General features: G+C 34.2%; 80 protein-coding genes and 1 other RNA gene. 37 read left to right on the top strand and 44 right to left on the bottom strand.

The genetic code is table 11. The features are described from left to right. The first annotated feature begins 527 nt into the window (after positions 1-527). From J2X17_RS18250 to J2X17_RS18215, 8 genes are all read left to right on the top strand, one after another. Entirely contained in the window at positions 528-1,439 is a 912-nt protein-coding gene (locus tag J2X17_RS18250) for an alpha/beta fold hydrolase (RefSeq protein WP_310301334.1), read from the top strand. A 377-nt stretch (positions 1,440-1,816) separates the two neighbouring features. Continuing rightward, on the top strand, positions 1,817-2,635 hold the full coding sequence (locus tag J2X17_RS18245) for an alpha/beta fold hydrolase (RefSeq protein ID WP_310301332.1): 819 nt from the start codon (positions 1,817-1,819) through the stop codon (positions 2,633-2,635). A 70-nt stretch (positions 2,636-2,705) separates the two neighbouring features. Further along, complete coding sequence (locus J2X17_RS18240) at positions 2,706-3,023, top strand: phosphoribosylpyrophosphate synthetase (protein ID WP_310301330.1); 318 nt, start codon at positions 2,706-2,708, stop codon at positions 3,021-3,023. A 12-nt stretch (positions 3,024-3,035) separates the two neighbouring features. Continuing rightward, positions 3,036-3,668 (top strand): hydrolase, encoded by a 633-nt coding sequence (locus J2X17_RS18235; protein WP_310301328.1) that lies wholly within the window; start codon positions 3,036-3,038, stop codon positions 3,666-3,668. Positions 3,669-3,700: 32 nt separating this feature from the next. Continuing rightward, a complete protein-coding gene (locus tag J2X17_RS18230) occupies positions 3,701-5,587 on the top strand; it encodes an amidohydrolase (protein ID WP_310301325.1) in 1,887 nt (628 codons plus the stop codon). Positions 5,588-5,598: 11 nt separating this feature from the next. Then, positions 5,599-6,033, top strand: coding sequence for a DoxX family protein (locus J2X17_RS18225; RefSeq protein WP_310301323.1), 435 nt, complete (start codon positions 5,599-5,601; stop codon positions 6,031-6,033). 194 nt (positions 6,034-6,227) lie between these two features. Further along, complete coding sequence (locus J2X17_RS18220) at positions 6,228-6,701, top strand: Dps family protein (RefSeq protein ID WP_310301321.1); 474 nt, start codon at positions 6,228-6,230, stop codon at positions 6,699-6,701. Between the two features lie 7 nt (positions 6,702-6,708). Beyond that, the gene (locus J2X17_RS18215; protein WP_310301318.1) at positions 6,709-7,374 is read left to right on the top strand and encodes a YoaK family protein; all 666 of its coding nucleotides are present in this window, start codon (positions 6,709-6,711) and stop codon (positions 7,372-7,374) included. Between the two features lie 207 nt (positions 7,375-7,581). On the opposite strand, the gene J2X17_RS18210 is transcribed toward J2X17_RS18215, so the two are convergent. The 10 genes from J2X17_RS18210 to J2X17_RS18165 form a co-directional block, all read right to left on the bottom strand. After that, positions 7,582-8,496 carry a PorP/SprF family type IX secretion system membrane protein gene (locus J2X17_RS18210; protein ID WP_310301316.1) on the bottom strand — a complete coding sequence of 305 codons (915 nt, stop codon included), beginning with the start codon at positions 8,494-8,496 and terminating at the stop codon, positions 7,582-7,584. Between the two features lie 55 nt (positions 8,497-8,551). Further along, positions 8,552-15,181: a T9SS type B sorting domain-containing protein gene (locus tag J2X17_RS18205; RefSeq protein WP_310301314.1), complete on the bottom strand. Its 6,630-nt coding sequence runs from the start codon at positions 15,179-15,181 to the stop codon at positions 8,552-8,554. Positions 15,182-15,183: 2 nt separating this feature from the next. Further along, a complete protein-coding gene (locus tag J2X17_RS18200) occupies positions 15,184-15,711 on the bottom strand; it encodes a hypothetical protein (RefSeq protein ID WP_310301311.1) in 528 nt (175 codons plus the stop codon). Positions 15,712-16,530: 819 nt separating this feature from the next. Continuing rightward, entirely contained in the window at positions 16,531-16,905 is a 375-nt protein-coding gene (locus J2X17_RS18195; RefSeq protein WP_310301309.1) for a hypothetical protein, read from the bottom strand. A 72-nt stretch (positions 16,906-16,977) separates the two neighbouring features. Continuing rightward, positions 16,978-17,391, bottom strand: a complete 414-nt coding sequence (locus J2X17_RS18190; RefSeq protein WP_310301307.1) for a hypothetical protein — start codon at positions 17,389-17,391, stop codon at positions 16,978-16,980. 62 nt (positions 17,392-17,453) lie between these two features. Then, positions 17,454-17,915 carry a response regulator gene (locus J2X17_RS18185; RefSeq protein ID WP_310301305.1) on the bottom strand — a complete coding sequence of 154 codons (462 nt, stop codon included), beginning with the start codon at positions 17,913-17,915 and terminating at the stop codon, positions 17,454-17,456. Positions 17,916-18,224: 309 nt separating this feature from the next. After that, on the bottom strand, positions 18,225-18,992 hold the full coding sequence (locus tag J2X17_RS18180) for a putative Ig domain-containing protein (RefSeq protein ID WP_310301303.1): 768 nt from the start codon (positions 18,990-18,992) through the stop codon (positions 18,225-18,227). A gap of 92 nt (positions 18,993-19,084) precedes the next feature. After that, positions 19,085-20,095, bottom strand: a complete 1,011-nt coding sequence (locus tag J2X17_RS18175) for a helix-turn-helix domain-containing protein (protein ID WP_310301301.1) — start codon at positions 20,093-20,095, stop codon at positions 19,085-19,087. After that, the gene (locus J2X17_RS18170; RefSeq protein WP_310301298.1) at positions 20,082-21,083 is read right to left on the bottom strand and encodes a helix-turn-helix domain-containing protein; all 1,002 of its coding nucleotides are present in this window, start codon (positions 21,081-21,083) and stop codon (positions 20,082-20,084) included. Before J2X17_RS18170 ends, J2X17_RS18175 begins: the two co-directional genes overlap by 14 nt. A gap of 1,136 nt (positions 21,084-22,219) precedes the next feature. Beyond that, positions 22,220-22,729 (bottom strand): response regulator, encoded by a 510-nt coding sequence (locus J2X17_RS18165; protein WP_310301296.1) that lies wholly within the window; start codon positions 22,727-22,729, stop codon positions 22,220-22,222. Positions 22,730-22,949: 220 nt separating this feature from the next. Here J2X17_RS18165 and J2X17_RS18160 point away from each other — a divergent pair, with 220 nt between their 5' ends. The 4 genes from J2X17_RS18160 to J2X17_RS18145 all read left to right on the top strand — a co-directional run bounded on the left by J2X17_RS18160 (position 22,950) and on the right by J2X17_RS18145 (position 27,407). Further along, entirely contained in the window at positions 22,950-24,458 is a 1,509-nt protein-coding gene (locus J2X17_RS18160) for a PAS domain-containing sensor histidine kinase (protein ID WP_310301294.1), read from the top strand. A 245-nt stretch (positions 24,459-24,703) separates the two neighbouring features. Beyond that, positions 24,704-24,964, top strand: coding sequence for a hypothetical protein (locus J2X17_RS18155; protein ID WP_310301292.1), 261 nt, complete (start codon positions 24,704-24,706; stop codon positions 24,962-24,964). Between the two features lie 65 nt (positions 24,965-25,029). Further along, positions 25,030-25,293, top strand: coding sequence for a response regulator (locus J2X17_RS18150; RefSeq protein ID WP_310301290.1), 264 nt, complete (start codon positions 25,030-25,032; stop codon positions 25,291-25,293). Positions 25,294-25,415: 122 nt separating this feature from the next. Continuing rightward, complete coding sequence (locus J2X17_RS18145; protein WP_310301288.1) at positions 25,416-27,407, top strand: PAS domain-containing sensor histidine kinase; 1,992 nt, start codon at positions 25,416-25,418, stop codon at positions 27,405-27,407. Between the two features lie 71 nt (positions 27,408-27,478). Here J2X17_RS18145 and J2X17_RS18140 read toward each other — a convergent pair whose 3' ends face one another. From J2X17_RS18140 to J2X17_RS18100, 9 genes are all read right to left on the bottom strand, one after another. After that, entirely contained in the window at positions 27,479-27,763 is a 285-nt protein-coding gene (locus J2X17_RS18140) for a hypothetical protein (protein ID WP_310301286.1), read from the bottom strand. A gap of 157 nt (positions 27,764-27,920) precedes the next feature. After that, positions 27,921-30,107, bottom strand: coding sequence for a glycoside hydrolase family protein (locus tag J2X17_RS18135; RefSeq protein WP_310301283.1), 2,187 nt, complete (start codon positions 30,105-30,107; stop codon positions 27,921-27,923). Positions 30,108-30,928: 821 nt separating this feature from the next. Beyond that, positions 30,929-32,551 carry a sensor histidine kinase gene (locus tag J2X17_RS18130; protein WP_310301281.1) on the bottom strand — a complete coding sequence of 541 codons (1,623 nt, stop codon included), beginning with the start codon at positions 32,549-32,551 and terminating at the stop codon, positions 30,929-30,931. Positions 32,552-32,556: 5 nt separating this feature from the next. Further along, positions 32,557-33,570: an ATP-binding protein gene (locus J2X17_RS18125; protein WP_310301279.1), complete on the bottom strand. Its 1,014-nt coding sequence runs from the start codon at positions 33,568-33,570 to the stop codon at positions 32,557-32,559. Beyond that, positions 33,563-33,925, bottom strand: coding sequence for an anti-sigma regulatory factor (locus J2X17_RS18120; protein ID WP_310301277.1), 363 nt, complete (start codon positions 33,923-33,925; stop codon positions 33,563-33,565). The genes J2X17_RS18125 and J2X17_RS18120 overlap by 8 nt, the downstream gene beginning before the upstream one ends. A 34-nt stretch (positions 33,926-33,959) precedes the next feature. Continuing rightward, entirely contained in the window at positions 33,960-34,358 is a 399-nt protein-coding gene (locus tag J2X17_RS18115) for an STAS domain-containing protein (RefSeq protein WP_026985227.1), read from the bottom strand. 15 nt (positions 34,359-34,373) lie between these two features. Then, complete coding sequence (locus J2X17_RS18110; RefSeq protein ID WP_310301274.1) at positions 34,374-35,210, bottom strand: STAS domain-containing protein; 837 nt, start codon at positions 35,208-35,210, stop codon at positions 34,374-34,376. A 238-nt stretch (positions 35,211-35,448) separates the two neighbouring features. Further along, positions 35,449-35,640, bottom strand: a complete 192-nt coding sequence (locus J2X17_RS18105) for a cold-shock protein (protein WP_310301271.1) — start codon at positions 35,638-35,640, stop codon at positions 35,449-35,451. Positions 35,641-36,085: 445 nt separating this feature from the next. Next, entirely contained in the window at positions 36,086-37,282 is a 1,197-nt protein-coding gene (locus J2X17_RS18100; protein WP_310301270.1) for a BamA/TamA family outer membrane protein, read from the bottom strand. 420 nt (positions 37,283-37,702) lie between these two features. Between J2X17_RS18100 and J2X17_RS18095 the strand changes: the two genes are divergently transcribed. Then, positions 37,703-38,626, top strand: a complete 924-nt coding sequence (locus J2X17_RS18095; protein ID WP_310301268.1) for a hypothetical protein — start codon at positions 37,703-37,705, stop codon at positions 38,624-38,626. A gap of 133 nt (positions 38,627-38,759) precedes the next feature. Here the strand turns inward: J2X17_RS18095 and J2X17_RS18090 are convergent, their stop codons facing one another. Both J2X17_RS18090 and J2X17_RS18085 read right to left on the bottom strand, forming a co-directional pair. Next, the gene (locus tag J2X17_RS18090) at positions 38,760-39,200 is read right to left on the bottom strand and encodes an outer membrane beta-barrel protein (protein WP_310301266.1); all 441 of its coding nucleotides are present in this window, start codon (positions 39,198-39,200) and stop codon (positions 38,760-38,762) included. A gap of 277 nt (positions 39,201-39,477) precedes the next feature. Further along, complete coding sequence (locus tag J2X17_RS18085; protein WP_310301263.1) at positions 39,478-40,176, bottom strand: DUF1826 domain-containing protein; 699 nt, start codon at positions 40,174-40,176, stop codon at positions 39,478-39,480. A 744-nt stretch (positions 40,177-40,920) separates the two neighbouring features. On the opposite strand from J2X17_RS18085, the gene J2X17_RS18080 reads away from it, so the two are divergent. Then, the gene (locus J2X17_RS18080) at positions 40,921-41,298 is read left to right on the top strand and encodes a hypothetical protein (RefSeq protein ID WP_310301260.1); all 378 of its coding nucleotides are present in this window, start codon (positions 40,921-40,923) and stop codon (positions 41,296-41,298) included. A 77-nt stretch (positions 41,299-41,375) separates the two neighbouring features. After that, the gene (locus tag J2X17_RS18075; protein WP_310301258.1) at positions 41,376-42,644 is read left to right on the top strand and encodes a hypothetical protein; all 1,269 of its coding nucleotides are present in this window, start codon (positions 41,376-41,378) and stop codon (positions 42,642-42,644) included. Positions 42,645-42,836: 192 nt separating this feature from the next. Here J2X17_RS18075 and J2X17_RS18070 read toward each other — a convergent pair whose 3' ends face one another. The 3 genes from J2X17_RS18070 to J2X17_RS18060 all read right to left on the bottom strand — a co-directional run bounded on the left by J2X17_RS18070 (position 42,837) and on the right by J2X17_RS18060 (position 46,462). Next, positions 42,837-43,916, bottom strand: a complete 1,080-nt coding sequence (locus J2X17_RS18070; protein WP_310301256.1) for a Ppx/GppA phosphatase family protein — start codon at positions 43,914-43,916, stop codon at positions 42,837-42,839. 52 nt (positions 43,917-43,968) lie between these two features. Next, positions 43,969-45,237 (bottom strand): MFS transporter, encoded by a 1,269-nt coding sequence (locus tag J2X17_RS18065; RefSeq protein WP_310301253.1) that lies wholly within the window; start codon positions 45,235-45,237, stop codon positions 43,969-43,971. A gap of 229 nt (positions 45,238-45,466) precedes the next feature. After that, positions 45,467-46,462: a BstXI family restriction endonuclease gene (locus J2X17_RS18060; protein ID WP_310301251.1), complete on the bottom strand. Its 996-nt coding sequence runs from the start codon at positions 46,460-46,462 to the stop codon at positions 45,467-45,469. 580 nt (positions 46,463-47,042) lie between these two features. Between J2X17_RS18060 and J2X17_RS18055 the strand changes: the two genes are divergently transcribed. Beyond that, entirely contained in the window at positions 47,043-47,945 is a 903-nt protein-coding gene (locus tag J2X17_RS18055; RefSeq protein ID WP_310301247.1) for an AraC family transcriptional regulator, read from the top strand. A gap of 115 nt (positions 47,946-48,060) precedes the next feature. On the opposite strand, the gene J2X17_RS18050 is transcribed toward J2X17_RS18055, so the two are convergent. Together J2X17_RS18050 and J2X17_RS18045 are read right to left on the bottom strand one after the other, a co-directional pair. Beyond that, positions 48,061-48,750 carry an SIMPL domain-containing protein gene (locus tag J2X17_RS18050; RefSeq protein ID WP_310301245.1) on the bottom strand — a complete coding sequence of 230 codons (690 nt, stop codon included), beginning with the start codon at positions 48,748-48,750 and terminating at the stop codon, positions 48,061-48,063. Positions 48,751-48,802: 52 nt separating this feature from the next. Continuing rightward, the gene (locus J2X17_RS18045; RefSeq protein ID WP_310301243.1) at positions 48,803-49,450 is read right to left on the bottom strand and encodes a rhomboid family intramembrane serine protease; all 648 of its coding nucleotides are present in this window, start codon (positions 49,448-49,450) and stop codon (positions 48,803-48,805) included. Positions 49,451-49,562: 112 nt separating this feature from the next. On the opposite strand from J2X17_RS18045, the gene J2X17_RS18040 reads away from it, so the two are divergent. Continuing rightward, the gene (locus tag J2X17_RS18040) at positions 49,563-50,438 is read left to right on the top strand and encodes a lysophospholipid acyltransferase family protein (protein ID WP_310301241.1); all 876 of its coding nucleotides are present in this window, start codon (positions 49,563-49,565) and stop codon (positions 50,436-50,438) included. Positions 50,439-50,503: 65 nt separating this feature from the next. Here the strand turns inward: J2X17_RS18040 and glmM are convergent, their stop codons facing one another. Beyond that, entirely contained in the window at positions 50,504-51,892 is a 1,389-nt protein-coding gene (gene glmM, locus J2X17_RS18035) for a phosphoglucosamine mutase (RefSeq protein WP_310301237.1), read from the bottom strand. Between the two features lie 320 nt (positions 51,893-52,212). Here glmM and J2X17_RS18030 point away from each other — a divergent pair, with 320 nt between their 5' ends. The 9 genes from J2X17_RS18030 (at position 52,213) to J2X17_RS17990 (ending at position 68,073) form a co-directional block, all read left to right on the top strand. Then, entirely contained in the window at positions 52,213-52,797 is a 585-nt protein-coding gene (locus J2X17_RS18030) for an acyl carrier protein phosphodiesterase (RefSeq protein WP_310301235.1), read from the top strand. Positions 52,798-52,835: 38 nt separating this feature from the next. Next, positions 52,836-54,518: a gamma-glutamyltransferase gene (gene ggt / locus J2X17_RS18025; RefSeq protein ID WP_310301233.1), complete on the top strand. Its 1,683-nt coding sequence runs from the start codon at positions 52,836-52,838 to the stop codon at positions 54,516-54,518. Between the two features lie 85 nt (positions 54,519-54,603). After that, positions 54,604-56,388 (top strand): chloride channel protein, encoded by a 1,785-nt coding sequence (locus J2X17_RS18020; protein ID WP_310301231.1) that lies wholly within the window; start codon positions 54,604-54,606, stop codon positions 56,386-56,388. Between the two features lie 63 nt (positions 56,389-56,451). Next, on the top strand, positions 56,452-57,405 hold the full coding sequence (locus J2X17_RS18015) for a Fic family protein (RefSeq protein ID WP_310301228.1): 954 nt from the start codon (positions 56,452-56,454) through the stop codon (positions 57,403-57,405). Between the two features lie 100 nt (positions 57,406-57,505). Next, a complete protein-coding gene (gene uvrA / locus J2X17_RS18010) occupies positions 57,506-60,337 on the top strand; it encodes an excinuclease ABC subunit UvrA (protein WP_310301226.1) in 2,832 nt (943 codons plus the stop codon). A 98-nt stretch (positions 60,338-60,435) separates the two neighbouring features. Continuing rightward, positions 60,436-61,344 carry a hypothetical protein gene (locus tag J2X17_RS18005; protein WP_310301224.1) on the top strand — a complete coding sequence of 303 codons (909 nt, stop codon included), beginning with the start codon at positions 60,436-60,438 and terminating at the stop codon, positions 61,342-61,344. Positions 61,345-61,712: 368 nt separating this feature from the next. Further along, a complete protein-coding gene (locus J2X17_RS18000) occupies positions 61,713-62,441 on the top strand; it encodes an LOG family protein (RefSeq protein WP_310301222.1) in 729 nt (242 codons plus the stop codon). A gap of 281 nt (positions 62,442-62,722) precedes the next feature. Next, on the top strand, positions 62,723-65,473 hold the full coding sequence (locus J2X17_RS17995) for a gluzincin family metallopeptidase (RefSeq protein ID WP_310301337.1): 2,751 nt from the start codon (positions 62,723-62,725) through the stop codon (positions 65,471-65,473). Between the two features lie 188 nt (positions 65,474-65,661). Continuing rightward, the gene (locus tag J2X17_RS17990; protein WP_310301220.1) at positions 65,662-68,073 is read left to right on the top strand and encodes an alpha-ketoacid dehydrogenase subunit alpha/beta; all 2,412 of its coding nucleotides are present in this window, start codon (positions 65,662-65,664) and stop codon (positions 68,071-68,073) included. A gap of 299 nt (positions 68,074-68,372) precedes the next feature. Here J2X17_RS17990 and kdsB read toward each other — a convergent pair whose 3' ends face one another. From kdsB to J2X17_RS17975, 3 genes are all read right to left on the bottom strand, one after another. Further along, positions 68,373-69,107, bottom strand: a complete 735-nt coding sequence (kdsB, locus tag J2X17_RS17985; protein ID WP_310301218.1) for a 3-deoxy-manno-octulosonate cytidylyltransferase — start codon at positions 69,105-69,107, stop codon at positions 68,373-68,375. 162 nt (positions 69,108-69,269) lie between these two features. Continuing rightward, a complete protein-coding gene (gene ygiD, locus J2X17_RS17980) occupies positions 69,270-70,100 on the bottom strand; it encodes a 4,5-DOPA-extradiol-dioxygenase (RefSeq protein ID WP_310301213.1) in 831 nt (276 codons plus the stop codon). 73 nt (positions 70,101-70,173) lie between these two features. Next, a complete protein-coding gene (locus tag J2X17_RS17975; protein ID WP_310301211.1) occupies positions 70,174-71,598 on the bottom strand; it encodes an ATP-dependent DNA helicase in 1,425 nt (474 codons plus the stop codon). Positions 71,599-71,923: 325 nt separating this feature from the next. Between J2X17_RS17975 and J2X17_RS17970 the strand changes: the two genes are divergently transcribed. Further along, positions 71,924-72,745, top strand: coding sequence for a DUF3822 family protein (locus J2X17_RS17970; RefSeq protein WP_310301209.1), 822 nt, complete (start codon positions 71,924-71,926; stop codon positions 72,743-72,745). Continuing rightward, positions 72,742-73,347 carry an RsmD family RNA methyltransferase gene (locus J2X17_RS17965; protein ID WP_310301206.1) on the top strand — a complete coding sequence of 202 codons (606 nt, stop codon included), beginning with the start codon at positions 72,742-72,744 and terminating at the stop codon, positions 73,345-73,347. The genes J2X17_RS17970 and J2X17_RS17965 overlap by 4 nt, the downstream gene beginning before the upstream one ends. A gap of 48 nt (positions 73,348-73,395) precedes the next feature. Here the strand turns inward: J2X17_RS17965 and J2X17_RS17960 are convergent, their stop codons facing one another. Further along, a complete protein-coding gene (locus tag J2X17_RS17960; protein WP_310301204.1) occupies positions 73,396-75,507 on the bottom strand; it encodes a TonB-dependent receptor domain-containing protein in 2,112 nt (703 codons plus the stop codon). Positions 75,508-75,790: 283 nt separating this feature from the next. Here J2X17_RS17960 and J2X17_RS17955 point away from each other — a divergent pair, with 283 nt between their 5' ends. Both J2X17_RS17955 and J2X17_RS17950 read left to right on the top strand, forming a co-directional pair. Beyond that, complete coding sequence (locus J2X17_RS17955) at positions 75,791-77,149, top strand: sensor histidine kinase (RefSeq protein WP_310301200.1); 1,359 nt, start codon at positions 75,791-75,793, stop codon at positions 77,147-77,149. Between the two features lie 10 nt (positions 77,150-77,159). Then, positions 77,160-77,849, top strand: a complete 690-nt coding sequence (locus tag J2X17_RS17950) for a response regulator transcription factor (RefSeq protein WP_310301195.1) — start codon at positions 77,160-77,162, stop codon at positions 77,847-77,849. Positions 77,850-77,883: 34 nt separating this feature from the next. On the opposite strand, the gene J2X17_RS17945 is transcribed toward J2X17_RS17950, so the two are convergent. Next, entirely contained in the window at positions 77,884-78,426 is a 543-nt protein-coding gene (locus J2X17_RS17945; RefSeq protein ID WP_310301192.1) for a DUF3575 domain-containing protein, read from the bottom strand. 230 nt (positions 78,427-78,656) lie between these two features. On the opposite strand from J2X17_RS17945, the gene J2X17_RS17940 reads away from it, so the two are divergent. Beyond that, positions 78,657-78,851 carry a hypothetical protein gene (locus J2X17_RS17940; RefSeq protein WP_026984339.1) on the top strand — a complete coding sequence of 65 codons (195 nt, stop codon included), beginning with the start codon at positions 78,657-78,659 and terminating at the stop codon, positions 78,849-78,851. Positions 78,852-78,863: 12 nt separating this feature from the next. Here the strand turns inward: J2X17_RS17940 and J2X17_RS17935 are convergent, their stop codons facing one another. From J2X17_RS17935 to rnpB, 3 genes are all read right to left on the bottom strand, one after another. Further along, positions 78,864-79,778 (bottom strand): ketopantoate reductase family protein, encoded by a 915-nt coding sequence (locus tag J2X17_RS17935; RefSeq protein WP_310301188.1) that lies wholly within the window; start codon positions 79,776-79,778, stop codon positions 78,864-78,866. 268 nt (positions 79,779-80,046) lie between these two features. Then, entirely contained in the window at positions 80,047-81,297 is a 1,251-nt protein-coding gene (locus J2X17_RS17930; protein WP_310301186.1) for a cation:dicarboxylate symporter family transporter, read from the bottom strand. 31 nt (positions 81,298-81,328) lie between these two features. Further along, an RNA gene (rnpB, locus tag J2X17_RS17925) (RNase P RNA component class A) lies at positions 81,329-81,646 on the bottom strand. 124 nt (positions 81,647-81,770) lie between these two features. On the opposite strand from rnpB, the gene J2X17_RS17920 reads away from it, so the two are divergent. Further along, on the top strand, positions 81,771-82,064 hold the full coding sequence (locus J2X17_RS17920) for an SH3 domain-containing protein (RefSeq protein WP_310301183.1): 294 nt from the start codon (positions 81,771-81,773) through the stop codon (positions 82,062-82,064). Positions 82,065-82,385: 321 nt separating this feature from the next. Here the strand turns inward: J2X17_RS17920 and J2X17_RS17915 are convergent, their stop codons facing one another. From J2X17_RS17915 to J2X17_RS17895, 5 genes are all read right to left on the bottom strand, one after another. Continuing rightward, complete coding sequence (locus J2X17_RS17915) at positions 82,386-82,757, bottom strand: LysM peptidoglycan-binding domain-containing protein (protein WP_310301180.1); 372 nt, start codon at positions 82,755-82,757, stop codon at positions 82,386-82,388. Between the two features lie 6 nt (positions 82,758-82,763). Continuing rightward, positions 82,764-83,243, bottom strand: coding sequence for a BON domain-containing protein (locus J2X17_RS17910; protein WP_310301177.1), 480 nt, complete (start codon positions 83,241-83,243; stop codon positions 82,764-82,766). Positions 83,244-83,388: 145 nt separating this feature from the next. Then, positions 83,389-83,748: a cupin domain-containing protein gene (locus tag J2X17_RS17905; RefSeq protein WP_310301175.1), complete on the bottom strand. Its 360-nt coding sequence runs from the start codon at positions 83,746-83,748 to the stop codon at positions 83,389-83,391. Positions 83,749-83,888: 140 nt separating this feature from the next. Continuing rightward, positions 83,889-84,320: a hypothetical protein gene (locus J2X17_RS17900; RefSeq protein WP_310301172.1), complete on the bottom strand. Its 432-nt coding sequence runs from the start codon at positions 84,318-84,320 to the stop codon at positions 83,889-83,891. Between the two features lie 104 nt (positions 84,321-84,424). After that, on the bottom strand, positions 84,425-84,928 hold the full coding sequence (locus J2X17_RS17895) for a LemA family protein (protein WP_310301169.1): 504 nt from the start codon (positions 84,926-84,928) through the stop codon (positions 84,425-84,427). Between the two features lie 243 nt (positions 84,929-85,171). On the opposite strand from J2X17_RS17895, the gene J2X17_RS17890 reads away from it, so the two are divergent. The 3 genes from J2X17_RS17890 (at position 85,172) to J2X17_RS17880 (ending at position 87,328) form a co-directional block, all read left to right on the top strand. Next, positions 85,172-85,405 (top strand): hypothetical protein, encoded by a 234-nt coding sequence (locus J2X17_RS17890; RefSeq protein ID WP_310301166.1) that lies wholly within the window; start codon positions 85,172-85,174, stop codon positions 85,403-85,405. 160 nt (positions 85,406-85,565) lie between these two features. Further along, the gene (gene dnaX / locus J2X17_RS17885; protein ID WP_310301164.1) at positions 85,566-86,651 is read left to right on the top strand and encodes a DNA polymerase III subunit gamma/tau; all 1,086 of its coding nucleotides are present in this window, start codon (positions 85,566-85,568) and stop codon (positions 86,649-86,651) included. Between the two features lie 260 nt (positions 86,652-86,911). Further along, entirely contained in the window at positions 86,912-87,328 is a 417-nt protein-coding gene (locus tag J2X17_RS17880; protein ID WP_310301161.1) for a DNA polymerase III subunit gamma/tau, read from the top strand. A 23-nt stretch (positions 87,329-87,351) separates the two neighbouring features. Here the strand turns inward: J2X17_RS17880 and J2X17_RS17875 are convergent, their stop codons facing one another. From J2X17_RS17875 to J2X17_RS17860, 4 genes are all read right to left on the bottom strand, one after another. Then, complete coding sequence (locus J2X17_RS17875; RefSeq protein WP_310301158.1) at positions 87,352-87,933, bottom strand: TMEM175 family protein; 582 nt, start codon at positions 87,931-87,933, stop codon at positions 87,352-87,354. Positions 87,934-88,042: 109 nt separating this feature from the next. Then, entirely contained in the window at positions 88,043-88,933 is an 891-nt protein-coding gene (locus J2X17_RS17870) for a Ppx/GppA phosphatase family protein (RefSeq protein ID WP_310301155.1), read from the bottom strand. A 32-nt stretch (positions 88,934-88,965) separates the two neighbouring features. Beyond that, the gene (gene ppk1, locus J2X17_RS17865) at positions 88,966-91,047 is read right to left on the bottom strand and encodes a polyphosphate kinase 1 (RefSeq protein ID WP_310301152.1); all 2,082 of its coding nucleotides are present in this window, start codon (positions 91,045-91,047) and stop codon (positions 88,966-88,968) included. Between the two features lie 5 nt (positions 91,048-91,052). Next, positions 91,053-91,538 carry a SixA phosphatase family protein gene (locus J2X17_RS17860; protein ID WP_310301147.1) on the bottom strand — a complete coding sequence of 162 codons (486 nt, stop codon included), beginning with the start codon at positions 91,536-91,538 and terminating at the stop codon, positions 91,053-91,055. Positions 91,539-92,036: 498 nt separating this feature from the next. Here J2X17_RS17860 and J2X17_RS17855 point away from each other — a divergent pair, with 498 nt between their 5' ends. Together J2X17_RS17855 and J2X17_RS17850 are read left to right on the top strand one after the other, a co-directional pair. Continuing rightward, on the top strand, positions 92,037-92,582 hold the full coding sequence (locus tag J2X17_RS17855; RefSeq protein WP_310301145.1) for a hypothetical protein: 546 nt from the start codon (positions 92,037-92,039) through the stop codon (positions 92,580-92,582). Positions 92,583-92,598: 16 nt separating this feature from the next. Beyond that, a partial coding sequence (locus tag J2X17_RS17850) for a hypothetical protein (protein WP_310301143.1) occupies positions 92,599-96,038 on the top strand: 3,440 nt, incomplete at its 3' end.

Genomic DNA, 96,038 nt, shown 5'->3' with positions numbered 1-96,038 from the left:
GCTCAGATTTAAATGGCGAGTTTAAAGTAACTTCTTCAAATGGTTTAAAAATTTCTGTAGTTTTTCTCTATGATTATTCTTTTGCTATAAAAATGCAATCATAAAATAATGCAATCCATTGAATTTATAACCTTTTTTTTATCCTCTTTCTTGGAAACATCGCAGGTTTGAATCTTTGAATTTCAAATACCTTTAAATTTTATATACAAACAATATCCCTGTACAGACTTTGTTTCCATCTTGGAAAAAAGCAAACAGATCTCCCAAAGTATGAGCAGAAAGACAATTGCTGTTTAGAAATGATAGTTCTATTAAATTAAATTAATTCTATTCGTAAGTTATTAAATGTTAAACCAACCAAATTAAAAATTATAAAATTTACGAAATCCCGTAAATAAAAAAAAATAAAAAACAAGGTAAGTTACTGAAAATCATTTAGTTAAAAATTAAGGTATATTCTTTGCAAATTGTTAAACGCGATCAATTTAATCGCTAACAACAATAAGTAACCTTTAAAATTTTTACAAATGAAAAATTTAATCTTAACAATCGGACTATTTACATTATTCCTAACAGGTAGTCAAGGATTTTCGCAGACGAAAAGAATTCCCGGAGCTTTAGGAAGAGAAGAATATATTGAAGTTGAAAAAAATGTTCGCCTTCACGTAACAGACCTCGGAACAGGGCAGCCAATTGTATTAATTCAGGGATGGCCATTAAGTGATGCAATGTACCAATATCAATATGCTTTTTTCATTGAAAAAGGATATCGTGTAATTGGAATTACTTTACGCGGATATGGACTATCTGATAAGCCGGCAGGAAAGTATGACTATGACGTTTTTGCAGATGATATTAAAGCTGTGCTTGACAAAGTAAAAATTGAAAATGCAACTTTAGGCGGATTTTCAATGGGTGGTGCCATAGTTATCCATTACACCGCAAAATACAATGCTTCCCATATCTCAAAATTAGCTTTATTTGGAGCCGCAGCACCTATTTGGACTAAAAGAGCTGATTTTAATTATGGTTTTTGGACCAAAGAAGATGTAAACAGTTTAATAGAATTAAATAATACAAACAGACCCCAGTTATTCGATAATTTCGGAAAAATATTTCCGGCAAACGAAACCAGTGTTTCTCCCGGGTTAGGAAATTGGTTGGGAACAATCCAAGGACAATCTTCTTTTTATGCTACAGGCGAATGTTTAAAAGCATTAAGAGATACTGACTTACGCGAAGATTTAAAAAAGATCAATATTCCAACGTTAATACTTCATGGCAAGTTGGATAAAATTTGTTCCTATGAATTAGCAGAGCAAATGCACTCCAGCATCAAAAACTCCACATTAATACCTTTAGATAAAAGTGGACATGCTTTATTTATTGAAGAATTAACAAAGTTTAATACAGAGCTTTTGAATTTTATTAAAAAATAAAAAACACAATAAGTGGTTCGTTATTTAAAGATGAACTTATAATATATATTCTCATTCACTTTGTTTTTCACAAACTATAGTTACAATATTAACAGTTAAATGATAAAACGATAACACATTAATAAATTCGCGAAATATCGTAATTTAAAGTTAGGCCTTTAAAATGTAAATCCTTGATTTTATTGCTTTATAAACTAAGGCATATTATTTGGCTATTGTCAGGCATCTTATATAAACCAAAAGAAGTACAATTTCAAAAAATATGAAACAGTAGCTTTTTTCTTAATCCAGGTTAATCAATAAGCCTTCACCCCTTCTGTAAGTTTGTAAAAGAAATTTAACACCAATAAAAATTTAATAATCTAAAACCATAAAAAATGAGCACAATTAAAACACAAGACGGAACAGAAATTTATTATAAAGATTGGGGAACGGGGCAACCAATTGTTTTTCACCACGGATGGCCTTTATCAGGTGATGATTGGGATGCACAAATGATGTTTTTCCTAAAGCAAGGATATAGAGTTATTGCGCACGATCGTCGCGGACACGGGCGTTCTGGTCAAAGCTCAGAAGGAAACAACATGGAAACTTACGCTGCAGACGTAGCTGCATTAACAGCTGCGCTTGATTTAAAAGATGCCATTCATGTTGGGCATTCAACCGGAGGTGGCGAAGTAATACGTTACGCTGCAAAATACGGAAAAGAACGTATTGCAAAAGCAGTAATTATTAGTGCCGTAACTCCAATAATGATCAAAAATGAATCAAATCCTGAAGGTGTGCCATTGTCAATTTTTGATGAAATAAGACAAGGTACCGGATTTAGCAGAGCGCAGTATTTTTATGATTTCCCTATTCCGTTTTACGGATGGAACCGTGAAGGACAAACCGTTCAGGAAGGTATTAAACACAATTGGTGGCGTCAGGGAATGATGGGATCAGTTTTGGCACATTATGAAGGAATAAAAGCTTTTTCTGAATCAGATTTTACAGAAGATCTTAAAAGTTTAGATATTCCTGTTCTTGTGCTGCATGGAGAAGATGATCAGATTGTACCTTTTGCTCAGGCACCAAGAGCGGCAGCACTTCTGAAAAACGGAAAATTAATTTCGTATCCGGGATTTCCACATGGAATGCCAACTACCGAGGCTGAAACAATCAACAAAGATATTCTGGCTTTTATTAAATCATAAATATATTATTTAAAGTTAATCAAAACTGCCTGAAATGGTTCGCTTTTAAAGGCAGTTTAATTCTTCTATTATGAGTTTATCACAACAGCCCTATTTTGATACCGTTACAGAAGCTTTACAATGGCTTAATCAGCAAGGTTTTACAGAAAATTTTAATCTTGACGAAAATTGTATCCGCTACAATAACAACAAACATAGCATGTCTCCGGAGGAATTCAAAATCGAGTATCTATTTCGCTTTGAAGGTGATACAGATCCTGGAGATGAAGATATCGTATACGGAATTATATCTGAGATTTACAATATAAAAGGTGTTTTAACGAGCGCTTTTGGCAGCTATGCAGATCCTTTTTCTGCCGAAATGATTAAGAAACTTTCAACGCATTAAAAAACTATTTTTATGAAACCATCAGTTAATTTATTATCCCCAAATAACCACGCTTTAGTCCTAATTGATTTTGAAGGACAAATGGCATTTGCAACAACAAGCATTCCGTTAAGTGAATTGCGTACTAATGTTGCCATTATCGCAGGAGCATCAAAAATATTTAATGTACCAACAATTGTTACCACAGTTGCCGAAGAAACTTTTTCAGGTCCTGTTTTTCCGGAAGTCGAAGAATTTTATCCAATGGCCACTTCAGGTTACATTGACCGTACAACGATGAATACCTGGGAAGACGAAAATGCTTATCAAGCCATTATCGGAACAAAAAAGCAAAAATTAGTCTTCGCAGGATTGTGGACGGGTGTTTGTATCGTTGGCCCTGCTCTATCTGCCATTGACGAAGGTTACGAAGTTTATGTAATTACAGATGCCTGCGGAGATGTTAGCAAAGAAGCTCACGAACGCGCGATTCAGAGAATGATACAGGTTGGTGCAAAACCAATAACCTCAATTCAGTATTTATTAGAACTTCAAAGAGACTGGGCACGTGAAGAAACCTATGTTCCGGTTACAAACCTGATGAAAAAATATGGTGGTTCGTATGGTATCGGAATTCATTATGCACATAATATGCTAAAACACTAACTTAGTGATGCTTAACTATAAATAATTAAAGTATGAAAGCAGATCTGATTTTATTCAATGGCAAAATTCATAGTTTCAATTCCGAAACACCAAATATAACTGCCGTCGCAATCAAAGATGGAAAGTTTATTGCCGTTGGAAATGATAAAAATGTAATGGAGTTTGCATCATCAGCAACTAGAGTAATCGATCTTCAAAACAGAAGAGTTGTTCCCGGAATTAACGATTCACACATTCACCTGATTCGTGGCGGATTAAATTATAATTTAGAATTGCGTTGGGATGGAGTTCCTTCTTTGGCTGATGCACTAAGAATGCTAAAAGAACAAGTTGATCGCACGCCAAATCCGCAATGGGTTCGTGTGGTTGGCGGTTGGTCTGAGTTTCAGTTTGCCGAACGCAGAATGCCAACTCTGGAAGAAATTAATACAATTGCACCGGAAACTCCTGTTTTTATTCTGCATTTATACGACAGGGCAATTATGAACAGAGCCGCGCTAAAAGCTGTTGGTTATACCAAAAATACACCTGCGCCTCCGGGTGGACAAATTGAAAGAGATTCTAACGGAGAACCAACCGGACTTATTATTGCAACGCCAAATGCGATGATTTTGTATTCGACTTTAGCAAAAGGGCCAACACTTTCTTACGAACATCAAATCAATTCGACACGTCATTTTATGAAAGAACTGAACCGTTTCGGAATTACAAGTGTTATTGATGCCGGAGGAGGTTTTCAGAATTTTCCGGACGATTATAAAGTAGTCAATGAATTGAATGAAAAGAAACAGCTTACAGTAAGAATTGCTTATAATCTTTTTACCCAAAAACCAAAACACGAGTTTGAAGATTTTGAAGATTGGATTGATAGTGTAAAATTATATCAGGGTGATGATATGTACCGCCATAATGGTGCTGGTGAAATGTTAGTTTTTTCTGCTGCTGATTTTGAAGATTTCCTGCAACCAAGACCTGACCTTCCTGAAACCATGGAAGCTGAACTTGAAAAAGTAGTCCGCCTTTTGATAGCAAATCGCTGGCCTTTTAGACTGCATGCGACTTATAACGAAAGTATTACGAGATTTTTAAATGTATTTGAAAAGATCAATCAGGAAATTCCGTTTGATGGACTTCCGTGGATATTTGATCACGCTGAAACAATTGATGAACGAAATATCGAACGCGTCAAAAAATTAGGAGGTGGTATTGCAGTACAAAGCAGAATGGCGTATCAGGGTGAATATTTCACAGAAAGATACGGAGCAAAAGCAGCCGAAAATACACCTCCAATAAAAAAAATGCTTGAAATGGAAGTTCCTGTTGGAGCAGGTTCTGACGCTACAAGAGTAAGCAGCTACAATCCGTGGGTATCCATGTATTGGATGACGGCTGGAAAAACAGTTGGAGGTTTGCAATTGTACAATGAAAGCAGATTAAGTCGGGAAACAGCTTTAGAGTTGTACACAAGAGGGAGCGCATGGTTTTCGCAGGAACAGGCTAAAAAAGGAGATGTTAAAGTTGGAATGTTTGCAGATTTAGTGGTTTTAGATCGTGATTATTTCAATATTGAAGACGAAGACATTAAAAAAATTGAGTCGGATTTGACAATTGTAGATGGAAAAATTGTGTACGCCAATGGTGATTTCTCCTCATTTTCACCACCAAATATCCCAATTCTGCCAGACTGGTCGCCAACGAATATTTACAACGGATATCCGGTTAGAAGTAATTTGCAGAATGTCATCGAAAAAAATGCAAAACAAACTTCAAAACCACGTTTGACATCACAAATACACAGCTGTAGCGGAAGTTGTGATGTTCACGCCCATAGCCATGATGTTGCAAGATTGAGCAACATTCCGATAAATAATTATAATGCATTTTGGGGAGCACTTGGCTGTTCTTGTTTTGCATTTTAAATTTCAATAAAATGATAGAAATTATAAAACAAATCCTTTATTCTGATTTAGGAACCTCATTCAATAATGCTGCATTTCTAATTTTCAGAATTCTGTTGGCTGTAGAACTTTTCAGGGTGCATGGAATGAAGAAATTCAGGGTTGAGAACGGACAAAGAGAACATGTTCCGAATCCGTTGCATTTACCTGAAAAACTAAATGGATTAGTGGCTACTTTTTCAGATACTGTCGTTCCGTTTCTTATTATTTTAGGCATCGGAACCCGATTTGTTGTCTTGCCTACAATTGGCGTTACTGCTGTAGGATATTTTGTGGTACATAGAAAAGATTCACTCGAAGTACGTGACGTTCCTTATATGTACACCCTATCCTTATTACTAATTCTGGCACTCGGTGCCGGAAAATATTCACTTGATTATTATTTATTAACCTATTTGATTAATTAATTTACACAAACAGAAACTTAGAATTATTAAGATTAAAATGATTTTGTTTCACGCAGATTTTGCAGATTAGAGCAAATTTAATTTTAGATTTTTATTAATTAATCTGCTCTTATCAGCTTAAATCTTTTTAAATCTGCGTGAAAAAATATCCAATACATAAATTTAAAATGATTACTTATTAAACCTTATATAAAATGAAAGCAAACATCGGAATTAAACAAGAAAGCATCACAAAAGTAGTAGATGTATTAACTAAAGTTTTGGCTGACGAATTTGTACTTTATACGAAAACAAAAAAAGCACACTGGAATGTTGAAGGTCCGGATTTTTACAACAAGCATATCTTTTTTGAGCAGCAATACGAAGCGCTTGACGAAGTTGTAGATGCGGTTGCAGAAAGAATTAGAACTTTAGGACATTATGCACCGGGAACTTTAAAAGAATATCTGGCGTTAACACATCTTACCGAAGAATCAAGAGAAAAAAATGACAGCGCTGGTTATATCAAAGAACTACTTGCTGACCATGAAAGTATTTTAATTCACTTACGTGAAAACATCAACAATTTTGCCACTGAATTGCACGATGCCGGAACGAGTGATTATATCACTGGACTTTTGGAAAATCACGAAAAAATGGCGTGGATGCTTCGCGCTCACTTGAAATAATTGAATTATGGAAATACAAAAAAACATTTGGTACGTAACCCTGCTGCTCACTATGATAGCAGGGTATTGCGATACCGTAACATTTGTTGCCGCAGATTCTATATTTTCGGCACACGTTACGGGCAACTTTATTGTCTTTGCTTATCAAATCATTAAAGGTTCAGATGTGCATGCGTGGGTAAAACTGCTCACATTTCCTGTATTTATCCTGGCTGTTATTGTTGGGGGAAGAATTGCCTTAAAAAATATCAATCATTATAGGATTTTATTTTGGGAAGGTGTCATATTGGTTTTAAGCGGTATTGCTGTTTATGTGTTTGGTTTTTTAGAAATCTATTCAGGATGGACAATCTATGTTATTGCCATGGCAACTGTTTTTGCAATGGGACTTCAGAATGCTTTTGGAAAACTTTATGCCAAAGAAACACACGGGCCAACGACAATGATGACAGGAAATGTAACACAGGCATCGCTCGATTTAGGAAATCTATTAAAAAATGGAATAAAAGATGCTGAAACAATTCTTAGTTTTAAGAAACAAGTGGTTACTATTATGGGGTTTTTGACGGGTTGTTTTTTAGGAGCAATTGCCGGTATGTTTTTTGGTTTAGGAACTTTGATTTTACCCGGAATTGCTATTATAATATGTTATTTCTATCATCGTGAAAACTAGAAAGATCAGGATATCCATTTGCAGATTTATGATAATAGACTATCTTTAAAAGAGGAATTATAGCTCCACTTTTTCTGCCAAAAAAATTTGCATATTATGTATTGTAATGTTTTTTTTCGTGCGAGTGTAACCAGAATTGCAGGCAATGAAAAAACCTGCAAATCCTAGGAATTACAGGTTTTTTTTGCTTTTAAGGGACTTTTATTTTTAGAAGAAACGAGGACTTATAATTTTACCTGCGTTTTTTAAGAATTCATAACGAAGGAATATCTCATGAGATCCTGAATTGTAATTGTTTAGGTTTGTGGTTTCTCGATCGTAACCATATCCTAAATAAAGACCATCTGAAATTTGAAATCCTGCTATGGCGCTAAATGAAGCGCTCCATCTGTAAGCGACACCCGCTACAAATTTGTCGATAAACATAAAGTTGGCCGATACATCTACCTGAAGCGGCGCACCTCCTACCATTTTGGTAAGAATGGCCGGTTTGAACTTTACATATTCATATTTGTCCAGATTGAATACATAACCTGCCATCAAATAATAATTGATTTTATCTTTGTAAATAGCAACATCATTATCATCGTATCGATTGGTCTGAATAAAATTTGGTACCGAAAACCCGATATAGGCTTTGTCAGAATGCCAGTAAACCCCAGCTCCTACATTTGGTGTGAATTTATTGTCGAGATCCTGAAACATTGGATCTCCTGCATCAATTGGATTCAGCTTGCTGGCATCTAAATTGAAGATATTGGCAGTTCCTTTAATACCAAATGAAAGTTTGAAATCGGCGGAAGTTTGTACGGTGTACGAAACATCAACAGAAATGTTGTTTTCACTTGTAGGTCCGATTTTGTCATTTACCAGCGAAGCACCAAGTCCTAAATTACTATTGTTTATTGGCGTATTGACAGAGAAACTGCTAGTCTCAGGAGCTCCATCCAGTCCAACCCATTGTGTACGGTATAGACCAAAAACGCTTAAAGCCCCACGAGAACCTGCGTAGGCAGGGTTAATATTTATAGTGTTGTACATGTACTGCGTGTATTGCGAATCTTGCTGGGCAAAACCTGCAATTGCTGAAAACATTACGACGAAAGAAAATAATTTTTTCATTTTTTTGTTTTAAAATATTGACTTGATAGACGATATGTTATTTAATTTGAATGAATTAATTAGTGAGATATAAATAGCCAGCATCTTGATAGCTATTGTTTTTGCTGTCTCTATATTTGATTATGTAAAAATAAGTCCCCGGTGGTAATCCGTTTGAGTTTTTGATAGTAGCACGTCCTTCTGAGAAACCTCTAAAAGCGATGTCATTGTTATTATAATGATCGCGTTCGAAAACCAAAACTCCCCAACGGTTGAAAATTTGGACTGTATTATCAGGGTAACATTCTAAACCTTGTATATAGAATTTATCGTTCTTATCATCACCATTTGGCGAAACCGCATTAAACACTTTAATGGCACAACCACTTAACGCTAAAACAGTAGGATTGTCTCCATCAAAGTTACTCGGATCCGATTTGTCGTCAACTACAATTCCACTTTTGGTAATTGCCGATACCGTTGCCTGACTACTAATACTTCCAGAATTTATATCAGCTTGGGATAAAGTATATTTTCCAACAAATGAATAACTATCACTCTTTCCAACAGGCAAACTTATAAGGTCTCCACTAATATTCATTCCTGAAAGAAGATCTGTAATTATAATATCTTCAAGATCTACATTACCTGTATTTTTCACAATAAAACTGTATGTTAAGGTTTCACCAGCTTCGGCATAACCATTTCCATTCGTATCATTTAAAGCGACACTTTGAACAAGGGAGATTGATGGAACTTCAACAAAAATCTTACTTGTTGCAGTTCTACAATTGTATGATCTTTCAGTTTCGCATATTTCGTAGCTCAAAGTATAATTTCCTCCTGCAGTTCCAGGCGCAACATCGATTGTTCCATCATTATTCAAAGTCATTCCTTTCGGAATATCCATAATGGTTAAAATAAGATCGGATGGCCTAACCGGAATACCGTTGATTTTAACATTATCAAAAACGTTGATTAATTTTAATGAACCATTAATTCCATCAGCAATAGTAACATTATCATTAACCTTAATATCAATTCCGAACTTAGGCATGGCATTGCAACCCACTTTTGTGTCGGGATAATTGACAACTAGAGACTGAGTCGAATTTAATATAAACTGCATGGTTACAGCTGGTTTTGTTGATTCAAAGCCATCATTTCCTGTTAGCCACTGTCCATTCGCCAATACCCATCCCGGCCAATCGACAGGATTGTTCTTGTCATCCACCAGTGTCCCCGGCCATAAAACATCGCCGCTCAGAGGCATATTTTTTTGTGTAGCCACAATAGTATTATTACTGTCTATCCAATTGATTGTTAACAATCCTGTTGGCGCATAATGATCTGCCGTCACTTTGTAAGTCACATAAGCCATATCATTAGAACAATAACTATTTGCTGTTACAGTAAAGTTGGGAACTGTTATCGAGACTACTGCAGAACTGCAATTTGTTGGATTTAATTTTTCACAAATTTCGTACGTCAAAGTATAAGTTCCGGCAGGTGTTCCCGCTGCAACCATTACATCGGCTCCTAATAATGTGATATTCGAATGTGATGAAGACACGAAAGATATCGTTACCTCAGAAGCATTAACGGCAGTTCCATTCAATGTATCATTTCCCAAGACATTACCAAAAGCCATCCCTCCTATATAACCGTTAATTGTTGCCGAATCGCTTACCGCAACGATGGCAGGTGCAGTTACCGTTACTAAAACGGTTTCCTGAGCACAATTGGTTGGATTTAATTTTTCACAAACAGTGTAAGTCAATGTATAAATTCCCGCAGGAGTTCCTGCTGCAACCATTAGATCATTTGTATTCGATAAAGTGATGTTTGAATTATCCGAAGTGAAAGTGACGTTTACCTCAGCTGGATTGATAACAATTCCATTCAATGTATCATTCGCCAAAACATTGGAGAAAGCAGTTCCGCCAACATAACCGTTAATCGCAGTTACTGTATCACTTACCGCAACAATTGCAGCCGCGGCTACCGTTACACTTTGAGTAGCTGTGGCAGTGTTCCCGCCTGCATCAGTTACTGTCCATGTTACTGTTGTTATTCCTAATGGAAACACTGAAGGTGCATCATTAGTTATTGTAACAACAGAGCAATTGTCGGCTGTCACGGGAGTTCCCAATACAATTCCAGTTGTACTAAGTCCTGAAGCAGCACTCACTATTTTTGCATTCGGAGCTGTGATCGTTGGAGGAGTACTATCTTTAACTATTACGTTTTGAGTGGCCGTAGTTACATTGCCGTTTTTATCATCAAAAGTCCACGTAATGACATGTGTTCCCTGAGTGGAATAAGTCAGGTCATCAGAAGTAGTTCCCGTAATTAATCCGGCGCAGGCATCAGTTGTCTCTGCAACTGTCGCTGTTGCAGAACATTCTCCCGTTACATCTTCTAAAGTCGGAGCTACAGGTTTGGTACTGTCTTTTACAATTACATTTTGAGTAGCCGTAGTTACATTGCCGTTTTTATCATCAAAAGTCCACGTAATGACATGTGTTCCCTGAGTGGAATAAGTCAGGTCATCAGAAGTAGTTCCCGTAATTAATCCAGTACAGGCATCAGTCGTCTCTGCAACTGTCGCTGTTGCTGAACATTCCCCTGTTACATCTGCTAAAGCTGGGACTACTGGTTTGGTAATATCTTTTACAATTACGTTTTGAGTAGCCGTAGTTACATTGCCATTTTTATCATCAAAAGTCCACGTAATGACATGAGTTCCCTGAGTGGAATAAGTCAGGTCATCAGAAGTGGTTCCCGTAATTACTCCGGCGCAGGTATCAGTCGTCTCTGCAACTGTCGACGTTGCCGAACATTCTCCCGTTACATCTTCTAAAGTCGGGGCTACAGGTTTGGTACTGTCTTTTACAATTACGTTTTGAGTAGCGGTCGTTACATTGCCGTTTTTATCATCAAAAGTCCACGTAATGACATGAGTTCCCTGAGTGGAATAAGTAAGGTCATCAGAAGTAGTTCCCGTAATTAATCCAGTACAGGCATCAGTTGTCTCTGCAACTGTCGCTGTTGCTGAACATTCTCCCGTTACATCTTCTAAAGTCGGAGCTACAGGTTTGGTATTATCTTTTACAATTACGTTTTGAGTAGCCGTAGTTACATTGCCGTTTTTATCATCAAAAGTCCACGTAATGACATGTGTTCCCTGAGTGGAATAAGTCAGGTCATCAGAAGTAGTTCCCGTAATTGTTCCGGCGCAGGTATCAGTCGTCTCTGCAACTGTTGCTGTTGCTGAACATTCTCCTGTTACATCTTCTAAAGTCGGGGTTATAGGTTTGGTACTGTCTTTTACAATTACGTTTTGAGTAGCCGTAGTTACATTGCCGTTTTTATCATCAAAAGTCCAAGTAATGACATGAGTTCCCTGAGTGGAATAAGTCAGGTCATCAGAAGTCGTTCCCGTAATGGTTCCGGAGCAGTCATCAGTAGTTGTCGGAACTGTCGCTGTTGCTGAACATTCTCCCGTTACATCTTCTAAAGTCGGGGTTACAGGTTTGGTATTATCTTTTACAATTACGTTTTGAGTAGCCGTAGTTACATTGCCGTTTTTATCATCAAAAGTCCACGTAATTACGTGAGTACCCTGAGTGGAATAAGTCAAGTCATCAGAAGTCGTTCCCGTAATTGTTCCGGCGCAGGCATCAGTAGTTGTTGCAACTGTCGCTTTTGCTGAACATTCCCCTGTTACATCTGCTAAAGCTGGGACTACTGGTTTGGTAATATCTTTTACAATTACGTTTTGAGTAGCCGTAGTTACATTGCCATTTTTATCATCAAAAGTCCAAGTAATGACATGAGTTCCCTGAGTTGAATAAGTTAACGCATCAGAAGTTGTTCCTGTAATTGTTCCGGTACAGGCATCAGTTGTTGTTGCAACTGTTGCTGTTGCTGAACATTCTCCCGTTACATCTGCTAAAGTCGGAGCTACTGGTTTGGTACTGTCTTTTACAATTACGTTTTGAGTAGCCGTACTTACGTTGCCATTGCCATCATCAAATGTCCAGGTGATGGTGTGAGTTCCCTGAGTTGAATACGTCAAGTCATCAGAAGTGGTTCCTGTTATCGTTCCAGCGCAGACATCAGTCGTTGTCGGGGCAGCTACCGTTGCGGAACATTCAGCTGTTACGGAGGCAATAGTTGGAACCGCAGGGGTCATCAAAAATGTAACACTAACGTCATCACTAGAGGTACAAGGTGCATTGGTAATGGTCCAACGCAAAGTGTATGTCATTCCTGACGTTCCTGTAAAAGTAGTTGTTGGATTCGTAGCCGATGTAAAAGAGCCTCCTGTTCCGCTTACGATAGTCCATTTTCCGGTTCCTACTGTTGGTGTATTTCCGGCTAGGGTAACCGTAGTAAGTCCACAAGTTGCTGCACTCGTTTGATCTGCTCCAGCATTTGCGGTTGTTGGGTTTTGATTAAATTTTATGATCACATCATCCGAAACCACACAGGAGCCATTTGAAATAGTCCAACGCAAAGTGTATGTCATTCCTGCTATTCCAGAGAAAGTAGTCGTACGATTGGTATCGGATGCAAAAGATCCGCCTACTCCGCTTATGATAGTCCATTTTCCTGTTCCTACTGTTGGTGTATTTCCGGCTAGGGTAACCGTAGTAAGTCCACAAGTTGCTGCACCCGTTTGATCTGCTCCAGCATTTGCGGTTGTTGGGTTTTGATTGAATTTTATGATCACATCATCCGAAACCACACAGGAGCCATTTGAAATAGTCCAACGCAAAGTATAGGTCGTTCCTGCTCTTCCGGTAAAAATGGTAGCTGAATTGGTGTCCAAAGCAAACGAACCGCCTACACCACTGACAACTGTCCATTTTCCGGTTGTTCCTACTGTTGGGGTATTTCCGGCTAGGGTAACCGTAGTAAGTCCACAAGTTTCCGTCCCGATTTGGTCAAGTCCTGCGTTTGGAACAGCTATAGCATTAACCCAAAATTCTACATCAGACACTGTTGGACCACAGCTCCGAACTGGAGCTGTGTATCGGATCTTTACTTTCGTGTCTTCCGTGATATTGTCGGGAGTATAAGTATATGGAGCAGTAGCTGAGATACTTCCTCCGCCGGATTCTATGCTCCATGTTCCTCCTGTGGGCGTTGCTGTTAAAGCTTTGGTAGCATTTTCACAAATTGCAGTACTTGAAGTTGTATTAGATGCTATATTATCAATAGTAATTGTCACTACATTACTGGGAGTACTGCAAACTCCGGAGGCAACGACTCTTCTATAATAAGTAGTTGTAGTTATAGATCCAGGATCATAATCTATACTGTTAGCACCAATAATATCATTGAACGTTATGTCATCTGTACTGCTTTGCCATTGATAGGAATAAGCATTTGCTACTCCTCCAGAGGGATTACCTCCAGTTATATTTGCAGGAACTCCAATCTTGCAAAAAGTAGTTATAGCAGGTGCCGTAATTGTATTGGCAATAGGCGTTTGTACTGTGCTATATGTTATCGTTGAAACATTAGAAGTTTGACCATAAGTATCCGCAAAGGTATAATCTATAGTAACTGGACCTGCTATGGTATTGTCAATAGGTGCAAAGGTAACTTTGCCTGTTGCTGGATCGTAAGTGAATGTTCCTTCCGCAACCGTTTTAGTGAACTGTATTCCTGGAATGGAAGGATCTAAATCTACAGATGCTTTATTTACAGTACCTGAAATATTGACTGCACCATTATCATTTGCAGTGATATCTAAAGATTGTGTGATTAAACCCGAACAATCTAAAAAATAATCGGGATTAGCCACTGGATTTAACAAGGTAGCTGAAACATCAAAATTTAAACTTCTAATTTCGTGATAATTATTGCTATTTCCTGTTGAGGATGAAAAAGCAAACTTCAAATTTTCAGGAGCGGGTGTCGTATAGTTGTAATGATTTATGATATGATCTGTGGTAGACCCATGGGTCAAATAAACATCTATATAATATCCAGTATTTGGAGAAACCGCTGGGTCTAACGTTATTCTAATTTTTCTATAACCTGTACTACCGAAAGTTGTAGCACTTCTGTCACCACCTGCAATAGTGAGCCCAGGAGTCAAAGTAGCAGTTTGAGCACTTGTTAAATATGGATAGCCGTCCAAATATGAACCCCTTAAAGTAATGCTATTCGGCTTCTTACCCGGACTTTTAGGACCTATGGCTGAAAAATTCCCAAATTCATCTATTCCAATACCTAAATATCCCGTCGTAAACCCATCTGAATTAGGTTTAGGAGTATTTTCTGTATAACCTAAATTGCCTCCAGGTGGCCCAATCCTAGGATTGATTGTTTTTGCATCGTACAAAATAAAACCAATACCATCTGCCCCATTCGTAGTAGTATTCCCATAGGTATAATACTCGAACGACATATCTATCCCATAATAAGATGGGAAAGAAGTTACATCAGACCAAACAGCTCCTTTTATTTGATTCGCATTACTAGTCAATCTCAGAAAACCAGAACCATCAGGATCGATAGGTCCTGCAGTCAATAAGGCTACACCAGAGAATTGAACACTAGGGGCAGTTTTATTTTTAAAAGATTCCGCGAAAGGAAATTGAGCTTTACTAACTGAAGTAACAAAAAATAAGGTTATAAAAAATAAAGTTTTGATAATTTTATATCTTTTCGAAGAAAAAATTCCCATAATTAAGCATTAAGTTTTGTTTTATCTGTACTATTCCACTCCTTTGCTTTTAAAGTACCATTAATATTTACTGTTTCACTATGTTTTGGAATTCTAACAACCTGAACAGACCCAGTAACAGTATACCTTTTCATTAAGTGATACTTGGTAGTCAATACATTGCCTGTAATACTCTCAATTACGAAAAATTCGTAATTCCCCGCATTATTAATTGCAGTTACAACACCTCCGGCAGAAGTATTTGTAGTGTTTATATCGGCTCCTTTCATTTGGATGATCAAAGCTTTGTCCCCAACAGCAAGACCAGTTGTATTAGCAACCGTAATAGTGTGGATACAAGTAAAATCACAATGATCACAAACGGGCTGATTGATTGCCGTTACTGGATAATAACTGTTTATTATTCCTGAAATATTTGTTTGAGAGTAAATATTTAGGTTTAATAACAATAACAAACAAATCAGAAATTGATTTTGAATGTATTTGCTTATTTTTATTCTTATTTTTTTTAAAAAAATAAAGATTTCCATAGTATAAATAATTTAAATTCTTCTTGAAGAATCACAACAAGGATAATAAGCCTGAGATTTTTCAAATGAAAAATCAAGCATTCTAATTAATAAATAAATTCTAATGATAGGTTTTATGGGTATACGCAATCCGCTTTTTATATTATTGAGTATTTAATTTTTAAAACTCTGGTAAAAATGCAGTTACAGGATCAAAATACTACCTCTGCTAACAAAAAGTCAACATTATGCATTTTTATATTCTTTAAGCATCTGAGGTCCAATATTTATAAGCTTTTAGAATAAAAAATATTTAAACTTCATACTATAAATTGTAGTGCAAAATTGCGATTATAAACTATTTTTTTTTTTCTTTTCAGGACATAATAACATCGAAATAAGACCGATAAACGTCTTAAAAAAAACTGAAATCAATACTCAAAAAGCAGGTACAAACATCATTATTAGGAGGAGTAATAAAAAAAAGCACCATGCCATAGTAATATGAAATAGTGCTTTATAACAAATTAGGTAATACCACTTACCTAAGGACAAATTTCATGAATTATTATGCTATACAGAAGCCAATTAGGTCATATAAATATTGATAAAAATTTTCTTTTTAAATTTAATAGTTTAGGACCTATTCTTATTTTATAAAATTGCCATCCTTTAAAAAAAAACCGTGGCAAAGGAAGATACCAGCTCGAAAAACAAAAAGGCAGCAAGATCTAAAAAATGTTTAATTAGCGAGCCAAAATGTTAACGAAAAAAAAATCCAGTTACAACTAACTGGAAGTTAAATAATCAGTTCACGAAATAAAATACCGGTTTTAAAATTTAGCATGCAATTGCATGTATATTACTTTGCTGTTGTGCATAACTAAAATGTTTTTTTAAATCTTTAAAAATTTCCATTTTAGTTCCTGACGCATCTATTACTACTAAACCAGTCCTGTCTTCTAAATAAACAAGGTTATAAAATAATTCCTTATTATAATGTACAAACAAAATGACGTTTAATCCCTTTTGCCTTAATTTTAAAAATTCCATTAAATCGGAATCATTATATAAAGCCACTACAAGGCAATCAAGACTAAATTCATTTTCTTCTGATGACAAGTCAACCCCTACAGTAAAATCATATTCATCTTTGAATTTCTTTTTAAACATTTTTAAAAAACATCCCTTATTATCAAGCACTGAAATTTTCATTTTTACTAACTTAAAATTTATAATTTAGACATATAACTAATTAACGATCAACAACAAACTAAAACATCATTATTAAGAACATGCTTTCCTGGATGTTATGTGATCAAATTTAATCTTCAAAAAGTCATCTATTTTCTTCAGTATAACAAGCTTGTCCTGTTGCCTGATTTTTATTTTTGTTTTCTTATTGTAAATATCAATCACAACAATATGATAATCATATTTACAAGAATCAATGAGGCGTGCTATAAAAATAAATGCACAAAAAATTACTGTCGGTATTGCATAAAGCCAAAATTTAATATGGGAGAAATACATAAAGTAGTAGGCTACCATAATTAAACCGATAAAAGTTGCATTTTCTAAAAAATACCTTTTCTTTTTTTTAGCCAAACCCAATTCGAGAATTTCATCGATACCATATTTCCACTGTCTGCGTCCATACGTAAATTCCGCAATATCATTAGTAAGATTTATAACCATCATCCTGTAACTGCTTATTTTAAAAAACTGATTTATTAAGTATTCACTCTTAGATAATTGATTTACTAAGCTGCTTCCTTTTGGATTGACAAAACAAAGTTTGCAATTCTTTTCTTCATATTAGAATTTACATGTTCGACAACAAAAGCCATACAATTTAATAACTCTTGAATTTCCTGTTTACCACGCAGCATATGTACATATTGTGATGCTCCCGACTCAAAATATTTAATATCAGTAATATTTTCATCAATTCCTGTGCACATTAAAATTTTAATCTTAGGTTGAATCTTCCTTATACTTTCGATGATATTTGAAATTCCTTCCTCACGCGAATTAAGATCTAAAAGCAATACATTAATCTTAACCACTTTCAGCACTTTAAAAATTTGCTCAAAGTTTTCATAACCGGATATTGTAGCACGCAAAAACAATTCTTTTGTTAAAAGAGAAATTCCATTCCTCACATCATCACAATTATCATCAATTTTAAAATTGCAATTTTTCACTATTCCCGTTTTATTCATTTTTCTCTTTATTAATCAACTTCTTCAAATCGTTAATACAATTTCAAAATTCAATATTATACTTACCCCAAAACCGGTGTTCGACAATATTCTTTTAAGCCATTTTGCTTAATCCCTCAATACTTTGCGGGAAAATAATTGTATGTTATAAGGACTTGAAATATCCGGCAGCAAAGAAAGTGCAGATTTTCTTTTTTAAAGTGATAATAAAGTCATAAAACTATTGCTATACAATAATTTACGCCAATTAGATAGTTTGATTTTGTGGCTAAATTGGAAATAATTCTTCTGAGAATGCTACCTGAATTTTTACAATCCTTTACTATAATACATTGTATAAGACGATTCCTCATTTAAAATTGTATAAGAAGATACTTCATTATCCTTAAAAAGGGTTAACAAGTATTCTCCTGTACCAAACTTTGAGAGGTCCACCAGTTTTCTAGATAAAGGATCGAAATTATTATACTCCTCAAAGTAAACCAATTGCTTTAGCACATTATAAACTTCCACGCACCTAATCCCATTTTCACCATCAAAGCGCAAAAAATCTTCAAGTGGATTGGGGTATTCCTTCATTTGAATGAAGATTGTATTTTCTTCATCAATCGGGGGGTTTACCACAAGCATAGTTTCAAAGGACGATTTTCCACTTTCGTTTATTGCTGCAATAGTGTAGATATCATTTTCTGTCATCTCCATGGGGATTCCGCATATCACACCAGTGGCCGGGTTGAGAAACAGGCCTCGTGGCAGGGCAGGCGAAATTGTATAAAGTGTCGCCTCACCACCAGTATTGGAAGGTGTTACATCCAAAACAACAATCCCTACTACAGTGTTAATAATAGGTTGGTATTCTATTGAAGGCGGAATATTTTTTTCCGAAATTTCATTCTTGTTCCAGTCTTCAATTTCAATTGTATTGTCAGTTGAGACCTCTGCAACATATTGTTTTGTTATATTTTGATCGGTATTTTCACTAGTATCGGGTTCAGAAAAAGTTGTTTTGTGCTGTGCAAAAACATCAAAGATTGTAAAAAAAACAATTGCAAATATTACGTATTTTATTATTTTCATTTTTAAAATTATTTTACGAAATCAAAGACCAAATACATGTTGGAAATCAATTTGTGAATGCGTCTTTATTATTTTATCTTTTCAATTAAATCTCACGAATATGAAACAGATAAATCTTTTTTTAGTACGGTATTACTATCTTTCGCTACAAAGTCATCATATGGACTACGGTTAAAATATTCTTCATATTGCTCAACAAAATATTTCGCTTTTGAATAATTTAAGTAGAGTATAATTTCATACATAGAATTAAATTTTTGACTCGTTAATAATTTATATGCATACTTTACCTTCTCCTGAATGAAATATTGGCGGGGAGGAATTTTATAAGTTTTATTAAAAAGTAATTTGTATTTTGAAACGGACATTCCTGCCATTTCAGCCAGAAAAACGATATGCGGGAATTGATATTGCAAATTATTTAATAAATAATCTATGGTCTTACTTAGAGCATCTGTCTCTGTTCTTATAATTTCAAAATCATGTTCTTTTGGGTTTAAGTAAAAATTGATAAAGTTTGCCAGAATTTTTAAGGTGATGCCTTTTATAAAAGCTTCAAATCCTACTTCAAATGGTGAACAGTCTTTTAGGGAGTGAATCAATATTTTGCTGTCACTATCGATGTAATTATAAAAAATCAGGTTTTTATTAATTTTATATGTATTTGACTCATCCTTTATGTGGAGATTTAGCATTTTTTTATCGACAATAATGCGCAGCGTAAAAACTCTTTTGTTTACGACAGGAATGAAAGTACTTGGACTTTGGCTGTCGATAAGAGCTAGTCCTAAGTTATTTTCATCACCTAACTCATATTTTTTTTTATTGATCTCAAGCTGGTTCCCGTCTTCACTTAAATCATACTGCAGTATATACAGATTTTGTTCTGATTTACGTCTGTTCAGCTTTACCTGCTCAGAAACAACTATATCAAGCAATGTTACAGAAACACCGGGTATCACTTCAGTAAAATACATACTCCCTTTTCCGTATGACTCGGGCATAAGCAGAATTTTTTCATTGATGTATTTTGCATTAAATTTTTCAGCAACTTCCTTCTGCCACTCAGGGCCCAATGAATAATAATGATCAATCTCTATCATATTTTTGTAGTTGTTTGGTATAGGTTTTTGGAGATATTCCAAAATATGATTTGAACTTCGAGGAAAAATAAGAATTGGTAAGATTAATTTGATTGGCTACCTGTGCTATCGATAAAGTGTTCTCTTGTAAAAGTTCCTTCGATCTTATGAGTTTATGGCAGATAAAAAAGTTACACGGCGTATCTGAAGTCACTTTTTTAAATAGATTGATATATTTTGACTCTGACATATTAGCTTTAGTAGCAATTAGTTTGTTGCCAGGAAATGGAATATCTATATTTTCCATTAAATATCTTTGGGACAACATAATTTCTGATAAATCTTCTTTATTAACAAGATGTAATACCTCCCTCTCCTCATTTAAAATCGTTAGATATTCATTAATTAATAAATTAGCAGTTCCCATAAGATTAAGATCAAATAAAATTCCGCCAGTTTTTATTTTTCGCAAATCGTTTATAGCATGAAAACTTTTGCTGTTCATTCTATAAATTTGCATCTCCTGCTTTTTAATTTGTTTGTAACTTTTACAATTAGATGGATTTTGAGAAAACTTTTGATTCTTATTATAAAGCGACTCTATAATATCTTTTTTAATAAATATGCATAAAACAAACACTTTACTTCCGGCCGTGGCTTGAAATTTTGCTTTTGCTTTACTGTCGACAACAACCATGTTGAAATACCATCTTCCTATACTATATGAAACATTGTTTCCATTCACTTTTGCATCGCCCTCTGTCAGCGTGTAGTAAATAGAAAGAAAATCATCAGCTATATTTTCCTGTATGAATTCGGTATCTACGTGATACAGAACATCAGAATATAGCGCAACTACTCCTTTTTCACATTCTAAAAAGTATCTTTCGCCGCTTGTAACACCTTCAGGTAAAACAATAAAGTTTCCTTGTACTTTTCCATTTAATTTCGAAGCAAAATTATCTACCCACTCCAAATCTGCTCCGTAATGATGAGTGAATTTTTTCATATTTTTTTTATTTTTTTATACAAAATTGAGACAAAATTTTACATTTTTGTCAGTCCTATTATTCTTGATTAAACATTTGAACGCTCTCTAATATTTTGATAAAACTTTAATTTTCAACAAGCTCAAAACTTAAAAAAGCAATTTAAAACACTGTTTTACAAGTGTTTATGATTTTAGCATTTAGAAATAATTATGTGAAATAAATAAAACAATTCTTACTTTTAAACACAGTATTTAAATCAATTTATTACAGTATTCTAATATTAATATGACTTATTGATCTCGCGTGATGGCATCAGTGAGCCATTTTTTTGAATGTTTAATCGTCTTATAATCAATTATTATCGTAATAAAGTATTCCTTGATATTAAATCAGAGATGCAAAATCGGTCGTGACTCGATTGCAGTTTCTTATTTCATTTTTATTATTTATTATCCTTTATACTTAATAGTTTTTTATCTATTATCAAGTACAAATCTGAATTGCAAACGTACTATTTAGGATAGGGAATTTATTTCTCATGAGGACATAATAGCATAGAAATAAGTCTTATTTTTATTTTTAACACTAATCAACAATCTAATAATCAATAAATTATAAAAATATATTTTAAATATTAATTAGATTACACTTCAAGTGTAATTGCAGTAAATCTGGTAATTTAGAATGAGTAAAGTAACGATGAAGCTTATCTTTAGTGCTAGTAAAAAAATACGATTGCACTAAAAAAAAATGTTTTACAAATGTAGTTCCCATAAAATTGTAGCATTATAGGATATGAAAATTACGGGAATAAATTTCTTTTGAAGTTAGAAAACCTGAAATAAAACTATGATGATCAGATTCCTATCGTGAACGTTTTAGGGCTAAAAAATAAAATTTATTTATTGTTTTTAATGAAGTCATCAGATGGATCTTTTTTGAATATCTGAAAATATGTATTGAAAAACTGTTGTATTTTATGGCAGTGTATGATTTACAGCGAAGATTTATAGAAATTGTGCAGATAGTAAAATCAACAATTTTATTGCCAGGGAGAACAGCACTACTATTAAAAACAAAGTTTCAAAATCAAATGACTTGGGAGATTTCAAAATTTTAAGCCATAAAAAGGACGTACAATTTTAGTAATTCTTTAATCCTTCTGAGAAATATTCTTTTCAGAAACAAAAAATATATTTTTAACCGGATTCAGTAAAGCTTTTGTCCAGTGAAGAATGAATACTTTTTTCAGAATGAGAATAAAGCTGGTAAAAGAGCTTGGTTTTTGTATATAGAGGTTTGCTCCCTCGTTAAAAGTATCTTCAATATCTTTAGGATGATTAGAAGTGGAGAGCATCACTGCAGGAATCTCCTTGAGTTCCTCATCACTCTTTATTTCTGACAATGCCTCCTTACCTCCTTTAACGGGCATATTTATATCGATAAAAACAATATCCGGTTTTTGTTCATCCGGATCTTTTAAGGTATTAATCAATTGCTCCCCGTTTTCTACTGTAGTCACTTCAGAAGGGACTTTTGTTGCACTCAGAGCTTCCATAAATAAGTCCTGATCATCTTTATCATCTTCAGCCAATATAATTTTTACCGGCTCTTTTTCTTCGAAATCATTAGAAGTTCCTTCTGAATTTTTAGGAGTTGTCATATTGAGTGTTTTAACAATTTTCAAAAGTAATATATAAATGCTTAATAAAATTTCGTCAAAGCAATAATTTTAAAATATTTGGATTTTTTTATTTAATTTAAGAGAGCATAATCCATGATTGCTTAATTACATTTGAGTTGTGGAATCATTATAGTTAAATTGTATAACAAAAGTTTTTAAATAGCACACTACTTTAGCATAAACCATAAAGCTAATAAATGTGCAGGATAATTTAATTTTTCTAAAAGATATATTACGGCAATCGCCAGTGCCCACTGCAGTGTATTGTACTGACGATTCAGTAATTTCATTTGCAAATCCTGCCATGCGCAATTTATGGAATAAAGGGGAGCAGGTTATAGGTGAAAAATTCACTGATATCATTACTGAGTTTGAGAAAGATTCTATTAGCGAAGAAATGCTACAGGTAATGAAAACAGGAATACCTTTGCAAGCTAACGACCAAAAACTTAATATCCTGAAAGATGGAGTATGGACACCTCTTTTTTTTAATTATAATTTTACGCCTCTTCGCAATGAAAATGGAGTTGTTTATGGCGTGATACATACTTGCACGGAAGTTACTAAATTACATGAAGCAAAAAGTCAGATAGTAAATTCCGATGAAATGCTGGCTATGGCAATTGAGGCTTGTGGTATGGGAACATATGAAATCGACGTCATAACAAACAACATCAAAACCTCTGATAATTTTAAAAAACTTTGGTCCATGGACGCTGAAGTTACTGTAGAGCAACTAGTGGAAAAACTGCATCCGGATGATCGCCATCTTAGGGAAAAAGCTCACAAAGATGCCTTGCTAAACGGATTAGTCTGCTATGAAGCCAGAATTATACAGAAAAACAAGTCTGAGAAGTGGATTAAGGTTTTTGGAAAAATCATAAAAGATGAAAAGGGTGATCCGGCCACAATCTTAGGTGTTGTACAGGATATACATGATCAAAAAGAATTTGAAGTAGAACTTAAAAAAAAGATTCAGGAAAGTACCATGGAACTTAGACGATCTAATGACGATCTGCTGCATTTTGCTAATGTGGTGAGCCATGATCTTCAGGAACCAGTCAGGAAAATTAAAATCTTTAATGACTTCTTAAAAAATGAGATTGCAGGCCAGTTGCCGGATCGTTCCGTCATGCACTTAAGCAAAATTGCCCATTCGGCAAATCGTATGCAATGCATTATTGAAGGGCTTCTTGCCTACTCTACTATTGACAAAAGTACTCAGCCGGTTGAAAAGATTTTCCTAAATGATTTATTGGAGAACATCAAAACAGATCTGGAACTTATAATAAAAGAAAAAGGTGCTATTTTAATCATAAGTGATCTTCCTGCAATCGAGGGAGCAGCAATTCTTATTCAGCAGCTTTTCTATAATCTGATACAAAATGCATTGAAATTCACAAAAGCCAATCAGCCTCCCAGAGTTATTATAACATCTATTATAAAATATATCGATTCGGTTGCATACATTGAAATTTCCTTTAAAGATAATGGCATTGGGCTTGATCCTATTTATGCAGAAAAAATATTTACCGCTTTTGAAAGACTTCATTCTAAGAATGAATACGAGGGAAATGGAATTGGTCTCGCTTTATGTAAAAAGATTATCAACAGGCACAATGGGACTATAATAGCTAAAGGAGAAAAAGAAAATGGCGCTGAATTTATAGTAACTCTTCCCCTTAAACAAGCCACTGAAAATATCTAAACAACTATTAACAATCACTTCATAAATTGTATAGTTCGTATATGTGCGCACTACGGTGCGATATTCAGAAGGTTCTTGACTTAACCTCACTTTTAAAGTAGTGCAAATAAATCAACCGGTATAACAGTAATGCAACCTCCTGATAATTATATAACTTGATAATCCGATTATATAAAATGAAGCGATTTATAACCTGTAATTTTAAAGGCAGTAAAAACAGTAAATCCTAATTTAACAAATCGAATATGGAAAACTTAGTCAATCAGGAAAATCTTGAAGATATCAGAGAATTAATTGAAAGTAAAATTGCTGACGTGCCAGGAGAGTTGATACTTGTTGGAGCTATTGGCAGTCTGCTCTTGTCAACGTATTTGAATAAAACCGGCCATACTCAAGCGGGTTCAGTGATTGGAAAATTATCCATTCCGATAATAGGAATCGGACTGGCAAAATATAAAGACCTATTAAAATCAGAACTAGAAAATTTTAAGGCAGCTGTACAATAAGTCGTTTAAATATTAGGATTTGGTTGAGATTTTTTTTGCGTACATTATAATTACCAATTGCTATAATGGGATATAAAACAATTTTTCATATTGATGGCCATAATGATGATAGTGGCTTTTTTGCCACTGCTGTAAATGAATTATCTGCTACGGTCAGCTATATGTCATTTACTGATGCTCGTGAAGCGCTGCAAAAACTTGTAACCGGTAAAATGATTCCTGATGTTATCTTCCTCGACCTTACTATGCCGGTGATTAACGGGCAGAAATTTCTACCTCTGCTAAAGACTATTGAGTCATTAAGGGATATTCCGGTCATCAAACTTTAGACCTCATATGATATTTACACAATTCAGCAGTTAAAAACTCAAGGCGCCATGGACTTCCTTACAAAACAATCCGGAATAAAAGAATTAATGGCTCTCCTGCGCCCTTATCTAATCTAAGCATCATGAATATCGAAAACGAACAAGAACTTTATGTACTAGTTATGAACGCTCCAATTGGAATTTGTGTCCTGGATGCTCAAACTCTTACAGCCGAAATTGTAAATGACAGTTTTATAACTGTAGCGGGAAAACCAAGGGAAACCATCGTCGGCAACTTTTACTGGGATACTTTTTCTGAAGTGCGCCAGTACTATGAAAGCGCCCTCGAAAATGTTGTCAGAGAAGGAAAGCCTTACTCCGCAGATGAAGCAGAAATGATACTGGTACGACACGGAAAGGAAGAAACTGTGTATGTGACTTTTGTTTATACTCCTTTAAAAAACAATTCCGGCGATGTAAAGAAAGTCGCTATCTGGGTTCTGGAAAATACACTTCAGGTAAACAGCAGGCTGAAAGTGGAAGAAAGCGAAAAGTTTGCTCGAACTGTATTCTATAATTCGCCTGTGGCAAAACTTGTCTATATCGGAGCCAATATGGTACTGCGAGAAGCCAATGAAAAAATGCTCGAAATCTTTGACAGGGATGCTTCAATAATAGGATTTCCAATATTAGAATCTATGCCAGAGCTGAAGGGAACCAAGCTCTTTGAAGAGTATCAGCAGGTGCTGAAAACCGGTGAAATTTATGCAAAAACAGCACAACGAATGGAATTGATTAAAAATGGATCACCTCATTCCGGCTATTACGACTACATATATAAACCGCTGCAAGATACAGCAGGGCATGTCTTTGGAGTTATATTTACATTGATAGACGTAACAGAGCGGGTAATTGTGCGCAATAAACTTGAAGAGGCAGAACTCAGTATGAGGGGTGCTGTCGAATTGGCGCAGCTCGGCACCTGGAGCATTGATGTAGCTACAAACGGGCTTACCTATTCGGATCGTTTGATAGAATGGTTTGGCTACGACCCTGCTGCCCAGGATTACAATGAAGTAATCCCAATTTTATCTGAAGAAGATCAGCAAAGGGTTGCAAATGCTGTAGCATGGGGTCTCAATCCTGAATCTGGTGGATTGTATGATGAAATATATACTGTAATTCATCCAACAACCGGAAAGAAAAGGATCTTACACGCGCAAGGTAAAACTGTATTTGATCCTGAAGGCAAACCTGTCCGTATGAATGGAACGGCACAGGATATTACTTTGCAGGTGCAAGTTCAGATGGAACTGGAAGACCAAGTGCAACAGCGGACCGAAGAGATTGGCGCTGTTGTAGAAGAACTACAGGCTACCAATGAAGAATTAGAGCAGGCAAATCTACAATTAATCAATTCTAATGAGGAACTTGCGCAATTTGCCTATATAGCCTCCCATGACCTTCAGGAACCTCTTCGCAAAATAAGTACATTTACCAGCTTATTAGAATCAAAAATTGAAAATCATCTTGACGAAAATTCAAGAACTTATATAGCAAAAATTAAGGATGCCTCAATAAGAATGAGTAATCTTATAAGAGATGTACTGGCATACTCGGCCCTGCCTAAAAATGACGATACATTTGTAACGGTAAACCTTGAAACTATTGCAAAACAGGCCCTGGAAGATTATGATGTGCGCATGGACCAGACAGGTGCAACTGTTACCTGGAATAGACTTCCTGAGATCAAAGGTATTCCCCTACAGATGTCACAGCTTTTTTTCAACCTGATTGGAAATGCCTTAAAATTTGTAAAATCAGACGTAAAGCCTAAAATTCAAATACACTGCAGTAATGCGACACCAGAAGAAATAAAATCAGTACATTTAAAGGAAGGGGTATCGTATTATAAAATTACATTCTCTGACAACGGCATTGGGATTATACCTGAAAATACAGATAAAATTTTTAGTATCTTTCAAAGACTGCACAGGAAAAATGAATTTGCCGGTACTGGAATAGGTCTTGCAATGTGTAAAAAAATTGTCCAGAATCATAATGGCGAAATCAACGCTGAAGGAAGCAGTGAAAAAGGTGCGGTATTTAATGTTTACCTGCCAATCGATAAGTAAAAAACCTGCAGCAAGAAGAAATACCGCTGCAGGTTAAAAAAAAATAAAAAATAATTAACCAAGGCAGCATCTTACCTGCCTTTCTTAGTACTGGTCGAATCTGTTTTAATGGCAGCTGATCCTTTTTGAACAGTGCCCGCAGATCCGGAACCAGTGGAACCTTCGCCCGTAGCGCCGGTTGTTCCTGCACCGCTGACAGTTGTTGTATCAGAGTCTGGTCCTACAGTGTCGATTGTTGTCTCGGTAGAATCACTTCCTGTAATATCAGAATCCTGCGTGGCGGGTTCATTTTTTTTGCAGGACATAGCAGTTACTAATAAAATAGTGAGCAATGTAGATTTAATAAGCGTTTTCATGGTTTTTCTTTTTAAGTTCGTATTATCAAAGTTAATAGCTGTGTCCTCCCTGAAAGTTATATGATTTTAATCCTCATTTTTCAACTTACAGACTTAACTTGCTCTATATCAAATAAAAATATAATTACAATTTGGTATTTTATTACTTATAAAAATATTACCAAGTCATTTTAACCCTGCTGCCTCCTGGAATTTTATACGAAATCAATTCGGCGTTTTTCTCGCTTGCAGCTATGCTGTTTTTATTTGCAAAAACTTCTATTTGTAATGTTGTCTTTTTAGGAAATATAACTTTCAAATTACATTCAAATATATTTGTGCCAAGAATTGTAAATGTTAGTACCTTTTTTGATTTCTTTATACTAGTTATCGGGTAATCGGAAAATAACAGAAACTCTTCCTCTTTCACTTTATGGTATTGCCGTGTCAAAACTCCGAATCCTACACCTGCCCCATAAACCTCCTGTCCGACCTGTCCGCTTTTTTCCCACCCATTATAGAGATCTTCCAGCGGAATCCAAAGATCTTTCACAATTTCACCAGTTTTGACTTCCTCAGAAATCATATCATCCGGAAGTGTGGTCGGATAGTAATATGGAAACCTGGTTACAGCATATTTTAGAAATTCCGGTATTAAAATTTTTAAGGATGGAAGTAAATCTACACCTTCCGATTGTATAAGATACTCTGAAAGCCCGGCATAGACTTCCATCTCCTCATATGCTGCCGTATACGGTGCATTATTAAGCGGAAATACGGAAAAATAATTAGGATAATTTTTACCAAATCCGTACTGACAGTCCCAGATCTGCATGTTCTTAAAAATACAGGCAAGGCAGGCGTAGCTCAAATCAAGATATTCCTTTTTGTTTGTAATTTTATGTAATTCTAAAAGTGCCCCTGCAGCAAAAGCAGTATTGTTGGCCTGATAAAGAATATCAAACCCGCAGCCGACAAGTTTTTTTACCGCTTTTTCAGCCTCACGCAGGTAACGTTTCTCTTTTGTAAGTCGAAATAGCAACAGCATTAAATGCGCGTAGGATCCAGGTACATCTTTTTCACCGCCTTTTCCTGGTTCAGTCTCTTTTTTGACGACTTCTAGTGTATCCATTTTATAAAACACCGGCCATTCGTAATCAAAATGATGCGCAACCTTAATGGCAAATTCAATAGATTTCAAAACGAGTTCTTCGGCCTTTTTCTCGCCATTCAAAGCAAGCCTTGCCAGGTTCATAAGCGGATGATGCAGGTACCAGGAATCCATAACCATTTCCTGCTTTTGTTCCTCTGATTTGTCCAGTTTGTCTGCAAGTTCGGGAAGCCAGCGGTTCATTGTTTTGACTTTGGGGTCGAAAAAGCACGCTATCCCATCAAGAAGTTCACTATACATTGGATGGCTTTCTCCATACCAATCCTTCAATTCGTTCAAAGGCATAAGTACCGCAAGCTGCACCATCACTTCCGCTGGCGTATCATAGTCACATAGGTAAGCATTTAAATACGAATTTCCTTTTGTCTGTGTCCAGCAACCGTTGCTTTTTTCAAGATCGTTGAGACAGTTCTGTGTAATTTCCGGCCAGTTATGATAAATGACTTCGGGATGAGGAAGCAATTGGTAAACCTGTGCCAAACTATTTAAAAACTGCTGTGTTTCCTCAATTTCATTATTGATAGTTTCTTCTGAAAATACCACATAAGCATCTGAAATAATATAAGCTTTATCTGAAGGCAATGGCTTCTCTTTTGTTAGAGGCAACTGAAAACCAATTTCGGGCCATGTTCCTCCTACACTATCATCAACTATAGTTTCTGTAGTTTCACAATACGCGCTAAGGGAACCGAGATTTTGAAAGTAGAATATAGAACCCGTTTTTGGTTTGGTCATGCTTGCCAATAGTATTCCGGATCTGGAACCCATTTGACTCATATGTATTACACCATTGGTGTTCTCGACATTTCCATGTTGCGTGACAGCAATAATATCCCGTGGCCAGAATGGAATAAGCAACGGTATATCAGCCTTAAATGATGTTGTATAATGTAGCATTACTGCTTCACTTTCTGGAAAAGTAACACAAACTTCATATTTACCCAGCCTTGTTTCTAAATTAATGACCAAAAGCGCTCCGTCATCAAGCAAATTCGTTACTTCAAAATAACTGTTCATTCCAAATGCCGCGCGGAAAGCCATTTCCCCACGATCAGGCCATTTCCCCACGATCCATATAGAATCACCAGTATTAAAAGCTTGAAAAGTATAGTTCTTAAATTCCTTTTCCCAAATTACGGTGCTGTTTTCTAAATCGGCATGCACTGTAGCAGCCCAGGGTGAAATAGTATGCATAAGTTATTGGTTTAAAAAATTTCTATATTTTTTGAATAACTGATCGTAACTGAATTTAATATTTCATTTTACTATTTTGGTTAATCGCCGGTTTACATAAAAGTAAAATACAATATTCAACTAGTGATGGGTTCAGGCTCGAATCCAATAATTTTCATGACCTGATCGCCAAATTCCTGTTGTACATTTTGCCCTTCCACAAACATAATTTTATAATTAGCGTTAGTAATAATTTTATAACCGCACGTAATCTTTTTATGTGGATCAATTGCATTCTTTTATTACATAAAATTAGTAAGGAATTGATCATCAGATTTATAACATTCTTTAGCTTTATTATATTATTTCATTCACTTCCTCCTTGATGAAATTGTTTTAAACTAATTATAGTTGCAGGACTGGCTCCGGACATTGCACTATTTGGACGTGCAGTGTCCATGGACGGCAGATAAAAATTTAAGGAAAAAAATTAGAGTACTGAAATAAGAGTACTATTTCAGGATGAATTATATGGAAAAACGGATGTACGCTATAATGTAGATATTGAATGGCTTGCTGATAATTTGCATCCTGAATATATTCATACAGTTGCTGCAGACTATCCAATATGCAAAAAGTGCAATTTTTTATCGAGACTTATGGATTGGCAGTTTCGCATTAGCATACCGAAAATAATACAGATGCAGTATACTTTATTTGCTGAATAAAAAACCTCAATTCGATTTATCGCCGCAACGGGTCATATGCAGCTCATGCGAAAAAATTTGCTTAAATTGGAATTTATTATAAATAATTCTACTCCTATTTTTAAATGAAATTAATCATTGTTTTTTTGGTAAGTAAATCCAAAAAATAGTTCCTTTTCCAGGGGTACTTGTAAAATTAATTAATCCATTATGGTTTTCAATGATACGTCGACAAAGGGCAAGACCTATTCCGTTACCACCATATTGGTCTCTTTCATGCAATCGTTGAAACATATTAAAGATACGGTTTGAATATTGATTTTCAATACCAATACCATTATCAGAAATAGATATAATATGGTAATTGCCAGACAAAGCTAATTCATTGTTGCTATCAGGCACAATTTCGGCAGAAATAGTAATTAAAGGAACTGTTGTATTAAATTTGAGCGCATTATTTACAAGATTGTAAAACAATTGGCGCAACTGGGTATGTAGCCCTAACACGCTCGGTAATGGTTCTATAGTAATTGCAGCATTTTTTTCGTCGATGATCATGCTCAAATCGCTTAAAATTTCAGCAGTAATTTCATTAAGGTCTACTTCTTCAAAAATTTGCTTGCTGTTATCAATTCTGGAATAATTCAAAACATCAGTAATTAACTCTGACAATCGCGTCGCTGATAACGTCATTCGGTCAAAATAAAATTGCTTCTTTTGCTCATCTGATAATTGTTCGCCTGCGCGGGAAAGCATAATCATAATTTTGCGAAGTGGTTCTTGTAAGTCATGGCTTGCAACATAGGCAAACTGCTCCAGCTCTTTATTTTTAAAAAGTAATTTAGAATTGGCGCTTTCTAATTCACGCTGAATCATTTTCAATTCCGTATTATCTTTCAATGCTTCAACGATCATCTTTTGAGCATTGATATCTGTAAAATAAACCAGCCAGCTGTTAAAAGAGCCGTCTTCTGATTTATTTGGAATCATACTAACAAGATGCCACAGGTATTCAAATGTGTCTGTAATTCGTATTTCTCCGGAAAAAGAAGATCGATTTGTTTTTGCCTTATTCCAGCCTTCGATAATTATTTCAATATCTTCGGGATGAACAAAACTCATCAAATTTTTTCTTTCAAAGTTGATTGGAGGAGTTTTTAAATAATGTAATAATGATTCATTATATAGAAGCACTTTATTTCGGTCATTGACCTCACAAATCAAAATCGGAATTGTATTAGCTAATTTTCTGTATCGATTTTCACTTTCAGTTAATTTTTCTGAAAGTGCTATCAATTCTATGTTTTTTTTCCTAATCTCGTCATAAGGAGATAGAGGTGGCTCAAACTTAAAATAATCAATAAAAGATTTAATTTTTATTTCTGAAAGAAGTCCCGGCGAAAATACTGGCTGAATTATTTTCGTGGTAGATTGATTGTTTTTAAAATTGTATTCGATATCTCCAGATATTTTACCAGCGTACTTAAAAGCCTCCGGGTTACTACTTTTTAAATCAACACTATCAGTAATTATTGCTACAATTTGTTTTTGTGTTGCCTTAATAGTATTTATACAAAGTACTAACAACGAATTTTTGCCTTTTGCAATTGCACATCTGGCAATTTCAGAAACCGCTGTAGAAAATCTCGTCTGGAATGATGAAGGCATGCCACACATTTCGGCAATTTTCATGGATCGCTTGTGGGCAAGTATCAAGTCCATTTCGTTATCAAGATTTATTTTTATGATTTCTTTCATGGCACTTACATTATTTTACCTACAAGAATTGATGCATCATCTGTACCCCTTATATTTTCTTTAAGTATTGCAGAGGCTATTATACCTGAATGCTGTTTTACTATTGAAGTCATCTCGTTTAGATTCCATCTGGTGCGCAATCCATCACTGTGCATGACAATAATTTGATGTTTTTTGTAAGGAACAATTGTATTATTTAAGGTACGTGGAATATTATGACCGATAATTCCGTTATAAGGAGTATAGGTTTTATTGTCGAGTCCGTCATAAACACGCGTACTTATGTTGCCAATCCCGCAGATATTCCATAATTCCGACTTATAATCTACAGCTGCTATTGTCCCGACAAGTCCCCTGCTCTTTTTTACTTTTGCATGAATGTCTCTCAATATTTCTGAAGGTTCAGTTTCTAAAGACTGTTTAAATGCTTTAATGGCCAATTGTACGGCTTCATTTGCATTTTCGCCATGTCCTAATCCGTCGCCTAAAAATATTTGAAAACCTTTTTTTGATGATTTAATATGATAGCCGTCTCCGCAAAACTTTTCACCCGGATAGTTAATTGCAATTGCAGCGTAGTTTAAACCACTCTGCAAAGAAGGCAATAAAATATCAGACTTTTCGGCAATTTTTATATATTGCACACATCCCCAATTTTTCATGGAATAAATCTGAAAATCATTACTCAATCTCTTAATTGAGCCCAATCCATGACCAAGTGTGTTGGATGAAGAATAGCCATCATTCATTATTTTGGCTAAATTTTCAAAACCCACCCCTTTATCAAGGCAATAAATTTCGATTACTTTAAGGTCGCCTTCTAAATTAGCACGATACAACAGCTCTCCTCCCTTTGCATATTTGATCAGGTTAGAAGTTAATTCTGCAACAATAATATCGGTCTCAGCGGCTCTGTGCGGTGTAAATCCTATGTGAAGTGCGAGGTTGTGTATTTCTCTTTTTATAAAAGCAATCAGACTGCGATCGTCAATTTTATAGCTGGAAAACGTATTATCCATTTTTCCATTTTGTTATAGTAACGGTAGTTCCGTTGCCTAGTTCTGTTTTAATATCAAATTCATTGACGAGTCTTTTAGTACCTGGAAGCCCTAATCCTAAGCTTTTGCCGGTGCTGTACCCGTCTTTCATGGCCAATGTTACATCTGCTATTCCTGGTCCCTTATCAATAAAAGTGACACGTACTCCATTATCACGGCCATTACTGACCGATTCAATGATAACTTTACCGCCTCCCCCATATTTCAAGAGATTACGAACAAGTTCACTTGTTGCCGTTATTAATTTGGTCTGATTTAAAATGCTCATGCCAATTTTTACCCCATACTCTTTTACGCGGTTGCGTAACGGCACCACATCTTGTTCTCTTATAATTAGGGCTTCTTCTTTGCTATTCGTTATCGTCGTCATAATCCTGCTCTTCATTATCGCTAGTGTGCATTTTTGAGCGCAGTAGATCCATACCTCTTTCAACATTAAGGGCACTTATAACTCCGTTTAAGGACAATCCAAGTTCAACAAGTGTAATAGCGACAGCAGGCTGCATTCCGACAACTACTGTTTGTGCATCCATTATTTTAGACATCACAGCGATGTTTCCTAAAATACGCCCCATAAAAGAGTCGATTATAGAAACAGCCGATATATCAATTAACACTCCTTTTGAACTGTGTTTACTTATGGTGTTAATTAAATCTGATTCAAGATTTTCTGCAAGTTGGTCGTACAAATCTACTTGTATGGTAACAAGCAGAAAATCACCCATTTTTAGTATAGGAATTCTCTCCATATCGATTATAAAATCTTAAACTAATTTTCTTTTAACAACAGTAAGCTGCAGCATATCAAATGCTGTTTTAAGAGCACTTGCAAGGGTGGCCTTAGTTATAATACCGGTAAGATCAATCCCTAAATGCACTACTGTCTGTGCAATTTCAGGACGAATACCGCTAATAATACATTCTGCTCCCATTAATCGTGTAGCGCTTACAGTTTTGATAAGGTGCTGCGCTACCAACGAATCAACTGCAGGAACACCAGAAATATCAAGAATAGCAATTGAGCTTCCAGTATCTACAATCTGCTGTAATAAATTTTCCATTACAATCTGTGTTCTTGAACTATCCAAAGTTCCAATAATCGGCAAAGCAACTATGCCATCCCATACAGTAATAACAGGAGTTGAAATTTCGCTGATTTCATCTACCTGTCTTGATATCACATCTTCTCTTCCTCTCATGTAGGCTTCAAAAGTCATAATAGTCATATTGTCAAGAATCTCATTCAATTGTAAATTTGCCTGATATAATTGTTCTGAATCTTTTATCAGTTCTGAAAGGATTTGTGAAGATGCTTGTTTGAAAGTAGTCAAATATTGAGCATTTTCTCTCGGTGAAAATCCACGTTTTCCTCTTGAAGATGAAATACCAACAATTAAATCCTCTACTTTTTCAAATTCTGGTGAATCCTGAAATTTGCCCTTTAATGATGCTAATGCACTTAAAATCAGGGAAGCAAATTCTTTCGACTCTTCTTCTTCTACTGCGCCATCATCTGATCCACTCTCAATTAGAAGTTGTGACCATATTTTTAGTAGACTATTTTCGTGCTCCTTTAAGCCCGATAGGAAATTGTTTTGCATGTGGTATAATTTTTGTGATTTTCTCTTAACAAATATAACGTTTAAAAAAACGGAATATGAGAAATGATGTATTAAAAATAAAATAATAAGTACGAGCTAACGTAGCTAAAAACAACTCAAATTCTTCATTTTCAGTTAATAATTCCACATCTGTTATTGCAGAAATTAAAACCGAAAAGAGATATTGAAAGACAATTGCAGTTGGCAGACTTATTTATATGTTTCGTCAGTTAATCTATTAAATCACTGTTACATTTACCGCGTTAGGGCCTTTTTTTCCATCAGCCACTTCATAGCGTACCTGATCGTTTTCACGAATACTTTCTGACAAACCTGTAGCATGGACAAATATTTCACTTCCTCCATTTTTTGGTGTTATAAAACCAAAACCTTTTTCTTCATTATAAAATTTTACTGTACCTTCTTGCATCTTTTTTACTTTTTAGTGGATAAATATAGTACAATAAATCTAGGCAAATGGATCATGTGAGAATTATATAACATTGAATCGAAATTATATAAACATCAAGTCTCCATTTTTTGAGTTCATTAAATACATTTGAAATAGAATTAAATTTGCATATTCAATTATTACATCTTGGATCTAGAAAAGTGTCAATCTTCTTTTTGATAATTAATAGATTTATCTATGATCGAACAAACAAGAGAGTAACTTTAAAATCGCAGAACCACATGAGTTAAAAACTATTACTGATAAAAAAGATAATAATTTCTATCATAAAACAGTATAAAACACTCAAAAGTTTTGTGTCAGAATCGTGGCAAAAGCAATTTAGAGTGGCTACTTTTTTTGCCGCAAAGAAGTAGCTTAATTGAAAGATTTTTCCGTAGTTTTAGATATGTGATACACCATTTTAAAAAGCCTCAGTCAGTCTAAAATAAAACCCCCAATCCCCACGGCCAACGGCAACATCAATTCCTGCATTTACTTTTTGACCGGCCTTTTCGATTACCTGATAACGAGCACCAGCCCCTATACTTGGTAATGGTTTGCTCCAGGAAGCTCCAGAATTATACCAATCCCCTGCTGCTGCTCCCTCCTCAGATTTTCTATAGGCAATTCCAAGTCCGACAAACCCAACATATCCCCATTTTTTATAAAAATTATTTCGAAATTCAGTTTGGGCAGTATAAGTTTGATTTCCTCGATATTCCCCTTGGGTATACCCTCTTAAATCTGTTTGACCAATATAATCCTGGGATGCAAAAGGAACATCTCCAAAGTTGGCTTTCATTGCAAATCGGCTGGCCAAAATTTTGTGATCACTTATTCCTTTATAATAATTTACATATAACATTGTTTTAATGAAATCATTATCATTATCTAACCAGGAGGGTACTGTAGAAAATCTGGCATCTATAAAAAGACCAGAACTCGGATTATAGACACTATTTCGGGTATCATAACTAATGGGGATAGATAACGAATTGGTGTCGTTAGGATCCACCACTTCGGTATTATCCGGAAGTTTGATAGTTACATCCGACCTCATCATAAATCCGCCGACTCCTAAATAAAAATTTTCGAAAATCCTTCTCTGTAACGCAAATACATATAAAGCTCCCTTTGTTGTATAAGGGGTTTCATAAACTCCTGTTGCGCCTCCCATGTCCCCGTTTTCAAAATCCATAAACGCCTGAAAATTATAGTTTATATATCCGGCTGCCGCAGTTATTCTCCAGTAATCTTCCTTAAGATAAAGGCGTGTCCCGAACATAAGATAGTAAGAATCATTCGTGGCATAATTGCCAACCCCCATAATTCTTGAAAGAGGAACTTTTTTTGAATTGTCGGCTTTAAAAAGCGCCATAGCTATCACCCCAACTCCTGCTCCTTGTGAACGATCGTAAGTCAATGTCGGCATAGGCATAAAGGCAACTTTTTTTTCTTTCTTTTTGACGGTATCAGCCTTTTTAACCGTATCCAAACTGCTAAGTAGTATTGGGGTAATTATTACCTTTTTGAAGTGCCAAGGTTTTTCATTATTTGAAAATGAAAAAACATATAAAGTACAAAATAAAAATGCAGAGAGAAAGAAGGTTCTTTTCATTTGAAATTAAATTTGGATAGAGGCAAATAATAATTGTAAAAATTTAACTATCAAAAATAAGCATAAACAAATTTAAAAACGATTTTTATTCAACAAAAATCTACTAATGATCAAGCAATTATAAATCAAAAACAACTTTGAACGGCATTAAATACAACGAATTTGACATTAGCAGTTGTTAATTTCTGTTTTTATCAAAAAGTATTACTTATTTTTGATAAAAACAGAATTACAACCCTCATTTAAAACAAATTAACAGTGCTAGAAAATGACATTTATATATCATAGAGAACTTGAACGACAGATTTCTTCTGGACATTTTGAACCTACACTGAAAATACAAAACTGGCAAAAGCACAGATAGAACTAATTCAAATTGTAGAAGGCAAAAACTAAAAACCTATTTTAAATATAATCATAATGAAACTACTAAAATTCTTGTTTATCCTCGTTGTCACTGCCTCTTTGAATGTTTATGCTCAAGAAAATAAAAGCATTTATTTAGAAGGAGATGTAGTAAAAATTCCGGTGGACCTTATTAACGATTGGCCTTTTATTGATGGCGAAATCAATGGCGTAAAAGGTCGTTGGATGTTTGATACAGGAAATAGCAAAGCTTTCTCCCTCCACTCTAAAAAAATGACTGGAGTTGAATCCAAAACAGTAGGTTCCGGATTTGTGGCGAGCGGACAAAAATATGAAGTACTCGAATATCCGTTAATTGATCAAATCAAAGTTGGAACTAATGAATATAAATCCCTAAAAAATATAAGAGGTAATAATTTTGATTTTCTGGAGCCTATTTCAGCCAGCGTTATTGGTCAGATTGGTTTTGATTATTTTAAAGGCTACGACATTAAAATAGATTACCTAAGAAACGAACTCACTTTTTATAAGCAAAAAGAAGATAGTGAAAATTGGAATGACATTAAAAATCATAAAAATTACATTACCTCGCTGCCTTATTTTACACGAAAACTAGACAATCACCCAATGGTCAAAATACAATATAAAGGAGTGGATCTTTTATTGACATTTGACACAGCCGGAGGAAAAGGTAGTTTTACTATAGAGGATTCGTATTTTGAAAAGTTGAAAAATGAAGGAGATATTGAAAATTTTTACGACGAACCCAGCACACTCTACAATTGGTATAATATCAAAATCGATAAACGTTTAACCGTAAATCTTTATGGTATCGAAAAAGAAGATTCTAGCCCCGCCCATAAGCCCTTGGGAATAACTGAAAAAAATACACTCACTCTTGACCATTCTTTTTTATCACAGTATATTACAATATGGGATACCAAGAATAAAGTCATCCATGTGTTAGAAAAAAAATAAGACGAAACATTAGCCGCAATAGTTTCAAACGCAAGCTTCAAATCTTCACAAAAAAAGTCCTGATTTTCATCAGGACTTTTTGTATTGGTAAAATCTAAATTTTTAAAACTCCAATTTATAAAAGCTTTAATTATTACAATTTCATTGTCAATCCAATTCCAGGAGAGAATCCAGAAACGTTACCACCGGCAAGTTCTACATAAACACCCCATTTTTCGTTCCAAAACCAGCGTCCTCCAACTTGAAGGCCAAAATTGATATCACTTTCATCATTACCATTATTGTCATTATCATCTCTCATATCAAAAGTATATCCAACATTAGGGCCTGCATACACATCCCATGCATCATTGGTAATACCAAATACATGATCAAAATAATAATTTGCCTTTACTCCTACATTCAGCCAATCAAGATCTAGGCTGGTTCCAACACCTGGAGCAATAGTAATGTCCTTATGAACAGGTATCTCATAATTAATACCGACAAGACCAAAGTTTAATTCTTTTCTGGCTTGTCCAAAAGCAGTTGTAAAACACAATATTCCAAAAACTGATAGAGCGATTTTTCTCATGATAATTTTTTTTTAAATGTTATACTCAAATTTAACTATAATTATTCAATAAAATCATACAAATATAATGTATTTTATATCATAATTAATTACCTGTCAAAATGTTATATCAAATCTAGTAATTAATATGCAAAATATTAAAACAATTCAATAATAACATTATCTAAAATTTTCAAATAAATCGTTTCCAATCCCCAGCACAACCTACTATTTTTTTGTTTCCAAATCAGAGACTCCACTATAGTTTAAGCGTAAATTCCAGCTTCAACAATGCTCTTTAGCAAATCAATAACAAGCGATATTCGCCTTCATTTTCTACTGGTGCCCTATGAATACAAGGCAGGACTTGCTGTTTTGGATGGTCCACGGCAAGGCGCCACAGATGTCCCAACCCCAAATTAATAGGTTCGACATCCTCATGAACCTGATAATGTAAATCAAAGTAATTCTCCTTCAAAAAATTTTCGAATTCTTCCGATGGTCCATTATGCAGTTCTTTTAGCTTTGACCGGATTTCTGGAATTAGAACTTTTTGCTCCGCCTGCGTATTAGAAACTATATCACTTGCTGCTCCATAATATGTGCATAAATAAGTATCTGTTGCAATAGGAGAACGATCCACATGAAACGAATACACATCAGTCGATATGAAATCAAATTCATCATCACGCTCATAACATTTCAGTAAATTGAGAGAGGGGGAAGCTCCAAAATCAGCTAATAATTGTAAATCATTTAAGATTATTTCCCGTGCTCTATTCCCCTCTTCGCTTAATCGGAGTGCGATTAGATCTTCAGGATAAACTTCTGTTATATTTTCTTTTATACGTAGCTTGGCTACGATCTCGTTAAAATCGCCATCCAAATTTCTTTGCCAGCATAGCGCATTCATTTCTCCCCTGAAATCACTACCCACAAGCTCAGAGAAAGTAAATACTGTACCAATTTGGTTACTGGCAGAAAATGTATTGCTCATAGTTTATTTATTAAGAAACTAGTTATTTTATGAATTACAAAATTATTTAAATAGTAGTTAGTTACAGCGTTTATATCCGTTTATTCAACCATAAAAAATGTTCAACAAATAAAACTTTTTTCTCCTCCACTTACATCGGAAAGTTTTCCCACCACTCTCCAAAATTGAAATAAGGTATAAACCTTCACATGTGATTTCTCTATTATATGACATTTATTTTTCTAAAATTAAACCTCAATTTTATAGTTATCATTATATAATTATACTGAGCTAGACCATTTTTACCTTTTTATAGAACACTTTCGTAGTATAGAAAGGCTTTTTCCTATCAAAACAAAACCTTTAAAAGGGTAAAAAAACAAAAAACAAAACACAACAACCACAATATCAATTTATTAAACAATAAAAATCAATAAGTTTTATAATTATAACACCATCTGATGGCAAAACAAAATAATACATAAAACACTAACAAACAGATACTTAAAGTCAAAAAGTAAGCGATTTGAATTTTACAAAAAAACAACCACCAAATGGTTATAAAATCACAATACGCAAATACCTCATTATCAATATTTTTAGAAAAACTTTGATAAAAAAAAGATAAAATTCAAAAAAAAATACAAAAAAATCAGAAAATCAATTTAAACTGAAAAGAATTCAAAATGTTTTTAAAAATATATTTGCAATGTCAACAATGAAGTTGAAAAAACAAATTAACTAACAATTTAACACCCCACAATTATGTCAGACTTTTTAAAACAATTCGGAGACGATTTAGAAAAAAATGTACCAGGTTTCATCGCTGTTTCAGTTGCAGAAATTCAAAGCGGAATGTCATACTTTTCACAATCTGTAGTTGCAGATTTTGATCCTGAATTAGCATCTGCTTTCAACCTTGAAGTTGTAAAAGCAAAAATGAATGCGATTAGTGCTTTAGGATTAAAGAATCAGGTTGTTTCAGATATTATGATTACGCTGTCATCTCAAATTCACATCATTGATATTTCTGATAATAATTTGTATATGATTTACCTTGCGGTTGACTCAACTAAGGCAAACTTAGGAATGACGAAATCCATCCTTAACAAATATAAAAAAGAAATTGCTTCTAAATTATAATGGATTTAGAATTGGTAAAACGGCTGACTTTTAATGGTTGGCCTTTTTTTTAAAATAAATTTTAAAAAAAAGAAGTTATGAAAAAGAAATTACTGTTACTTGTATTTTTTACTTTCACGTTACTTATTAATGCACAGAATACTAAAGGTATCAATGGTGATGTCAATTGGTTGAATATGTGGACAAATTTTAATCCTAAAACTACCAACTATAATGAAGCCTCCATGATAATCAATGGAGTCATTACATCAAACATGACCTTAAAAAAAGAAAATGTTTATGTATTGGTCGGTAACGTTTATGTGGCTCCAAATGTAACTTTGACAATTCAGTCAGGCACACTAATAAGATGTGATACCGAGACTTTAACCTCATTAATAATTACCAAAGGTGCCAAAATTATTGCCGAAGGTACCGAAACTGACCCTATCGTTTTTACCTCTAACAAAGCTTCAGGCGATAGAAAACCTGGTGATTGGGGAGGTATTATCATTTTAGGAGATGCTCCAATAAACAAAACCGGAGGAATTGGTTCTTTAGATTTTGATCTTGACCCACAAAAAGCACTCTATGGCGGAAATAACAAAGACAGTGACTCGGGTATTTTAAAATATGTTCGAATTGAATTTTCAGGAAAAAAAACTAGTGCCAATAAACCTATTAATGGGTTATCATTAGCCGGAGTTGGGAGAAAAACCAAATTAGAATATATTCAGGTAACTTCTTCTGATGAGGATTCCTTCCAGTTCTACGGTGGATATATCAACACCAACAATTTGGTTTCGTTAAGATCAGCCGATGATGACTTTGATTTTACGCAGGGAGTTCAATGCAATATTTCTAACAGTATCGCGATTAGAAGTCCGTTCATATCGGATAGCTACGGATCGCGATGTTTTGAAATGGAAACTGTTGATACAAGAAAAGGAGAGGTTTTAGACAGTAAAAAAGAAATGACCAGGGTAAATGCTTCAAATTTTACCATGATGCATACTGAAGATATTGGAACTGAAATTCAAGGACTTAAATACGAAGCAATATTAATTCGTGAAAACACCTTTTTAACATTAACCAATTCAGTAATATCAGGATTTAGCCACCTCATTGTATTTTCAGATACAGTTACAATTTCTAATGAATATTTAGAGCAAATAGTTTTAAAAGATCTGCTTATTAATGACACAAAGGTCATTGGAACAACTCAAAATACCTACTACAATTCTTTTATCAGTAACTGGTATCAGGAAAAACCATTCGGAATAGAATATATTAAACTCAAAAATGACGAATTATTTGCCAGTACATCCATGAAAAAGAAACCTGATTTTAGAATTAAAAGAAGTTAATATTTCAAAAAAGAAAAAAGAAAAAAGAAAAAAGAAACCAGTAATCTGTAGATTACTGGTTTCTTTTATTACCTCATTTATTTAAGATCCGTTGATCATTTATACTAACGCCTGAATCATTATTTACAACGCTTTAAATCGCTTATTTTCAATCAATTCAACACAAGGTATTATTTGAAAAATACTTTAATTTTACTGAATGTTTTTTGCTCTTTTGGCAGAATCAGCAATATAAGAAAGCAACCATGCCATCTGCCCCTGTTTCGTGAAATAGATCTTTTTAGATTTTGCATCAGGCATTTGCTCTAATAAAGTTAGCAATATTGAATTTGCTGCAATTAAGTATTTTTGAGAATAGGTTTTTAAAACTTTCTCAGCATCCTTGTTTTGCGATGCTAACGTTTCAAATTTTGCATAATCCGTTTTTAATAAGGTATTGTAAGCTTCAACATCCTTAATTTCAAATGGACTAAAATTTTCTATTGCAGCATTTCCTTTATAAAGCGTATAGAATGCCCAAACTGCACCTCCGGACATGTAGATATTGTCTTTGTTAAAAATTTTCGGACTTTGCTGATACAAACGATCTGTCTGCTCTCTTAATTCAGGTAATGCATTGATTAATAATTCATTAAATTCTTCAATGGAATTCGTTTTTGCTTTTTTGTTTATTTTCTCTGTAAAAGTTACTGTACCTAAATCTAATGTTACTGGGTAAAAAACCAAAATATCATCTTCACTGAATTTCTCCACATACCCGCCCTTTGTATTTCCTCCGCCAATATCAAGAATCAAAGAATCAGTATACTCTTTTGGCGGAATACATCCTTTTAATAATAATTTTGCCTCTGTATCAGAAGTAATTATTGCGACATTCACATTAGTAAAAACATATAATTTCTGGAGTAATACATCTACATTTTTAGCCATTCCTACCCCCGAAGATACCACTATAAAGATTTTCTTTTCTTCAATTTTGAATTCCTTACGCAGTTTGGTGTAATTTTTCACTACAACATCAAAGGCAGTATCAATATCATTTGCGGCTAAATTTCCATCAATAGATATCCCTTTCGCAATAGCAATATTTTCTGTCCAAAAATCAACTACTTCGTATTTTCCTTTTTTTATATTTTGGACATTTATCACTGACATTTTAACGCCCTTACTTCCTACTTCAATTCCGGCATAGAGTTCTTGTGCAATTAAACCCGAAGGAATTAAAAAAATAAAAACAACTATGGCTTTTAATGCAATATATTTTTTCATCATAAAGGTGATTTTTTAATAATAGGAGCAGCTAATTTTCGTATAAAACAGCTTATCATTTCTTGCTTTTATCAACAAAAATAGATTGCACTATTTTCATTTTAGTTTCTATTGTTTCTTTTTCAACTATTTTTACCAACCAATAACAAAGCGAAATAGCTAATAAACCAATTAAACTCATAAATATGAAATCTGCCTTATAACTTGCATATTCTACGATTTCCATACCTGTCTTTGCACTTAACACATGCGCAAGACTGAAACTCATGGTAAAAACAGACATATATCTGCCCTCTTGATTGTTATGCGATCTGGTCATGGCAAATGAGTTTGCAAAAGGAAAAGTTAACATTACCCCAAGAGTCATGAAAAACATCATTACATACAATATTCCGTACCATTTGTCATTCAATAACAGAAGAATATAACTAAGAACCATAAATGATAAACCGAGCATAATGACATTCAGCTTATTGATTCTGTTTTTTTCTACGTAATTGACAATAGGCAATTCAAACAGTAATGTTAATATACCGCTGAAACTTAATAGTAAGCCGCTGTTTACCTCTGATAAATTAAATTGCTCTCTGTGATACAGCGTCAAAGTGGTAAATACCTGGAAATACATAATCCCTGTTATCAGCGAAATGAACATGTGCATTAAAAAAGTTCTATCTTTTAATATCGCATACTTATCTACTCCTATATTGTGTTTTTTGAGTTTAAATGGTAGTTTTCTTTCTTTGACTAAAAGAACAAAAACTAAAACCGCCAGAATACATGTTGCCGAATCGACATAAAAAAGATATTTATACCCTATTAGTACAATAATAAGACCGCCTAAAGGAGGACCAAATAAAAAGCCCAGGCTTGTTGCTGCCCTTACCAAAGCCAGCGCTCTGGTTTTGTTTTCTTTTCGGGTATATGTATTTAAAGATACCAACATCGCCGGCCTGAACATATCAGCAATAGTTGTTAATAAAAGAATTGAAATACAAAAACCTTCAAATGATGCCGTATACTGTAACATAAAGAAGATACCTCCACTTCCTAAAAGACTCCCTATCATCACTTTGTAGAATCCAATTTTATCAGATAGCACACCACTTAGCCATGTACCTATAAAAGATCCAACACCAAAACAAACCATAACCCAGCCTATCTGATTATATTCAAAATGCAGATTCTCTCGCATATATTTGGAGAGAAACGGAATAACCATAGTACCTGTTCTGTTTATAAAGGTTATTAATGCCAAAATCCAGATCTCTTTTGGAAAACCACTATAATTTTCTATATATTTTTTTCTTAACCCGCTAAACATATTTTTTCTTTTTGAAGTTTATTTTTTTTTGATATTCCTTTAGAATAAATCAAAAGACCGCTTTTTTAAAGTCGCTATTCGGGTTTTAAATTTAATAACCTTGAATAATTAATGTAGAAAGCGACTTATGATCCAGATACAGAAAGCCCTCTAATCAGTAATTTAAACCTATAGACAAACCAGCTTAATGCAAATAGCTTTTTCTAAATAGTTGATTTAATTTTTAACCTTAATTAGATGCGTCCTTGTTGAAAATAATGGTATTTACCACTACTTCTTTCATCCATTTAATAGTTTCAATTACTCCGGTTTCTTTACAAATCATGTTGCAGTTTTGATGCCCCCAAGCCAAATTATAAGGAGAATGATTAAATTCTCCTGTTTTTAGCTGATTAATATAAAAAAGGTTAATCGGGCTAATATCTTTATCGCTATCTGATTTTTCAGAAGATTTTTCAGAAGAATCAAAGAAGTTAAGCAGAAAAGCCTCTGCACTTAACTTTTTTAAACAAAGAGGACAAATCGTGTTTTGAACATTATCAATAATTCGAGTCTTGTAAAGCCGTTCATTATTAGCTAATTTTTGATTATTACAAGCTGTAGTTATAGCTGCGATTCTATTTTCGATCTCACTTTCTGTCATACCTGCACTAAGTGCCACTTCCTTAGAATCATAACAGAGCCAGTATAAATATTCTAATTGTAAGTGACAGGATTTTATCGTTAAAAGAGAAGCGTATTCCGCCACTCTGATTCCGGCGCCTTTGCAGCTACTGGTATTAAAACCAAGAATAATTTTCTCTTCGTCTTTTGAGGTTGACGATAATATCCTTGCAACAAAGTGCCCATCTATAGGAGTTGTTCGCTTTTCAGCTACGGTTAACTTATTTTTATAAGGATTAAATTCATTCCATTGCGCCCTTGTTTCATAAGATAAAATGGCATTAACGCCAAGTTTTAACTTTCTGGCCTTCATTATGTTTAATGCCTCAGGATTTGTATAATACTCTTCAGGACTAAGGACAACAATAAACCCGCTTTCAAATCTGTCAGAAGTGAATACAGAAATATCAAATAAGTGAATAGATTCAAAAGGTATCAAAACAGTACCGTTTCTATTGGCTCTGTTCTGAAAAATTACATCATCATTCGCACTTCTTGTTTGTCCGGTTTTGTAAATTTTACTTTGCAGTAAAGGTGGTAGTTTGGGTAGTCTTTTTGCCATAGATTAGTGTAGGTTGATTATTTGGTTAATTAGATATGCCAGACATGGAAACACATTAGCAAATGTTGTTGCAATGAATAAATCCATTATCTGATGGTTTGTGCAATTTAACTATTGAATAGACTGGGGCTAAATTGTAGGCGTATAGGTAATTCTTGAAAGCGCAATAAAATCAAATTTGGGACGCAAAAAAAAATCAAAAAGCATTTTTTTATAAGAGAATTAGCTATTATTGTTAAAAATGTTTAACTTTTAGATTAGTTCTAAATAATCACATTCTTTAATTAACAGCTATTTTGTAAAAACATCTAACAGATTTTTTTTCACAACAATCTAATAACGTGTATTTTGCAATTTCAAACATAAAATAATTCTTATAAAATTCAACAAATATGAATTAAAATCTTCTTTTTCTCCAAATTCAACAACATTAAACATTTGTTAAATAAAAACAAATCTATTTTATTCACTTCTTAAAATAAATGGACTATCTTATTATTATGATTCACTATATTATTATTTTTTCTTGCTTTTTTATTGTAATTTAGTTTTAAATGCTTTTTTATATCTAAAAATTAACATGAAGACATTTAAACAACGGGACGGATTTCGGGGCGAAAAATTAATATCGTTGCCTGATGACATTTGGAAAAAAGCTATAAAAGAGAATCCGGTATTAAGCCATTTGTACATAACACATATTGGTTATTTTCCTAAAGCAACTTATCATTACAGGGAGCATAAAAATGGGTGTCCGGATAATATTATAATATATTGTTTGCGCGGAAAAGGATGGTATACCGTTAAAGACAGACGTTACGAAGTTCGACCGAACCAATTTTTTATCATTCCGGCAACACAAGAACAAATCAGTTATGGATCTGATGAAAATGATGCATGGACAATATATTGGATTCATTTTAGTGGCACTACTATTAATACTTTCAACAAGAGTTTCGATATTGGCCTATTTGATGGACCTCGACAAATTTCTTTAAACGAAAAAGGAATAGAACTTTGGGATTCGATGTATAAAAATCTGGAAATGGGATATGGTAAAGAAAATATTAGTAAAGCAAATTTATGCTTATACCATTTTGTTTCTTCCTTTTTATTTCCAGAGAAAAATGTCAATGAAAAAAAGAAGGACGAAGAAGATCTAATAATCAAGACGATTGCTTATATGAAAACTAAATTAGCCGCAAAAATTACTTTGGAAGATTTGGCCGTAATGAATGATTTATCGACTTCTCATTTCTCATTACTTTTCAGAAAAGCGACTAGCATGTCACCATTGGACTATTTTATACATTTAAAACTTCAACACGCCTGTTTATTATTGATCACTTCGGAGGTTAAAATAAAAAATATTGCCGCTGATTTGGGATATGACGATCCTTATTATTTTTCCCGTCTCTTCAAAAAGCACATGAAAATATCGCCATTACAATATCGTTTTTCTCCTCAATCAAAACCCTCATAATTTTTTAAGGAATATTTTTATGAAATACCAGCAATAGCCTTAAAAAGAAAAATTCCAAATCCCAATTTTTAAGTTGGAATTTGGAATTTATTATATTTGGAATTTATAGCCTTTCTTAGTCTAAAATAAAACTCACACTTACATTCGCAGTAATTTCGATTTCTCCAATTGCTAATGTTTCGTTTGAAGCCCCTTCAGCATTATCCATCGCCATTGATTTCATAGCGTACATTGGCTGTGGGTGGTAAATTTGTGAGTTATCAGAGATAACAAATGCTTTACCAACTTTTTGTCCTAAAACTGAAACATAATCTTCGGCTTTTGCTTTAGCATCTTTCATCGCAATTTTTCTTGCATCAGATTGATACTGGGCCAATTTAGATGATTCAAAAGAAACTTTGTCTAAACGATTGATTCCTTGTTGTACCAAACCTTCCATTATTTCATCATACTTAGATAAATCTTTCAATAAAATTTCTACAGTCTGAACAGCATTATAACTTGTTTTCTTCTTTTCGTAGTCATATTGCGGATTTAATGCAACTTGTTTCGTTCTGTAATCTGCAGTTGGAATATTCATTTTTTTAATGAATTTTAAAACCGCATCCATTTTTTCGTCATTTTGCTTTTTGACGTCTTTAGCATTATTTCCTTTTGTTTCAACGGTAGCCGAAATAGAAACCTGATCTGGAGCTATCTTTACTTTTCCTTCTCCATTTACATTGATTTGAGGAATTTGTTTGGTTTCTTGGCCGTAAGACATAGTCATAAACATGATTGTTAAAAATAATACTACTTTTTTCATTATTGTGATATTTAAATTATTTGATAACGTTATTTCAAAAGTTGTGCCATCATTACAATTTCCCCAATTTAGCCATAACAAAAAGTATCACAATCGGTATTGCCAACAAGATAACCATTGAGCTGTGATCCAAAATTAACGAAGGTTCTTTTACCAATGTAATCAAATAACCGCCTATAGCGCCACCAAAATGAGCTACGTGACCAATATTATCATTTTTCGCTTTCATTCCGTAAATCGAATACAATAAATATAAAATTCCGAAAAGATAAGCCGGCATCGGAATAACACCAAAAATTCCCAACATCATATCAGGCTGAAGCAAAATTGCAGAATATAAAACTCCCGTTACAGCTCCCGAAGCACCAACGGCACGATAACTATAATCATTTTTATGAAAAAGCATAGTGAGTAAACTTCCAAAAATCAAACTTCCAAAATAAATCAAGGCAAATGAAATAGAACCAAGCCATTGTATAACCACAGGTGCAAAAAACCAAAGCGTTAGCATATTAAATGCCAAGTGCATAAAATCGGCATGTAAAAAACCAGAAGAAAGCATTCTGATTTGCTCGCCGGAGCGAATACTTCCAACGTGAAATTCATATTTTCTAAAAAAAGCAAGATCGTTAAAGCCTTTGTAACTAATCAAAACATTGGCAACTATAATCCCAACCAAAATGGTATTTACGGTATTCATAAATAATGTTTAATGTGAATGGTAAATATAGTAATTCTCAAACATAAGTTCACCCCAAACCAAAACATCAATGGTTATCCATTTTTGCTTTATCTTTGTAAAAAAAATATACATGCAATTTCTCGTTTATATATTGGCCTACCCTTTTCTCTGGCTTATTTCTATACTTCCATTCCCAATATTCTACTTCTTATCAGATTGTATTTACTTTATTGTATATCACGTAATTGGATATCGTCGAAAAGTAGTTCGTGAAAACCTCGCGCTTACTTTACCACATTTAAGTGAGAAAGAACGAAGAGAAATCGAAAGGAAATTTTATCAGCATATGTGCGATATGTTTCTGGAAATGATCAAAACGATGAGCATTTCTCCTGAAGAAATGGAAAAAAGATTTGTTATTACTAACATGGATCTTTTTCATGAATATGAAAGAAAAGGTAAAAGTGTTGTTCTAGTAGCTTCGCATTATGCAAGCTGGGAATGGCTTTTGACACTGAATAAAAGAATGATTTTTAACGGCGTTGGTGTTTACAAAAAAATTGCGAATCCTTATTTTGATAAACTGGTTCGAAAAATTAGAGGTAAATATGATGCTGAATTGGTAGAAACTAAAAAAGCAATTCCGTTAATGGCCCAAAACCAACGCGACGGAATTTTAAGTCTTTATGGTCTTGCCAGCGATCAATCTCCAAAACTGGACAGAATTTTTCATTCTATGAAATTCATGGGAATCGAAGTTCCGGTACACACAGGAGCAGAAATGCTTGCAAAGAAATATGACCTGAGTGTTATTTTTATTAAAGTAAAAAAAGTCGGTCGAGGCTATTATGAAGCTTCAATTGTTCCGATTGCTGATAACCCGAAGGAATACGAAAACTTTGAAATCACAGAAAAATATTTGAGAGAGGTCGAAAAACAAATCTATGAAGCTCCGGAATATTATTTATGGACGCACAAAAGATGGAAACATCGTGTTCAGAACTAATTGATAAAAAAATACCTCTTTCAAAATAAGAAAGAGGTATTTTTTTTTAAATGAAAATGATGAAATTAAATTCCGGCAATTACCTTTATTTCATCTATAATACGAAGTGCCAGAACATCCGCTTTTTCCTGAGAAGGAGCTTCTGTATAAATACGAATAATTGGTTCTGTGTTTGATTTTCTTAAATGTACCCATTCAGTAGCAAAATCAATTTTCACACCATCAATTGTTGTGATATCTTCGTTTTTGTATTTTTCAGTCATTGCAACTAAAATTGCATCAACATCAATTTGAGGAGTCAATTCGATTTTATTTTTGCTCATATAATATTCAGGATAAGAAGCACGTAAAGCTGAAACCAGCATTTTTTTGTTCGCTAAATGCGTTAAAAATAAGGCTACTCCAACCAAACTATCTCTTCCGTAATGCAACTCAGGATAAATAATTCCACCGTTACCTTCTCCGCCAATAATGGCGTTGTTTTTTTTCATTAACTCCACAACATTCACCTCACCTACTGCGCTCGCCTCATAACTTCCGTTTTGCGCAACTGTTACATCACGTAATGCACGAGAGGACGACATATTTGAAACAGTATTTCCAGGAGTTTTACTCAAAACATAATCAGCACAAGCCACTAATGTATATTCTTCTCCAAACATTTCTCCGTCTTCGCTGATAAAAGCCAAACGATCTACATCAGGATCTACAACTACTCCTAAATCGGCTTTTTCTTTCACAACCAATTCCGAAATATCAGTCAGATGTTCTTTTAATGGCTCCGGATTATGAGGAAAATGTCCGTTTGGTTCGCAATATAATTTCACTACTTCGACCCCCATTAATTCTAATAATTTCGGGATAATTATTCCACCAGAAGAATTAACGCCATCGACAACCACTTTAAATTTGGCCGCTTTTACAGCCTCAACATCTACTAATGGCAAGTTTAAAACTTCATCAATATGAATATCCATGTAAGCATCATTCACAGTGATTTCACCTAAACTATCAACATCCGAGAAATCGAAAGCTTCAGCCTCGGCAATTTCTAAAATCTTTGCACCTTCAGCACCACTTAAAAACTCCCCTTTTTCATTCAGTAATTTTAAAGCATTCCATTGTTTTGGATTGTGAGATGCTGTTAAAATAATTCCACCATCCGCTTTTTCAAGAGGTACCGCAACTTCAACAGTTGGCGTCGTCGAAAGTCCAAGATCAATTACATCAATTCCTAACCCTATTAAAGTATTTACAACCAGATTATGAATCATCGGTCCGGAAATCCTGGCATCACGACCAATCACTACTGTTAATTTTTCTTTTGAAGTATTATTTTTTAAAAAAGTTCCGTAAGCCGATGCGAATTTTACAGCATCAACCGGAGTCAGGTTATCACCAACTTTTCCTCCTATAGTTCCGCGAATTCCGGAAATCGATTTTATTAAAGTCATCTTTGTGAGTTATGGTTATTTTCACTGCAAATATAGATTTTTTTTTAAGTTACTAAGATTTTAAGGGGCTAAGGGGCTAAGATTTTTTTAAAAGGTTCAAAGGTGCTGAGATATTAAGGTTCTAAGATTTTATAAAAAAACTAAATTGTGAAGTTTATATTGTGAAGTCTTATTATAAAAGCGATTTAAAAAAGATTTCATACTTTTACTAAAACAACCAAGTTTCTTAGTCCCGAAGCTTCTTGGTAGCAACTTTAAAAAAGAAAACTTAGTCCCGAAGCTTCGGGATAGCACCTTAAAATCTTAGCACCTCAAAAAACATGAACTTCCTTGCCCATATATATCTTTCAGGTGATAATGATTTTATCAAGATTGGCAATTTTATGGCTGATGGAATTCGGGGGAAACAATTTGAGCATTTTCCGCAAGATGTTCAAAAAGGAATTATTTTACATCGATTTATTGATACCTATACTGATTCTCATGATGTTTTCAGACAAAGTACCAAGCGATTACATGAAAAATACCACCATTATGCCGGCGTCATTGTAGACATTGTTTACGATCATTTTTTAGCTAAAAACTGGAGCAAATATTCTGATGAAAAACTGGAAGATTTCATCGATAGATTTTACAGTTCGCTCCATAAAAATTATGCTATTCTGACTGAAAAAACACAAGATTTAATGCCATATATGATCGAAAGAAACTGGCTTTTGAGTTATAGGACCGTCGAAGGAATCCATCAAATTTTGACCCAAATGGATCGAAGGTCGAAAAATATATCCAAAATGCAATTTGCCAGCGAAGAATTAAAAGAATATTATGCCGAATTTGAGCAGGAATTCACCACTTTTTTTGAAGATATCCAAAAACAAGCCAAACAAAAATTACTATCCATATAAAATCTAATTGATTCTATAAAACTCATATTTTTCCCGTTATGAAAAAAATTACATTATTATTCTCCTTCGTTTCTGTTTTTACTTTTGCCCAACAAACCGCAAATCCCACCGGATTAATAACTTCCCAAGCTATGGTCGTTTCGGCAAGAGAAGAAGCTTCTAAAATAGGCGCCGACATTATGAAAAAAGGCGGAAATGCTTTTGATGCAATGGTTGGTACCGAATTAGCTTTGGCAGTTGCTTTTCCGTTTGCAGGAAATATCGGCGGCGGTGGATTTATGGTATATCGAAAAGCAAATGGCGAAGTTGGTTCTTTAGATTATCGTGAAAAAGCGCCTTTAGCGGCTTCAAAAGATATGTTTTTAGATAAGGATGGTAATGTCATTAAAGGAAAAAGTACCGAAACAGCATTGGCAATTGGTGTTCCCGGAACGATTGCCGGAGTTTTTGCCGTGCACAAAAAATTTGGTTCAATGCCAATGTCCGAAATTTTAAAACCTGTAATTGCTCTGGCTGAAAGAGGCGTTGTTGTAACCCAAAAACAGGAAAAAAGTATGAACAGCTACCGTGAATCGATCATAAAAATAAACGGACCGACGACACTTTTGGCTACAAATTTCAAAGAAAAAGATACTATTAAATATCCTGCTCTTGCTAATACTTTAAAACGAATTTCGAAGAATGGAAAGAATGAATTTTATAAAGGAGAAACGGCTAAAATTTTAGTCGATTATCTTCAGAAAAAAGGCGGAATTATTACGTTGGAAGATTTATCCAAATACGAAGCAAAATGGAGAAAACCACTTCAATTTACCTATAAAGATTTAAAAATTACTTCAATGTCGCCACCAAGCAGCGGCGGAATCTGTCTGGCACAAATCTTAAAAATGATTGCTCCTTATGATTTAGCAAAAATGGGTCATAATTCCCCCGAAGCCATTCAGGTAATTGTAGAAGCAGAAAGAAGAGCTTACGCCGACAGAAGTCAGTTTTTAGGAGATCCTGATTTTGTAAAAATTCCGGTAAACGCATTACTTTCTGATAATTATTTAAAAGAAAGAATGTCAACTTTTAATGTTGATAAAGCCAGTTTATCATCAGAAATAAAAGAAGGAAAAGTAACGTATAACGAAAGCACAGAAACTACTCACTACTCTATTGTTGATAAATTTGGTAACGCAATCGCAGCCACAACAACTTTAAATGATGGTTATGGTTCAAAATATTATTGCGATGAATTGGGTTTCTTTTTGAACAATGAAATGGATGATTTTAGTGCTAAACCGGGATCTCCAAATATGTTTGGATTAGTGGGTAATGAAGCCAACAGCATTGCGCCACAAAAACGAATGCTGAGTTCAATGACACCAACAATTGTAGAGAAAAACGGAAAACTTTTTATGGTTGTCGGAACTCCTGGTGGATCAACTATTATCACATCCGTATTACAGACTATTTTAAATGTTTACGAGTATAAACTCAGCATGCAGGAAGCTGTAAATGCACCGAGATTTCATCATCAATGGCTGCCAGACCTAATTACTTTCGAGCCAAGCACTTTTGACAACACTACAATTGATAAACTTAAAGCAAAAGGGTATTTAATCAACGAAAAACCAACTCCAATAATTGGTAAGGTTGACGCAATTTTGATCTTGCCAAACAAAACTCTTGAAGGTGGTGCCGATTTTAGAGGTGATGATAAAGCGGTTGGTTTTTAAATGAAATAGATTTTCGGTAAAAATCATACAATTTTAAATGTTATAAGCTAAATTTGCAATATTCCCCCTAACTTTTACAAACAGAATGCTAAAAAAATATTTCAGAAAACTAGAAAACATCATTGCTCTGGGACAATCCTTAATGACACCAAAGCAATTTATTTTTTTATCAAGTGTTTTAATTGGTATCTCTTGCGCATTGGCAGTAATTCTGCTAAAAACTTTCGCGCACAGCGTATTCTCTTTTGCTACCTATATTAACGGAATATTAAAGTTGAGTTTTATCAACAGTATCTTACCTATTATTGGTATTGTACTGACCGTTTTTGTTGTAAAAAGGGTACTGAATGGAACTATTGAAAAAGGTACTTCTCAAATATTATATACCGTAGCAAAAAAAGCAAGTATTATTCCGCGAAAGCAAATGTATGCGCAAATTATAACGAGTTCGTTAACGGTTGGTTTAGGAGGTTCAGCAGGTCTTGAAAGTCCGATCGTAGTAACCGGAGCAGCCTTTGGATCTAACTTTGCCCAAAATTATAAATTACCTTATAAAGATAGAACGCTCTTAATTGGCTGTGGAGTTGCTGCGGGAATTTCGGCTGCATTTAACGCGCCAATCGCTGGAGTTTTATTTGCCATTGAAGTTTTGCTGGTTGATGTCAGTATTTCGGCCTTCACTCCTATTATGATTTCGGCTGCGACCGGAGCTTTAGTTTCTGCCATTCTTTTGGATGAAACTATATTATTGTCTTTTAAAAAACAAGAAGTTTTTAATTATCATAATATTCCATTTTATATTATCCTTGGAGTTTTAACCGGTTTTATAGCCGTGTATTATGCCCGAAATTTTCAAAGAGTAGAACATTATTTTGCAAAAATGAAAATTGGCGATTATAAAAAAGCATTAATCGGATCTTCATTATTGGCCTTACTTATTTTTGTTTTCCCAACGCTTTTTGGTGAGGGTTATGAAAGTATCAAAACGCTGTCTGAAAGCGATCCGGGCAAAATACTAGACAATACCTTATTTGGGGATTTTAGAGATAATCAATGGGTATTACTACTTTTTGTTGGATGTACGATGATGGTAAAAGTATTTGCATCGGGACTAACGATTGGAAGTGGTGGAAATGGAGGAAATTTTGCTCCATCATTATTTTTGGGATCATATTTAGGCTTCTTTTTCTCCAAGTTTATCACTATGATTGGTTTGTCAAAATTGCCAATCAGCAATTTTACCATGGTTGGGATGGCCGGAATTTTGAGCGGATTATTCCATGCGCCGTTGACCGCAATATTCTTAATTGCAGAAATAACAGGAGGTTACGGATTAATGATTCCTCTTATGATTGTATCATCGATAAGTTTTGCAATTTCAAAACGTTTTGAGAAATATTCACTGGATGTAAAAGGCTTAGCCAAAAAAGGTCACGCTTTTACAAGCAATAAAGACACTAATATCCTTTCTACCCTGGATATTGACACCATCATTCAATGCGACTATCTGACTGTTCATCCTGATGAAAATTTAAGCAAATTAGTTGATCTTATTTCGCATTCTAATCAAGTTGTTTTTGCTGTAGTTAGTCATGAAAAAGATTTGGTAGGTGTTGTACATTTTAATGATATTCGTGAAATAATTTTTAACCCCTATCGCGTAAAATATACTTTGATTAAAGACGTCATGAAAACGCCGCCAGCTACAATATCTTCTCTTGACAGCATGGAAATCGTGATGAGCAAATTCGAAAAATCTAAATCGGCTTTTCTTCCGGTTATACGAAATAACAAGTATTACGGCTTCATTTCCAAATCTATAGCACTCGAAGCTTACAGAATGAAACTTCGTTCTATGACGATTGAATAATTCTTAATATCGGATAGGTTAAAGTTTTACAATATCCGATATTAAGTGTATCTTTGTATTCCAATGTGGAATATAGACCTAACATATAGAACCGAATTTCAATCAACATTCGATCGATTGTACCAAAAAAGGCTTGATTTGCAAAACAGCAGACCATTGCCTAATATCGCTTTGCATAAAATTCGCGAAAGTTTATCCTTAGAATGGACCTACAATTCGAATAGTATCGAAGGAAATACCATGAGTTTGCGGGAAACACAAATGGTTATTCAGGAAGGAATTACCATTAAGGGAAAATCGCTTCGGGAACATTTTGAAACCCACAACCACGACAAAGCTATTGACTATTTATATTCGATTGTAAATTACAATTACAAGCTACGTAGTATTGATATTCTTTCTATTCACGGATTGGTTTTGCGATCTATTGAAGATGATTTTGCAGGACGATTACGAAATGGCGGTGTTCGAATTTCTGGGGCCAATTTTATGCCTCCAAATGCGAATAAAGTCTCCGATTATCTTGACGAATTAATTGATTTTATAAATACAAATCCGTTAGGTTTAAATGATATTGAACTGGCAACGATTTATCATCATAAACTAGTCTGGATTCATCCTTTCTTTGATGGAAATGGGCGAACTGTTCGTTTGAGCATGAATCTGTTATTAATGCGATGCGGTTTTCCTCCTGCGATTATCTTAAAGAATGATCGAAAAAAATATTACGAGGCACTCAATCAGGCGAATAATGGAAATTATCAAAAACTAACGCTTTTGATGTGTCAGGCTTTGGAGCGTACGCTGAATATTTATTTAAGCGCCATGCCAGGGAGTAATTACGATTTTCAATCGATACAAAATATTGTAAGTGAGCCTGAAACTCCTTATGGTCATGAGTACATTAGTTTGCTGGCCAGAACCGGCAAAATAGATGCCTATAAAGAGGGCCGAAATTGGTACACCACCAAAGAAGCCATTGAAGAATACATGGCAACCAGAAAAAGAAAACGCTAACTCAGGTTAGCGTTTTTTGTTACTAATTGTAACATAAAGTTTTACACTCTAGTATAAAAAGAATAAATCAAAGTGGTAACTTTGCGTTTTGCTCAAAATTATGTTAGAAAAAGACAATACTATTGAAGTTCTTGGTGCAAGAGTTCATAATCTAAAAAATATCGACATTTCAATTCCGCGTGAAAAACTGGTTGTAATTACTGGTTTATCAGGGTCGGGAAAATCATCTTTGGCATTTGATACGATTTACGCCGAAGGACAGCGTCGTTATGTGGAAACTTTTTCGGCTTACGCCAGACAGTTTCTTGGTGGTCTGGAGCGTCCGGACGTAGATAAAATTGACGGACTTTCGCCAGTTATCGCTATTGAACAAAAAACAACCAGTAAAAGTCCGCGTTCAACGGTTGGAACTATTACTGAAATATATGATTTTTTAAGACTTCTATACGCTCGTGGTGCTGATGCTTACAGTTACAACACGGGTGAAAAAATGGTTTCTTATTCTGATGAGCAAATTAAAGATTTGATCATGCAGGATTTTAACGGAAAACGAATTAATATTTTGGCTCCAATTATTAGAGCAAGAAAAGGACATTATGCTGAGTTATTTCAGCAAATCACCAAACAGGGTTTTCTTAAAGTTCGCGTAAATGGTGAAGTTCAGGATTTGGTTTCAGGAATGAAACTGGATCGTTATAAAACGCATGATATCGAAATTGTTGTCGACAGAATGTTGATTGAAAATACTGAAGACAATCAAAAACGATTAGCTGAAAGTATTAACACAGCCATGCATCATGGTGAAAACGTGTTGATGATTTTAGATCAGGACACAAATGAAGTGCGTTATTTCAGTAGAAATTTAATGTGTCCGACAACCGGAATTTCTTATCAGAATCCGGAGCCAAATTTATTTTCTTTCAACTCTCCAAAAGGGGCTTGTCCGCATTGTAATGGATTGGGAACAGTTCATGAAATCAATATCAAAAAGATTATTCCAAATCCGAAATTATCGATTAAAAGTGGCGGTTTTGCTCCGCTTGGCGAATATAAATCGTCGTGGATTTTTAAACAACTGGAAGTTATCGGAGAGAAATTCGGATTTAAAATCACGGATCCGATTGAAAAAATTCCAGCAGATGCAATGGAGATGATTCTTCATGGCGGAAAAGATAAATTCACCGTAAACTCAAAAGATTTGGGTGTTACGCGAGATTATAAAATCGATTTTGAAGGGATTTCGCATTTCATCAAAAATCAATTTGACGAAACTTCTTCGACAACTATAAAACGTTGGGCAAAAGATTTCATGGACGAAGTAAATTGTCCAGTTTGTGATGGTTCCCGTTTAAAAAAAGAAGCACAGTTTTTTAGAGTAAATGGAAAAAACATCACCGAATTGTGTGATATGGATATTTCTGATTTGACAGCCTGGTTTCAGGATTTAAATTCTCATTTATCAGACAAACAACTTTTGATTGCTTCTGAAGTTGTTAAAGAAATCAAAGACCGCTTGAATTTTTTGATGAATGTTGGTTTGAATTATTTGGCTTTAAGCCGAAGTTCAAAATCACTTTCAGGTGGCGAGGCACAACGTATTCGATTGGCGACTCAAATTGGTTCCCAATTAGTTGGTGTTTTGTATATTTTGGATGAGCCAAGTATTGGTTTACACCAAAGAGACAACGAAAAACTGATTAAATCTTTGGAGCAATTGCGTGATATTGGAAACTCTGTTATTGTTGTAGAGCATGATAAAGACATGATCGAAACTGCTGATTATGTAATTGATATTGGTCCGAAAGCAGGGAAATATGGTGGAGAAATAATCAGTATTGGAACTCCGGCGGAAACTTTAAAATCGAATACGATTACCGCTCAATATTTGAATGGTACAATGAAACTTGAGATTCCAAAAGAGCGTCGTAAAGGAAATGGAAAGTTTTTAAAACTAACAGGAGCAACCGGTAACAATCTTAAAAATGTTTCTATTGAATTGCCTTTAGGACAATTAATTTGTGTTACGGGAGTTTCAGGAAGCGGAAAATCAACTTTGATAAATGAAACGCTCTACCCTATTTTGAATGCTTATTATTTTAATGGCGTGAAAAAACCACAACCTTATAAAAAAATAGAAGGTTTAGAACATATTGACAAAGTAATTGACATAGACCAAAGTCCGATTGGAAGAACACCACGTTCGAATCCGGCAACTTATACGGAGGTTTTTACTGAAATCAGAAACTTGTTTACAATGACTTCTGAAAGTATGATTCGTGGCTATAAAGCTGGACGTTTTAGCTTTAATGTAAAAGGCGGTCGATGTGAAACCTGTGAAGGTTCTGGTGTAAGAACGATTGAAATGAACTTTTTACCAGATGTGTATGTTGAATGTGAAACTTGCCAGGGGAAACGTTTTAACAGAGAAACATTAGAAATTCGATACAAAGGAAAATCTATTTCGGATGTTTTGAATATGACAGTTGATGAAGCGGTTCCGTTTTTTGAAAATATTCCGAAGATTTATAGAAAAGTAAAAACGATTCAGGATGTTGGTTTAGGCTATATTACACTTGGTCAACAAAGTACGACGCTTTCTGGTGGTGAAGCGCAACGTATAAAACTAGCTGGAGAATTGTCTAAAAAAGATACTGGAAATACTTTTTATATTCTGGACGAACCTACAACAGGACTGCATTTTGAAGACATTCGTGTTTTAATGGATGTAATCAACAAATTGGTTGATAAAGGAAATACAATCCTGGTTATTGAACATAATATGGACGTTATTAAACTTGCCGATTATATTATTGATATTGGTCCTGAAGGTGGAAAAGGCGGTGGACAGTTAATTGCAAAAGGTACTCCGGAAGAAGTGGCACAAAATAAAAAAAGTTATACGGCTAAATTTTTGAAAAAAGAGTTAGAATAAAACCATCTTTGTCAAAGTTGAAACTTTTGACAAAGATTCCTGTTATTGTTAAATTTTAATACTAATTATTTTATATTTTAGTTTTAAAAATATAAAAGATGAAGTCAATTTTATTATTCTTTACAATATTATTATTTCCATTTACCAATTATTCTCAAACAAAGAAAGACAGCCTTAATAAAGTTGTTCGTGAAAGAATAAAAGACATACAAGAAACAGAGTCTGATAATCCTTATTTCACTAAACAAGAAGCTGAAACGGAATATGTAAATGAAAACAATACATTTCAAGCTTTGGCGCAACCCAGTGAAAATAGCGACTTAGCTAATTATTTTAAGATATACCTAGAATCAGAACTTCTTAAAAAGATTGATTTTTCTACAATCAAATCTTCGTATTTATATAAAAACATTTCAAGCAGTAAATACAATTATACCATTCGATTAACTTTTGAAATAAGCAAATCAAACAAGGCTAGTAATTTCCATATAAATACTGGAAATAAAGAGCTTAACAGAAAAGTTGTTGAAATTTTCCAGAAATATCCTTTAGAAAAACTAGCGTTGACAGAAAGTGATAAACACGGAAAAATCAGTGTTCAGCTGTTTGCTAAGGAGAATAAAGACATCATAATTAAAGCTAGCACATTTGCAGTTGTTGACCAATTACCAATTATAAAAGGGTGCGAAAATCTTCAGGCAAATTGGGAACTGAATAAATGTTTTTATGACAAACTATATGAACATATTTTAAAGAACGTTTCTCTTAAAACCATTAACAAGCAAGAATTGCGCGGGGATATTATTTTTAGACCGCGTTTCACGATTGATGAAGCAGGAAAAATTGTTCATGTAAATTCAATAGCTCCAAATATTGTTATAAAAAACGAAATTGACCGTGTGATTGCATCATTTGATCAGGTGTTAAGTCCGGGAATGAGAAACAATAAACTAAAAAACACTTATTGCGATATTTTCAGAACATTGACAATTGAAAATTTAAATTAATAACAGCAAAATAATAATCTCAACCTTAATTTTAAGCTTTTCAATTATTTTACATTTTAAGTTAATACACTTTCAATACATTGATAATCAATTAAAAAATCAAAATTCCCTATTTTACAATGCTGGATTTAAATTATAAAACCCCTTTTTTGTAACAATTCTACGAAAAAGTGTTAATTTAGCATCCGCTCTTTTTTAAAATTTTAAACTTTGAAAGAAAGATGTTTCGATTGAACAAATTGTTTAATCGAAAACGAGTGCCCTAGCCCTGATGGGAACGGCATCCTTTTATGGTGGGGTTCACCATAAAAGATATAGAGGACAGCAGGAAACTGCTTCTAAAAAAAATAATTTATAATATACCAAAAATGAGATTAGAAGATTTTGATAACGATGAGGATAAAATAATTCAGGATCGTTTAAAACAGAAAACGTGGAATGAAATTAGAACGAATGACAGCTGGGCGATTTTTAAAATCATGGCTGAGTTTGTAAACGGTTACGAAAGCATGGGGCGTATTGGTCCGTGTGTGTCTATTTTTGGATCGGCGCGAACAAAACCAGAGGATAAGTACTATTTATTGGCCGAAAAAATTGCTTATAAAATTAGTAAAGCCGGTTACGGTGTGATTACGGGCGGTGGTCCCGGAATTATGGAAGCTGGAAATAAAGGGGCACATTTAGGTGGCGGAACTTCGGTTGGATTGAATATCGAATTGCCTTTTGAACAACACTTTAACCCTTATATTGATCACGATAAAAACCTGAATTTCGACTATTTCTTCGTGAGAAAAGTAATGTTTGTAAAATATTCTCAGGGATTTGTAGTAATGCCTGGAGGTTTTGGAACTTTGGACGAAATGTTTGAAGCGATTACTTTAATCCAAACCAAGAAAATTGGAAAATTTCCGATTATTTTGGTAGGTGTTGAGTTTTGGTCAGGGTTAATTGAATGGGTAAAAACGGTTTTAGTAGAGAAAATGAAAACTGTAAGTCCGGACGATTTAAACTTATTTAAAGTCGTAGACACTGAAGATGAAGTTGTTGACGTTCTGGATAAATTCTACAAGAAATACGATTTGAGTCCGAATTTCTAATATATTTTAAACATCTAAATCCTCTAAGTTTAAGCAAAGATTAATTAAACTCATAGCGCTTACATGGTTAAATTTCTATAACTTTTGTAAAAATTAAAAGCTGTTTTTTTAAACAGCTTTTTTTATGTTATTTTTACAAAAAACCAAAATGACTTTGAGTTCGTAACTTAAGCTATACATCTAATTTTTCTTAGAAATCCTTGAAATCATTTTATAAAATCATATTCTTCATTTTCGTTTTATTCAGCTCGATAAAACAATACGCACAACATCAGTCTAAGATGGATGTGGCGGTTAATCTTGAACTCAAAACACTGAACGTAAGGCAGGATATTACATTTTTCAATACTTCAAATGATTCATTAACTACAATTGTTCTGAATGATTGGAACAATGCTTTTTCTGATAAAAATACTCCTTTGGCAAAACGTTTTTCGGATGAATTTTACAGAGGTTTTCATGTTGCCAAACCTGAAGAAAGAGGAAATACTACAATTTTGAATCTGACTGATTCGGATAATTTGGCTTTGGAATGGGAAAGAACGGATAAAAATCCGGATTATATTGTTGTGAAACTGAGTCATAAACTTCTTCCGGGTGAAAAAATCGATTTGCACTTAACTTATATTTCTAAGATTCCGAGTGCCAAATTTACGCGTTACGGTTATGATCAAAATGGCGGAATGAACTTAAAAAACTGGTTTCTGTCTCCTGCCCGATTTGAAAATCATGATTTCGTAAAAAACAATAATTTCAATCTTGATGATATTGCTAATGCGAGTACTAATTATGAAATTGAAATTAAAATTCCGAACAATTACTCGATTACTACCGATTTGAACTCGATTTCAAAAGATGGTTCAAATACAGCTTATGGCACTTACCTGTTTTCAGGAAATAACCGAACCGATTTTAACTTATTTATTGAAAAGCAAAATAGCTTCAAAAGTTATAGAAATGGAGATTTGGAAGTACTTTCGGATTTAAAAACTAAAAAATTAAATAAAATTCAGCGCGCCATAATCATCAATAAAGTTGCGGGTTTTGCGAATGAATTTATTGGGAAATATCCGCATGAAAAAATCACGGTTTCTCAAGTGGACTATGATCATAATCCCTTTTATGGACTGAATCAGTTACCTTCTTTTATTAGTCCGTTTTCGGATGAATTTGTATTCGAAATTACCTTCTTAAAAACCTATCTGAACAATTATCTAAAAAATAGTTTACAATTGGATCCTCGAAAAGACAATTGGATTTATGATGGAATTCAGATTTATGCGATGATGAAATTCATGGATGAAAATCATCTGGATCAGAAAATGCTGGGCAAACTTTCAGACATGAAACTCTTTAAAAGTTATAACATTACGAACCTGACTTTTAACGAGCAATATAGCTATTATTATATGCTAATGGCGCGAAAAAATCTGGATCAGCCACTTGGTGACCCAAAAAACACTCTAATAAAATTTAACGAGCAAATTGCCAGTAAGTATCGCGCAGGTTTAAGTTTGAATTATTTAGATGATTATCTGGATCATAATATCGTTCCGGAAAGTATTCAGAAATTTTACAAACTGAACAAAACCGAACAAACAAACCGATATGATTTTGAAAAAATCCTGACGGAAAACAGTCCAAAAAAAATTGATTGGTTTTTTAGAACGATTATCGAATCGCGTGATATTATCGATTATAAATTCACAAATGTTTCGAGAACAAAAGACAGCGTTCAGTTTTCTATAAAAAATAAGACTGGAGTATTTGCGCCAATTCCGGTTTACGGAATCAAAAAAAATGAAGTGGTTTTTAAAACATGGATTGAACCTAAAAACAATGATTCTATTTATGATTTCCCACGAAAAAATGCTGACAAAATAGTATTGAATTACGACAATGAAGTTCCGGAATTCAACCAGCGAAATAACTGGAAATCGTTAAAAAGTGTTGTGATTACCAATCGTCCGATTAAATTTAATTTTGCTAAAGATCTGGAAGATCCTTATTACAACCAGATTTTGTACATTCCAACACTTTACTATAACTATTATGATGGTATAACGCCCGGAATTCGTTTTCATAACAAAACAATACTGGACAAACCTTTTACTTTTGATATTAATCCAGCGTACTCCATTAAGGCCGGAACATTATCTGGTTCTTCGGCTTTTGTCTGGAATCAATATTATAGAAATAGTACGCTGTATAGCATACGATATTCGATTAGCCAGAATTATTTTCATTATGCGCCAGATGCTGCTTATCTGAAATTAAATCCGATGGTTCAATTTAGAATTCGCGAAGAAGATTTCAGGGATAACAGGAAACAGCTTTTTTTACTTCGTCAGGTCATTGTAAATCGTGAAGCGAGCGAATACATTACAGATAATTCACAACCTAATTACTCTATTTTTAATGCCCGATATTCGAATTCAAAAAACGAATTAATCAATTATTTCAGTTTTATGACCGATGTTCAATTTTCGGGAGATTTTGGAAAATTATCAGGAGAAGTTGAATACAGAAGACTCTTTGAAAACAATCATAAATTAAATTTGAGATTGTACGCCGGAACTTTCCTTTATAATACGACAAATTCAGATTATTTCAGCTTTGGTTTGGATCGCCCAACAGATTATATGTTTGATTATAATTTTTATGGAAGGTCTGAAAGCACCGGTTTTTTCAGTCAGCAATTTATTATGGCCGAAGGAGCTTTTAAATCGAAAATCGAGCCTTCATACGCCAATCAATGGATGACAACTTTAAATGCGAGTTATGCTGTTTGGAACTGGATTGAACTTTATGGGGATATTGGTTTTATGAAGAGTAAACATCTAAGTGCAGATTTTGTTTATGATAGCGGTGTCAGGTTAAATTTGGTTCCTGACTATTTCGAACTTTACTTTCCTGTGTATTCTAATAATGGCTGGGAGATTACGCAAACAAAATATAACGAAAAAATAAGATTTGTTATAACATTGTCTCCTAAAACATTAGTCAATCTTTTTACTCGAAAATGGCTTTAATCGAATAAATTTTAATCAAAAAGATGCGTATTTTTTATTAAATTATACTTTTTATTAAAAATAACATAAATAAAATACGTGGTTTTTTGATTTTACATGCAAATAATTAAATTATATTTATTTTAAAGAATTATGATTATTGATTGTTTTTAAGTAATTTCGCAGTCTAAACATGACTATTCCAGATTATGATTAAAGAAAAAAACAATACCACGTTAACTTTTGAAGATTTTAAAACAGAAGTATTAAACGACTACAGAATCGCAGTAACCAGCCGTGAATGTAGCCTTTTAGGACGTAAAGAAGTATTGACAGGAAAAGCCAAATTTGGAATATTTGGTGATGGAAAAGAAGTGCCGCAGCTTGCCATGGCGAAAGCTTTTAAAAATGGCGATTTCCGTTCAGGATACTACCGCGATCAGACTTTTATGATGGCGATTGGTGAACTTACTCCAAAACAATTTTTCGCCGGTTTATATGGTCATACCGATTTAGATTTTGATCCAATGTCTGCCGGAAGACAAATGGGCGGACACTTTGTAACGCACAGTTTAAACGAAGACGGTTCCTGGAAAGACTTAACAAAACAAAAAAATTCAAGCGCAGATATATCACCTACAGCCGGTCAAATGCCAAGATTATTGGGATTGGCTCAGGCTTCAAAAATTTACAGAAATGTCGATGGCATCACAATCAAAGACAAATTCTCTGTAAACGGAAACGAAGTGGCTTGGGGTACAATTGGAAATGCAAGTACTTCAGAAGGATTATTCTTTGAAACCATCAATGCTGCCGGAGTTCTACAAGTTCCGATGGTAATGAGTGTTTGGGATGATGAATACGGAATTTCGGTTCACGCAAAACATCAGACTACAAAAGAAAACATCTCTGAAATTCTGAAAGGATACCAACGCGATGAGGATTCTAAAGGCTACGAAATTTTTAGAGTAAAAGGCTGGGATTATGCTGAATTGGTTTCGACTTACGAACGAGCAGCAGCAATCGCACGTGAAGAGCATGTTCCGGTTTTAATTCACGTAAATGAGTTGACGCAGCCACAAGGACACTCGACCTCAGGTTCTCACGAACGTTACAAAAATGGTGAGAGATTGGCTTGGGAAAGAGATTTTGACTGTATTCGTCAGATGCGTTTATGGATGATTGCAATTAATATTGCATCACCTGAAGAACTTTCTGAAATTGAATTCGAATTGAAAAAAGAAGTTCTTGAAGCTAAAAAAGAGGCTTGGAATTCTTTCATCAATCCAATTATTGAAGATCAAAAAAACCTTCTGGCTTTATTGGAGCAAATTGCTGAGGCAAGCATCAATCATAAAGAAAGAATCAAAAAATATATCTCTGAATTAAGTGCTATCAAATCGCCTTTGAAAAAGGAGATGTTGGTGATCGCACGCAAAATATTACGTTTTGTTGAAGTACCAAACAGTAAGATTTTATTATCGAACTGGATTACGGATTACATTTCAAAAACACAACCAAGATTCAGCAGTAATTTGCATTCTGATTCAGATTTGAATGTTTATTCAGTAAAAGAAGTACTTCCTGTATATGCAGATAATGCAAAACCGGATTCAGATGGACGTATGATTTTGCGTGATAACTTTGATGCTTTATTTACCAAATATCCTGAAACACTAATTTTTGGTGAAGACGTAGGAAATATTGGTGACGTAAACCAAGGTTTAGAAGGCATGCAGGAAAAATACGGAGAACTTCGTGTTGCTGATGTCGGAATTCGTGAAGCGACTATCGTTGGTCAGGGAATTGGAATGGCTTTGAGAGGTTTACGTCCAATTGCTGAAATTCAGTATTTAGATTACCTTTTATATGCGATTCAAATCATGAGTGATGATTTGGCGACATTGCAATACAGAACTGTTGGAAAACAAAAAGCACCATTAATCATCAGAACCCGCGGACACCGTTTAGAAGGTATCTGGCATTCTGGTTCTCCAATGGGAATGATTATCAACGCTGTTCGTGGAATCCACGTTTTAGTCCCAAGAAACATGACGCAAGCTGCTGGTTTTTATAACGCACTTTTAGAGACTGATGAACCTGCTTTGGTTATCGAATGTTTGAATGGATACCGTTTAAAAGAAAAAACACCTTTGAATTTTGGTGAATTCAAAACGCCAATTGGAGTTATTGAAACATTAAAAGAAGGTTCAGATATCACTTTGGTTTCTTATGGTTCAACTTTGAGATTAGTAGAACAAGCTGCCACTGAATTATTAGATCTAGGAATTGACTGCGAAGTAATCGACGTTCAGTCTTTACTTCCGTTTGACATCAATAAAGAGATTGTAAAAAGTATTGCCAAAACAAACCGTCTTTTAGTTATTGACGAAGATGTACCAGGTGGCGCTTCAGCTTATATTTTACAGCAAATAATTGAAGAACAGGATGCTTATAAATATTTAGACAGCAAACCGCAAACACTTGCTGCAAAAGCCCACAGACCTGCATACGGAACTGATGGCGACTACTTCTCGAAACCTTCTGCTGAAGATATTTTCGAAAAGGTTTACAGCATGATGCACGAAGTTAATCCTTCTAAGTTTCCTAATTTATACTAATTTTAGATTTTAGATTTTAGATTTTAGATTTTAGATTTTAGATTTTAGATTTTAGATTTTAGATTTTAGATTTTAGATTTTTTCAGATAACAAAAAAGCTCCAATATTTGGAGCTTTTTTGTTTTTCATAATCTGTGTCATTGCGAGGAACGAAGCAATCTCACTTGCTTAAACGATACAGTTCGTAGCTCTCTGAATGAGATTGCTTCGTTCCTCGCAATGACTAAAATCCGTTTTTATCAGTGTTTTCGCGATAGCGAATCAGTGTCATCCGTGTGCCATTTTTCACCTCAAAGAAACTATTTCGAACCCAAAATAGCCCTCGCCTTTTCCAAATCTTCAGCCGTATCAATTCCGATTCCAACGTGAGTAGTTTCGACCATTTTAATACGTTTTCCGAATTCTAAATAACGTAGTTGTTCTAACTTTTCAGAAGCCTCTAAAGATTTCATTGGCAGACTGTAAAAATCTAATAACGCCTGTTTTCTGAAAGCATAAATTCCGATGTGCTGAAAATAACGAACACCAGCATCCTTATCTCTCGGATATGGAATCACGGAACGTGAAAAATACAACGCAAACTGTGACTGATCAACCACTACTTTTACATTATTCGGATTGTTGATTTCATCCTCATTTGTTATTTCACGCATTAGCGAAGCCAAATCAATCTTGTGATCTTCATCGTTTTTAAATACTGATAAAACCTGCTCAAGCGGCCCAGCTTCCGTAAAAGGTTCATCGCCCTGAACATTAACTACAATATCGACATCCAAACTGAATATAGCCTCCGCAATTCGGTCACTGCCTGATTCGTGTTCTTTGATACTCATTATGGCTTTTCCGCCATTTGAAACGATTTCATTAAAAATCAAATCTGAGTCGGTTACGACAAATACATCATCGAATAATTTTGTTGCCACAGAGGCTTCGTAAGTTCTTAAAATTACAGTTTTACCTCCCAAATCCTGCATCAGTTTTGCAGGAAAACGTGTTGATGCATATCGCGCCGGAATTACAGCTATTATTTTCATTTTTATGTCATTGCGAGGAACGAAGCAATCTCATCCTCATAGTTATAGTTACTTTTAAATTTTTTATTCTTTGTGAGTCTCTGTGAAATCTTTGCGAATCTCTGCGGAAAAGTTATAACACGAAGTTACACGAAGATTTCACAGAGATTCACGAAGTTATTTTTACATAATTTTTACCGATGTCATACTTAACGAACCTGCCAACAATTTATCATTAAACAAACTCAATTCTTCTGATTTTTCTTTTAAACCTAAAGTATACAATAAAGGCAAATAATGATCTGGGGTTGGAATGGCAATCTGAACCGCCTTGTTCATTTTTTCGAAATCTATTAAAGGCTGAAAATTTTCATCTAACAAATAATTATTAATCGTTTCTCTAGCTTCAATTGCCCAATCGAAACCATAATTGTCTTTATCAAAATTTCTAAAATCAACCAAACGAAGATTATGAACAATGTTTCCGCTTCCGATAATCAGAACCCCTTTATGACGTAGAGATTGTAATTTCTGAGCCAATTCAAAATGATATTGTCCTGATTTGGTATAATCAATACTCAACTGAATTACCGGAACATTCGCCTCTGGATATAAATGTTTGATAACGCTCCAAGCGCCGTGGTCTAATCCCCAATGTTCGTCTAAATCAACTTGAACTGGTTCTAATATTTTCTTAGTTTCTGCTGCCAGTTCGGGACTTCCTTTTGCAGGATATTGTACATCAAAAAGTGCTTGCGGAAAACCTCCAAAATCATGAATTGTTCTTGGCATTTGCATCGCAGTTACTTTGGTTCCGTTAGTAAACCAATGCGCTGAAATACACAAAATAGCATTTGGCTGCGGTAATGTTTTAGCCAGATTACGAAAGCCAGCTACAAACTGATTTTCTTCAATAGCGTTCATCGGACTTCCGTGTCCTAAAAACAAAACCGGCATTTTATCTGTATTCGAAAACGTTGATGAAATCGAATGTAAGTCGTTTAGTGTTGTCATTTTGCTTAAGTTTTTTTTCGCCACGAATTCACGAATTAATCAAATAAAATTCGTGAATTCGTGGCGGAAAAATTTACTCTATAAAACTCTCGTCTTTAAATCCTATCAAATATAACTTATTTTTAGCACGCGTCATAGCCGTGTAAAGCCATCGTATGTAATCGCGATCGATTCCGTTTGGTAAATACGGCTGTTCTATAAAAACCGTATCCCACTGCCCTCCTTGCGATTTATGACAGGTTATAGCGTATGAGAATTTTACCTGCAAGCCATTGAAATATTCATTTTCTTTTACTTTTTGAAACTTTTTGTATTTCGTACTTTCATCTTCATAATCTTTCATCACTTCCTCATACAAACGATTTGATTCTTCGTAAGTTAGCGACGGAGATTCACTTTTTATGGTATCCAAAAGCAAAACCGTTTCAAATGGTTTCTGATTCGGATAATCGACCATTCTGATTTTTACTTTTGCAAAAGTAAATCCGTATAATTCTTTGATTCCGAACATTTCCAAAACTTCAATAATATCTCCGTTGGCAATAAATCCGGCTTCATCGGTTTCTTTCAGCCAGAAATAATTATTTTTTACCACCATTAAAAAATCGCCTACCGAAAGTTCACTTTCTTTGAATAAAATTCGGGTTCTAATTTGTTCATTGTACTGATTCGCTCTTTTATTCGAACGGACAATAAATGCCGTGTCTTCAATGCTATAATTGCTGTACGCGGTGTTTATTGCGTCCTGAATATCATAACCATCAGTTAATCGAACAATATCTTTGAACTTTTTTACATTGAATTTAAACTCCGTTATAAAACTGTCTTTTAGCAATTCACGTAATTCTGTAGCATTGTATAGAATTCCTGAATTTTCTTCCTGACGCATTACTTCGTCTAATTCAATATGCTCAATTTCTTTATCATAATGTGCACCCAAAGTATGCGTATCAAGCGCCGGACTAATATCTAAATTCACCGGAGGCAACTGCGCCGTATCTCCCAAAAGAATCATTTTACAATTGGTTCCGGAATAAACATACTGAATCAAATCGTCAAGAAGCGATCCGTTATCGTACAATTTCGAATCGGAATTACTGTCTGAAATCATCGAGGCCTCATCGACGATAAAAATGGTATTTTTATGTTTGTTGACCTGTTTTGTAAAAGCCACACCACCGCCGGAAGATTTTTTAGGGAAATATATTTTTTTATGGATTGTAAACGCCGGCGTATTCGAATAATTCGCAATTACTTTTGCCGCACGTCCGGTTGGTGCCAGCAAAACAAACTTTTTATTGATATCTCCGAGATTATTTACAATAGTCGAAATCACAGTTGTTTTTCCTGTTCCGGCATATCCTTTCAGCACAAAAATCGTATCGTTATGGGTATCGGTTAAGAAAATAGCGATCTTTTGAAAAAATATATCCTGTTTCATTGTTGGTGCAAAAGGAAATTTTTTCTGTAAAAGGCTGTAAAACAAGGCTGAATTCATAGGGTAAATTTGAACTACAAAGTACGGTTTTTTAAACGGCAATTTCAATTTCAAAAATCAATATTTTCCACCATATAAGTTATATAAGATCATTTAATTTCTGCATTTACGCATACTTAAATTCCTTTTAATTATGCTCGTTGCTATGCGTTTCTACTTAGTTGAACTTATATCACTTATGTGGTGAAAATAAATTTAACGTTACCTTAAAATTTATTTGAAATTGTTTTTTGAAATTGCAATTATTATTCTTGCTTTTAAATTTGTAAGTTTGTAATCGCCTTAAATTCTTTCTTGTAAAACAGGTAACGAATTGTAAATCAATATGTCATTGCAAAATACTAACATCACTTCAAAAAATTATAAAAAGCTTTCTATTCAGGTTTCCCTGACCGGATTTTCTTTTTGTTGTTTTGATACCTTAAATAATACTATTACTTCGTTTAATGAAGTTCAGTTTGACACTACTCAAAAAGCAATCAAAATAGAAGAATCATTTAGTGATGCTTTTAAAAAATTTCCTGAATTAAAAGATACTTATGACGAAATTATGGTTATTCACAATAATAATCTTTCGACATTTGTACCAACCGCTCTTTTTGACGAAAATTATCTGGGAAGTTATTTGCAATACAATACCAAAGTTTTTGAAACTGATTTTTTTACGTTCGACAAAATTTCAAATTACGACATGAATGCTGTTTATATTCCGTATGTAAACATCAATAATTTCCTCATTGATAATGTGGGATCTTTTGATTACAAGCATGTTAACAGTATTTTAGTGGAGAAAATCCTTGAAGCTTCAAGAAATAACGACGATAAAAAAATGGTTGTCAATTTCAATCCGGGAAACTTTGAAATTATCGTAGTTCAAAATCAGAAGTTATTATTATTCAATTCTTTTGAATATCAGACTCCGGAAGATTTCATTTACTACTTACTTTTTACTGCCGAACAGTTGAGTTTAAACCCTGAGAGTTTTCCGCTTGAATTGTTGGGCACTATAGAAAAAAACGATCCTTTTTATGCCATTGCGTATAAATATATTCGTAATGTTTCCTTCCTAGATGTGAGCACATTACAAGAGAAAAATAACTTTTCAGCAGCACAAAATCAAAAACATTATATCTTATTTCAATCATGAGAATCATTTCAGGAAAATACAAAGGACGCCGCATTTTTCCACCAAAGAACCTTCCTGTAAGACCAACGACCGACATGAGTAAAGAAGCATTGTTTAATGTTTTGAACAATCATTTTAGTTTTGACAGCTTAAAGGTTTTGGACTTATTTTCGGGAACAGGAAATATCAGTTTCGAATTCGCTTCACGCGGAAGCGCGCCAATTACCTCTGTTGATGGTGATTTTGGATGCGTAAAATTCATCAAACAAGTTTCATCAGAATATGATTTTGATATCGCCGCGACTAAAAGTGATGTTTATAAATTTTTAGAAAACTGCAAAACTTCATACGACATTATTTTTGCAGATCCGCCTTATGGATTAGATCAGGCGGCATTTGAAAAAATAGTCCTGACAGTATTTGAACGAGATTTATTGCACGAAGATGGCATGATGATTATCGAACATTCCAAATATACCAAAATGGAGCATTTGAGTAATTTCTCTTTCCAGAAAAGTTATGGTGGTTCGTTTTTTAGTTTCTTCGAATTAAATTCAACCGATGACGATGAAGAATTACCCGATACTTCACTAAAAAAAGTTACAGAAGAAGACGAAGGTTAATTTCCTTTAAAGCATAAAAATGCCCTTGAAATTCAAGGGCATTTTCTTTTATCTAATTCTATTTGAATTTTCATCGATGTTTTTCTCTTTGAATTCCGTTTCTTTAATTTTTCCAAAAGAGTATCGAATTCCAATCGAAATTTCGTGCGCATCAACCAAATACCTTGATTTTGAATTGACGCCATTGATCGTAAATTGTTCTTTATAGATTGTATTCCTAAAGATATCATTGCAGTTCAATGTAATGTTCCAATTCCTGATCTTTTTCGAAACTGACATATCCATTATAAAATTGGCACTTCTTTCAAAAACACCCTTGTTTTGCTTGGTAGCACCCCACCAGCCAACTACAAAAGTATAATCTTTTGGGAATTTGAATTCGTTGTTTGAATAATAATAGAGGTATGGTGTTGAAGACAAAAAAACCGCAGATGAATCTTCAATTTTCTCTAAAATAAAAATAACAGAATTGGTCGTTGTCCAGAATTTATAATTGAATGGAAGTTCAAAGTCAAGACTTATACCTGATTCCTTATCTAAATTTACTTCTTTGAAAGTCATTATGTTATCATCTTCATCATAAATAAAACTACTGTAAACCGGATTTTTATTCTGATAATAACTCAGCTTGACCGATTTGTCGTGATATTGAAAAGTCGATGCAATTTCGTTAGTAAAAGTCGGGTCTAAATTGATATTTCGAGCGTACAAAAAATAAGGATTTATATACGTTGCACCCTGGCTTAATGAAGAATAATTAGGTCTCAAAATACTTTTAGCATAATTTACACTAATACTTTTTGTGCTGTCAATAGGAAATGTAAACTGTGCTTTTGGAAAAAAGTTAGTGTAATTTTTATCTATCAACGGTAACAAATCCGTTTTAAACTTTCCGTTTACATTCGTGTTTTCAACCCGAACTCCAACAGAGAAATCAATCTGCTTAATTTTCCCTGAAATTTGACTGTATCCGGCTAAATTTTCCTCTTTAAAATCATAATGACTTATTTCATTTGTATTGGTTTCATAATAAAAAATATCAAAATCAGATTTTGAATCTGCGGCTGAATACAATCCACCTATCTCAAATTTAATTTCATTTTTAAGCTTTTTCTCCATGTCAATTCTGCCGGAAAAAACATTGACTTTAAACTTCTGATCACGAATCTGAGCCAATTCAAATTGTGTATCATTAAAATTATTCTGAACCTGACTCCAGGAAGTCTGATCAAAATTAGAATATTGCAAACCAGTAAATAGCTGTGTATCTATCGATTTTATCTTCTTATTATAATTAAAAAAAGAATTCACAAAGTTCTTATCACCATCATTATCGCTATACGTCACCACATTATTTACAACCTCCTGGTTTTTATTTTGTGTTATTGTATTGATAGGAAAAGTGTCCTTCTGCAGTTTACTATTTATATTAAATGAAAAAGAATCCTCGTCATTTATTTTGTAAAATAGACCACCACCAAAAATAAACTGGGCTCTTTTCGTGAAAGCCTCCACATCATAATTTGAAGTAATATTTGCCAGCGGAATCTCATAAGCAATGGTGTGACTTTCCCATGGCTGCAACTGATTATAATTGAAATTAGCTTTCCATTCAATTTTATTTTTTTTGAAACTGGAATTAAATCCGAGGTAGTTATTATAGTCTTTTTTAAAAGAAGCTACTTCTGAAATCTCCGTTCTGAAACTGTCTTTTTTACTTAATTTTCGTGTAATCAAAATCACGGCACGGCCTTCAGCTTCATACTTCGCAGATGGATTCTGGATGATTTCAATTGTTTTAATATCGGCGACAGCCAAAACATTTAAATCGTTCATCCCAACTTTTTGATTATCAATATAAATCAGCGGATTCCCTTTTCCAACCACTGAAATACTTTCACGATCGGCACTAATTTGGACAGTCGGCAATTTAGCCAACAAGTCTAAAGTATTCGGAATTGCATTGTAAATCGAATTGGCAACATCCAATTTTATATTTCCATTCTGATTCGAAAATGCTTTTTTATTTTGGGTGATAATAACTTCATTCAGGTCATTTGAAATACTGTCTTTTGGTGTTTTACTCTGGGCGGTTCCTAATAAAGAAAAGCAAAAGATCAATAGGATTATAAAGAGTTTTAGAGGCAAATAAATATTCATTTTAAAAGATTTTGGTTTGAGATGCTGCAAAAATGCTTCTAAAAAGAGCTACTGAAAGTTAATTGAAGGTTAATGCGGTGTTAATGCTCAAATTGTATCATAAAAGCTTTATTTTTGGGATGAGAAAATTTGCCCACAGATTTTAGTGGTCAGCGTGCGTTAATTTCACGCAGATTATGCAGATTGAAGCAGATTTAAAAAGATCAATTTTAATCTGCTAACATCATTTTTAAATCTGCGTGAAAAATAAAATAATCCGTTTCATCCACGGGCTAATAAAACAATGAAACAAAGAATCAATTTATTAATAGCATTTTCAGTTGTCGCGCTAATCGTGTTATCGACAGTGCAATGCTATTTAGTAAAAACCACTTACGACTATAAAGTGGCGCAGTTTCATACTGAGATCAAAAATGAAATTGCACAGATTACAAATAATTACAGCGATATTGATTCTATACTTGTTGCTAAAAAAGAAGCACTTTATAAAGATTTATCAGAGAAATATATTCAGCAAAAAACGACTAAACTAAATTTTAAAAACAGCATTTTAGGGCCTGAATTTCAGGATGTGCTGACACAAAAAATCCAACGTAAGTTTGAAAGAGAATTGCCTGATCTTAAAATTGATTTTGCAATTGTATTGAATAAATTTATTCTGTACCGAAACACAAAAAAAGCAGATACTATTTTCTCCGAAAAGCCTTTTATTCAAAACAAATTATATGGTAATTTAGCCTCTTTAAATCATGCTTTTTTAGTTCGGAGTTATGTTGGAACAACCAACGGAACATTTGAAAATCAGGATTATAATTTATTAACAGAAGATTCCATGTACATTTCTGTTATCGATTGGGAGATGATTATTTTAAGAAGAATGACTTTTATCCTGATACTTTCGCTTCTTTCGATTTTAACACTAATAACACTTTTTGTAATTGCAATCAAAGCTTTAATCAAACAGAAAAAAGTGAGTGATGTCAAAACTGATTTTATCAATAATATTACACACGAACTTAAAACACCTTTAGCAACTTTAGGAATTTCGACCAAAATTCTGGAGCAAAAAAACATTCGTGAAAACGATGAAAATTTCAACGCAATTGTCAATACTATTTCACGTCAGAACAATCGTTTGCAAAGTTTAATCGATCAGGTTATGGCGAATTCACTGGCGGAAAACGAAATCGAATTACAGAAGGAAAAAATAGAAACCGAAGATTTTCTGCTTTCCATTGTAAATGATTTTAAAATTACGTTTCCAAAAATTAATCTTAAAACCGATTTTCAAACTCAGAAAACAATTCTAATTTTAGATAAATTCCATCTGACAACCGCTTTTTTAAATGTTTTGGAAAATGCTGTTAAATATGGTTCATCAACGATTACAATAAAAACCAGAATTATTGAAAATCAGTTTTCTATCAGTATTGAAGATGACGGAATCGGAATTGAAAAAAACAAGCAATCACTTCTTTTTGACAAGTTTTATCGCGTACAACAAGGAAACCTACACAATACAAAAGGCTTAGGTTTAGGTCTTTATTATGTTGACCAAATTGTAAAAGCGCATCAGGGCTCTGTTAACGTTGTGAGTGATTTAGGAAAAGGAACTCAGTTTACTATTTTATTAAAAGTTTAATTACCTTATTTTGAAAAAATTACTTTTAGCTGAAGACGATTTTGATTTTGCAGCCATTTTAAAACAATATTTAGAACTGCATCAATTTGAAGTAATTTGGGCAGAAAATGGAGAAATAGCTCTAGACTACTTTAAAAACCAAACTTTTGATATTTGTATTTTTGATGTAATGATGCCCAAAATGGACGGGTTTTCATTGGCCGAAAAAATAATCACAATCAATCCTGAAATTCCATTTATTTTTCTAACCGCAAGAAAGTTAAAAGAAGACAAAATCATTGGCTTAAAATTAGGTGCAGACGACTATATCATAAAACCTTTTGAAGTTGACGAATTGATTTTGCGTTTGCAGAATATTCTGAAAAGAATCGAACAAAAGAGAACTCTCGAAGGAAATAATATAATTGAAATTGGTTCTTATATTTTTGATAATGAGAGACTAACCCTCAATAATAAAAATCACGTCCAACAGCTCACAGAAATGGAAGCTTCTCTTATTGAGTATTTGTATCTAAACCATAACCAGTTATTAAAGAGAGACCAAATTTTAATGTCTGTCTGGAAAAAAGACGATTATTTCTCAGGCCGAAGTATGGATGTTTTTATCAGCAGGCTTCGAAAATACTTTAATTCAGATCCGAAAATCAGTATTGAAAGTATTCGTAATATTGGGTTAGAATTTAAAATAGGAAAGCCTTGATAAATCAAGGCTTTCCTATTTTTATAAATGAAAATTAATTTCCAATTACCCAGCCTATACTAAAGTTGATAATTGGCACAAATTCAGTATCATATTTATCAAAATTCACTCCCGGACCTGCACTAAACTCCAAATTAAACTTTCTTTTGTAAGTACGCTGTAATCCCCAAAGTGCTCCCACTGTAAACGATGGAACCGATTCTCTATAATCGTCGTTTGTCGAAATAGATTCAAAATTATAAGCGGCAAGTAAGCCAAGATAATTTCCAGAATTAAAAGCAGTTCTCTTTCCTTTTGCAGCTCTTTTCTCTAGATTGTAATAATGACGAAATTGTTCAACGATTTGTGGGTAAAAAGCAAAATTTGAATCGTCAGAATTCGTTGAAAATCCTAAACCTAAGCTGGCTTCAGAATACAAAGTGTTTTTAGCATCAAAACCATGTTCCCAAACAAAGCCTGGTAAAAACATATTAACTTTAAACTGATTTTTTTGAACAGCTGTTACTGCTTCATCCTGTCCATAAGATGCATTAATTAAAAAGGCAAATAAAATAACGAATAGGTAATTTTTTTTCATTGTTGGTTTTTAAATGGTTACGACAAAAATAGCATTTAAACCATACAATCAAATTAAAAAATGAAATATTTTCTTACAGCACAACACATAAGGCCTGTTTAATTAAGGTCAATGAGATTTACCAAATAAAAAACACTTTCGACTGCAAATCATATAATTTCTCTAAGTAATTGTATAACACCTGTAAAGTTTTAAGAAAGTAAATTTGATAAACATTAAAAATCAAAATCATGAACCTAAAAAGATTATTTGGAGGAATACTTACCATTCTTGGAATTGTAGGTCTTATTTATACAGCGGTTATTTTTGCTGATACTTCAGGAGGAGAGCGAGATATTAAATCGCTTATTATTTACGGAATACTTGGAATCGTTTTCTTTACATCCGGAATTAGTTTAGTACGTACTACAAAAGACGAATCGTAAACGGTTGTAATTTTACAATAATGCATTTGCGATCTTTTCATAAAGAGGAGTTGCAACACCATATTTTAAACCTTCGTTGACTACAAATTGGGTCAACGAAGTTACTTCTGTTTTTCTATTGGCCAGCAAATCCCTGTGCATGGACGAAGTTGCTTCTTTTGGCGATTTTTCTAATTTTACAATGGTTTGCGCTACAATATCTTCTGGCAAATGCAGACCTTTTGCTTTTGCAACAGCTTCAATTTCTTGAAGCAGCGCCAAATAAACCTCCAATGATTTCTTTTTCTTTAAGATTTCCCCAATATTCTGATTCAGATAGGAAGTTGCTGAAGCCAACGCAGAAATAAAAATGAATTTTTCCCAAACTGTTTCTTCAATATTTTCTACTATATAACTTTCAATCTTAGCTTTTTGCAAAATGTTTTGCAAGTCTTGTAGTTTGTCAACCGAAGTTGTTTTCGTACCAAAAAACAGCTTTTCATAAAAACCCATTTTCCGAATTGTTCCTGGCGAAATAATCATCGAAACAATATATACACAACCTCGCAGAATATCATTTTCAGGAAATATTTTCTGAATTCTTTCCGGAGCATCAACACCATTGTATAAAGGAAGAATTACCGTTTTTGGCGAAATACATTTTTGTAGCGAAAGTAAACTTTCTTCAATATCATACGTTTTGGTCGCACAAATCAAATAATCTAAAACTCCAATTTCGTCGGGATCATTCGAAACCAATTTTGGAAAAACATTCATTTCAGATTCGTCCGTAACAATTTTCAATCCGCTGTCAGCGATTGCTTTTTGGGTTTCTCCACGGGCTATAAAGATAACTTCAACTTCCTCTGATTTATAATAAGCTTTCGCCAAAAGTCCACCGAAATATCCTCCAACACCACCTAACCCTAAAATTCCTATTCTCTTCATAATAATATTTTTTTTGCCACGAATTTCACTAATTGGCACTAATTTTTAGATGTTCTAAACATAAACTTGTCATTTCGACGCAGGAGACTCGAGCGATAGCGAACAGACGAAGTAAATCACACAAGGAGCTACGTCTTGATAGTTCAAATCTTTGTCGAGTTTCGTTTGTGATTTCTCCTGCGTCGAAATGACAACCCCGAGAAAAAATCCGTGTAAATCAGTGCTTTCGCGATAGCGAATCCGTGTCATCCGCGTACCATCACGCAAGCTACTCCTCCACAACAGGATCCAAATTCAGTTCCGTAAAATCACGCTCGGTTTTCGAAATTATAATCGTTGCTACAGTATTTCCAATTATGTTTGTAATCGCTCTTGCCTCACTCATAAATTTATCAACGCCCAATAAAAAGGCCAGTCCTTCAACCGGAATTTTATGAATCGCCGTCAAAGTCGAAGCCAGAACAATAAAGCCGCTTCCGGTCACGCCCGCTGCACCTTTTGAAGTAATCATCAAAATCCCGATTACACTCAGAATCTCAGCAAAACTCAAATGAACATCATACAGCTGAGCCAAAAATATCACCGACATCGACAAATAAATCGAAGTTCCGTCCAAATTAAAAGAATAACCTGTCGGAATCACCAAACCGACTACCGATTTACTACATCCCATTTGTTCCAATTTTACCATAATACTTGGCAAAGCAGCTTCAGAAGACGATGTTCCAAGAACCAATAAAAGTTCTTCTTTGATGTATTTTAGAATCGAAAGAATATTGATTTTATAATATCTCAGAATACTTCCCAATACAAAAAACACAAACAACCCCATCGTTAAATAAACGCAAAGCATCAATTTTCCAAGCGGAATCAAAGTCTGTAATCCGAATTTACCAATTGTATATGCCATTCCTCCAAAAGCACCAATCGGTGCGAGATACATCACATATTTCAATCCGGTAAAAACCACTTTCGAAAAACGTTCTAGAACCAGAATGGTCTGTTCTCTTTTTTTGTAAAAATTCAATGCAATTCCACACACAATTGCTGCCAGTAAAACCTGCAAAGTGAAATTAGAAAGGAAAAACTGGAGCCACGAAAAGTTCTCCGCTGCAGGATTGGTATATTTACTCGCATCCTGCAAAGCCAAACCCGATTTGTCAATTTTTCCGGGTTGAAAGAAATACGCAACGCTCACGCCAATCGCCAGCGAAATGGTCGAAACTACTTCAAAATAAACCAAAGCTTTCACGCCAATTCGACCTACTTTTTTCAGGTTTCCCATTCCGGAAATTCCCAAAACGATAGTTAGAAATATAATCGGGCCAATAAATAACTTGATAATATCAACAAATGTCTTGCCGACAATTTCCATTTTCACACCATTTTCAGGAGAAAAATGTCCTAGTAAAACACCAGCAATAATGGCAATTAAAACCCAAAAAGTAAGATTGGTAATAATAGCGTGAAAAGTACTTTTCTTTGGAGATTTAGCAGGATTTGGAGCAGTTATATTCATGAAATTTAGTTAGAGAGTTTCACAAATATATAAAAAATGCAGACCTATAAGCCGGATTCTGTCCCTGATAAATCAGGGCCTTATCATTTATCTAGATTCCGAATTGCTTCGGAACTCAAGCTACCTACCCTTCAACAACGGACGAGAAGCCCTTAAATGCTGATATACTTGGTATTTCACCGCATAGAGTTTACCTGGTTTCACTACAGCATTACCTGTACATACTTTCTGTTGCACTTGTCCTTGCGCTATTGCTAACGCCGACGGGTGTTACCCGCTATGCTTCTCTGTGGTGTCCGGACTTTCCTCCCTCCCGATAAATCGGGACGACGATAAGGCGGTCTGCGGCGCAAAAGTAGCGATTTCTCCACTAAGAATAATGATTTTAAATTTTAGATTTTTGGCATATTTTCATAACAATTTAATTTTAAATTAGTTACCTTTAAAATCCATAATTTTAAAATTCATTTACTATGACTAAAATGTATCATTACGCAACTGTCTCAAAGGCTTTAGATCAATTGAATGAAAAAGGATTTACATGTGATTTTAATCGAAATGCAGACATGATTAAAAAAAATCCTGAAAAGTTTGAAATTGTTCATGTGTATCGATACGAAGGGGAATCAGACCCAGGCGATGAGGCAGTTGTATACGGAATTAAATCGAATTCGGGCAAAAAGGGCGTTTATGTAGCAGGCTTCTCCGCCGACTCCGATCAGGAAACTGAAAAATTTTTATTTGCTTTGAGCATAAAGGGCAGGTGATTTTTCAGGAGCTAATCCTGCTATCTGCTTGTATTTTTTCCTTGCTAAAGAAGCAAGAAAAAGGACACCTCCCGAGAATTCGGGACTATCAGGGCTAGGCCACTTGGTTTCATCAGAAAAATTTGTTTTAACCACAATCTTGTCTTTGCGAGGAACGAAGCAATCACATTTGCTGAACAACTTTGATTATCGTAGTGCGGTTGCTTCGTTCCTCGCAATGACATAAAATGAGAATAAAAACTTTGCGCTCTTTGCGGTTAAATAAAAACAAAAAAGTCTATCATAAAAATGACAGACTTTCAAAACAACACGCAATTAAAATTACGCCGTTGGTATCTTCAATTTCCAACCTGGCTGAATCAGGTCCGGATTTTTAATAATGTCTTTATTGGCTTCAAAAATATCTTGCCACGAAACACCGTGCGCCTGCCCAATTCTTGATAAAGAATCTCCACTTTTCACGGTGTATTCTGTAGTTGTTCCTTCCGCAACTGCAATATTCATCACTACATCAGCCGATCTGTAATCGGGATCTAAAGTTCCGTAGCTGTCCCAAAGTTTCTCTTTGTCATCTGCCGATTTTGCTGTTCCGTCAATATACAAAACATTATCCTGCTCTCTTACTTGCAAATCTGCTATACCCAAAGTAGAAGCCAAATCTGTTAACTCTTTATATTTTTCCTGTAAACTCATAACGCATTATTTAATAGTTAATTTGTTTTCTACTTTTTTAGGTTTCAATTCCTGAACACTTTGGATAAGAGGAGCCAACTGACTTCTTTTAATTTCTCCCGAAAGCGTTACCACACCACCGACAACAGTAGCACTAACGCCATCATAAGCTTTTACAACTTTACCTACTGATTTATCTAAATCGGCATCCGAATTAATTACGACAGCCGCTGCAGGAGTTTCTACATTCGGAACCGGAATCTGGCAATTATTCACTACAGACTTCACGCCTTTAACTGCTTTCACCGAACGCTCAATATTTTGTTTAAAAGCATCATCATCGCAGGTTCCTACAATCGTAGCAACACCTTCATGCACAGTTACCTTAACACTTGGAGTATCGCTTAATTTTTCACTAATTTCTTTTTGAATATCCGCATCCTTTGGTGCGCAGGCAACTAAGGAAAGAGCGAGACTCATTCCCAATAAAATAGATTTGATTTTCATAATGATATTTTTTTTAGTTTATTAATCTTTTAAAGTTAACAAATTAAAAATCAATATTTTACACATTAATATTATCAAATTTATATTATTTCCAGTTTTTTGTATTTAGTAAAATGTGAGACATGAAATATAAATGTGGTTAAAACTAATCCAAGTAATCCGGCGGAAACATTTGCTGTCCATATTTCTCAAAAATTGCCATTATTTTCTCCTTCATTTCGCTTTCTTTATTTGATAAAGCTGTCTCCATAAATTCAGCCATTTCTTCAAACAAATCATCCAATCCCGCAGGTGTCACCGTGCATAAAAGTTTAGCAGGATGATCACTCAGGTTTTTAAAACCGTGAACAATTCCGCCTTTTGGGATATTGACGAAAGACCCTTTTTTCGCCACATAACTTCCTAATTGCGATTTAAAAGAAACCTCGCCTTCCAAAACAAAAAATGTTTCTGTAAAATCTGCATGAGCATGCGGATTTGGACCAGCTCCCGGAGGAACCGACATTTCGATTACAGCATATTCTCCATCGGTTGTTTTCCTGAGATAATGATTCGGTAATTTCCTCCGGCAATATTAAGTTTATGACCTTCGGTTTCGTTGACGGTTATGATTGGGTTCGGAGTTTTCATTTATTTAATTTATTTTTAGGTTCTAATTCTGATAGGTTCTAAAATAAACAACAACTCTTCCAACTCAGTCATTGGCATTTTTACAACCGATTCTATTTGAGATTCATCAGAAAAAATAACTAAAACGCCTTCATTATCTTCTTCATAACCCATAGGCTTAAACGAATAGAATGGAACTGTTATCGGGATTTCTTTTTTCCCATCTTTAAACCAGCCATAACTAGCTTCGTAAATAATTTTATTTTCTAATACTTCAATCGTTTCTTCACCGTAAGTATTCCATAAAGAAAGCCTAAGAAGATAAAACCCCATTAGAGAAAAAACCCCTATTCCAATAAAATAACCAAAATGTAATCCGTTTCCAGTTAGTACACCAATAATAGTTCCCATCACTGGAAAAACAAAAAAAGCAAACGCAAAAAAGAACATTACAATTCTAACTGCCAATGGAGATTTTTTAACTTTTAAATTTAAAATATTATTACTGAAATTATATTGCCGCATGTTTCTGATAATTAGTTTTTAGAATCAAATTTAAGAAAGGAAAAATATCAAAATTCAACTGAAGGCGATCGATCTTCACCATGACTTAAAAATATCAATTCTTTTCTATTTTGTTTTATGCACACTTCATTATACTTTTTAACCGTTACAAGAATTTGATTTTCTATTTCTGTTAAACGATCATATAGAAAAATTATTGATTTTTCACTTTTGAGTTTAATATCAGATTCCAAACTAACTAAAATTCTCACTAAATGAATATTCAATGAATCATTAGTTTGTTTTACTTTAGTAACTTCCTCTTTATTTAATACTTCATTCTCGCATATCTTTTTTAATTCATTAGCGTAAATTAAAGTTTGCTCTAATTCTGACTTATCTATTTTCTTTGACTTTTGAACTTTAGACTTAAATTCTAAAACTATTTCAGTTTTAACTTTAAATTGCTCTTTTAATGCAGTCCATTTTTGATTTATTTCTGATTGATCTTGAGCGAAAATGTTTAGATTTTGAAAAAGAAAGATTATAGTTATTACGATTATGTTTTTCATTTATATTTTAATTATTTAAAATTGCTGTCACTTACCTTTTCATTAGTTAATTTACAAAGGAAAAGTCAGTCTTGCTCGGATTAAAAATAGTACATTTTTATTCAGTTTCCTTATTTACATTCTATAAATACCATAAATAATTATTTACGTCGATGTCTTCCTTAAATTCTGTAAACCATTTTAATAATCATATAACTATCTTATTTCTAAGCAAATGTATTTTTACAAAAAAAAACAGAAATTATGATACATCAATTAAAACCTTCGATATTAGTTGAAACACCGTTAGGAACTGGTCAGGCTATTTTTCTTATCGATTACGGAATGCATCAAAATACTTGTTGGGTCGTAGCCTTACAAGAAAATGGCATAATAAAACATTTTGACTGCAACGATGTAATTCTTTCAACTAATTATACTTATGGAATGAATCTCAGAAAAAATAATTTTAAAGAAAAAAAAGATGCTTCTAAGTAATTTGAAATCCATTTGACAAGAGTAATATTGTTATTTTTTGATGTAACCTTTAAAGAATAAGAGCTTACTTCCTCATATTCAAAACAGTTAAATCTTTCAATTTTTAAATTTTTAAATCATTAAATTATACTCTATATTTGCTATCGAATAAAATCAGAATATGGAACAATTTGTAGTATCGGCTCGTAAATATCGCCCGCAAACCTTTAAGGATGTTGTAGGTCAGAAAGCCATTACAAACACTTTGCTGAATGCCATAGAAAGCAATCACCTTGCTTCTGCCCTTTTATTTACAGGACCACGTGGAGTTGGAAAAACAACCTGCGCGCGTATCTTGGCCCGTAAAATAAACCAGCCAGGATATGACGATCCAAATGAAGATTTTGCGTTTAACGTTTTTGAGTTAGATGCGGCTTCAAACAACTCGGTTGATGACATTCGTAGCCTGATTGATCAGGTTCGAATCCCGCCACAAACCGGACAATACAAAGTGTATATTATTGACGAGGTTCATATGTTGTCTTCGGCAGCTTTTAATGCTTTTTTGAAAACATTGGAAGAACCGCCAAAACATGCTATTTTTATTTTAGCAACAACAGAGAAACACAAAATTATTCCAACGATTTTATCCCGTTGTCAGATTTTTGATTTCAAGAGAATTACCGTAAAAGATGCTAAAGAACATTTGGCTGAAGTTGCGGCAAGTCAGGGAATCAATTTTGAAGACGATGCTTTGCACATTATCGCTCAAAAAGCTGATGGTGCAATGCGTGATGCTTTATCGATTTTTGACCGTGTGGTTTCGTATTGCGGAACTAACTTAACACGCCAGGCTGTAACGGAGAACCTAAACGTTTTAGATTACGAAACTTACATCAGCATTACCGATTTACTTTTAGAAAATAAGATCCCGGATCTATTAATTGCTTACAACGAAATTCTTGCAAAAGGTTTCGACGGACACCATTTTATTGCGGGTCTGGCTTCGCATTTCAGAGATTTATTAGTGAGCAAAACGCCGGCAACTTTGAGTTTACTTGAAGTTGGGGAACAGGCACAACAAATGTACGGTGTACAAGCACAAAAATGTTCCCAGGATTTCTTACTTAAAGGAATAGATATTGCGAACGACTGCGATTTAAAATACAAATTGAGTCAGAATCAACGTCTTTTAGTCGAATTATGTTTGATGCAATTAGCCTCTATCAACTTTGATGGAGAAAAAAAAAAGTTGAGCAATTCATAATTCCGCCTACTTATTTTAAAAACGGAGGTTACTCAATAGTCGAAAGTCCAAAGTCAAAAGTCCAAAGTACTGAAGTCCAAAGTCCAAAGTCAAATATCGAAAGTTCTGTTGGAACTGAAAATGTAACGCCGAAGATTGAAAACTCACCAAATTCTGCTGAAACTCAAAAAACTACTGAAGCTCCTGTAAACCCTTCAACTGAAGATCAGCCTAAGAAGGTTTCTGCATTTTCGCTCGCGAGTATTCGTGCGAAAAGGGAAATGGAAGAAAAGAGTAAATCTTATGTAAAACCTTCCTCTGTTTTGCCTACGGAAGAATTTACCGAAACCGAAATGTTAGTGCAATGGAATAAATATGCACAGCGTTTGGGGGATAAAGGTTTAAAAATCATGGAATCGCTTTTACTGATTAACGATCCAACTTTAAACGGAACCGTAATCACACTTGAATTACCAAATGAGGGTTCTAAATTAGATTTCGAAAGTCAGATTCACGGGCTTTTAGGACATTTAAAAGGACATTTACACAATCACGATATTACAATTGAAGTAGTTGTAAATGAGGCTGTCGAAACAAAAAGAAGTTTCAACGATCAGGATCGTTATAATCGCTTACTGGAAATCAACCCAAATATTGAACTCTTGCGTTCAACTTTTGGATTGGATTTGCATAGTTAACTTACCCTTAGATTATATAAAGCTTAATCTTTTGAAGTGAAAACCTTCTCAATTCTTTTATCGGGAATCAGCCATAACATTGCTACTGTAAAATACGCCGCACCTGAAATCCATTCATTATAAAATGACGCAACGATGCCGACGACATATAAAATAGAAGATCCGTGTCCTTTTAAATCTTTACCGATCACTTTGGCTAATGTTGAATTTTCTCCTTCACTACGAATTATAACCCTTTGCAAAATAAAATAAGACAGGGAGCAAAATAACAATACAACGCCATATAATGTCAAAGAAGCTTTTGCAAAATTATGTTCGCCCATCCAGCCTGTTGCGACCGGGATTAAAGACAACCAAAAAAGCAGATGTAAATTTGCCCATAGAATTTTTCCGTTCATTTTGGTTAGACTGTGGATTAAATAATGATGATTGTTCCAATAGATTCCAACATAAATAAAACTCAGAATATAACTCAGAAACTTCGAAATAAGCGGTTTTAAATCGGCGAACTCATCGCCGTGCGGCACTTTAATTTCTAAAATCATAATCGTAATTATGATCGCTAAAACGCCATCACTAAAAGCTTCGAGTCTGGTTTTATTCATGTTTTTTATAATTATTGTTGGCTGAGATTTTTTTTGCCACAGATTAAAAAGATTTTCACAGATTTCTTTAATCTTTTTAATCTGCGGAATCTGTGGCTAATCTTTTCTATTAAATTTTGCCGTAATACATTGCTTTTACGATACCGTCTGAAAGTCCGATTTTAGGAACATAAATCTGACGTGCTCCACTCCATTTCATGGCATTCAGATAAATTCGGGTTGCGTGTATAATTACATCGGCACGGTCGGAGTTTAGCCCTAATTCGGCAATTCTTTGTTCGTACGTCAATGAATTTAAAAAGGCGTATTGTGAATTGATGTAAATGTATGAAAGCGGTTTTTCCTGTTGTTTTCCAGACATTTTAAACAATTTATTGATGTTTCCTCCAGAACCAATTAGGGTAACTTCATCATAATCTGCGGTATTGGTTTTAATCCATTTTTCGATTTCATCCCAAACCACATCGCAAACCATACCATTTAATAAACGAACTGTTCCGGCTTTGAAAGATCTTGAATTAATCATTTTTCCGTCAGCGAAAAGCGTAAATTCAGTACTTCCACCCCCTACATCTACGAATAAATAGGTTTCATCAGTTTTTAATAAATGATGCAAATCGGTAGAAGCAATAATAGCTGCTTCTTTTTTACCATCAATAATTTCGATTTTAATATCTGCTTTTTTCTTAATTAGAGCGACAACTTCTTTAGCATTATAAGCCTCGCGCATTGCCGAAGTTGCGAACGCCATATAACGTTCTACTTTATGTACTTTCATCAAAAGGTTGAATGCTTTCATGGCATCAACCATTCGATCTGTATTTTCTTCTGAAATTTCACCTACAGTAAAGGCGTCCTGCCCCAAACGAATTGGCACACGAACAAGGGAACTTTTATTAAATTGGGGTTCTTTACCTTCTTGTTCTACAACATTCGATATCAGCAGCCTCATGGCATTCGATCCGATATCTATTGCTGCAAATTTTCTTATTTTAATCATGCTCACTTATGATTTGAAATTGGTTTTGGTTTTTAATTTATTTTTTGCGGAATCTCTTCTAATACCGCAATTTTGTTCTGATAATACTTGTAAGTTTCAATTTGAGCTCTAAAAGGGGCATGATGATTTCGTGGTTTGTACTTATTATCTAATTTATAGGAATGATATCTCACTTTAACATTCCCTTTCCATGCAATATTAAAATTATCTATAAGTTCTTTTTTAATTTCAAGATCATAAATCGGACAGGTTACCTCAACTCTTCCATCAAGATTTCTGGTCATAAAATCGGCTGATGAAATATACACTTCGGTCAAACCGGCGTTTCCAAAAATATAAACTCTTGAATGTTCCAGGTAATTATCAACGATACTGATGGCTTCAATGTTTTCGCTCATGCCCGGAATTCCCGGAATCAGAGAACAAATTCCTCTTACCTGCAACTGAATTTTTACTCCGGCATTACTGGCTTCATATAATTTATCAATCATTTTAAAATCAGACAAACTATTCATTTTCAATTTAATATGAGTTTTTCTACCAGCAAGAGCATGTAAAATCTCACGATCAATCAGCTTTACAAATTTGGTTCTTGTATAATGTGGCGATACGATTAAATGCTTATATCTATGTACTCTATAATTGATATCGAAAAACTCGAATATTTTAGAAATGTCTTTCAGAATTCCCTGATTGCAAGTAAACAATGTGACATCAGTATAAATTTTTGCCGTTGCTTCGTTGAAATTTCCTGTTGAAATAAAACCATAACGACGTGTTTTTCCGTCTTCAACTCTTTCGATCACACATATTTTACTGTGTACTTTCAAGCCTTTGATTCCGAAGATAAGTTCTATTCCTTCTGTCTGCATTTGCTCTGCGTACGAGATATTCGTTGCCTCATCAAAACGCGCCTGAAGTTCGATTTGTACCGTCACTTTTTTACCATTTTTTGCGGCATTAATCAGCGAACTGATGATTTGCGAATTCTTGGCTAAGCGATACAAAGTGATTTTAATACTTGTAACTTTCGGATCTAAAGCAGCTTCACGTAAAAATTTTGTCAGATATGAAAATGACTGGTATGGAGCATGTAATAAATAATCTTTTTTATTGATTTTCTCCAAAATACTTCCGCCTAAACTTAATCCTGGAATTGGCAATGGTTCATTTGGTTTATAGAGCAAATCGTATCTTCCTAAATTCGGAAAATTCATGTAATCGCGACGATTATGGTATCTTCCTCCCGGAATAATACTGTCTGTTTCTACGATTTTCATTTTATCAAGAAAGAAACGTAATGTATCTTCTTCGATTAAATTATCATAAATAAAACGAACAGGCTCCCCTATTCGACGGTCTTTTACTGAAGTAGCAATTTTCTCGAGCATACTTTTACTCAAATCACTATCAATATCCAACTGTGCATCACGGGTAATTTTGATCATGTGGGCGCTTACACTCTTATAGTCGAAAATGTTAAATATATTTTTCAGATTATGACGAATAACATCATCAATCAGGATTACATATTGTTTATCATCGTTAGACGGCAAAACTACAAACCTGTTAATTGTCTTCGGAATTTCGATAACCGCATAACGTATTTCGTCATCCTTATTCATTTCTAAACGAACGGCCAAATATCCTAAAGTATCTTTCAGGATAGGAAATTCGGCTAAATCATTCAGGATAATAGTAACAAGTTCGGGGCTTAGCCTTTGAGCAAAAAAGTCTTTTAAAAACTTTTGCTGATGTTCTGTAATCTGGGTTTCGTTTATGATGAATATGTTTTCAGCTTCAAGTTCAGCTTCAATATTACCTAAAATACGAAGACTTTCAGATTGTTGCTGAATCACGATTTCGGTAATATCTTTTACTAATTGATGTGCAGAAACACCTCCTAAATATTTTTCGCCAGAAATTCCTGAAAGGCTTAATCTTCTGATTGCGGCATAGCGAACTCTAAAAAATTCATCTAAATTGTTTGAAAAAATTCCAACAAAACGCAATCTGTCTAAAAGTGGGACTGTGTTATCTGCGGCTTCCTGAAGCACTCTTGCATTAAACGCCAACCAACTTTTTTCTCTATCGATATATTTCTGTTCGTACACTTTATTTATTTTAAATCTTTGGGGAAAATTGTTTTATGAGTTTTACCTTTATTTAGCTGATCCCAGCTTTCAGTATCAAATTGAAGTGATACAAAACCTGAAGTCGGGACGTTTTCGATAAATACATCCCCAAATTTATTAACAAAATTTGTAATAGCCTCGTTATGTCCGAAAAGAATAACGCTTTCTAAACTATTATCACATGATTTAATAACGTTTTCGAGCTGTTTATCATCAAAAGTATAAAGGTCGTCCTTAAAAATAATACTTTCGATGGGGTATGAAATGTTTTGGGCAAAAATGAGGGCCGTTTCTGAGGCACGGGCCGCACTACTACTCCAAATTATATAGGTTTTAGGGAGAAATTTTGAAATGTTTGCTGATACATCATGCGCGTCTAAAATTCCTCTTTTCATTAACGGTCTGTCAAAGTCTTTTAAAGGTGCTTCCCAACTTGATTTAGCATGACGTATTAAGATTAAATTTTTCATAGGCTGAAGTATTTAGAAACATCAAAAAAAGAAGTTTTACATTATTTAAGTTCTAATTTACAAAAGAAATTTAAATAGTTCTCATTTTTTTATTTTGTTAACATTATTCTTAAAATTTTAACAAGAAAAAATAAAGCAAAAAATTAACATTTCCAAGAAAATCAAATTCGGGATTTTTTGCAAAAAGTGTACTTCATCTGTTAAAACGATCACTTAGTCGATATTTTATGTATTACTAAAAAATTAACTAAATGACTGATTATTAATCATTTATAATGTTTTAAAATTTGCATTTTTAAGCAAAAAAACAAAAATTTTAAGGTGATTTATTTGTTAGAATTGTGTCAAAAAATTGTTTTTTTTATCATTATTTAACAAAAAAAAGTCATTTCAACGAGTTTTTAGGTTAGTTGCAGACAAAAAAAACCATTATAAAAGAGACTATATAACTTTGATTCTGTTAAAATTTACCAAATACCCTAAACAAAATCCTAAGTTATGAGAACTAAAACTACTCTTGTAAAAGCAGTAAAATTTGTAAGCAATTGTAAGTTTATTTTTTCCTTCAAAAAAAATATCTTCCAGAAAAACATTTTTCCTATACTGCTTTGTTTTTTTACAGCATCTTCATTTGCTCAGACTAAAAATATCGACTCTTATCTAACTTCTGGTCAGGATTCTGATATTGCTCACCTCAACCATCTTTTGTATGACTTACAATCTGCTGTTTATTATTATTCAGATGAAGGCTCAGCAAAAGTATACGGAGATAATCCAACGGCATTATATACTGATATCAGTTCTATAGCCTCAATTGGCTCAGCATCAATAGCAACTAATGATATCGAAATTGCAACGATCAAAATAGAAAACACTTCAGATTTATATAAAAGCATAAATCTGACTTCATTTTCAGGTTTTGCAAAATTGAAATACATCTTCATTATATCAGAAGTTCAAACTAGTGAAACTGTCATTCAAAACTTGATTAAAAATGACAGTGCAAAGTATGTTATTATTTATAAAATTTCAATAGGCGGATAATTTAAAAGCGATCATTATGAAAAAATTATACTATCAATATTTAGCAATTTGTTATTTATTTTTGATGTTATTAGGAAGTGCTTTTACTGCAAACGCACAAGTTATCGTTCCTTTTAAAGAAAGAACTTCCTCTTTTTCTCCTACGACAAAAACATATCATATAAAAGGAAACTTTACTATGATGGGGAATACCAATTTGACTTTGCTGAATTATAATCCTACTACAACCAATGGTAACAACCAAATGAAGTATGTTGATATTGACGGAGATAACACTACATTGAACTCGTCATCATCAACACTGGTTTTACCAACTGACAGCGGTACAAATGTAGGCTGTTCTAAAGTTGTATTTGCAGGTTTGTATTGGACTGGTAGAGTTTCTAATGCGAATAACAGTCCTAACACTTTTTCGGCAACAAACGGAACATTGACTAAAACTTTAGATAAAAGAAAAATTTCGTTTAAAGGACCTTCAGCTTCTGGTTATGATAGCTTTACCGCAACTGACATTTACTTTCCAACCAATACAAATGGAAATATGTTTACAGCATATGCAGAGGTAACAAAGTATGTTCAAGATCATGGTACTGGAGAATATTTTGCAGCAGATATCGCTGCAACACAAGGTAACGACGGTGGAGATATTGGAAAATATGCAGGATGGGCTTTGATTGTTGTTTATGAAAATTCCAGTATGAAAAACAGAGATATTACCATTTTTGATGGACATGCTTATGTGAGAGAAAGTCAAACTCTAAGTTATACGATTCCGGTTTCAGGTTTTAACAGTGTAGCCACAGGAGCTGTTGGAATAAAACTAGGAATAATGGCAGGTGAAGGTGATGTGAATTATGATGGTGATTATTTTCAAATTCAAAAATTAAATTCGGCTAATTATTTAACTTTAAGCCGTACCGGAAATACTACGGATAATTTCTTTAATTCATCTATTCAAACAGGGGGAAATGCCAGAAACCCCCTTTTAGTGAATAATTCTGGTATTGACATCAGTATGTTTGATTTACCTAATGCTGCAAAAGACATTATTGGCAACGGTCAAACCTCCACTACCTTTAAATACGGATCTGACACTGATACTTATACCATTTTTGCAATTGCAATGGCCGTAGATGCCTATGTTCCTGAAATGGAAGCGACTTTAACCGCAACAACTATTAATAATGCTCCGGCAGGAGCTGCTCCTTATACGGTTTTACCTGGTCAGGAATTAGGTTATAAATTACAATTAAAAAACAGAGGAACTGAAGCGATACAAAACACTAAAATTGTAATACCAATTCCGTACAATGCCACTTTTGTGCCCAACAGTTTGATTAAAACCATAACTCCTGGCTATCCTGCACCTCTTCCGAATAATTTAACCTATGAACCAACAGTTGGTGCGAATGGTTCTATCGTTTGGGATTATGGTACATTAGCACTTCCTTCTGATCCAAATACAGTATTAGCGGAATTAACATTTAAACTTAAAGCGACTGAAAATTGTGCGTTACTGAAAAACTCAAACTGTAGTAATATCATTCAGGTCAATGGTTTAATGAGTGGTACCGGCGTAACTTCAACCGTAAGTGTTAGTAATAAACCATTTATTTTAGGCTATACTACCAGTGGCAGTTGTAGTGGAGTCGCAATTTCGGCTCCTTTAGAAACTACTATAAATGCAGCTGCTTATATCAATGCAAATTGTCAGGCAACACCTTCTATAATTGCATTCACTTTTTGTAGTGCGGGAACAACAATTCCTATCACAGATGTAATAGGTTCATTCCCTACAGGATCAACATTTTACAATGCATATCCAGTAGTGTCAGGAACAACACAATATACGATTAACAACCCGTTTCCTGCAACAGCCGGAACTAATACATATTATGCGATTCCTCCGGGAGCATCAAGTGGTTGTTATTTCCAATTTACAATTACAATCGAAAATATTACTACAAAACCAACTGTAATAACACCTCTAAATTATTGTATTGGAGATGTTGCTGTTCCATTAACGGCAACACCAACAAAACCAGAATATACACTTTACTATTATCCAACAAATACATCTTCGGCACAATCAAGTTTTACTCCCCCAACAGATGTGGCAGGACAATTTACTTACTATGTTGCTGAAGGAAAAACAAATTCGTGTATTGGACCTAAGACACCAATTGTAGTCAATGTAACTGCCAAACCAACTGTAGTTATTACAACACCAGCACCAATTTGTGCACCGGCAACTACTCTTGATCTTCGTGCATCAGCAATTACTGCAGGAAGTACTTCGGGCTTAACATATACGTACTGGACAGATGCCGGAGCAACAGCTTCACTTGCAAATCCAGAGGCAGCAGTTCCCGGAACGTATTATATTAAAGGAACAACTCCATCAGGATGTTTTGATATCAAACAGGTTATTGTAACTAAAAGTACAGTTGTAATAACTGAAGTAATTGCTTCACATGTAAATGTTTTATGTAATGGTGGAGCAACTGGATCAATAACAATAAATGCTGCAACTGGCGGAGTAGCACCTTACACATATTCATGGAAAAAAGGTGTAGATGCATTTGCGGGTAATGTAACAACCCTAACAGCGCTAAGTTCTGGAAGTTATGAAGTAACTGCTACAGATGCTAATGGCTGTTCTGGAAAACTAACAATTGAGATTACTCAGCCAAATGTGCTGACTGCAACACCGGGTGCTCAAACTAATGTACTTTGTAACGCAGGAACCAATGGTTCTGCAACTGTTAATGTTACTGGCGGAACCGGAGCATATACTTACTTATGGGCACCAACAGGAGGAACTGCAGCAACGGCTTCCGGTCTTGCAGCGGGAACTTACACGGTAACAATTAAAGACGCAAATCTTTGTCAAACAACGCAAAGCTTTACCATTACTCAGCCAGCTGCGTTAAGCGTGACTCCGAGTCAAACTAATGCAAGCTGTAATGGCGGTGCAAATGGTACAGCAACTGTAGCGGTAACAGGCGGAACCGGAGCATATACATACTCATGGTCACCTTCTGGCGGAACTGCAGCAACGGCTTCCGGTCTTGCAGCGGGAACTTACACGGTAACAATTACAGACGCTAATCTTTGTCAAACAACGCAAAGCTTTACCATTACTCAGCCAGCTGCGTTAAGCGTGACTCCGAGTCAAACTAATGCAAGCTGTAATGGCGGTGCAAATGGTACAGCAACTGTAGCGGTAACAGGCGGAACCGGAGCATATACATACTCATGGTCACCTTCTGGCGGAACTGCAGCAACGGCTTCCGGTCTTGCAGCGGGAACTTACACGGTAACAATTACAGACGCTAATCTTTGTCAAACAACGCAAAGCTTTACCATTACTCAGCCAGCTGCGTTAAGCGTGACTCCGAGTCAAACTAATGCAAGCTGTAATGGCGGTGCAAATGGTACAGCAACTGTAGCGGT

This window comes from Flavobacterium aquidurense (genome assembly GCF_031458035.1).
Taxonomy (GTDB): domain Bacteria; phylum Bacteroidota; class Bacteroidia; order Flavobacteriales; family Flavobacteriaceae; genus Flavobacterium; species Flavobacterium aquidurense_C.
This window is presented reverse-complemented; position numbering and strand designations above follow the sequence as displayed.

Excerpts from the sequence above, each read along its gene's own strand:
- J2X17_RS18250 (WP_310301334.1), top strand. The coding sequence starts at position 528 with ATGAAAAATTTAATCTTAACAATCGGACTATTTACATTATTCCTAACA.
- J2X17_RS18245 (WP_310301332.1), top strand. The coding sequence starts at position 1,817 with ATGAGCACAATTAAAACACAAGACGGAACAGAAATTTATTATAAAGAT.
- J2X17_RS18240 (WP_310301330.1), top strand. The coding sequence starts at position 2,706 with ATGAGTTTATCACAACAGCCCTATTTTGATACCGTTACAGAAGCTTTA.
- J2X17_RS18235 (WP_310301328.1), top strand. The coding sequence starts at position 3,036 with ATGAAACCATCAGTTAATTTATTATCCCCAAATAACCACGCTTTAGTC.
- J2X17_RS18230 (WP_310301325.1), top strand. The coding sequence starts at position 3,701 with ATGAAAGCAGATCTGATTTTATTCAATGGCAAAATTCATAGTTTCAAT.
- J2X17_RS18225 (WP_310301323.1), top strand. The coding sequence starts at position 5,599 with ATGATAGAAATTATAAAACAAATCCTTTATTCTGATTTAGGAACCTCA.
- J2X17_RS18220 (WP_310301321.1), top strand. The coding sequence starts at position 6,228 with ATGAAAGCAAACATCGGAATTAAACAAGAAAGCATCACAAAAGTAGTA.
- J2X17_RS18215 (WP_310301318.1), top strand. The coding sequence starts at position 6,709 with ATGGAAATACAAAAAAACATTTGGTACGTAACCCTGCTGCTCACTATG.
- J2X17_RS18210 (WP_310301316.1), bottom strand. The coding sequence starts at position 8,496 with ATGAAAAAATTATTTTCTTTCGTCGTAATGTTTTCAGCAATTGCAGGT.
- J2X17_RS18205 (WP_310301314.1), bottom strand. The coding sequence starts at position 15,181 with ATGGGAATTTTTTCTTCGAAAAGATATAAAATTATCAAAACTTTATTT.
- J2X17_RS18200 (WP_310301311.1), bottom strand. The coding sequence starts at position 15,711 with ATGGAAATCTTTATTTTTTTAAAAAAAATAAGAATAAAAATAAGCAAA.
- J2X17_RS18195 (WP_310301309.1), bottom strand. The coding sequence starts at position 16,905 with ATGAAAATTTCAGTGCTTGATAATAAGGGATGTTTTTTAAAAATGTTT.
- J2X17_RS18190 (WP_310301307.1), bottom strand. The coding sequence starts at position 17,391 with ATGATGGTTATAAATCTTACTAATGATATTGCGGAATTTACGTATGGA.
- J2X17_RS18185 (WP_310301305.1), bottom strand. The coding sequence starts at position 17,915 with ATGAATAAAACGGGAATAGTGAAAAATTGCAATTTTAAAATTGATGAT.
- J2X17_RS18180 (WP_310301303.1), bottom strand. The coding sequence starts at position 18,992 with ATGAAAATAATAAAATACGTAATATTTGCAATTGTTTTTTTTACAATC.
- J2X17_RS18175 (WP_310301301.1), bottom strand. The coding sequence starts at position 20,095 with ATGATAGAGATTGATCATTATTATTCATTGGGCCCTGAGTGGCAGAAG.
- J2X17_RS18170 (WP_310301298.1), bottom strand. The coding sequence starts at position 21,083 with ATGAAAAAATTCACTCATCATTACGGAGCAGATTTGGAGTGGGTAGAT.
- J2X17_RS18165 (WP_310301296.1), bottom strand. The coding sequence starts at position 22,729 with ATGACAACTCCTAAAAATTCAGAAGGAACTTCTAATGATTTCGAAGAA.
- J2X17_RS18155 (WP_310301292.1), top strand. The coding sequence starts at position 24,704 with ATGGAAAACTTAGTCAATCAGGAAAATCTTGAAGATATCAGAGAATTA.
- J2X17_RS18150 (WP_310301290.1), top strand. The coding sequence starts at position 25,030 with ATGGGATATAAAACAATTTTTCATATTGATGGCCATAATGATGATAGT.
- J2X17_RS18145 (WP_310301288.1), top strand. The coding sequence starts at position 25,416 with ATGAATATCGAAAACGAACAAGAACTTTATGTACTAGTTATGAACGCT.
- J2X17_RS18140 (WP_310301286.1), bottom strand. The coding sequence starts at position 27,763 with ATGAAAACGCTTATTAAATCTACATTGCTCACTATTTTATTAGTAACT.
- J2X17_RS18135 (WP_310301283.1), bottom strand. The coding sequence starts at position 30,107 with ATGCATACTATTTCACCCTGGGCTGCTACAGTGCATGCCGATTTAGAA.
- J2X17_RS18130 (WP_310301281.1), bottom strand. The coding sequence starts at position 32,551 with ATGAAAGAAATCATAAAAATAAATCTTGATAACGAAATGGACTTGATA.
- J2X17_RS18125 (WP_310301279.1), bottom strand. The coding sequence starts at position 33,570 with ATGGATAATACGTTTTCCAGCTATAAAATTGACGATCGCAGTCTGATT.
- J2X17_RS18115 (WP_026985227.1), bottom strand. The coding sequence starts at position 34,358 with ATGGAGAGAATTCCTATACTAAAAATGGGTGATTTTCTGCTTGTTACC.
- J2X17_RS18110 (WP_310301274.1), bottom strand. The coding sequence starts at position 35,210 with ATGCAAAACAATTTCCTATCGGGCTTAAAGGAGCACGAAAATAGTCTA.
- J2X17_RS18105 (WP_310301271.1), bottom strand. The coding sequence starts at position 35,640 with ATGCAAGAAGGTACAGTAAAATTTTATAATGAAGAAAAAGGTTTTGGT.
- J2X17_RS18100 (WP_310301270.1), bottom strand. The coding sequence starts at position 37,282 with ATGAAAAGAACCTTCTTTCTCTCTGCATTTTTATTTTGTACTTTATAT.
- J2X17_RS18095 (WP_310301268.1), top strand. The coding sequence starts at position 37,703 with ATGAAACTACTAAAATTCTTGTTTATCCTCGTTGTCACTGCCTCTTTG.
- J2X17_RS18090 (WP_310301266.1), bottom strand. The coding sequence starts at position 39,200 with ATGAGAAAAATCGCTCTATCAGTTTTTGGAATATTGTGTTTTACAACT.
- J2X17_RS18085 (WP_310301263.1), bottom strand. The coding sequence starts at position 40,176 with ATGAGCAATACATTTTCTGCCAGTAACCAAATTGGTACAGTATTTACT.
- J2X17_RS18080 (WP_310301260.1), top strand. The coding sequence starts at position 40,921 with ATGTCAGACTTTTTAAAACAATTCGGAGACGATTTAGAAAAAAATGTA.
- J2X17_RS18075 (WP_310301258.1), top strand. The coding sequence starts at position 41,376 with ATGAAAAAGAAATTACTGTTACTTGTATTTTTTACTTTCACGTTACTT.
- J2X17_RS18070 (WP_310301256.1), bottom strand. The coding sequence starts at position 43,916 with ATGATGAAAAAATATATTGCATTAAAAGCCATAGTTGTTTTTATTTTT.
- J2X17_RS18065 (WP_310301253.1), bottom strand. The coding sequence starts at position 45,237 with ATGTTTAGCGGGTTAAGAAAAAAATATATAGAAAATTATAGTGGTTTT.
- J2X17_RS18060 (WP_310301251.1), bottom strand. The coding sequence starts at position 46,462 with ATGGCAAAAAGACTACCCAAACTACCACCTTTACTGCAAAGTAAAATT.
- J2X17_RS18055 (WP_310301247.1), top strand. The coding sequence starts at position 47,043 with ATGAAGACATTTAAACAACGGGACGGATTTCGGGGCGAAAAATTAATA.
- J2X17_RS18050 (WP_310301245.1), bottom strand. The coding sequence starts at position 48,750 with ATGAAAAAAGTAGTATTATTTTTAACAATCATGTTTATGACTATGTCT.
- J2X17_RS18045 (WP_310301243.1), bottom strand. The coding sequence starts at position 49,450 with ATGAATACCGTAAATACCATTTTGGTTGGGATTATAGTTGCCAATGTT.
- J2X17_RS18040 (WP_310301241.1), top strand. The coding sequence starts at position 49,563 with ATGCAATTTCTCGTTTATATATTGGCCTACCCTTTTCTCTGGCTTATT.
- glmM (WP_310301237.1), bottom strand. The coding sequence starts at position 51,892 with ATGACTTTAATAAAATCGATTTCCGGAATTCGCGGAACTATAGGAGGA.
- J2X17_RS18030 (WP_310301235.1), top strand. The coding sequence starts at position 52,213 with ATGAACTTCCTTGCCCATATATATCTTTCAGGTGATAATGATTTTATC.
- ggt (WP_310301233.1), top strand. The coding sequence starts at position 52,836 with ATGAAAAAAATTACATTATTATTCTCCTTCGTTTCTGTTTTTACTTTT.
- J2X17_RS18020 (WP_310301231.1), top strand. The coding sequence starts at position 54,604 with ATGCTAAAAAAATATTTCAGAAAACTAGAAAACATCATTGCTCTGGGA.
- J2X17_RS18015 (WP_310301228.1), top strand. The coding sequence starts at position 56,452 with ATGTGGAATATAGACCTAACATATAGAACCGAATTTCAATCAACATTC.
- uvrA (WP_310301226.1), top strand. The coding sequence starts at position 57,506 with ATGTTAGAAAAAGACAATACTATTGAAGTTCTTGGTGCAAGAGTTCAT.
- J2X17_RS18005 (WP_310301224.1), top strand. The coding sequence starts at position 60,436 with ATGAAGTCAATTTTATTATTCTTTACAATATTATTATTTCCATTTACC.
- J2X17_RS18000 (WP_310301222.1), top strand. The coding sequence starts at position 61,713 with ATGAGATTAGAAGATTTTGATAACGATGAGGATAAAATAATTCAGGAT.
- J2X17_RS17995 (WP_310301337.1), top strand. The coding sequence starts at position 62,723 with ATGGATGTGGCGGTTAATCTTGAACTCAAAACACTGAACGTAAGGCAG.
- J2X17_RS17990 (WP_310301220.1), top strand. The coding sequence starts at position 65,662 with ATGATTAAAGAAAAAAACAATACCACGTTAACTTTTGAAGATTTTAAA.
- kdsB (WP_310301218.1), bottom strand. The coding sequence starts at position 69,107 with ATGAAAATAATAGCTGTAATTCCGGCGCGATATGCATCAACACGTTTT.
- ygiD (WP_310301213.1), bottom strand. The coding sequence starts at position 70,100 with ATGACAACACTAAACGACTTACATTCGATTTCATCAACGTTTTCGAAT.
- J2X17_RS17975 (WP_310301211.1), bottom strand. The coding sequence starts at position 71,598 with ATGAATTCAGCCTTGTTTTACAGCCTTTTACAGAAAAAATTTCCTTTT.
- J2X17_RS17970 (WP_310301209.1), top strand. The coding sequence starts at position 71,924 with ATGTCATTGCAAAATACTAACATCACTTCAAAAAATTATAAAAAGCTT.
- J2X17_RS17965 (WP_310301206.1), top strand. The coding sequence starts at position 72,742 with ATGAGAATCATTTCAGGAAAATACAAAGGACGCCGCATTTTTCCACCA.
- J2X17_RS17960 (WP_310301204.1), bottom strand. The coding sequence starts at position 75,507 with ATGAATATTTATTTGCCTCTAAAACTCTTTATAATCCTATTGATCTTT.
- J2X17_RS17955 (WP_310301200.1), top strand. The coding sequence starts at position 75,791 with ATGAAACAAAGAATCAATTTATTAATAGCATTTTCAGTTGTCGCGCTA.
- J2X17_RS17945 (WP_310301192.1), bottom strand. The coding sequence starts at position 78,426 with ATGAAAAAAAATTACCTATTCGTTATTTTATTTGCCTTTTTAATTAAT.
- J2X17_RS17940 (WP_026984339.1), top strand. The coding sequence starts at position 78,657 with ATGAACCTAAAAAGATTATTTGGAGGAATACTTACCATTCTTGGAATT.
- J2X17_RS17935 (WP_310301188.1), bottom strand. The coding sequence starts at position 79,778 with ATGAAGAGAATAGGAATTTTAGGGTTAGGTGGTGTTGGAGGATATTTC.
- J2X17_RS17930 (WP_310301186.1), bottom strand. The coding sequence starts at position 81,297 with ATGAATATAACTGCTCCAAATCCTGCTAAATCTCCAAAGAAAAGTACT.
- J2X17_RS17920 (WP_310301183.1), top strand. The coding sequence starts at position 81,771 with ATGACTAAAATGTATCATTACGCAACTGTCTCAAAGGCTTTAGATCAA.
- J2X17_RS17915 (WP_310301180.1), bottom strand. The coding sequence starts at position 82,757 with ATGAGTTTACAGGAAAAATATAAAGAGTTAACAGATTTGGCTTCTACT.
- J2X17_RS17910 (WP_310301177.1), bottom strand. The coding sequence starts at position 83,243 with ATGAAAATCAAATCTATTTTATTGGGAATGAGTCTCGCTCTTTCCTTA.
- J2X17_RS17905 (WP_310301175.1), bottom strand. The coding sequence starts at position 83,748 with ATGTCGGTTCCTCCGGGAGCTGGTCCAAATCCGCATGCTCATGCAGAT.
- J2X17_RS17895 (WP_310301169.1), bottom strand. The coding sequence starts at position 84,928 with ATGAAAAACATAATCGTAATAACTATAATCTTTCTTTTTCAAAATCTA.
- J2X17_RS17890 (WP_310301166.1), top strand. The coding sequence starts at position 85,172 with ATGATACATCAATTAAAACCTTCGATATTAGTTGAAACACCGTTAGGA.
- dnaX (WP_310301164.1), top strand. The coding sequence starts at position 85,566 with ATGGAACAATTTGTAGTATCGGCTCGTAAATATCGCCCGCAAACCTTT.
- J2X17_RS17880 (WP_310301161.1), top strand. The coding sequence starts at position 86,912 with ATGGAAGAAAAGAGTAAATCTTATGTAAAACCTTCCTCTGTTTTGCCT.
- J2X17_RS17875 (WP_310301158.1), bottom strand. The coding sequence starts at position 87,933 with ATGAATAAAACCAGACTCGAAGCTTTTAGTGATGGCGTTTTAGCGATC.
- J2X17_RS17870 (WP_310301155.1), bottom strand. The coding sequence starts at position 88,933 with ATGATTAAAATAAGAAAATTTGCAGCAATAGATATCGGATCGAATGCC.
- J2X17_RS17860 (WP_310301147.1), bottom strand. The coding sequence starts at position 91,538 with ATGAAAAATTTAATCTTAATACGTCATGCTAAATCAAGTTGGGAAGCA.
- J2X17_RS17855 (WP_310301145.1), top strand. The coding sequence starts at position 92,037 with ATGAGAACTAAAACTACTCTTGTAAAAGCAGTAAAATTTGTAAGCAAT.